Consider the following 89,337-nt stretch of genomic DNA (forward strand, 5'->3'; position numbering starts at 1 on the left):
ATGGAACAAGCGTGGGGACGGTCCAAGCAAGTGACCCTGATGATGACCCGCTAACTTATACCATTACTGCAGGTAGTACAGGAAACACTTTTCACATTAATTCCAGCTCTGGGGAAATAACCGTTTCGGACAATACCCTTCTCGATTTTGAGTCCAACCCTACTTTTGACCTCACTATATCGGTTGATGACGGAAATTCAGGTACTGCTTCTGCAACCATTACAATTAATGTGAACGATATCATTGAAAATAATAGTCCCATCATTGCAGACCAAACATTTAGCATTGACGAAAACAGCTCCAATGGAACAAGCGTGGGGACGGTCCAAGCAAGTGACCCTGATGATGACCCGCTAACTTATACCATTACTGCAGGTAGTACAGGAAACACTTTTCACATTAATTCCAGCTCTGGGGAAATAACCGTTTCGGACAATACCCTTCTCGATTTTGAGTCCAACCCTACTTTTGACCTCACTATATCGGTTGATGACGGAAATTCAGGTACTGCTTCTGCAACCATTACAATTAATGTGAACGATATCATTGAAAATAATAGTCCCATCATTGCAGACCAAACATTTAGCATTGACGAAAACAGCTCCAATGGAACAAGCGTGGGGACGGTCCAAGCAAGTGACCTTGATGATGACCCGCTAACTTATAACATTACCGCAGGTAACATCGGAAACACTTTTCACATTAATTCCAGCTCTGGGGAAATAACCGTTTCAGACAATACCCTTCTCGATTTTGAGACCAATCCTACGTTTGACCTCACTATATCGGTTGATGACGGAAATTCAGGTACTGCTTCTGCAACCATTACAATTAATGTGATCGATATCATTGAAAATAATAGTCCTATCATTGCAGATCAAACATTTAGCATTGACGAAAACAGCTCCAATGGAACAAGCGTGGGGACGGTCCAAGCAAGTGACCCTGATGATGACCCGCTAACTTATACCATTAACGCAGGTAATACCGGAAACACCTTTGACATTAATTCCAGCTCTGGGGAAATAACCGTTTCCGACAATACCCTTCTCGATTTTGAATCTAATCCATCCTTTAACCTCTCTATATCGGTTGATGACGGAAATTCAGGTACTGCTTCTGCAACCATTACAATTAATGTGATCGATATCATTGAAAATAATAGTCCTATCATTGCAGACCAAACATTTAGCATTGACGAAAACAGCTCCAATGGAACAAGCGTGGGGACGGTCCAAGCAAGTGACCCTGATGATGACCCGCTAACTTATACCATTACTGCAGGTAGTACAGGAAACACTTTTCACATTAATTCCAGCTCTGGGGAAATAACCGTTTCAGACAATACTCTTCTCGATTTTGAGACGAATCCTATTTTCTTACTTGTGGTTGAAGTAAATGATGGAGAATTATTTGCAGAAGCTGAAATATCCATAGAACTCAATAATGTTGATGAACCAGAAGTGCTAGGCATGAAAGACCGGCAGGGAAATGAGATTAAATTATATCCGAATCCGGTACAAAATTTCATAATAGTTAAATGGAAAAACTATCAGTACGCAATCCTTTCAGACCTTTCTGGAAAGGAACTCTTCAAGTCTAACAGTAGCACCATTAATTTAAAGGCTTTAAAACCTAATAGTTACATAATAGTACTTATAGGAACAAGTGATGAACGACTGAAATATCGAATAATAAAAAAATGATTTAACGAAAAATTCTTGATAGGAAAGAGATATCTATCAAAAAAGTTAAACTTTTCTATGAAATATATCTAGAGAATTCTTAAAAAATATTGCTCTATAGATAAAGAAAAGCTCCTTTTTAGGTCATTTTACAATCTTCTAATTCCTAAAACATAGCATTAAATAAATAATTGATGATTTGCTGGATATTGTAAATGATTTGCATATATTTATATTATTCAAATTAGGAATATAATTATTCTAATTAAATTTCATAAGAACGTAAATTTCCAGTCAATACCAAAAAAATATCATTTAAAATATGCAAATGGACATAGGTTTCAAATCATGGAAAAATATCGCTCATCAACAGGAGAAATAAGCTATCGCACACAAGGAATCCCTCAAAATCCGACAATATTATTTTTGCATGGTAATTCTTGTAATGCAAAAATGTTTGATTCACAATTTTCGACTGAGTTTAAGGATTACTATTTAGTAGCTCCCAATTTCCCGGGTCACAGTAAATCTATTACTGAGGATAAAGAAAGAACCTATTCCTTTCAAGGCTTAGCTGAAGAAATAAAAGAATTAACAATTCATTTAAACCTAGAATCCATTCTAATGTACGGTGCCTCTTTGGGTGGACATGTGGCCATAGAATTAATTCCCATGCTTAAGGAAAAAGTTAAGGGCGTGATGATTGCTGGTACTCCTCCTTTTAAAATCCCCTTGAATATAGCAGAATGCTTTCATGATTTACCTGAAACGGGAAACATATTTAAACCTCATTTAAATGAGGAAGAATTGCAAGAACTGGCAAATGTATGGGTTTATCAAAATGAAGTTGCAAAAGAGTACTTAAAAAGCTGGGTTCAAGAAACAGATCCTGATTTCAGAACAGTTTTTGGTGATTCTATTATAAAATCACAAGGGATAGGAAACCAAAAGGAAATTTTAGAGCAAACAAATTGTCCTGTTGCTATCATGACAGGTGAACATGAAAAGATGGTTAAAAGGGAATATTTAAAAGACTTAAAACCTAAACATTTTTACAGGAATGCAATACAAATCATCGCCAATTGCGCCCATTTTCCCAATTTGGAAAATCCTAAAACGTTTAATTATCAACTAAAGGAATTTACTGATTATTGTTTTCAACCTTAATAAAATAAATTTTAAAATAACTCATTTCCCTAAATAAGCCCAATATCTTTAGCAATAGCAACTAGGTGAGGCGTATTAAGAGCGTCTAGTTTATGGATGATATTTTTACGGTGTGTGTCAACGGTATAAGCGCTGATGAATAATTTTTCGCTTATCTTAGAGGTACTGTAGCCTTCTGAAATCAATTTCATAATTTCTAATTCCCGTGAAGATATCAGCTTTTCAAAAGGCTGTAAATGCTCGTTCTTATAATATACAGCATCCTCACCGTAAATGTTTGAAAAAGAAGTCTTTAGATTAAAAGTGGAAGGCAAAGCGGTATAAATACCCGCAGTATCGTATAAAATTCCGTTTTGATCACTTCTCAAAGCGAAAGTTTGACGTAAAAACAATTCATATCCATGTTTTACTTTTATTTCCACAATATTGCTGAAGAGGTTTCTTTTGGGTATTACCCTTTTAGGATTCTTACGTACAAAAGAAAGATTATAGGCCGTATCTTTAATAAAGCTTTCTACTTGTGAGGGTTTTATCAAATTATAGATATGATCTATTTTATTAATTCCCTCAAAACCAAATATTCGCTTAGAATCTCCCTTGATATCTGAAATATCTGCATTTTCACAATTCACCTTGTACATAAATTGATTGGGCAAGGCAATTAAATCGTTAAAATTTATTTCATTTGCCCTTTTCTTGTCAAATAAATTAAAATTTTGGGATTTTTGAATATTCTTAATAAGGTCAAAGGTAGGCGCCATTTTAAAACTAATAGTTTACAATCTTAAGTTACACTTTTTTTGTAAAAAATGATAAAATTCAATTTTAATATTTAATTAAAATCCTAAACATTTGTATTAAAGTAGTATAAAATGGTAGATATTATAATTTTCAAGGAACTAATATTTTGCATACATCAAATAAAATTTATTATTATTGACAGAACCAAAACTTATTTATAAATTAAAATTTAGTTGGGTTGAAATTCCTTAAAATCAGATTTTAATGATGAAGAATAGCAAAAGCATATCGTTTAACTTTGTAAATCAATACCAGAGAAAGCAATCATTTCAACAAATTAATGCAGAAGCTATTCAAGCAAAACCTTTTGATTCTCTTGCGCTTATGCCCAATCAATTTGCCTATTTAGTGGAATGCGAGAACAATAGATTAATTGATTATAAAGGCTCGTTAAGTAATTTATTAGGATTGAAAACTTTAAACTCAATTGAAGACATTCAAGATAGAATTAAAGAGACTTATATCGATAAGTACATAAAGGAAACAGTTAAAAATTTTGAATTCATGTTTGGTGATTTTGAAAAAAGTTTGCCCATGCGTAATATATTCTCCTCAACTTTCATGATTCAAGTAGGTTTATTCCGCTACCAGCCATTCATGAGGCAAACCTTTAGTATGAGAAGCGATAATCAAGGGATTATCACCCACACCGGTGGTATTTATACTTTGATTGAAGGCGTCAAAATTAATACCCAACCCTTTATAAATCATAAGGTTTATGGACCGGATGCTCCATTTTTTATTCATAAAGAAACAGAAAAATTTAAAAATATTTTCTCCAACAGGGAATTGCAAGTTCTTAATTTATTAGCTGACGGTTACCGAAACAGAGCCATTTCAGAAAAACTTTTCATAAGTGTAAATACAGTAGAAACCCATCGTAAAAATATGCTGACTAAACTAGAAGCTAAAAGCTCTGCAAATCTTATAGCCATTGCAAAAGACATGGGTTTAATATAAAATCATTTTTGATTCCTTCACATAACCGTATTCTTAAGAATAACATTTTTTGGCAAATGAATAAAGGATATCATTAAACAATTCAGGTTGTTCAAGGCTAACGTAATGTGAACTACCTGGAATTGAAATAATTTGATTTTCAAATAAATTTTTAACAGATAGGCTGTCTAAATATTCAAGTGATGCAAACCTTTCATGTTCTCCCTGCAAAATGGCTATATTTTGGTCATAAGATTCTATTAACTTCTTGCCATCCTTAAAACCCATATTAGCTCCAAAATATTGCCCAAATAATTTTCTATATTGAGAATTGGTATTATTAATACTTTTTTTAACTACATCCACAACATCTTTATTATGCACTGTTTCTTCTAACCATTTTGAAACATCCTTGTCAGATAAGTTTTCTTGCATACTTAATTTGACTGTAGAATTACCTGCAAAAGCAAGATCAAAATCAATGGGTTTAACTAAGGGAGGTGCTCCAGAAATCATTAATCCTGCCATTTTACTATTAAGAATAGAAATTAATTCTATTCCTACATGTCCTCCAAGCGATACTCCGTAGATAACCACTCTGTCTAATTCCAAGTAATCTACCATTGCATCGACCATCAGAGCTAATCCATTTATACTATTGGCATCAGGCGATTTTATTAATTCCGAATCGCCATGACCTGAAAAGTCAGATGATATTAAGTAGAATTCTTCAAAAAGGTCACTGGACAGCTGAGGATTAAAAAAATCTTTATTAGAGGAATTTCCATGTAAAAGTATGACTGCTTCTTTTTCTATTTGCTCATTTGAGTAAAATGAAATCCTACTATTCAAATAAGTGAAATAGTGTTGATTCATATTATTTTATTCTATAGATAAAGGATTAAATAATTAACTTCCTAGTATTAAAACTATAGAATATTTTTCATTACTAAAAATTTGTAAAAATATTCTTTAATAAATTTCGAATTAACATTTATAGGGTAATTTTTAAAATATTATAATATTACTATTTTAATCAATTACGGAATACCCTTAAAACATTTATAAGTAAATCACCTAAACTCACTAATTAATTTACCTAGGTACAATAAATATTCTTAAATTAAATATAAAGATATATTTTTATTTTTAGCTCTCTTAGTAGGTTAAATTGTAATCTAAATCTTTTCATCCCTATCGTTCATCGAAAATTGAAATCTTTATATTGTTACATTCGATATAATTAATGTACTTGCATTATCATCCTTCCTTTTTTAAATAGTAGCATCATCATTAAGACTACTTTTTAATATACTTCATATGAGAGCTTTAAATATATTACAAGTTGAGGATAATGAAATTGACATCATTATTACAGAGGAGATTTTGGATCAGGGAAGAGTGTTAAAAACATTAAATGCTGTAAGTACTGCCGAGGAGGCACTATTATATTTAAATAAGAAATCTCCATTTCAAACGGTTGAACTACCTGATTTAATCCTTTTGGACATCAATTTACCTATCAGCAATGGTTTTTCTGTTTTATTCGAAGTAAAGAATAATCCAGAATTAAGTCATATCCCGGTTATAATTTTATCCTCATCCACGAGTGATTATGACAGATCTTTTGCTTTTAAGAATGGTGCAGATGAGTTTTTTGAGAAACCATTGGAAATCGATTTATTAAAATATTATTTATCCAAACTAGAAGAAAATTTAAGTCTTGCAGATAGTAAAATTATCAATCAATAGGATTTATTCTTCATTAATTGCTTTAATTTCAGAGTCATAGACTTTCACATTCTGCCATAAGTGCTTATAGCTATCTATAAACTCTAAGTGATCTGGATGCGCTGCATAAATTTCGTAATCATCCATATTTTTAAACCATGTGAAAATTGAATAATCAAAATCATGGTCTGTTACATCCCTTGATTCGGTTGAGCCTGTAATACCTACCTCTGATTTATAAATTTCCTCTATTGAAAGCAATTTTCGAAGACCACTTTCAAATTCCAGTTTTTCGGATTCAGCAATGCTGTCATGCAAATAGAAGTACACATTATGCTGTAGCATTCCGTGAGTTGACTGAACATCATTCTCGTTGAGGCCCTTACTTGAATTTTCACAAGACAGGACAGTAGGTATAATCAATAAAATTAAGAGGCTTTTTATAAGTCTTTCCATTTTTATAATCATTTACTTCCTAAACTGTTTTTGTGGCCAATATTCATTTCAGATAACTTCTCCCCTCCTTTTATACCAAAATCCAAGGTTCTGATTGGGAATGGAATAGTGATATCATGTTCATCAAAAGCATCTTTAATGGCCATTATGGCTTTTGATCTCATCTCTAAGAAACTAGGATTATCCGGAAACTTGATCCAAAATTTAATTTCAAAATTAATGGAGCTATCCCCAAATTCTTTGTAGGTAAAGATCATATCTTCCTTCCGGATTACACCGTCCAAATTCTGTAGCGTATTTAAAACTAAATCACGAACTTTATGGAGATCATCTCCATAAGACACCCCCACTGCCAAATCAATTCTCCTTTGTTCCAATACTGAATAATTGGTTATAGGATTGGATAACACATCTTTATTGGGTACATATACTTCCTGCCCCTGATAGGTTCTAATGACCGTAACCCGTAAATTTGTTCGGTCAACAATTCCCATTAAATCTCCAACCACTACAACATCTCCTATCATAAAGGGCTTTCTGAAAGCTAAAATGATTCCTGACACAAAATTTGCCGCTATATCTTGAAAAGCAAAACCTAAGGCTAATCCTACAACTCCTACCCCTGCCAAAAGTGAGGTAACCGCCTTATTTAAATTTAAGATATCCAATATGATGAACAATCCTATGCCCAGCATGGCATAATAAATAATGGTAGAGAATAAGCCTTCCAGTGCTTTATTATCCGATGATTTTCTAAATACTTTTATGAATAACCTCCTGACCAAGCGGGACAAAACAATAAACAGAATCAATAAAATAACCGAAAGTAGCATATTAGGAATCATATCGACCAATACCTCAATCCATGATTCCACCTTATTAGTGACTACCTCTAATGGTCTTTCAAATTCATTACTAACTGAATCAATTTTATTGTCTTGCATTTTAGAAAGGGCTATAAACTGAAATATTTACTTGATAACCTGAGTTCGATTAATAGAAGCACCGTCATACCGGAAAATAAATACTTAAATTTCAAAAGTAAAAATTTATCCGGTATCTTCTTCAAAATGCTATCCGAAGATTTCGGACAATTTTCTTTTTTTTTTAATATAATCCCGATTTATCGGGACCGAAATGACGCTTTGAAGATGGTTTTACAGAGATTTTAAGTCGAACTCAGGCTGATAAGTTCTTAAATATTTCCTTAAAACCAAAATATTTTATTATCATTAGAAATGTGTTATGATGTTACCTATTTAACCCAAAAGAAGCAAAAGTATGCCAAAAGGCATCCAGAAAAGGATTTGAGTGCTTTGGAAAAACTCTTTGATGAAAAAGGGAATCCCGTAGAGCCTATATTTCATATCTCAGGCTTTGACCATCCAAAACTACCGGTCATCACCAATGAAAATCCCGATGAATTTAATTTATTTCAATGGGGGCTCATTCCTTTTTGGTCTAAAAATGAAAAGCAGGCTCATGAAATTCACAATAAAACTGTCAATGCACGTGGTGAAACAATGTTTGAGAAGCCCGCATTTAGAAAAGCGGCTGCAGAACGCAGGTGCATCATCATGGTGGATGGATTTTTTGAACATCAACATCAAAAAAAACAAATAGTCCCTTATTATATCAGTCTAAAAGATCAGCAACCAATCAGTTTGGCCGGTATTTGGGAAGAATGGGAAAACCCTGAAGATCAAAGAAAAATATCTACTATAAGTGTTGTAACTACGAAAGCAAATCCACTAATGGTCGAGATTCATAATAACCCAAAATTGAAAGAAGCCAGAATGCCATTGATTTTACCAGAAGAATTAGAATCAGAGTGGTTATTAAAAATTAGTGATAAGGTGAGTGAAGACCAAGTAAAATCTTTAATTCAACCCTTTGATGAAAAGCTGATGCAAGCATGGCCTGTAAAACCGATAAGAGGGAAGAAAAACAAATCCCAATCAAAAGATATTATTGAGAAATATGAATATGGGGAGCAATTGGGGTTGTTTTAGAAACCCTTATTTATGTCTTGTTCAGCAAGACAAACTTCTCTTGGTCTGCACTTTTTACCTTATGTACGAAATCCTTGAATTGCTCATATTCCGTTGCTGGGTATTCACCATCAATAATCCGGAATTTTCTGATATAAATGATCTCTTCGCCTTCTTTCTTTAAATCTCTGAAATACTCCCCATATTCTGAATTTAATTCAAGCGTATTCAAATCTTTCTCTAAAATATGGAACTGATCCAACTGATACTTAATAGTATCTATTTGGGTGTAACCATATTTTACTTGAATAGCGGTTTTCCTTTCCTTATTGGGTAAATTAGGTAAATAACTGTTCAAATATCTCCCGGGAGAAATAAATTTACGATCACCCATATTGACAAATTCTGAATTAGAACTGAACCCTACGGCATAGCCAGCCTGTGGAATTGGATTATCCGTTAGATCGAGCATTTTTGAATTGTTGATTTTTTGCCCGCCCCAATCATGATGTTTCCTCAACCATTTATTGAATTCTTTTGAATCTTTCCAGTATAATCTGAAAAAGTCATAGTTCTCTATTTCCAATCCCTTATATTTTCTTTCAAAAGATATGGAAGTTTCCTGATTATCTGACAAATCAACCTTTATTTGGGTAATTTGAGAATTTTGTTCAGGAGTATATTTTTTGGTAGGGACTAATTTTCCGCCTTCGGATGTAATCATCAATGCATTTCTGCTACTAGTAAAAGTGCCCATATAACCAAATGGATTGGTCTGAGAGGTACATTCTAAAAATACCGTGTCTTTTTCCATGGGTACCGTCACTATGGCATGATTGAAATGGGCATTTGGAAATTCCTCTACCACCTCATTTTTGTATTTTCCGGCTCTGATTAAGGTATAATAACTCATAACACCATATCTTTCCAATAAAACTCTAGTATAATTAGATAAGGCTTTGCAATCCCCATATTTCTTTTCATGTACAAATGATGCTTCAAATGGTTGCCACCCTCCTATACCTAATTGAATACTTACATATCTTGTGTTGTTTTGGAGATAATCATAAACCAGCCTAATCTTTTCTAAGTCAGATTTAGCATGCTCAATTCTTGAATCTAATTCGGATAAATCCAGAGCTGAAATATCATCCCTCCCTTTATTTAATTTAGCCATCCACTTACCAAAGGTTTCCCAAGAAGACATATCCCCTTTTATCCCCTCCATTTCAAAATTTTTGGGTGCTAAATATAACATTGGCGTATAATCTTCCCAGCTATAATTAAAATACTCAAACTCAAAGGTGGATAAATTTTTCACTTCCCATTTATAAACTTTAGCCCCATTTTGATTCGTGATTTTGGGTTCAGCAAGTTGATGGGATTTATATTGAATACCACTACCTGAATAATCCTCCAATGTATAAGAAGCATTTTTCACCTTCATGCTTTCTTCTTGCTGTGGACGCCAAACAGGGTAATGTAATGAACCGGATTTATGCAACTCATAAGATACCTTTAAAATATAAGGATAGGAGCTAAGTTTTGGCTCAAAATACTTCAGCCTACCATCGGAAGCGATATTACTTAAACCCAATCCATAATCTTCGAAATCCTTCAATTTGATTTTCCTTATCTTTTTTCCGTCCAAACTATGAATGGATACCTCTGCATGCTTGATTTCTATAAAATCATCGTAAAATATGGTTACTTCCTTTGCCCTGCCGGCATATTTATTATGAATTATTGCTACATATTCATTTCTGACTACTGATTCTTGTGGGTTTTTAATGGTGAATATGGTTTCATCCTTAATAACCGTAGCATTTACTTTCACATCAGCATCTGCAATACCGGAAAAGCATATTGAAATGAATAAAATTGAAAATATATATAAGAACCTCATTATTTCTTCAATACAATTAGTTCTGAATGCTTTTTCTCAATCATTTCATAAAACTGTTTTAATTGAGGATACTCCTGAATTGAAAAATCGGTTTTGGTAATAAAAATATCACTTCTCAAATTAATAGTATTCCCATTTTGACTTACTTGATAAATAAATTGGCCATTATTATCAGGTAATTTAACCAAAGCACTTTCAGGCAATTCTGCAGTATATCCCTCAGGAATAGTGAAAGTTGTGAATAATCGATAATTCTGCTGATAGGCAAAATCAATAGGTGAAAACCGACTTTCCTTCTTAAAAGGATTTTCTTTGATAGTGCCAATTGTAGGGACTTCCAAATAAATTATATCTGAACCATCAACCTTCTTGTGCAAATCGTACTTTACATCTAAAGGTTTGGTGAGATCCAATTCAGAAATTTCCAAGTTGGCCAATTGTCCTTTACTATTATTAGCGATAATATCCTCTTTATATTTTTCTACTGTTACCTCATCAATTTTTTTGATAGTCTCCAAGGCCGCATAACCTTCATCTCTTTTACTGATGTGACTGATTATAGAATCAGTAGTTATTTCAGTCTTTACCATGGTGGTGTGGTTATAAACAGAATTTTGCTTTAAATCCACCCAATTTCCTCCATCTTCAGACACAATCCAGCCTTTGCCATTTCTACACCTCAAAGGAAGTTGTCCAAAAGGTAATTTACTGGCTACATCACAGAAATATCCTTTTCCATCCACTTTTACAAAAGCTATTACATAATTAAAGTCACTGTAAGAAGGATAAATAGGATGTACAATTCCATGACCTCTTGTACTTAAAATGATAGGATATGCTTCTATGCCTTTTTCACGAAGTGCCGCAATAAAACTTAAGTTAATATCAGCAACATTTCCTTTCTTATTGTCATAGGCAGGCTTACCAGCATCACCACTAAGAAAAGTATATTTCTCATCCCAGTCAAAATGTCTTTTAAGGTGCTCATATATTTTGATAGCTGTTTCAGTATAATTATCGGAATCCAATTCCAAATCCTTTATAAAACGGCCTTTTTTTAATCTATCTCCAAACGAATAACTTTTAATAAGCTCAGCATTAAATTTGGGATAATTTCCAGCTACTACATTTACCGGGCTATTAGGAAAATTTGTAGAGACTAATTGGAATTCAATCCTACTAGGCACATTTCCTTTATTGTTCATAAAAGGCTCATCTTCTAATGGCAAAATATTTTCTGCCACTAATCGAGAGATTTTATCGGTAGAACTTACTTTTCCGCTACCTCTGTTAATTCTTCCATCAGTACCCAAGTTAGACCAGCTTATAGTATAATCCCTTCTCATATTTTCCACTTTTGAGTCTGCAAATACTACATTGCCTAGCTGTGAATTTTGATAGTTAAACCATTCAGGAATAGTGTATCGAAAATCACTTATAGCCACTGGTATATCCTTTTGAAATTGCCATGTATGCAAATTATTCAAATAATCAGATGTTTTGATATAACTGTATTCTACTATGGACCCTGATTTAATATTAGGTATGGCAAAGCTATATTCTACCCAATTATCATTTATTCTTTTCTTATATACTTCCCTCCTTTTCAATTTACTTTCTTCAATCTTACCATCGACCATATTATGAGAGTAGGCTTTGATAGCTCCGATATCTTCTCTTGAACCTCCTTTTTCTGGCTCATAAGCCCTTATTTTAATATTTCCCGCATCATCGGCTTCCGTAATATCAAAAATTTTCTTTCTGACCCCTATTTCTATTCGATATTGCCAGCCTGCATCCTGGTCATATTGGAATTTTAAATCACCATATTCAGCAATAATCATTGATTTGGCCTCAGGGTAAAAGCTGCATGAATCAATGGCCATATCTTCTTTATCTACTTTCCCAATTTTAAAAGGGTATTTTTGACTTAATATTATGAAGGGCAAGAATAAGAAGATTAATAAAAAGTAAAATTTTTGCATATCTATATTTTTTAAAAATTCTAAATTAAGGGAGTTTTATAAAAATCAAAAATTGAAAGAAGAAATTATATATAAATAATAGTTAAGTTATATAAAATTATAGTTGGTTAAATTATGATTTGAACAGCAATTTTTAGGGTTGATTGAATATTTTACAAAAAAAATATAATTTGATTCATCAACAGTGATAGGGCATTTACAGTCAGAATTCAAATAATGAAGAAAAATATCATACATTATTAAATTATAACCTTTCTATCAGATACATTTGGATATCCTATTAAAAAAAGGCTGCTCATAAATAAAATGAAACAGCCTTTCTCTATTGATATAATAAATTATTTATTCAGCAGATTCTTCTTCCGGAAGTAAGATAGCCTCCACAAATTGATCTTCGTTTAAGAATTCATTAGCGGCCATTTTTAAGTCTTCTGCTTTTAATGACTTAATTTTGTCTTCTGTTACAATGAAATTACTTAAATCATCATTATAGTAGTAGAAACTGTAGAGCCTGTTCAACCAATAATCATTCTTCTTTAAATCTTCCTTCAATCCTTTCAGCTGAGCTTCTTTCACTTTATTTAAGTCTTCATCTTCCACTCCATTTTCTTTGATATCAGCTAGAATTTGGTGAGTTGTTTTCACCAAATCATCTACATTTTCAGGTCCACATGGGAAGGCAATTCTAAATGAATAGCGACTTTCAGGTAATCTCTGCATATATCCTGAAGCGCCTACTCCATAAACTCCACTCTTTTCTTCTCTTAAAATATCAATCAATTCATTGGTTACTAACTCACCCAAAGATTTTAAATGATAACTTTTCTGTCTATCATATTCAGTTTCACCGTGATATAAGATAGTAGCATAACTTTTTTGGTCAGTACCCTTTATGATTTCTTCCTTTACAACTCCTTCTGGTGGCCTGATACCTAAATCCACCCAATTATCTTCTCTTTCAACAGTAGGTAAGCTTCCTATATATGTTTCCAATAATGGCGTAATGCCATCAACATCAAAATTACCCACAAATACAAAAGTGAAATCACTTGCATCGGCAAATCGATCTTGATAGATTTCATAGGCTCTTTGGAAATCAATTTTATCTAAATCCTCCGCTTTAGGGAAACCACCGCCTCTTGGGTTATCTTGAGCGAGAATCATACTTACTTTATCACTATAATAAAATTGCGGATTGGACATTAAATTGCCATAAAGCATTTTATTTTTACTAACATAAGAGCCAAATGCTTCTTCATCCATTCTTGGAGCGGTGAAATATAGATTTGTCAATTGAAACATTTCTTCCAAATCATTTGGACTTGCCTCAGCTCTAAACCCTTCTGACAAGGATCCAATGAATGGATTAACCCTAACGGTTTTACCAGAAAGCATTTTTTGTATATCAGTATTGGAAAAGTCTGCAACCCCGGCTTCTGAAATTAAAGAAGTAGCATTTGAAGCGGAATAATAATCTTCCATTTCATATTGATTATGACCACCAAAACTAAAGGCTCTCATCTTTACTTCATCATTTTTAAATTCAGTTGGTTTTAATACAACCCGAACCCCATTACTCAATTCCAATTCCTTTACACCTAAATCTTCATGTATTTTTTCATCCACAACTTTTCCAGCTTTAGGAGCAGTTGACATAAAGCTCTCGGCCACTTCTTCATCCTTATATGGTTCAATTTCAGAATTTTCCACTTCTTCTAAAATCCCCAAAATAGCATCTTCAGTTGGCATATCCACTCCTTCTTTTTCAGTCCCTGTCAAAACAATCACTCTATTTTCATCAGTAATCCATTTTTCAGCCAACATATTGATTTCAGGAAGGCTTATAGTATTAATCAAATTTTGATAAAATTCATATTCAAATTCAGCGCCCGGAATAGGGTTTTCTCTTAGAAAATGTTGAATATATGCACTCGCAAATCTATTTGATTCAGTTTTATCTAATTCTTTTACTTTCTTTTCTGCATTATTTAAAAAAGTCTTTTTATAGCGATCTAATTCAGATGGAGTAAATCCATGTCTTTTCACTCTCTCATTCTCCTCTACAATAGCTTTCACTCCTTTTTCAAATCCATTTTCTCCTACTATTGCAAAAGAAGAATATGCACTTTTACTTCTTACCATAGGGGAAAAATTAGTGCCCGCAAATAAAAATGGTGGCTCGGCTGATTTGCTTAACTCATTCAATCTTTGTCCAAGCATTCCATTATACATACTATATACCAAATCCCTTCTCATATCAGACAAAGTCTTCATATCCTCATTATCATGCTTGTAATAAAGCTGGATTTGATTAAAATTAGCTTCTTTATCCGAAACAATACTTACATAGGTTTCCTCATGAGCAGGCACTTCATAAAGCTCTTTTTCTTTTGGATTTTTAGGATTTTCTAAGTCTCCAAAACGTGCTTTAATTTCTTTTTCCATTTCGGATGGGTCAATATCCCCCACCGCAATGACAGCCATCAAATTTGGACGATACCAATCTTCATAAAATGAACGAAGGGTTTCATATTCGAAATTTTCCAATATTTCCTTTTTACCGATAGGCAGTCTTTCCGCATAGCGTGAATCCTTGAATAAAATGGGAAAATATTCATCTCGCATCCTTTGGTTGGCACCTTGTCCTAGTCTCCATTCCTCCAAAACAACACCTCTTTCCTTATCGATTTCCTCTTCAGTCATCAATAAACCATTTGCCCAATCCTCCAATACGGTTAAGCCATTTTCCAAGGTTTCTTCATCAGTAGGGATAGGCAAGATGTAAACAGTTTCATCAAAACTGGTGTAGGCATTCAAATCAGCACCAAATTTCACACCGGCAGATTGTAAATAATCTACTAATTCATTCTTTTTGAAATTTTCAGTACCGTTAAATGCCATGTGCTCAGTAAAATGAGCTAAACCTAATTGCTTGTCATTTTCCTGCATGGAACCAGCATTGATCACCAAGCGAAATTCCACTTTGTCCTCCGGCTTTTCATTTTGCCGAATGTAATAAGTTAACCCATTTTCCAACTGCCCTATCTTCACATTGGGATCCAATGGAATTGGTTTTTTTAGGGCTTTCTCAATTTCCGAATTCTGCGACCAGGCAAATCCCGCTGAAAGAAACAGCAAGAATGCAATCGCTAAAGATTTCATTTTAAGCATAATTATAAGATTTGTTTATTGTTACAAAAGTTTAAATTATTACAAAAATCTTACCTAAGCAACTATCCCAATAGTTTTGTTTTAAAATCACCATAAACAATGATCATCTTCAATCGTTTCTTAAACAATATGAAAGTAAAGTTCAAAGAAATCCGTAACGATAAGATTAAAGAATGCTTTTTGGATGTATTAAAAGAGTATGAGGATTTACATGATTTTTCCATAACACTTTATCAAAAAAGAGTAAAATCTTCCACCATGCAGGCTCAACCTTTAATTTCTTTTAAAGATATATTTAGGAGTGTAAAAAAATATAGAATTAAGTTAGGTGTTTATGTAAGCAGCAGTGAAAGTTTGAAGGTAGAAGATGTTCCAAAAAAAGTCCTAATTGGTTGGTTTGCCCATGAATTAGGTCACTTGGTTGATTATTTATCTTACTCAAGTATAGGGATGATCAAATATGGTCTAAAATATATAAGCTCAAAATCTTTTAAAATGAAAGCTGAACATGAAGCCGACTACATTGCTATTAAAAATGGATTTAAAGATGAGATTATAGCTACAAAAGAATGGGTTCTAAATCACGACTTAGTAGGACAAAAATACAAGAATGTCCTAAACAAATATTATCTATCAATTGAGCAGGTTGAATTATGTAATATAAACGAGCCTCCATTTCAGCCAGTAATGGAATAAAAAAAGCCCCCAATTATGGAGGCTTCTTTTAATTTAAATTATAGTTTTATAAGAAATTCATTCATTACTTTTAATCTTCTTCATAATATGGACTTGGCCATACATCATTACTGCCATTAATATCTGGCAAGATTTTATTTGGATCCAATTCAATTTTCTCCACCTCTTTTCCAGTGCTTAACAAATGATTCCATGAATCACCCCTTTGCCATATTTCAACTGGGAGTTCAACCATTTCATCAGTTCCATCTGCATAAGTTACTTTCATTTTAACTGGCATCGGCACCTCACCTTTATTAGCTAAAACCAATAAATAGCTGCCCTGATAAGGATAAACTCCATCTAAAGCAATGTCAATATTTCCATTTCCGTAGAACCATGTTCTCCAAAACCAAGAAAGGTTCTCGCCAGAAACATTTTCCATAGTATTAAAGAAATCGCCAGGAGTTGGGTGTTTATATGCCCATCTATTAATATAAGCCTTAAATGCATTGTCAAATCTTTCATGACCTAAAATATATTCTCTCAACATTAGAAGACCCATGGCAGGCTTCATATAAGCGATCATACCCAGATTTCTGGTATTTGCAACATCAGGATAAGTCGCAATTTTCTCTCTATTTTCGCTAGTTAGCCAGCCTACATAACTTCTTGTCTCATCCAAATCATCTGCGAATTCTCCATCATTGAATTCTTCTGAAGAATAAAAATTGATGAAGGTGTTAAAACCTTCGTCCATCCAGGCATATAACCTTTCATTACTTCCCACTATCATTGGGAACCAGTTATGACCAAATTCGTGATCGGTAACGCCCCATAAAGATTTGTTTTTAGATTGGTATCCACAGAAATTTAAACCCGGATACTCCATCCCTCCAATATCGGCCGCAACATTCACTGCATTAGGGTAAGGATATTCATACCACATATTTGAATAATGCTCGATTGAAGCTTTAGAATATTCTGTAGAACGTCCGTATCCATCTTCCCCATCACTTTCTTTTGGATAAGCAGATTGAGCCATGGCTTTTTTACCGCTTGGCAAATCAATTTTAGCTGCATCCCAAATGAAGGCAGGAGAAGATCCCCAAGCAACATCTCTGGCATTTTCAATTTTAAATTTCCAAGTCAAATTTCCTGATTGCTTTGGTCTTGTTTTGGAAGGGTCTCCTACTTCGTCAGCCGTGATAATATGAACTGTTTCGTCACTATTGGCCGCTTTTGCCATTCTATTTTGTTGTTCTGCGGTCAATACATCGTTAGGATTTAACAACTCTCCAGAACCCACTACAATATGATTATAAGGTACTGTTACATTATATTCAAAATCTCCATATTCTAAATAGAACTCACCAGCTCCTAAGTATGGCTGTGTATTCCAACCTTGAATATCATCAAATACCATCATTCTGGGATACCACTGTGCCATAGCAAATATGGTTCCATCATCCACTTTCAACTGCCCCATTCTATCCATTCCTTTAACTGGAATTTTATACTCAAAATTCATACTAATAGTAGCAGTTCCACCGTTGGCCTCAATCGGCTCGTCAAAGAAAACCTGCATACGAGTATCATTTATGATATGCTTAGTTGAAGGATTCCCTCTTCTCCCGCTAATTGCTTTTAGATTGGTGATATTATAACCACCGTCCATATCTCCTACATAACGATTTCCTTGGATGGGAGTGGTCAAAGTACCTCTAGAGGTTTCTGTGAATCTATTTTGTTCTAAGTGCAACCAAACAAATTCTAGTTTTTCAGGACTATTATTGGTATAATCAATAGTGATTTTACCATTAATCATTTCATTTTCTTCGTCTAGCGTCACATCAATTTTGTAATCCGCACTATTTTGCCAATAGTTATGGCCTGGCTTTCCTGAAGCTGATCTATATTCATTCCCGCTTCTGTCACCAAAAAATTTAAATAAATCCTGGTTGTTTTCCTGTGGGTTTTGAGCAAATAGGCCTGATACTAAACCCATTAACATCAAAACAGATAGTTTTAATACTTTCATATATTTCATTTATGGTTAGAATTCAATAAAACACGAAATTAATAGAAATTTATTGCTATGCATACTTTTGTTTGATGAATGGGTGAGCGAGACAATTGAATTATTATACGCAAATTAAAATTGATCTACCAGAAAATAGAATCCTTTTCATATAATCTAAAAAGTAATTTTGTAAATTGGTTACATGATTAAAATACATTTATTTCAATAATTTGCTTAAGCTAAGACATTATATACAGGATTTCAAAACTGCCTTTGACCAGTGATGCAATTTAAAATTCTACAAATGAAAAACTGATTTGAATTTTTTGAATAATACAACAAGATAGGTTATGAGTGAAAAAGATAAAACCTCCTTATTAAAGATACTTGAAATCAGATTCAAGAATAACATGCATAGACATCATAATTTGATATGGCAAGATGTTAAATCAAAATTAGACTTAAATCCTGAGAAATTAATTTCTTTAAGTAGAATGGAAGATAGTGGTGGAGAACCTGATGTGATAGCTAAAGATGAAAACACATCTGAATTTCTATTTTATGATTGCTCAAAGGAAAGTCCAAAAGGCAGAAGAAGTCTTTGTTATGACAGGTCAGCTCAACTTGGCCGAAAAAAATATCCTCCTAAAAACAATGTAGAGGACATGGCAAAAGACATAGGAATAGAGCTTTTAGATGAAACTAAATACAGATTATTACAACAAATTGAAAATGTGGATACCAAAACCTCAAGTTGGATCAAAACCCCTGATAAAATAAGGAGTTTGGGAGGAGCACTATTTGGCGATTATCGATACGAAACTGTTTTCATCTATCATAATGGGGCAGATTCTTACTATGGCGCACGAGGATTTAGAGGTTATTTAAAAATATAAGTTTCTACAAATAATAAAATTTTAATGAACAATATTTCCCTAACGAACGTTTGTTTATTATATTTGGAGAATGATTACCAAGACAAAAGTAAATAGAAAGCAACAAATTGTCGAGAAAGCTACAGAACTTTTTCAAAAACAAGGTTATGCTGCTACAAGTATGCGTGATTTAGCAAGTTATATTGGAATTGAAGCAGCAAGTCTTTATTCTCATATAAAATCTAAAGAAGAAATTCTCCAAAAAATATGTTTTCAAATGGCCAATGATTTCTTTCAATCATTGGAAGAGATTGAATTGGAAAAATTAAGTGCGGATGAGAAATTAAAAAAGGCGGTTATATCACATGTTAAAGTATTGACAAAGGATAGTGCTGCAAGTGCCGTTTTTTTCTCAGAATGGAGGCACTTAAGTGAATCCTACTTGAAGGATTTTTTAACGATGAGAAATAATTACGAAAATAAATTTATACAAATATTAATAGATGGGCATAAAGAAGGTGTTTTTAAGAAAATGGATGCAAAATTCACCGTTTTAGCATTACTTTCTTCCATTAATTGGATGCCTTCTTGGTATAAACCGGAAGGCAAATTAAGCCCTGAAGAAATAGCTGAAAACGTAACAGATGTTTTCATTAACGGACTAAAAATAAGATCTTAAATAGAGCCTATTGGGCAATAGCACGAGCAATTGTAGTATGTATTTGATATTCAGTACCAAATGAAAATAGTTCGTGTAATTAAAGTTTTGAAATTATAAAAATAATAAAATTATGTACGGAGGCGGACAAGTATTTGAATCTTCATCAGTAAACAATGAATTATTGAAAGATGAAGACCCACAGAAATTAGCTGAATTTGAAGCTCGAATCGCAAGAGGTGAAAAAATTGAGCCTAATGATTGGATGCCAAAACTATACAGAAAGCAACTAGTCAGAATGATTGAGCAACATGCTCATTCGGAAATCATTGGGGCTTTGCCAGAAGGTACTTGGATTACCAGAGCACCTGGCTTTAAAAGAAAATTAGCCTTGATGGCAAAAGTTCAAGATGAAGTTGGCCATGCACAATTACTTTACGGTGCGGCTGAAACCTTAGGCAAAAGTCGTGAGCAAATGATCGAAGATTTGATTACGGGAAAATCAAAATATTCCAACATCTTCAATTACCCTACCTTCACATGGGCTGATTCATGTTTTATTTCATGGTTAGTAGATGCTGGGGCAATCGTTAACCAATTAGCGAATGCAAGAGGAAGTTACGGTCCTTATTGTCGTGCATTAGACAGAATTTGTGCTGAAGAATCATTCCACTTAAAATATGGACACCATTGTGTTATCCATTTAGCTACAGGAACTCCCAAGCAAAGAGAAATGATGCAAGAAGCTGTGAACAGATGGTGGCCACCAATGATGCATTTCTTTGGCCCTTCTGATAAAATGTCAACACATACGCAGATTTTGACCAAATGGAAAGTGAAAATGGCAACTAATGATGAGTGTCGTCAGCAATTTTTGGATATGTATGTTCCAAAAATTTGGGAGCTAGGATTGACTATTCCTGATGAGAATTTGAAAAAGAATGCTGAAACCGGTGAGTGGGAATTCACTGAGCCAGATTGGGAAGAATTCAAAAGAGTAATTAATGGTGATGGCCCTTGTAACAAAGAGCGTTTGGCAGTACGAAGAACAGCGGAAGAAAGAGGCGCTTGGGTAAGAAGAGCATTAACTGCCAAAACGAAAGGTGAAGAATACGTGGCGCCTTTGGCCTAATTAATTACAAATTAGGAATTTACTAATTACGATTTTTTCAAACTCCGTCATTCCCACGCAGGTTGGAATCTTTTAGAAAAAGTGTTCTTTATCAGTTTAAAATAGTTGAAAATGAGCAATATAGAAGCATTAATCAATAGGTTTGAAAAGCATAAGAATGTAACGGATGATAAATTCCAATTTATGCTTGATAGACAAAAAGCAATGGAATCGGCTATGTTGGAATTGAAGGAGGAAAATTCTGATTTCTATGGATTTGTTGCTGAATCATTGAAAGAAATTGATAATGAAATTAAATTCATTAAAAATAAAATTTAAAATTTATAGAAATGTCTGATTTTTTAAACTCACTAGATCCTCGGATTAACAGATTAAATATACCTGCTGAATTTGGCACTACTTTTCCTTCAAAGGAAAACAAAGATCAATTTGTGACTTTTGAAGTATTTGTTCAGCCTAAGGGAAACAAGCCTTATCAGCATGAGGGAATTGTGCATGCTCCCACTATTGATATGGCATTTTTATTTGCCAAAGAGCAATTTAGCAGAAGAGGCATGAGTTGTTCTGGAGTTTGGGTAGTCAATACAAATAATGTAAAGGTATCCCCTATCACCGAAAATAATGAAGACATCTATGATTTCATTCATGAGGAAATTATGGAAGGTGCTAATAAAGGAAGCTCTGAGCATTATGAAATTTTCCACTTGAAAAAAAGAGGAAAGCAACACGCCCACGTTGGCAATTTGGAAGCTTCTTGCTTTGAAGAAGCACTTTTAAGAGCTAAGAATCAATATCAAGAAGAAAAATCTGTATTGAATATTTGGGTGGCCAAATCTGAAGATTTTATGAAAATTGAAGGAGAAGAGTTTACCGATATTTGGGAAACGCTTCCTGAAAAGAAATATAGAGATGCTATGGATTACAAGGCAACGGAGAAAATCAAAAAATTTAAAGCAGAACAAAACGCATAAGCCATGACGGAAGAAGCATTAAAAGATTTATTATATAAAATAGCAGATGATTTGTTGATATTGGGTCATAGAAATTCAGAATGGACTGGAGTTGGTCCATTACTAGAGGAAGATATTGCGTTTTCTTCTATGGCACAAGATAAAGTTGGTCAAAGCTTAGCTTTCTATAATCTTTTGCATCAATTAGGGGAACAAGATCCTGATACGGTGGCTTTCACTAGAAATGCAGATCAGTTTCATAATAGTCAATTTGTGGAGTTGCCAATTGGTGAATATGATTTTAGTTTGATCCGCCATTTCTTATTTGACCATGCTGATTATATCAGATTTAGTTTGTTGACAGATTGTCCAATAGAAGAAGTAGCACAAGTGGCCAGAAAATTGAAGGGTGAAATCAAGTATCATGTGATGCACGCCAACACTTGGATTAGACAATTGGCAACAGCTAATGAAGAAGCACACGAAAGATTACAAAACAGCCTAAATGAAGCCTTACCTTATGCCTTAGGCATGTTTGAGCCGTCAAAATTTGAAAGTGATATCATTGAAGCTGGCGTTTATCCAGGTGAAAAGGCGATTGAGAATCAATGGAAAGAAAATATTGCTATTGTATTAGAAGAAGCAGGTTTAAAATTACCGGATTGGAATACGGTTAAGCCAGTTTACGGAGGAAGATATGGTAATCATACAGAACACCTTCAACCTCTTGTGGAAGAAATGAGTGAGGTATTTAGGGTTGACCCTACTGCTGATTGGTAATTAATTATGTTTTAATATTTACCATCTCTTGAAGTCGGATTCCGGTCGGTGTGCCACCGACCGGGGCATGTACCATGGTTGGTGGCACACCAACCATTTCAAATTGAAATAAAACATCAAAAAAATGATATTAACTGAGGATAAAATATTAGAGTTGTTGAAAGAGGTGAAAGACCCTGAAATCCCTGTTATTTCATTAGTGGATTTAGGGGTAATTACAGGAATTGAAATAGAAAATGATCATGTTACGGTTAATATGACCCCTACTTTTATTGGTTGTCCAGCAATGGACTATATGAAGCAAGATGTAATAGATGTGCTCAATAAAAACGGCATTGAAAATCATACGGTCAATTTAAATTTAAAAACAACATGGAGCTCTGATCTTATTTCAGATGAAGGAAAAAGAGCTTTAAAGAAATTTGGCTTGGCGCCCCCTCCTGTTCATAATAATGTAATTGAAGATTTAGATATTATTGAGCATGCCGAATGTCCAAATTGTGACAGCACCAATACCACATTAAAATCCCCCTTTGGGCCTACGCTTTGCAGGTCATTGCACCACTGCAATAATTGTGGTGAGGCCTTTGAGAGTTTTAAGCCTATTTAAAATGCACTGTTTTTTACGAGGTTAAATAATTATTCTTCTTCCAAAACAATCTCTTGATTGAATTTCTCAATTATAATATCAAAATACTGCTTAATATCTGTGTACTCTTCTGGCTGGTATATGGATTTTTTGAATTCATAATTGCCCGTAATTGAGACTCTATTTTCAGTTTTCTTAATTGACAAATTAATATCAATTAAATCATTGTTTAGAGAAAAGTTATCTGGAACACTACTTACTCTATAACCATTAGGGATTTCCAAATTTGTTTCATATTCAGTTTTGGTTCGAAATACAAAATCCACTGGATAGTTTCTTACTGATTGTGTTAATTTATTTTCTTGTATTGGTAGCTCTAATAATGGCCTAATAATTAAATTAGACCCAATTTTAGTAATATTTTTCTCGCCTTTCAAAATCAAAATGTAGGGTTTATTGAGGTCATTATAAAACAAAGTTTTAGATTCATCAATATTGTCTAGTTTTTCCTTAAAATAAGTTTGAATGTCTTCATCTTCATCTTCAAACTTTTCCCTTAATGCATAAGCTTCGTATTCATTTGCTTGCAAAGTAACGGAATAGTCCAATGACACATCATCAGGATTTGGAATTAAATTAATAATACTTTTATTTATTGAAGGAATTTCAAAATCCAATGAAATCCACATTTCTTTCTCTATATCTTTAACAATTAGGGCTTTATCATTTAGACATCTTGACGGTATTCTGTTATAGGGCAAGAAATCACTGGTGGCATCTGCAAGAAAGGATGATTCTTCACCCACTAATCCAACCACATAATTTGTATAAAAATCAAAAGGATACTCTCCACGAATCGCACCATGTTCACGAGTACTTAGAATAACAGGTTCGCAATCGATCTTAGCACTATGTAACATTCCAATCAAAAAAAGATTAAGATCGGCAGAATTACCTAGTCTAGATTTCAGCAACTCTTTTACGGTTTGAGAAGCATATTTTGAATTTCTACCATTCCACTCAAAATTATCCTTAATATAATTTATTATAACTTTGCTTTGAGCCTCTTTTGACAGACCTTCAATTTCTAAATCCTTCACAATACCTTTAGCTTTTCTAGAGGATTTTTTAATATACTTTCCAAATTTCTTATTTTTAAGAAGTGATTTGTTTAAAGCAGACCAAGTTGAAATTATCTCTTTTTTACCGGTATTTGGATGATGAATTTTAGCCAATTGAAAATACATTTTTACAATATGATTATTGACGGAACTAATATATGATTCATCTTTAAAAGCAGGTATATCCTTAAGAACGAATTTGTAGGTTACATCTTGAAAATCAAATCCACTTCTAACATTTTGACCGTAACTTTTATTTACCTTTCCCCATGAACGGGATGTTTTTGAATTGAACTTTTCAAATTCATCAAATTCACTCGCTCCTTGTAGATAAAAAACATATTCATAAAATGGAATCATGCTCACCATATATCTACTATAAATAGTTGGTATTTCACTTTGAAAGTCCCAATTAGGCATACTAGATTTAAACGGGGTTTCAATCTCATATCTAAATTCTACAATGGAGCCATTTTGTACATTTGGAAACACAAATTTTTTAATACTCCAATTATCATTAATCTTTTCTTCAAATATTGACCCTGGCAAGACATAACTCTTTTTTAACTTCCCATTTTCCATATTTAAGGTTTGTGCCTCAATAAAAACGATCTGCTCCCTTTCCCCTTTATCACTCCTATAGATCGGTACACTTATCTCAGGTGTACCAAACTTATTTTTATCAAATATTTTTATCCTTTTATGGCGTCTATAAATTATATCATAACCATAATCAGATTCAAAAAACTCAGAATCCCCAACATCAAATAAAACTACAGCTGGGGCAGAAGGGTCTTCCTGATAGAATTGCATTTCTATTTCTGACGAACTGACATTACCAAATGATTTAGGGTTTTGTTGAGAGTATATATGAAAACTGAAAAGACAAATGACTGGAAAGAATATATATTTCATTTTATTATAATAGCTGATTTACTTTGATATTGAATGATCTCTTCAATAAAGTTAAAAACTGTGGCATAATCCTCAAGTAAATAATTCTCGGAATGTAATTGAAAGACTTCTTTTGTTTCAATTATATTTCCTGTCATTGAATAGCTTACTTGATAATTTCCGATTTTACTTTTAAGCTCAAAATCAGATGGTAAAGTTACTTTTTGATTATCATTTACATTAATTTCATAACTTTTTTCAACTGATTTATTTATTGGATAATTAATTCTTAATGGAAGGGTTCTATCTTCCGTATCCTCTAATTTAGGCATTGAGATTTCTAAAGGTTGGATAACTTTTAATTTCCCATATTCTGATATTGGTGAGTCAATATTTCCAGTAGCAGTTATCTTTAAAAAATGATCTCCTCTATCTTCAAATTCAACATTATAATTATCCATTAAAAATCCTTTGGGGGATATTTTTTTCAATAGTAATTCTTCAAAAGATCTTTGATCCCCATCCTTTAATTCGTATAGATAATACTCAAAACTCTCCCCTCTTAGCATTTCCTTTTCTAAATTCATACTCCATTCACCATTATCCTTTAAGCTATAACTATAATTATCTAATTCATAGGTATTAGACACCATTAAGCTAGGAGTTTTAACTAATTGACTATTCCCTCCCGCTTTTACAAGTAATCCATATCTATTTTGAGTAAATGTCCCTAAATAATTGTAAGGTAAAAAATTAGCTGTGTTTTCAAGCCATACCGTATCTTTCTCAAGCGGAACAGCTAAAATAACATGGTCAAATTGTTGACTAGGAATTGATTTATTTATTTTCTCAATATTATCTCCAGAATTTATCAAGGTATAATATGAATCAATACCAACATAATTTAGCATTGCTTTCATGTATGTAGTTAGCGCCTTACAATCTCCATATCTGTTTTTACATACATATGAAGCAGGATAGCTTTTCAGACCTCCAATATCAATAGCAACATTAATATAGGTGTTCTTATCCTGTAAATATTCATAAAGCTTTTTTAATACTAATTCAGTTTTATCAATTCCCCTGATCAAATCATCTATAATCAATTTTTCTGAGTCTGGTAGCTGGTCTGTTCCTTTGTTCAATCTGTGTTGCCAATCGCCAAAATCTGACCAACTATTTGTTTTCCCTTTAATACCATATTGAAAATTATGTGGTACAATCATTATTCGAGCTATCAACTCACCTATTGGAGGGGAAAATATCTGTGATTTTTGCAATTCCTCATAACCTAATTCCCATTCTAAAAATTCATACTCACCTCTAAAATAATTATTTGGAGTAACATTTGACTTATTTTCCAAATTATAAAATGTTCCCTTTGGTAATTCTACAACTAGGCTACTTTTTAAAGTTGGTATATCTGTAAAATAAATTGGAGTCCAATTTGCAATAAATAAAAATTCACTTACTACGGAACTATATTTATATGAAATTTTATAAGGATATATATTCCAATACAAATCAAATTCAGTGATTAAATTATCTTGATAAAATGTACCAATTCCCCTATAACTTCGTGTTTTGATTTCTTTATTCTTAAGTTTTCTGACCATATCTCCATTTTTATCAAGAATATTAGCTTCAATTATTTCAAATTGTTGTGATTTTGAATGCGGAATTTCAACGTGAGCAAGATCACTGTAGCTTTTATCATTAATTTGGATCAGAAAACTTTTCTCAGTTATCTTTCTACCATCTTCTATCCTTATATGGGTATCATAGCTTATTAATTGAGAATAGCTGTTTTGGGAAATAAAAATACTAGTAAGGAAATAAAAATAAACTAATAAACGGGGCATTTACTTTGAAATAATAGTTGATTAAACAGCTAGAAAATTAATGATTTTTTTTTTAAAGACTTACTTAATTCATTAAAATTTTATATGTATTAATAGTGAATATTATAAACCATCACTTAAAAAAACAAGAAGCCCGCCTTATAAAGTAATTTTAAGGCAGGCTTTACACAAAATATTTTTACAATATTTACTTTCTGATAAAAATTATAAAGTAATCCTTATTTATATCAACATCACGTCAATCAAACTATTTGGAATCTCAAATCCACAGAAAAACACTCCTACTCCTAATACTTTTTCTTTTACACTTGTATTTTGAAGTGCCAAAGGCAAAGCCGTGACATTCACCATGGCATAAAAAACAGCAAATACTACCAATGATACAATAATGAGCATATTATTGGGGATAGTGAATATCCCAACGGTACTAACTCCAGCAAATAATAAGCCTATCAACAGCAATCTTACGATATTTCCCTTGTTTACCTTCCTGCTGATTACAATTGAAAAAATTGCGGTTAAAACTAATACCAATGAGGAAACCCACTGACCGCTCATGCCCATAATAGATTTTAATTTGTCTAGGTAATCAGGAAAAACTTCAATAATAATTCCAGAGAATAAGCCCATCCCGACTCCCAAAAGAATTACCTTTCCCATTTTTGTTTTAGGGTTGAAATCATCTGGACGGGTTTCTTTGCCATCATCTGTCATTGCCATCGAGTTCTTACGCAATAAATAACCTGAAATAGATACGATTATACCTCCAACTGCAAATGTTGCAGCTCCTCCCAAGAAATCAATAATATCAACAATTACCGGCTCCAAAGAATAAAGTAAATCTGAGGTAATGGTTAAAGCGGCCACTGTAATAGGGAGTTTTGTACTCGGACTAAACATTTCAATTGTAGAAATAGCTGGGCTCGTAAATAAACTCATGGCAAACAACCAAAGTATCACCAAAACCGGAAGTGCATAAAGTACAAATGACCTTGGCGGATTTACAATTAAAGTAAAAGCCACGGTCATAAAAATCATGGCAGCAAAAGAAACACCCAAAGTAATGATTCTTAACCTGTTTCCTAATCTGTTTCGGTATTTATCACCTAAATACCCAGCTAATGGAGGGGTTAAAATTAATATGATGGCTTGTCCCCATATCAAAATAGGTTCAAACTCCCTCATATCAAATGTATCAAGGAGGGCTGGCTGATAACGATGATAGGCTATCCATCCTATAATTACGGAAGCATATAACGCTAATAAACTGATCATTTGCTTCCATTGAATTGCTGATGTTTTTTGATTATCCATAATAAAAAAGTCTTTACAGTTTTTCCAAGTTACGAAAGCAATACACTTTCTGGATTTACCGTAAAGACTTTTTTGTAAAAATTATTTATCGAAAGTTGACTTTAAATGTTTTGCTGCATCAAAAACATTATTTTCTCTATCAACATCCGCCATACCTTCTTTTTCATCTATTACCATGCTCTTTATGTTAGAGGCTGATTGGTTCAATTCAAAAGTATAAGTTGGATATACCCAAGGCCAATCAGCCATTACTGTAGCGTTAGCATCTGAACTAAAAGATTTTTCGCCTCTCATAATTCTCAATGGAATATAAATCAATTCACTATTTCCATCGTTATACGTAACAGTCACTTCTAAAGGCATAGGCATTTCACCATATTTCTCTAAAGTAACGAAGGTTTTACCATCTTTTTCCATTACGGATTTAATACCATAATCGATTTGCTTGGTGGAGTAAACCCAGTATTCTTTGAACCAGTCCAATTCCAAACCAGAGGCTTTTTCCATTACCCTGATGAAATCATTATCGTTTGGATGTTTGAATTTCCATTCATTGAAATAAGTTCTCATAGCGGGATAAAATACATCTTCTCCCATAATATACCTCAGTTGCCCTAAGAAGGTAGCACCTTTTGAATAAGCCGCTCTTCCGTAAGCGAAGTTAGTCACATAATGATCTGCATGGGTGCTCATTGGTTCTTCATAACCACTTTCAGCCAATGCATAGTAGCCTCTATAATTACCAGATTGAGGATTTTCTTGTCCTTGTTCCATTATTACGTTCATGGTCTCAGCTGAGCCGAATGAAGTAAATCCTTCATCCATCCATTCGTATAATGACTCGTTTGAAGCCAATACTCCTTGGTACCAGCTGTGGAACATTTCATGAACCGTCACACCAACCAAGCTACCTAAACTTCTTTCTCCAGTAATTAAAGTGGACATTGGATATTCCATTCCACCATCTCCACCTTGAATCACAGAATATTGTTTATAAGGATATTTTCCAAATGTTTTATTCATGTATTCGAATGCTTTAACAGTGTACTCAGGTAACTTTTCCCAGTTTTCTGCTGTCTTTTCATTCTTCTGATATAAAAAGTGCAATTCCGGCCCATCAGGAACTTGAGCCTTTACATGGGTATAATCAGGATCGGCCGCCCACATGAAATCAATTACTTGTGGAGCTATGAAATGCCAAGTAAGCTTTCCATTTTTGCCTTTACCGGGCTTTACACCTTCCGCTTGATAACCGTGACCTACTTCGTTTGGATTTTGAACATATCCAGTTCCTCCTAGTACAAAATCTTTATCAATGGTGATTTTTACATCAAAATCTCCCCAAACACCATGAAACTCTCTGCCTATATAGGGATTGGCATGCCAACCCTGATAATCATATTCTGACATTTTAGGATACCATTGGGCCATGGAATAGCTAATTCCCTCAGCATTGTTTCTTCCAGACCTTCTGATTTGCTCTGGAACTTGTGCCTCAAATTCCATTTCGAAAGTTACGGTTTCACCAGATTTTATGGGCTTATTCAAATCTACTTCCAATATAGTCCCTACTACCTCATAATCTACCTTTTTGCCATTTTGCTTAAGGCTTAAAATTTTCTGATAACCAATTTGGTCTTCGCTTAATTTACTGATTCTGTCGCCTACCCGTCTGTCAGGATCTTTGATAGTTCTGGAACGAACATCCATCATACTATTGGGTTGAAAAGCATTAAAATAAAGGTGATAAAAAACCTTATTGAGCTCATCAGGTGAATTATTCGTGTAAACTGCTTTTTGTTTTCCTTCGAATCGATGTGTTTCCACATCCATATCGATTTCCATTTCATATTTGATGGCCTGTTGCCAACGTTCCTTTGTTTGTCCTAAAACAACCACGCTCAACATACTAGCCATTAAAAATCCTAATAATTTTATTTTCATAATGATTATATTTTGGTTTTACTTATTCTCAAAAATGGTTAAATCTATTTAATATGACAATCAATTTTATATAAGCTTTATAAAATAGTGGATGAAAACAGTTCCAAGGCATATTCATGGGGCTTCATGTTATTTTTTAAAGGATTAAATTGTAATGCCTGTTATTTATTTCTAATTTTCTACCTTTGTGAAAGAGAAAGCTAAGACTATGTTAGATTATAACACTCAAAGACCTGAAATGAAGTTAAAAGAATATGGACGCAATGTCCAAATGTTGGTCAAGCATTTGCGCACTGTTGAAGATAAAGAAACGCGTAATAAAATGGCCTACACGGTTGTAGATTTAATAAAGCAATTGAGCAGCGGACCAAAAGATCATAGCAATGAGAATATGCAAAAATATTGGGATGATTTATATATCATGTCAGATTTCAATTTAGATGTTGACAGTCCTTACCCTATGCCTGAAAAAGAAATTTTAGGCAAAAAACCACAACCGGTAAAATATGCTACAGATGAAGTGAAATTTAAGCACTACGGCCGTAATATCGAATTATTGGTAGAAAAGGCCATTAATATTGAAGATCCTGAAGAAAAGCAAGCCGCGGTTTATTATATCGGTCGTTTAATGAAAACATTCTATACTACCTGGAATAGAGATAATGTTACGGAAGAAGCCATTTCAGATAATATCAAACAACTTTCTAACGGAAAATTAAGCGTTGATATTGATCACGTTAAAGCCACAAATGGTTTTGATACCATCTTTAAAGACAATAGGCCAAGAAACAATAACAAAGGTAAAAGACCTTCAAAAGGAAGCAACCAAAAAAGAAGAAGAAACTAATCAATGGGATCATTTAAAATAACCGGGGGGCAGAAACTTTCCGGTGAAATCCATCCTCAGGGAGCAAAAAACGAGGCATTACAAATACTTTGCGCTGTTTTATTGACACCCGAAAAAGTAACTATTCATAAAGTGCCCAATATAGTTGATGTCAATAAATTAATTGACTTGCTAAAAGATTTGGGCGTAGAAGTCAATAAAATTGGAGCAGAAAGCTACGAATTCACAGCTAAGTCTGTTAAGCTAGATTTCTTTGGTACTGCTGAATATACTCAAAAAGCGGCTTCTTTAAGGGGTTCCATCATGCTTTTAGGGCCATTATTGGCTAGGTTTGGGAAAGCAATGATTCCAAAGCCGGGCGGAGATAAGATCGGTAGAAGAAGATTGGACACTCACTTTATTGGTTTCCAAAAGCTAGGGGCAAAATTTGTATTCGAATCGGAGAAAAATTATTACCATATTGATGCTTCCAGCTTGACAGGTGCATACATTCATTTAGATGAAGCTTCAGTAACTGGGACAGCCAATATCATTATGGCGGCTTCTATGGCAAAGGGGAAAACCTCAATTTATAATGCTGCCTGCGAACCCTACATCCAACAACTTTGTAAAATGTTGGTGAGAATGGGTGCAAAAATTGAGGGCATTGGCTCAAATCTTCTACATATTGAAGGGGTTAAAAGTTTAAAAGGTACAGAACATACCATGCTTCCCGATATGATTGAAATTGGGAGTTTTATTGGGTTAGCCGCCATGACCCAATCCGAAATTACTATTAAAAATGCCGGTATTGAGCATTTGGGAATCATACCGGAAACCTTTCAAAGACTTGGAATAAAAATGGAATTCAGAGGGGATGATATTTTTATTCCATCTCAACAACGATATGAAATAGAAACTTTTATTGATGGTTCTATTATGACCATAGCTGATGCCATTTGGCCTGGATTTACCCCCGATTTGTTGAGTATTGTTCTGGTGGTGGCCACACAAGCAAAAGGAACTGTCTTAGTGCATCAAAAGATGTTTGAAAGTAGATTATTCTTTGTCGATAAATTAATCGATATGGGGGCTCAAATCATTTTGTGCGATCCACACAGGGCCACAGTCATCGGACTTGATCGACAAATCAATTTAAGAGGGATTTCCATGACCTCTCCAGATATTCGAGCCGGTGTTTCCTTATTGATAGCCGCTTTATCTGCTGATGGGGAAAGCACCATTCATAATGTAGAGCAAATTGACAGAGGTTATCAGGATATTGACAAAAGATTGAATGCATTGGGGGCCAAGATTGAAAGGGTAGCCCCCTAACCCCCAATGGGGGGAACTAAGCCCCTGCAATCCAACAAAGGTCTATTGTAATGCAGTATATAGTCTGAGGAATTTAAATAAATTAAAGTTAGAAATTCATAAACATTAAAATTCTGAAGGGTGAAATAAGGCTATTATAGCCAATGTTAAACCAGTGATTTAATATTTAGGAATAACTCACCTCTTTCCAATAGCTAAAAAACTCTTTTCTTCATTTTATTTAAATTTGTAACTATTGGTACATTGCGGTACACTTAAATAATTAATTTTGTAAATTAGATTTAAAATCAATTATATGAAAACCTTATTCACATTTTTAATATCTGTATCCCTTTTAATAGCTTGTTCACAAGGAAATGCACAGGAAAACTTAACTGTAAAAGAATTGAATGCCATTGAATTCAATAAGGAAGACAATAAAGTGGTATTAGATGTTAGAACTGCCCAAGAATATACGGAAGGCAGAATTGCTGGAAGTGAAAATTTGGATGTTTTAAAAACAGACTTATTCACCACCTCAATTGCAAAATTGGACAAAAGCAAAACCTATTATGTAATTTGCAGATCAGGATCCAGAAGCCAAAAGGCTGTGGCTCAAATGAAAGAAGCAGGTTTTAAAAATATTTATAACATCACAGGTGGAATGCAGGCATGGGAGGCCGCAAACTTTGCCGTTGAAAAATGAGTCGGTTTTTCAAAGAATTCAGTCAATCAACATTTTCCTATTATGAAGCCTTTCAATTTGTGCGTAAACACAATCTGAAAGGCTTTATTTTGAGTGCTGCTTTCTTCAATTTGTTTGCTTTTGTATTTGTGGGAGTGCTTGCTTGGGTTTATACAGGCAAACTAATTGATTCTATATATGGGTTTTTCAACTTTCCTGAAGATTGGCAAGAATGGGGAAATCTGCTTCAAATATTGACTGCTATATTCATCAGAATATTGCTCATCTCATTATATATCAATCTTTTCAAATACATCATTTTAATCATATTTGCTCCGGTATTGGCCATCCTTTCCGAGCGCACTCAAAACATCTTAAATCAACAAAAAAAATCCATCAATTTAATTCGTTTGATTTCTGAAATTGGTAGAGGTATGATGATGGGATTTATCTTGATTGGACTCAATATAATATTATACTTAGGTTTGATCTTCCTTAGTATATTGCTTCCCTTCCTCTCTCCTGCTTTGGCCATTCTTGTGTTCTTTCTAGAAAGCTTTTTCTTTGGTGCCTCCATGCTGGATTATAGAAATGAATATTACCAACTAAGCGTTAAAACAAGCTTACAGAAAATTTTTAAGCATAAAGGTCTTGTTTTGGGTAACGGTTTAGCTTTAAACCTGTTTATACTAATACCCTTTATTGGTGTATTATTTGCACCTTCTTTTGCTTTAATAGCATCGGGCATTCACGCCAATAAAGTTGTTCATTAATTTTTTAACCTAAAAAACAGAACTCTTATGGCAATTGAAAGTAGAAACCCATTTAATAATGAGCTAATCAAAAGCTTTGAAGAAGAAACTGATCATCAAATTGCACAGAAAATTGAATTAGCCCAAGAAACATATCTTAATTGGAAGTCAACTAATTTTACCCACCGCAAAGAGTTAATGCTCAAAACAGCAGTTCTACTTAGAGATAGAAAGGAGAAATATGCTCATTTAATGACCCAAGAAATGGGGAAAGCCAAAAGAGAAGCTATAACTGAAATTGAAAAATGTGCCCTTGCCTGTGATTATTATGCTGAAAATGCAGAACAATTCTTGTCCAATAAAAAATTAGAAGTCCCGGAAGGGGAAGCTTATGTAGCTCACGATCCGATCGGAATTGTATTGGCCGTTATGCCATGGAATTTTCCTTTTTGGCAAGTTTTCCGTTTTGTAGCCCCCAACTTAATGGCAGGGAATGTAGGTTTATTAAAACATGCCTCCAATGTACCACAATGTGCATTGGCAATAGAAGAAGTCCTAACAGATGCTGGTTTTCCTAAAGGATGTTTTCAAACTTTATTGATTTCATCTTCCAAAGTCAATATGATTTTGGATGATGAAAGAGTGAAGGCAGCTACACTGACTGGAAGTGAAGGAGCTGGAAGCAAAGTAGCAGAAAGAGCCGGTAAAAACCTCAAAAAAACTGTTTTGGAATTGGGTGGTAGCGATCCGTTTATTGTATTAAAAGATGCAGACATCAAAGAAGCCGCCATTACTGGAGCTAAAGCTAGAATGATCAATAACGGACAAAGTTGTATTGCCGCAAAACGTTTTATCCTAGAAAAATCAATAGCAGATGAATTTTTGGCCTATTTCAAAACTGAATTTGAGAATATCAAAATTGGTGACCCATCAGATGATCATGTTGATTATGGCTCTATGGCCAGAGAGGATTTAGCTAAGGAATTGGAAGAACAAGTGGAAGAATCTGTTAAAAAAGGAGCTAAACTTTTAATAGGCGGGAAAAGAAATAAAGCATTTTATGAACCTACAATATTAACCAATGTAAAAACTGGAATACCCGCCTATGAGGAAGAATTATTCGGGCCTGTGGCAGTTGTACTTATTGCGGAAAATGAAAAACATGCGATTGAACTGGCCAATGATTCTAAATTTGGTTTAGGGGGGTCATTGTGGTCACAGGATATTGATAAAGCTAAAAGTCTTGTTCGTCAAATTGAAAGTGGCGCCATTTATATCAATAAATTGATGGCATCACACCCTGCCGTTCCTTTTGGTGGAGTGAAAATGAGCGGTTTTGGAAGGGAATTATCTGAATTGGGAATTAAGGAATTTGTGAATCAAAAAACAATTTGGGTGGCTTGATTAAATTAGCCCCTTCGGTCTGACGCTTATACAACTGGTCATTAAAAACACTAAAGAACTTTAGGCGGTGAATTTTCATATTACTGAGAAGCGTCTGACCGATAATCAGAACTTGTGGAAGTAGCGATTAGACGGTGGAAAACCGTCTAACCGCTTTCAAGCCTTTAATTAATCCACTAATACATTAGAAATATAGGTGGACTTGGTCAACATCCATAATAAAAAGAACACTATCGCCCACTTCAAATAGACATCATAATAGTCTTTGGTGTCTTTATAGCGGGTTTCTTTAATTTCTGCTTTTTCATATTCATCAATTATACTGAATACTTCTTCCAGTGCTTGATTGTCAGTAGCTCTGTAAAATTTCCCCTCTCCTATTTCTGCTATATTTTTTAGTCCTGTGACGTCCATGGAATTTTCTATGTACCGCGTCCTTCCAAAGAAATCCTTTCCGTAAGGTACTTTACCCTCTTTCCCAATGGCAATGGTATAAATTTTAATATCATAGGCATTGGCCAACTTGGCCGCAGTTTCAGGATCAATATTACCGGCATTATTATCCCCATCGGTTAAAAGTATCATAACCTTTGATTTGGTTTCCACTTCCCGCATTCTATTGGTTGAAACTGCTATTGCACTTCCAATTGCCGTTCCGGATGCTTCCATCATTTTGAAATCAATATCTGAAATCTGATTTTTTAGCATTTTATAATCTGTAGTCAAAGGAGATAATGAATAAGCCTCTCCGCTGAAGATGGTCAAACCAATTCTATCCTGAAACCTTCCATCTATAAAATCATTGGCTACTTTTTTAGCCGCCTCTAGTCGATTAGGTGTGAAATCCTGAATTTTCATGGATTCTGAAATATCCAAAACCAACATAATATCAATACCTTCCGTCCATTGTTCTACTCTTTCGTTGGTTTGCTGAGGGCGCGCCAATGCCAATAACATTAGCAATGCGGAAAAAAGTAATAACACTATAGGAATAAAGCGTAAAATAGCAGAAAACTGAAATCCAATACCTTCTCCTCGGAAAGCTACAGGTACTTTTGGGCTCAACCTTTCTTTCAACCATTCCACTAACAAATAAATGAAAGGCAGGGCAATCATGGCATAAAAAGCCATGGGGAATTCATATTCAAAAGCTTTAAGCCTTTCTGGTAAAAACCAATCGAAACTTAACCAATCATTACTTTCCATCTGTGATCGCTTTAATTCGTTCTTCCAAAATAACATCGGCATAATTCAATAAAAATTGAAAGGATTCAGTGGCATTGTCCCTTCCTTTTGAGCTGTAAATTGTCCGGTCAATGGCCTTCAGATTTTCATACAACTTCTCATCCTCTTGCATTTGATTGATCTCCTTACTGGTCAATTTTCTATAAGGAGAATTAGAGATAAATTCAGCATGCTTTTTCCAGCTATAAAGCAGTTTTTCAATCTTCTCAACTGACATATCACCAACTGAGGAAAGTTTGGCTTCAAATGTTTCCCTGAATTTTTGATGACGTTTGTTCAATCTCCAAATTCGCCATTTCTTCCTTATTTTCTTTCCAAAAATGATGATAATAAGCAGGACTACAATCCCAAGGGCGATCAAAAAAGCTATTAAATAAGGGTAGTTAAAGTCTTTATCCAGCTTAGTAATGATGGCATCTGTTTTCATTTTCAAACTATCACTTACCACCTCAATTTGTTCTTCCAAAATGATGGAATCCAACTCGGTATATACTTCAGTACTATCCTCTCCTTGAATAATAAAAATCGGAAGCTTTAAGCTTTGAACTTTATCAATTTCAAAAGAAGCCAAGGTATAAACAACACTGTCATAACTTTGTTTACTATCGGATTGAGTAGGAAAATATTGCTTTTGGCTATATTCAAAGGGCTCGTAATTAAAAAGCGAATCAGGCATTAAAATTTGAAAATCGGCAGGATATTTTACACTTAAGCTGTATTGTATAGGTTCTCCTATAGCCATGCTATCCTGTAGAAATTCCCCTTTAGGCTCTATTTTTTGTCCAAATAAATTGATGATAATTGCAAGACTGAAAAGTAAGCTCAACCCGTATTTCTTCATGCTTTTTTCTTGCTTAAATTCCTGATTTTAAATAATTTAATTAATTGTGAAGTGTAATCCTCCTGAGTGTCGATCAGTAAATAATCCGCTTGATTCCGTTTACAAATATCTTTCAATTCGGCTGAATGATCCTTGTTCTTTTGCTGGAATTGCTTTTTAAAACTAACACTGGATGTATTCACCCACCTCGTTTTCCCAGTTTCTTTATCTTTGATTGGTACTATTCCCAACATCGGTAAATCGGTTTCCAATTTATCTTTAATATGAATGACCACCAAATCATGCTTGCGAGCCAAGGCTTTCAAATGATGTTCATAACCCTCATCCACAAAATCACTGATTAAAAATATAACACTCCTTCTTTTAACCAAGCCCAACAAATATAAAAGCCCTTTATCCAAGCTTGTTTTTAAAGATTTTGGCTTTAAATCAAAAAGTTTAGTGATGGCATAATAACCATGCTTCTGACCTTTGCCCGGCTTTACATACAATTCTCGCTGGTCGGAATATCCTACCATCCCTACCTGACTTCCTTCTTTTAATGCCGAAATACATAAAACACCCGTAATTTCTTTGGCAATATCCGACTTTTGTTTGCCTTCCAAACCTATTTCTTGGGAAGCACTAACATCTACCAAGAAGTAAACATTCTGTTCTTTATCTTCTTTAAAAGTCTTTACAAATGTGCCATGGCCTTTAGCAGAAACATTCCAATCTATTGTGCGCACGTCATCGCCATAATGATAAGGACGCACATCATCAAACTCTAAACCCGAGCCTTTAAATACAGAATGAAAATCGCCCTGCATTTGGTTATTTACGGCTTTCCGAATTTTTATTTCATATTTCCGAAGCTTTTTGAACAGCTCCCTCATAATAGCTCTTTTAAATTGTTAATTTTGCCTTGCATTCAATTCAAACGAAAAAGATAACGATAATTGTCTTTATCAGTTTCCAAAAATACTTTTGGCAATGAATTTGATAAAGCAAATTGTAATATTAGTATAAAAATGAGAAAACTTATCTACATCATCGCAATATTAACAATAGTTTCCTGTAGTCGAAAAGAAGAAAGGCCTAAAGGTATCATTCCACCTGAAAAAATGGCACTTATTCTATCAGACATTTATCTGGCCGAACATAAAGCAGCCAATATTGGTTTGAACTTGGATTCATCAAAAGTTGTGCTCAGGCATTATGAATTAAAGATTTTTGATGATCACAATACTAATGATTCTATTTATAAGGAAAGTTTTAAATACTACCTTGACCATCCCGGTAAACTGGAAGCGGTATATGACATAGTAATTGATACCGTAAGCCTAAGGGAGCAAGTAGAAAATGCAAAAAAGAAGCAAAAAAAGTAAGTCTACATAAATTTATGATATTACCCCAGGATTTTGAGCAAAGAATAGGATTCGATAAAATTAGAACTTTAATTTCTGATGAATGCAGTAGTAATTTAGGGCAGGCTATAGTAGAGAAAATGGGCTTTATCAGAAAATTTGAAAAGCTTGAACCACTCTTAAATCAAACTGACGAATTCCTAAAAATTTTTCAATCAGGTGAACATTTTCCTTCAAGTAATTTTATAGATGTCAGCCATTTTATTAAAAGAGCTAAAGTAAATGGCGCATTTTTTACGGAAGAAGAATTTTTTGACCTTAAACTAAGCCTCAAGACCATTTTGGACTGTATTTCCTTTTTTGATGATTATGAGGAGGAATATCCCAATTTATTTAACTTAAGAAAAGCGGTTGATTTAGAGCCCGCTTTGTACAAAGCCATAGATGCCAAAATTGATGATAGAGGCGATTTAAGAAATAATGCCAGTCCTGCTCTACAACAGATAAGGACCGATATTTTTAAGGCTCAAGCTCAACTAAGAAGGGAAGTCGAGAAAATCTATAAACAAGCTTCGGCCAATAAATACACACCTGAAGATGCCTCCATTACCGTTCGAGATGGAAGGATCGTGATTCCAGTTTTGGCGGAATATAAAAGAAGGGTGAAAGGCTTTATCCATGATCAATCAGGGACCGGACAAACCGTTTATATAGAGCCTACTGAAGCTTTGGAGCTTAACAATGAGGTACGGGAACTGCAATATGCTGAGCGCAGAGAAATTGTGAAAATATTAACCCAGCTGACCACACTTGTTAGACCCGAACTGGATAATCTTGAAAAGGCTTACAAATTCTTAGCTATAGTAGATTTTATTAGGGCAAAAGCACGTTTTGCCCAAAAAATCGGGGCTGTACTTCCCCAATTGGAAAATGCTAGGATCATAGAATATCGAAATGCCGAACACCCACTTTTGAAATTGAGCCTTGCTGAAAACAATAAAAAAGTAGTACCCCTTTCCATTCAATTGAAAGGCGATAAAAGAGTGTTAATTATTTCAGGCCCGAATGCAGGTGGTAAATCTGTGGCATTAAAAACGGTTGGCCTGTTGCAATATATGCTACAATGCGGATTATTGATCTCCGTTCAGCCCGATAGTAAATGTGGTATGTTCTCCAATTTGTTTATCGACATTGGCGATCAGCAAAGTATAGAAAATGATTTGAGTACTTATAGCTCTCATCTTCAAAACATGAAGAATTTCCTGTTGAATGCTAATAAACAGACTTTGTTTTTGATAGATGAATTTGGAACGGGAACAGAGCCAAGATTTGGTGGTGCTATTGCCGAATCAATTTTGGAAGAACTTTACGGTCAGAAAGCTTTTGGAGTGGTTACCACCCATTACGACAACATCAAGAACTTTGCGGTAAAAAATCAGAATGTGGTCAACGGTGCCATGAAATTTGATGAGCGAAATTTAGAACCACTTTATGAATTGGAAATAGGCAAGCCTGGCAGTTCATTTGCGATAGAAGTAGCCGAAAAAATGGGCATCCCTCCTGCTATTTTGAAAAATGCCAAAGGTAAAATCGGTACTGAAAGGGTGAATTACGATAAGCTTCTCAATCAATTAGGAAAAGAAAAAAAAGAGCTTGAAGCAAAAATTAAAGAGATTCAAAAAAGAGAAAGCCACTTGGAAAAAAGTGCCCAAGATTATGATGAATTAAATGAGTTCTTAAAAGCGCAGAAAAAACAAATCATCATTGAAGCCAAGCAAGAGGCCAAATCCATTATTAAAGAAGCCAATAAGCGAGTGGAGCAAGCCATAAGGGAAATAAAAGAATCACAAGCGGAAAAAGAGCGCACCAAAAAAGCCCGTAAACAACTGAGTGACTACGATCAAAAAATGGAGCCTCCAATTGAGCACAAACCTGCTAAGGCTTCAAAGCCAAGCTTTCAGTCAGCAGAAGGTAAAATAAAAATTGGGGATTATGTAAAAATTAAGGGACAGGATACCATTGGGGAAGTCTTATCACTTGGACAAAAAGAAGCTGAAATCATGCTAGGTGAATTAAAATCCAAGATCAAGCTAAACCGACTGGAAAGAATGTCCAAAACGGCCATCAAAAAGGAGAAAAAGAAAAGTTATTCAGGTACTTCAACCGGAATGGTGGAAAGAAGTACTCAATTCAAGCATCAGATTGATGTTAGGGGCATGCGAGCAGAAGAAGCCATTCAAGCTGTGGATAGATTTATAGACGATGCGATGGTCTTAGGCTATAATGAAGTCAGCATTTTACACGGTAGAGGCGATGGAATTTTAAGGAGGTTTATTAGGGATTACTTAAAGCAATACAATTATGTGAAATCTCTAAAGAACGAACATGAGGAAAGAGGTGGCGATGGAATTACCTTAGTTACATTGAGTTAGGAATATTATTAATAAATTCCATAAAAAAGTTTTGTTTTAAAAAACTAAAATCCCTTTCTTTGCACTCGCTTAAGGGAAAAGCGGTTAATTTTCCCACTTTTACATATAGATTTTGGTCCGTTAGCTCAGCTGGATAGAGCAACTGCCTTCTAAGCAGTAGGTCTCAGGTTCGAATCCTGAACGGATCACGCTTACAAAGCCTATTCAAACATTTTGGATAGGCTTTTTTTATGTGGTTAGCGAAAAATCGTTAGTTTTGTTGGTGTAATCATGTCGAAATCATGTCGAAGCTATGAGTCAAAACATCGTTAATATTTCTGCGAGATCTCTTAATAATAAAGTAAGAAAGGACGGCTATGTAGCTATTTCACTTTATATTAGGAAAGGTAAAGAACAAAAATCTTATCCTACAGGATTAAAAACACTTCCTCAGCATTTCAGTAATGAAAAAGGAGAATTTACGGGACCTAAAGGAGATGTTATAAAGCTAAATGCTAAGCTTAGACAAAAAATAGCTGAAATTGATGCTATAGTAATGGAGTTTGATGAAAGCATTCAGGATTTTAGTCTATCCTATCTTATTGACAAACTCAATAATCCTAAACTTACTTACTTTAAAGAATTTGCTGACCGTGCTTTGCAAAAGGAAGGTAAAAGAGTAGCCTATAAAACTTGGCTTTATAACCGTGAACGGCTCAATGCTATTCATAAACTATTTCCTGAATTGAAATTGACTGAGATTAATGTTCAGTTGCTACAAGAGATTAAAAGCATTTTTGAAATAAAAGGCCTTAAAAAATCTACTCTAAATAGAACTTATGCGGTGCTTAATAAATATGTGCGGATTGCAAAGGCTGAGAGATTGATTAAAAAGAATCCTTTTGATGAGTTTAAGATTGGTGCTGATAATAAAACGGATATTGAATATTTGACCCAACATGAAATTGATTTAATGGAAAAAAATCTTTCTCAATATAATTCCAGACAGTATTCTACGGCTATTCATTTTTTACATTCGTGCTATACGGGTTTAAGGGGTGTGGATAGTAGGCAATTTGACCCGGATGAACATGTGAAAGATGGATTTTTAAGGATGACACAAGCGAAAACTGGATTAAAGGTAAATTTACCTTTAAATGATAAGGCTAAAAAACTACATGCTGAAATCACAAAAGTTAACTTAAAAGTGAAGGTTCATCGTATTTCTACTGATTTGAAGGAAATTATTCAGATCTGCGGAATACATAAGCATATTACTTTTAATTGTGCCAGGCATAGTTTTGCTATTAATTCATTGATTAAGGGTGTGCCATTAGAAGTGGTAAGTGAATGGATGGGGCATACTAATATAAGTACAACTCAAATTTACGCTAAGGTGGTGGATAGCTTGAGTAGTGATGAAATGAAGAAATGGAATGTTTCTAAAAACGATTGGCTAAGCGTGGGATTTGAAAATGAGAATGGCCAATATAAAATTAAGATGTTGATTGATGGGAATGAAGTTTATTTGCCAAAGCAGTTTGAAGGATTAGAAGAGGCTAAGGGATATGTGGTTAAATATTTGGCTGATTTTATTGCTTAGACAAAGCACAAGCGAGACGCTTGCGCTAGCGTTACCTTGATATTTCAGAATCGGCTTCTATTTCTGCCAGTACTTCCATGGCTTCATTTGCTTTGGAGGCTGAATAGTTTACGTGCAAATTGGTTGCCCATGATTGGACCGCCTGTGTATATTCACGCATGTCTGTTCTTAAGCTTTGGACTTCCTGTCTTAGTTCTTGAATGCCTTGAGTACTTTGCTCGGTGGTTTGCTCTCGGTTGCTTCTGGCTGCGGATAATGCTCCGGCTGTGGTGCCACCATCTTCAAAGGCTCTACCTTTGCGAATGCGCTCTCCTTCTAACCATCTAAAAGTATCTGCATATTTAGGGTTTTTGATCATCCAGTTAGGTCCTACCCATTCGGGGCCTGCTTCACCTATTACTCCAAAATTATTAGAAGCCATTCCACCGCCAGCAAAAGAACCTATGTCATTTAGAAGTGTTCCGTCAGGCATTACGGCCGTTCCCCCTAGCATGGCTAGTTTAGTTGTGGCTCCGCCTTTAGCGAATTGCTGGGATTCTACCTGGTCAATGGCTAATGCAGTTCTACCCACTGCTATGCCTGTTTGAATTCCTGCAAGCACCACACCTGCGGGGCCAAGAGAGGAATAACTCGCCCAGATGCCTGCTATTTCCTTCAATCCATCAATTATTATTTGTCCTTTTTGAATTCTTTTTTGCTTTTCAGCCGCTTCTTTCTGCTTAGCAACTTTTTGAGCTTCAAGTTGTGTAATTTTATTAGCGTTTTGTTCACGTGCATTTTCATCCTCTGAAAGTGCCTGAATTCTTCTGTCTATTCCGCTCAGCTCTTTATTCAAATTATTGTCTATGACATCTAAAGCTAGATTAGACATCATTTGAATAGTGCCGTAGGTTTCTTGAGCAATTTGTTTCCTTAAAGCTGCTTTTTCCTGTTCATATCGAATTTCCTCAGCTCCTTTTTCTTTTTGAATGTCTAATAAGTTTTGCTGAAGCTGTTGATATTTATCAGATTCTGTTAAGCCTGCTTCTTCAAGCAATTGCATTCTTGTTTCTGTGAACAAACGTTCCTGTTCCAGACGGATTAAATTCTTTTCGTGCTCAGCTTCCAAGGATAGTTCAAACTTTTCTTGATCACGCTCATTGAGTTGTTCTTCCCAGCGTTCCATTTCCTCAATTTCAGCCAATAGATTTTCTTCTTTTTGAGCACTTAAAACCTCGTTTTTTTGCTGTTCAAATTCCTGTTGTTTTAGTAATTCCTGTTGGTTGAATTGGTCAATTAAGGCTTGTTTTTGTTCTTGATTAAGCTTTTCGCTGTTAAGTATTTCGTCTTTTTGATTTTGAATGGCTTGTAATTCTCTCTGCTGTTTTAATTGAAGTTGAGCAATCTCTTTATTTGCTCCTTCAGCCATTAAGGATACTTTCAAATCTTCCACGGCTTGGGTAGCCTCTAAATCCCATTGATTATAAGCTTCTTGTGATGCCCTGATTTTTGCCAGTCTTTCTTCTTCTCTTTTTATGGCTGCCTCATTTTCTTTTTTACGTTCTGTTTCAATGGATTTTAAAACTGAATTTTCCAGAACTCGAACAGACATACGCTTTTTGGCTGCTTGGGCTTCAAAATTTGTGCGTTCTGCAATTAATCGAGCTAACTCTAATTCATCTTCACGGGAGGTGTCATTTAAAGAATGTTCTAATTTCATTCTCTCGATTTTTAAATCTAAGAATGACTGCTCTTCTGCAAGCAATTGGTTTTGTGCTGCTGCTGCTTTTCTAGCATTTTCTAATCGTACTTCTTCAGAATTACTAACATCATTGGCCAGTTCTTTGGATCTATTATACTGTACATTTAATTCTGCTCTTGATTTAGTAAGTTCAATTTCTGTTTTTTCAATTTGTTTGGTTAGTTGATCAAGCCTAGTTCCTGCATCTATTCCAGATTGAACACTTTCTGCAAATTCTTTACCTAATGATTTTGCACCAGATGAAACCTTATCAAATGCTTTTTTCATTTTATCAGTACCATTAGTTATACCGGTCTGCATTTGAATAAAGCCATCACCCATTTCTTTCAGTCCCTGTTTCCAGTCCTTAGAAAATAGTTTTTTAACACCAGCAAACATTACCCCAAATGATTTAATCCTATTCATCACCTGGTCTTTAAGAAAATCCAATAAATCTTGAAGGGTCTTTTTAGGATTTGAAACTGCTTCTGATACTAAATCCCAACCCTTAACTAAATTATCAAATATGAATTTACCTAATTTTTGGACTACTCCTATAAGTGTTTGGAAAACTGCTTTTAATGGACGTGTAACCGCTGTCACCTTATCCATTCCTTCTTGAGTAGATGTTAGGTAAGAAATAAGAGAGCCTACTACAATCAATAATGCTCCGATTCCCGTAGATGCAATGGCTAATTTTAGGATTCCAAATCTTTTGGAAAGTGCGCTAACGAAACCTCCTGTTTTGCCGATTTCGTTTCCTATCATTTGAAATTGACCACCAAAAGGCATTATTTCAGCAAATGATTTGGTTAAATCTGTAGTGGCTTTTTGGGTGCCGTACATTTCGTCTTTCACACCTTTCATTCTGCCACGAACATCCTTTAGTTGCTTGGATTTCTCAACAAATTCTTGTGAATTGGCTGGTAATTTTTTCAGCTGATTATCTAAGATTCTGGCTGAGGCTGCCATATCTTTAAAGGAAGCATTGAATTTGCTTCCGTTTGCGATAATCTCTATTTTGCGCTGTTCTTGATTAGATGCCATGCTGGTTTTAATTCTTCAGCAATTAGCATTAATAAGGCAAGGTTTTGGAAGACAATTTTAAAGCCCTATTGCTTTTTATCAGGGAGCACAAGCGAGACGCTTGCGCTAGCGTTAACAGTGCTAGAATTTAAGATTTATCTTATTGTTTCCCTTTGTTCCTTTGCTTAGTTTGATTTGAGCGTCATCTGCAAATTTTGATGTTAGTATTTCTTGAAATGTGTAGGCTTCTCTTGAGACTGATTTTAACCAAGGCTTTCTTTTTCTTTGGCTTCCAGCTAGCTTTGCTGCAGCACCTTCTCCTTTCTCAACTCCATTTCCTACACCATAATGAGGAAATATTCCGTAATATTGATAAGCAATTGTGGCTTTATAAGTGTCTCCACCACTCAATTCTTCTACTGAGCCTTTGATGGATCGAAATAATTCACCGCTGTCTTTAACATCTAGCTTGCTAATTCTTTGCTGGATTAATGGGACAGCTTTTTTGAGCCATTCTTCTGCCGCTTTTTTCTTAATATTTTCCATTAGTAAAGCACACGTTTTAGCCTGACCGATGTTTTGGAGAGTCCACGCTGACTGGCTTGAGCGGAGAAGCTTTCTATAAGGTATTTTACATGGTTATCCATTATTTTACTGTCTAGGTCTAAGTTAAGGAAATCAATAATATTGAAGTCGATTTCTTTTTCTATGGTTTCGGTGTATTGCTCAAAGCTTAAATACTGGCTGTAAGCTCTATTGACTAAGCCGTTTTGCAGGCCCCAACGCAATGAGGTATCATTAATTTCATAGTGGCCACGAGGGTAATCGTTTCCTAAACTATCCTGTTCGATACCTTTAAAGAATATGATTCTTAAATTATCCTTCCTTTTGCCTAGTTCAAATTCATCTCCTGATCCTTGCATCTCAACGGATGGAATATGCCAGTTCCTGGCGTTTACTGAATCTTCATGGAAGGAAGTTGCCAGAGTTGATGCTGAAGTCTGAATTTTAAGCTTTCCGTTGCCTTCTCGATAGGTCAACCAATCCGCTGATTTACTTAATTCGTCATTGCTATCTTCCTGCTGAGTGAATTCTACTCCATCGTATTGGTTAGGAATGATTTTAGAGGGTCTTTCAGAAGATACCCTGCTGACATCTTTAAAGCTATTATTCTCAAAAGCATTGTTAAGCGGAATAATCTCGACTGTTTTTTGCTGTGAATTGATTTTGAAATAAAGTCCGAAAAGGATTTGGATTTCAATGAGGAAAGCGGTGATTTTCATATCCGGAAGGTGGTCGGAAATGTTCATCAATGATTTAAAAACATTGGTGCCAGCTGACAATTGATCTAATGATACGGTATTGAATACAACGGCACTTTTTGCCTCAATAGTGTCTTTCCAGTTTCCTAAAATTGTGTAGCCCGGTTCTGAAAATATTTGATTTAATACGCTTAGCAAAAATGGGAATGGAACTCTTGTATGCTTATTAACACCTCCTGAATTGTCAACTAAAGCCCCATTTTGATAGTAGTTGATATATCCTTCATAATCTGGGTTTTTATCACCGTAAAATGATGGGTTTTTAACGGGGAAAAACACATAATCGGCATCAGGATATTTCTGAGTAGTATTATAAGCTACTGCTTCATCTATAAAATTGAGGTCGCTTAATTTTTTGTCAGAAAAGAATAGGCCAAGATCACCGGCTGAGCTGTTAAAGCTAAATTCGAAATTAGATTTTCCAATCTCTTTTAATTTAATAGTACCTTTTTGCCATGGTAAATTATTAATGTAAGAGGTTACGTTATTATAAATAGTTTGTCTATTGTTTAGATTCAATAGTTGCGGAAAGCCAAATTTCTTCATATTAGGCTTTGACTGTAGGGCTGAAAAATCATAAACTTTAGTACCTGGAATAGTATTCCTAAAAAGCAAAGGGTTTTTGCCTTCAATAGTCAATGATGCGTTTTTCGCTATATTGATGAATTGATTATCTACCTGAAATCCTATCATAGTGATGGCGTGTAATTTTTAATAGGTGGTTTTATCACTTCAAATTCAACTGGGATAATCTTTTCAAAATCATCTTCAACATTATTGCTAAAATTAAGCCGAACAGGAACGAACTCATTTTTCACGATTTCATATACTGATTCGCTTAAAATAAATGGGAAAAGATGTTCTATTTCTTCTTTTGTTTTGAAGCCTGCAAACACCTTATCGTCCATATTGCCCGTTTTCCTAACTACTTCCTCTTTAGTGTCTGTTGGCTTGAATTTAACGCCCAGATTCTTTTGAATTACTTCTTCTTCGGTGGATAGCTTTAGTTCTGAATTACTGTTAAAACCTTCAACTGCCCATACTCCAAGCGTGTTAAGGTATAGGAATTGCCTTTTAACTTTGTTTTGCTCTACATTGTATTGAAATTTATCCAATATCAACTTATCGTTTTGATCCAATATGGATATTTGATAGCTTTTTATTGTTTTGGAAGGAAAATAGTCGTCTAATCCTAATTGTATGATTGAAGAAGGAAATTGATATACTTCAAAAACTATAGGGGCTTCAATCTGGTTTAATAAAGACGTTTCGTAGAAAGTTCCATCCGTATAATTAATTTTGACTTCAAATTTGATGGCATCTAAGGCCGAGACTAAGATAAAAGAAAGGAAATCATACTGATTTTGGAATATTGTTTTTTGATTTTTGTTCCAATTGAACCAAATACCTCTTGAGCCATCAATCAATTGATTGAAGAAATTTCCTTTTGCATATTCGATATCCGAAAGGCCTCCTTTAATTACATAAAAGATATTAGCCTGTGTGAATTGTCCCTCAGCTGGTGGATTGCCAAATTTTTCAGTATATCGAAGGCGATATCTTAGGATAGAATCTTTCTTTAATGATATACTGGCATTAGATAAAGAGGGTAATTCATTATCGAAATAAGCGTCTAATGCTGCGGACACATCAAAGATAGTTTCCCCATTTTCATCTGCAGGTTGTTCCAGTGTAATTATTTTAGTTAGATTATCGCTTAAATAATCCTGTTCTACTTCTACTTCACACACAAATGATAAATTAGGCTTTGTTTCAGGATTTTCAGCCGATAATTCCAGTATAACAGGGTTTTTAGAAAATTGAAATTCAGCAGACTCCAAATTAATGGTTACTTGAGCTTGATTTCCTTGTGAATCAGTAACCACAACGGTATAAATACCTGGTGAAAGGTTGGTTCTATCTTCCGTCTGCGCTCCATCGCTCCACTGATATACATAGCCTGGCACACCACCAGTAACCGTTAAGTCTATATTGAAACCTTCTATATCTACTTCAATATTGATAGGGCTTGGCTCATTAAAAGATTGATATTGCCCTAGAGCATTTCCAAAACCCTCATCAAAATCATTGAATTTTAATAATAGTATATTCTCAGCAGACGGGATGGTTAGTAGATCACTCGAATTATCGGACTTTTTGTATCTGATTAAATAGTTTTCATAATCAAAATCAAAGCGAGCCTGAGTCAATAAGATATAAATATATTCACTGTCTTCCTCGGTTTGAACTGCATAATTTGAAAAACTACTTTCCGTTCCAAGTGGAAAGCTAAATATTTGTGTTTTTTCCAAGTCATTATCCAAGGAATAGAGTACAAAATCACCGGTATCAAATTGAACCGCTCTTAACTCAGATCCCACAAAGTGATATCCAAATAAACGTTTGGGAGTGTCGTTCAATGCGGTTCTATCAGTTGTCCATCCAGTACCGTCATTTTTATAGAGTGTTTCAGGTCCACCTAAAGCTCCGCCAATTTCAGCAGCAACATAAAGTGCACCATTATATAAAGTCCAACCTCTTAAGGCATCATTGTTGCCAAATAATTCACTAGGTGGGTCGTTAGAATAAACAGGGGTGTCATCAATTGACCAAATCCCTCCTATATCCTTAAAATTACCTAAAGAATCTATTCTTTGAGATCCAATAATATATAGCCTGTTGTTAAAATTAATGATACCCCATAATTTCCTGAAATCAGGGATTTTTCCAATAATTCGTCCTGAAGTTCTACTTAATTGATCTCTTACAGTTCCATAACTGCTATCAAGCCTAGTTTCAAAACATACCAATTTGCCATTAAAAATGATAGGAAAGGCTACTGATCCACTAGGAGCAGTATAAAGAAGTGAAAATTCAGTTGCAAATTGAGGCCGTTCATATATTTTGTTTTCAACTCCTACATATAAGGTTTCATCCACTCCCTTAGCTGTGGCATAATTAAGGCGGTCTTCAAAAGAAAAAAGTTCGTATAAATTGATAGCCATTATATCTCGTTAAATTGATCTGGTTTGAATGCTAATTTTGATTCGGCTGAAATATTGATGGCCACATGAAAGCGAGTGCCATAGTAGCCGTCCAGTATTTTGCCTATTTTTTCATTTTCATTGGCTGAGTGCTCTAATATGCCATCGCCCATGTTTTCCAAGTAGTAATTATCCAGCCATCCGAGCAGTTCTTCACCAATACGCTCAGTTTTATCAAATACTTCTTCCTGGTTATTGAAATTGTCTTCTTCCACCTTATCCAGAATGATAAAAGCCCCCTGCATTACTTTTCGCTTGTTGTCACGGTTTTTGGCCACATAATCCACCACATAGGATTGCAATAGCATGAATGGAGTGGCTAAAGTGCTTTCGATAGCGGTTAAAAACTCCCTTATTTCTGCATGGCTGTTTAAATAAGGATCTCTATTGAGGACAATTCTCGCAAAGTTGGTTTTGTCGCTGTTAGGATCGTGCAAAATGTCTTTGTGCGCAATAGCCAAATTGCGGAAAGCAGTGGTGTAGGTGCTATGTGATTCAATCAACTTCATTTCTTCTTATTTTTGCGTTCCCAATCTTCCTGGTCCTTCAGGTCAATTTGCATGCTTAGAAAAATCTCGTGCATATCGTTTTCCATTACTTCTTTAATTTTACCGAAGCGGTCGCCTGTCATGCGCATGAAGGTTTCCGGCCAGCCGTAATTTTCAACAGATTGGGCTGTTTTTTTGGTAAAAACACGGTCGTAGGTGTCTTCAATTTCCTTTCTGCAGCCACGATAGAAGGTATAAATCGCCATTTTCTTCCATTTATTAAGCTTTGCAATGGTTTTGGCTCTCTTTTCTACTGAATGTGTGTTGAAAGCCTCTCTCAAATCACCATCATAATCGGGTGCATCAATGCTTTTATTAGGGTCTTTTTTTCGGTATAAACAAGCAATGAGCAGGTCTAAATCTTCCTCTTTTTTGCTTTTATAGTAGTTTAGGAAGTGATAATCCGCTTCTGAGAACTCCGCAGCATTGACATTGCCCATTGCATCGGAAGGACCAAGTAATGTTTTCCCTTTTACCCGTATTTTCGGAAAGAAATTGCGGGTAATGACTGATTTTTCGGAGGCTATCCAATCAAACAGCCATTGGAGCTGTACCCGCTGAATAAGGTGCATTCGCAACCAAAGCAATAGGCTTGTTTTGCTTAAGTACATGGTGATCATGGCTCGCTGGATGTGTTCGCCTTTGATCATGTATAATATTTGATGAATCCTTAAGAATTGCTTGGGTGTGAGTTCGTCCCAGCGTTCCGGATAATGAATTTTTTTAGTTTTGATGCCTTCTGACTTCTTTTTAAGCCAGTTTGGTTTGAAAGGCCATAATGTGTAAGGTATTTTTAGCTCCAAATTTCCCATGTATCAAAAATGAGGAATGGGAAGGGGATTTTGGAAGACAATTTTATTGCCCGCTAGCCCCCGAAGGGGGAATTAAGCACGGATTAAATATTTTGCTATATTTGTATTATGAATGAGGAAGAAGTAAAAAATAAATTAAAAGAGAACAATCTTAATTGGAATGACTTTATGAAATGGATGCAGGGACAGACTATTTCTACAGATAAAGAAGGGAATGCTAAGTTTTTTACTTATGATGTGAATAGATTTATAAGTCAGTCTAATTAAAGATGAAAGAATAAGGACACGCGCTAAGAAGCGCGCGCCAGCGATGATAATTCGTGCTTCAATTCTTGATGTCTTTTAAATAAGTGTGGATCATGATTTTTTTTAATGCAGATATAATGTTCTATTTGCCACATCTCTACATTTAATTTTTCAATTTTCTTCTTTAATTTAATCTTAGAGATGTATTCCTTTATCCAATAATTATATATTCCTTGAGCCCATGAATATGCATAAACCAAAGTCATTATTAATATTCCCCATTGCTCATTGATTATGGTGGTGTAAATCCAGAACGGTTGACCTAAAAAGCCTAAAATATATCCCCACCTCTTCCACTCTTCTTTTCTTGATACAAACCAAATTGCGGAAGCTCCAAATATCATTATTGCTATCTGTGAAATCATGATTAAAATATTTTAGTTTGAATATTTACTGAATGTGTATTGTTTAGCAAGCCATAACTATAGCCATACTGCAGTTTACCTAGTCTTAGATTTATGGATGGCCCAATTTCAAAGTAATTAGGAAAGGCTGAGCCTTGGAGGCCACCATAAAGATTCCATCTGGGTAGTTTGGTGATTTCTACTGTTTTGGTGATAGTTCCGATTTTGGTATTATTGATTTGTGGGATTTTAACATCTCCTGAAAAGGATATTTGTTCTAAAAATCCGCTTACATCTGCCGACCAGATAATATTTCCAAAATCCATAGCGTACATGCCAGTATAATGGCGTAGGCTATCAGTTCTATTTTTGATAGGAATTGAGACTTGAACATATTCGGGTTTATAAATGGTGTCGTTTAATGGAAATGGAATCCATATAGTATCATTCATTTTTACATAATTCCATGTAGTGTCTGAAATGGTGATTTTTTCACGCTCAATCAGTGCATTACGACTGCAATCGTTTAGAAAGAACGTCATGATAACTATGATTATTACTATGTATAGGAGGTCTTTAAGGTTCATTTTATTAGTATTTGTGCATTTGTTCAGGTGGTTTCATTTCTGAATATCTATTGTCTGATTTTTGACTATGATTTTGCTTTATAGATTGCACTACCTGATTAGTGGAAAATCCTACTGCTCCGCCTGCTACGACTATCCAAGCAATGTCAGGAAATACCTGATTAGCGGTTGGATGCTCTTTTTTCACGGAAGCAGTAAAAAGTATCATGAACAGTAAAAATGTTAAACATGCTAAAATGCTTACTTTTTTACTTGATAATTTGCCGTCTGCTCCTTCTAGTGAAGCTGAAAACCATTTTATAAATTTCATCTTTTATAGCCTTCAAATTCGAAATGAGGTAAGTCCATGAAATTCTGATCGCTGATAATTTCGCCATCTCCGTCCCAATTTCCGCCCCATCTAAAAATTATACCTAATTCATCAGCACATGAAAGGATTACTCCTGCAATTAATATTAAGTGGTCTTTATCCCAGGTGGCTTGACGATTTACCCAGCCATAAATATCGACTGCATTGGATGGTTTTTTATTGTGTTCACTTTTCTTATTAACTCCATCAACATAAGTAATGATATGACCGGGTTTCGTTCTTCCTTGTGAATATAATTCTTGCTGTTCTTCGACTGATCTGTGTCCTTTTGATATGCCGAAATCTATAGGGCTTCTTTGAATAGCTAATTTCATTACTTGCTGAATTTCTTCTCTGCAAGTTGATAGCTTTTTTATTGAGGTGCTTCCAAATCGATACATAGTCTTAATTTTTACCTTCTAAAAAATATTTTGCATTAGAGAATAGGTTGATTAATTCTTTAGATTTATAGTTTAAAAATGCTTTTTCCTTTGTTGTTAGTACTCTCGATTGGTGCTCTCTTTGGATTATTAGCAAAACCAAGGTATCAGCCACCCAATCTATTTTTGAAATGAAAAATTCAACTCCATAGCCTGTGTTATACATTAATCTTAGACCATTATTTTTATCAAAAGTCTTGGTTACATCATCTATATGTACATAGTCTTCATCAAGCACTTTATTTATAATTGGAAACCAATCAAAATCAATCTCCCTGTTTTTCCATTCATGCTTTATTTTAGGAATTATTGAGTCTTTTCTATATTCAGATTTTATAGTTATTTTCTTGTCATTAATTTCATTCATTGCCTTTCCGCTATCATGAATGGCGGTTATATGCACATAGCTACAATTATAATCCTGTCCAATATGAATCACATTATTATAGATTTGCTCTACATTTTTAAAGCTGTTGACTGTATGTCTTCGATCAGAACTTCTTTTCTCATTTATTTTGTATTGTGTATATTTATTCCATATAAATTTTGCTAACCCTATAGTTCCTGCAGAGCTAAATAAAATCTTTAATAATGCAATCCAATCATTTGTAGTCATTGATTTGGGGTTTTGGTTATCCTAGGTAAATATTTGAATCTTCGTTTTGCTCATAGCTTGAATCTCCGCCTATTGGTGTGTAATAGTCGGATTCGTAATAAATTTGGAATAATGTTTCTTTAGCATTGCTGTCTAAATATCGCTTTGCTATATGCAATGAGTTATTACCTATCGCCATAAGGCTATTATGCTTCATCCTGAATAAGTCAGGATTTACAGGCGTTTTGCTTTCGCCTTCAGAAGACTTGCTGACTACTGAAATTGCATCATTCTCAATAATAATAGGGAGATGCTTCATGGCTTCTGCTAAGGTCAGGTTTGCAAGTGCTACTCTTAGATGTTTTAAGACTGTTTTTTCGTCTGAATTAGGCTCTTCTTTAGTGGCTATATTTTCTAAGAACTCAAAACCTACTTCATCGACTATGGTGGTATTTTCGATATAATCGAGGTATTGTCTTAATGCTTGGAATGTTAATGGGCTTCCAGAAATAGAGGCTAAGTCATCAAATTTCTTATAGTCGGAAATCAAAAGGCTGTAGCTTTTGATTATGGAGTTATCCCAATTGCCTTCACCTGAAAGCATCACTAAAAGCTGATCAGTTGCTATTAGTGCATTTTTAAGCAGATATTGACGGGCTTCTTCTTTTTGATAGCGATAAGCTGATTTTTTGGAGGTATCTTCATTTCGCTGAACTCCTGTATCACTGATTGATACTTGAATGATGTCAATAGCTGTTCCAAAAGTCTTGTTAATGATTATTGTACGACATTTATCAATGATTTCCTGCCTTTTTTCTTCCTGCTCAGCTGGTAATGCCGGGTTAGGGTCATTTGTCAGATAATCGTAATAGATTTGACCTAAAATATCAATTTTTAGGCTGTTTTCTTGAATAGTGAGTTCAGGCTTTACTTTTTTGAAGGTGAAAGCAGCGGTTAAACTTACATAATCTTTAAAATCTATATTTTCAGTTACTAATTTCATGATGCTTGCTGCTGATTTTCCTCTAATGGGTCTGATTCTCTATTTTCTTCTACTGTAGGTGCTTTGGAAGGCTTTTCTTCTTCAGCTGGTGGTCGCTTTGAGCGAATGGTGTAGATTTGACCATCCCTGCCAAATTCATTATACTCAAAAGCGAATTGGTAAGGGCTTAGCACTATATCTTGATGTGGCTTAATTATATTTTTGTAAATATTGTAAGCCACTCTCTTATCTGAGCCACTTCCGCCTGTTCCTTGACTGCCTGGTTGCTGACCTATAATGGTTGGATCCATTCCGAGGGCATACATTAAATGAGAGCTTGCTTCGTTTGAATCTTCGATATGAATTCCTGATTTAAGCTTATTGTCAATTGCAGTAATAGTCCAGCCCGGATATTCCTTCTGAAATTGCGGATCTGAAAATTTAGTTATCATTAGAGAGTTACCAGCGTTTTCACTGCCCTTCATAAACTTTTCAAAACGCTCTAATTCCTTCTTTTGAATCTTGATTTTTTCCTTACCCGCTAATTTGTTGAAATCAGGGTATTTCCATTCCCACCATGCTGAGGCTACCTCAATCATGTATTTCATGGTGATTTGGTTCTTAAATAGCGCCTTTTTAAATACAGGAATAGCAGTAGCCACCTCTAACCAACCAGATTTACGGACACTTTCCCAATCTGCTAAAGCATAGAAATTTTCTAACTCAGTTGGGTATGATAGCGGGTATATATACTTATAAGGCTTTTGAGTTAATAGATCCTCCTTAGTATCATAAGGATTCATTGCATCTACAGCAATCACTGATTTATGCTGCTCATTGAATGCGTTTTCCCACTCAGCTGATATATAGCATTTACGGACAATCCCTTGATTATCCTGTTCTGACCACCTGCATTGAGGGGCTTTCTTGAACTCTATTGATTTGATAGTCTTTCTATCAACAGATAATACTATCTCAGGGAATGCATTAAAGAACCAATATATATCTCTATAAGCTTTAATAAGGTTAGTAGATACTCTATTTGCCCTTAGCCATTTCTCTACTACTGGGTCATAGCAGGTTTTAAACTCTACTCCCTTAGCAGTCTCTTGATATATACCATACTCAATACCCTGGTCATAAGCTATTCGGCTCTGCTTATCTATAGTGGTAGCAATGATACCATTGGCTCTACCTTCTTTGAGTGCTCGCTGAGGGAATAAGTTATCAATACCCCATGGGATAACCTTACCCATCTTATCGGTCACATCTTTACTAACCTTTAAATGTGTAGGTCTTTCCTCTTTGGTTCTAACGATAGTCTCTAATTCAGAGGAATAACTAACGTTTGCAGTATCATTAATAACTATACTCATATCAATCTATGACCATTTATATCTTTAATAAGGAATAAGTGCACGGTTATGGTGCGCTTATTGGGTAGGTTAAACTTTCGAATAGGATCTGGGTAATAATGTCCATCGCATTGGATGTCATCATAGTGAATGATTTCACCGCCAGTCTTACGGTTCTCATCTGCAGTGCAGAAGGTAGCTGAAAACTTCTGGCCTGAATCAATGACATCTAAAGCTTCATCCATTTGCATTGTTAACATGCAAGCAATTAACTATTGATTCATCACGATTCGGAAGACAATTTTTAATAAAAATATTTTCTCATTCGTATATGCTTTAAAAAGCTACGCAATTGCTAAAACTCCACAGAACATGGTCGGGGCACACTCTGACACGTTTATCGGCTTTCGGGTTGGTTGCTATACTAACTATTTGTATAACAACTATATATATAAAATTTTTTCTAATAGATTACATCTATGAAAGAAGGCATGTTCACAAGCTTATCTGAGAAGAGATCTACCACATGCATATCACATGTATCGGAAAAGTGGGTAGCTTCTTCTTGCGGAATGAGCTCGTTCTTTTCGCTGCTTTTGTTTTTTTCGATTCCTGTCTTTCCTTCTTTGACTGGGGCGTTTTCCATGCTGACCAGTGCATCTTTACAGTTATCCAAATTGAATTGAATATCTGGCATGTTGGGTTCTTCTTTTTTAAGGATCTTATTCCAAAGCAAATATTTATTCTGATGGCTCATTGCAGCGCCCTTGGTTGCCATTTCTACGGTCCAGCCGTTTTTTTCTAAAATCTTAGCGAACTGCTCAGCATAAGTTTCTTTTGAATTTGCTACACGGCTATTCCCTGTGTGGTCATACAAAAAGCGTACATGCTTCTCTGGATGGTGACGGTAATAGTCGCAAAAGTCTTGTGCTAAATCATCAAGGTTTTTAGGATGCTTGACATATAGAGATTTTAAAAACCTTAAAATATTTTTGATATCATCATACTGAGAAACAGTGAGGCAGTTTATTTTTGCTCCCCAATCGGCTGCAATGGTGAGTGGCTTCAATGGTGCTACATCTGAATCCCAGCGGGAATCGGAAGATTGCACTACTGATGAATCCCAATCATGACCTTGCATAAAGGTATTATTGTTGGTATTTTTATAGGTGTGCTTCTCTCGGCTGAGGGCTGGATAAAATCCTTCGTCTGTTTGCTCCGGATAGTAGTTCAGGATTTCCACTAAGAATTTGAATTCGGTTAAATCCCTTCTTTGTGATTGTATGTATTTTATTCCGACATTTTGAATATTGTCGAATATATCGAACTCATTATAAAATATACCTCCCTTTGATTTGCTTGCAAACCACTTGATCTGTGCTTTTAGCTCTATGATTTCTTTCCAAAGAAGCTTTCTTTCTTCTACTATTTTGGTATCAATAAACTTAAGCTGATTTTTAACCAGTCTCTTTTTAATGGATTTATAATCTATGCCTTTCTTTTCGTAATATTTCGCATAATCAAATAGCCACTTTCCCTGTGAACCGTAGGCCATGGAAGAAAAGAGGAATAAACCATGATGATAAGGAAGGTGTTTGAAAAATTGGTCGTTTCCTCGGTTGGTGGCCAACACGTTATCGCCTAATCTCTCACGATTTAACAGCAAGGCTTCATCTCCAATTACGCCATCAATGTTTAGACCACGGGATGAGCCACCGTTTGGATCTAAAGAAACCAAATGGAAACCACAACCATTGCGGAAAATCATATAATGTTCGTATGTACCAGGTGCTTCGAAGGGTTTTGAAAATCCTGAATTTGCTGGCGGTCTTTTCTTTATGTAGTAATCTACATTTTCATGATAGCCAAAATATTCTAATGCTCTTTTTGTAGAAGGCAAAGTTCTGGTTAAGATTTGCCTATAGGTTTCGCCCACTATTGTCCAGCTGGAGCGTGGCATAGTTTCCACCACCATTTTGATGAGCCATGCAATAATAAATGACTTACCGGTACCACGGGACCAGAAACTCATGGCCACTAATACCCTGTTAAGATGGATAACTAATAATTCTTGGGCTCTATTAAGCTTTATATTATTAACCAGCTTCATCTTCTTCCTCTTCTTCCATTAAAACTGACTCAATATCAATGGTATTCAAGCCTTCTTTGTGGATGGTATCGGCTATGCTGTTGAAATCATCTTCATTTAGCTCGTGGATTTTGTTCATATCCACCGCTTTTCGAGTGCCTTCACCGCTATTAATGACCAATACATTGGTGATTTGCTGTGGTTTTTCCTCTGGTGTGTCGGGTAATTCGGCTATAATCTTATTAAAAGTATTCAGGGCTTTAATGTATTGCTCTAAATCTTTATCCCTCAATGCCCATCGAATGGCTTCGATTGCCATATCCATCGCCATTTTTTGTTTGACGGACTTTTTAACAGTGAATGCATTGCCATAAAGCTTTTGTGCTTCTGATATGTCATGATAGGCCGTAACCAAAGAAATACCGAAATGGGCCTTCATCTTCTTGGCGGTTTCGGCTTCGGTATTGGGGTAGCCTTCTTTGTCTTTGGTCATGATGGACATGGCCATGTGATAGCGTTCTAAAATATGCTCTTCTGTTTCGGTCAATACAATACCAGGCTTTTGGCGGAGATACATTTCCAATTTCTCGGTTGTGCTTCCTGTAAATTTCCTGACTGCAGGGCGTGTCTCTTTACGCTTCGCCATAGGTGAATGATTTTAATATTTCTTCGATGTTTTTATTTTCCTGAAGTCTGCGGTTGACTTCAACTGACTTGCCTTTATTATTTTGGTAGCGACTGCAGTACGCTCGATTGCTCATAAGCTTAGTGGCTAATTCCAGTCCATTTCCTTTCAGCTCATAGTTTACTTCTCTGACGTGCTCTTTATCCTGCTTGGTATGGTAGATGTTTTGAATTCGCCTTTGTATGGTTTTGATTTTGATGGCTACGGTGTATCTATCCGATTTACTTGGTAAGTGCCACAGCTGCGAACGCATCATGTCCCGTTCTTTCATCAACTTGACCACGGTCTTATATAATTTCTCTGGGAGTCCTTTATATCTACCGACTTCCTGTTCATCTTTCGGGTTTTCAACTATCGACTGTAGTTCCTTTAGGGCTTTGAGTAGCTTTTCTTTAGTGAATTGGGATTCACCAAAGCTTAGCATTGTCTTTAATCCTGAATCATGTCCCAGTTTTTCGTAGAGTTTGGCACCTGTCCAATAATCCTGGTCGCTTTCTAACCAATCTTTTACAGATAACTTCATAAATCGAAGTTAGCGCAACGCAATTGCGTATCTGAAGACATTATTAACAGCCCCCTAGCCCCCGAAGGGGGTTGGGTAATTGCTGGATTGAGAGTGATTTACATTTAATCGAAAATCACAAGCGAGACGCTTGCGCTAGTGGTACTATTTTTTATTATAGATATGAATTAAAATCCGTGCTTAGTTCCCCCTGTGGGGGTTAGGGGGCTAAAAAAAAGCCCCGACATTGCCGGGGCTTCACACAATAATAAGAAGTCGACCAAAACTACTTATTTGTTGGCAGGAGCATTTTTATTTGAAGACTTTTCCTTAAGGTAAGGAAAGCCCGCTTTTACTAGTTCGTCTGCTTTTTTCAAAGTAAGTGCTGGAAGGTTTACGCTTACACGCTTACCGTCTATCAATTTCACTCTATGTAGCTGAGTAGGTTGTATAGTACAATCGTACTTCTCTGCTACTTCAGCTCGCAATTTAGGTAAATTTTTATTTGAATCGCTCATTATACTATTGGTTTTTCAGTGACAACTCCTTCATATACGTATAATTTACCGAAGTTATTCACGGTAAACGTAATTCCTTTCTTATCAGAAGAAAGTGTTCCGGTTGCTAAAGCATGCGTAATTTCAGCAGGTAACATTTCACTACCTATTTGAAGGATAGTACCATCCAAATTCTCGAAAAGAATAATCCACTCATCATTTTTCGCTTCATCCGCAAATTCTAAAGCTTCAGCTCCTAATCCTGGATAAAAGAATTCAGCAGTTTTACTTAGTCCTCTTGAATCCATTTCACCTGTAATTTCAGATGAAATACTGGCAGTATCCTGCGTTGCATAAATCTGGATAAATCCATCCGCAACATCAAACTCGTGATCATCAGATATTCTGATTTTATCACCAGGATTAACAGGAGGATCCACAGGTTTTGCAATTGATGTAAAAGTCCGTTTTGGAGCCATCCATGCCCGTGTAGTTACACCCGGTGAATTATCTTTGTTTTGCCTTGATAATTTTTTATAATCGTATGCCATGGCTTATTTCACTTTAGAGATTGCGCCTGATTCTTTTTCAACCAAAATCTCTTGAAGTTTTTTGTCCTTCAAAATTTCTTTGGCTTCTTTTCGTTCTTTATTGATTACCAATGCGGTAACATTTAAGCGATACTTTTGCCCTTTCACGGTGAATTCGGGCTTGCTTACCGCTTCCTTTTCTTCTTGAGCTTTCACTTTCTCCATCAATTCTTTGATGGTGGTTTTGTGCTGAGCATCTGACTCTTTCAGCTCTTTATTTTCTTTTTGAAGCTTTTCTATTTCTGCAGAAAGCTCCTTTTCTTTTTTATTATCAAACATCTTTTTAAGATTAAAATTGAAAAAAGCACCGACCGAAGTCGGTGCCAATAATTTATGGTTGGTCGTTCACGTAAAGCACTTCCAAATCCGCATAGTTGAAAGTCAACTGGAAGTTGGTGATGGCTTTGAAACCGTGAAGGGTTTTCACCATGTTTCCAACTGCTTCCATATCGGAAACCTGATCCGTACCAAACACTAAGTTGCCTGGCTTAGTCATCATGATACGTCTGCTTTCATTCATCCAAGTTACTGGCTGAACCCACAATCTTCGGTTTGTATTTTTCAGGTAGAAACCTTCGCCTTCCTGAACATCTACTCCGCCAATTCCTTTACCAGACCCGAACTCTTTGTTCACGTTGGTTACTAGATCTTCTACAGAAGCATGGGAAGCCCAAGCAATCATGCCACCATTTTTCTTTTGCGCTTCAGGAATATTTCCCCATTGCGTTTTATATGCTTCATAAGCGGTGGTGTCATCATAAGAACCGGTTACGATAGCATCAAATCCGTTGGATGCTGCCAACTCATTGGCTAATACAGTACCAGGACCATCGAACAATACTTTGTTGTCCACATCAGTCCATTTTGCACCTGCAGATTCAGGAGATTCACCCGCTGCAGTAATGTCAACTGCTTCATAAATGATTTCTTTGTAGTAAACCAAATCACCTACTGCATATGCAGTTCCGTTGTCCCACTCTGCAGGCTCATCGTGATACTTGGCTAAGTACAAGTTATCATTGATTTCTTGTGCCAGCTTTTTGAATTCTTGCATCCAAACCCAAGCAGTAAAAGGGATTTGATCCGCATTTGGTGCTAACTGCTCACTCATGAATGTTTTTCTTAAATCTTGGATTTTCATCTCAAAGATTTTCATTCCGTAGTGAGGGGTTAGCTTACGCTTCGTCCAGATTCTTTTGCCTTTGGCATTCTCAATGGAAGTATTCAAAGGACGAACACCGTCTTCCACTGTCATTTTATTTAAGTCCATTTCTGTTCTTAAATTTCTGATGACACGGATTCGAGGATCGTTGAAAATTTCCAGTGTGTTCAAGAACTGCGAAATCAATTCAGGAGCATATTTTCTTAAATAGCCCTGAATTGCGGAAATATCATCATGTAAATTTTTTGTTACTGGCATGATTAATTCAATTTAAAGTTGGCGTTCATTTTAGATTTCTTTTTAAACTCTCTGGTTTCAATGTCAGTCTGAGTCAAGAATTCTTCTTCCTCTTCTTCATCCTGCTTATCGGCATTAGCTTTCGGCTTGGTGTGGATTGCTCCCGCTTTTTGACCGTACTCCTCAGCTTTTTGCTCTGCAGCTTCTTTGTCTGCAGTAAGCGTTTCGATCTGCTTGTCTTTCTCAGCAATGGAAGCTTCCAATTCTGTGATTTTAGCAGTTTTTTCTTCTACAGTGCTTTGCAGCTCTGTCACCTTTGCTTTTGAAGCTTCCTTAGCGGCTTCGCTTTGGCTGGCTTCTTTTTTCAAATTTTCTACCTCTTCGGTAGTCATTGAAATTTTTCCGTCCTCGGCTTTTTCTTTGCCGGTTAAGAAACCCATTAAACTCATGTGATTTTGATTTAAGTTAGAATTATGATTTGACTGGTAGCCATTTACATTGTTGGCTTTCAATTCTTTTTCATGCTCTTTTATGAGCTGTAATGTTTTTTTGACTGCATCCTCGAAGGTTCCGATTGCATCTACTAAGCCGTATTTATTGGCTAGTTTATTATCGAAGGTCTCGCCTGTCCAGATGGGAGCATCTTCGGAAACTCTATCTCCTAAATTATTTTTGACTGCCTGATGAAATTCTACTGTGATTTTGTCCAGTTCATTAATGATTTTGCTTTTCTGCTCATCGGTGAGCGGCTCAATAGAATTGATGCGGGCTTTGTCTTCTGATTTGGTGCTTCGGAAAATGGTTACCTCACCCACATTTTCTTTTATCCATTCGGATTGATTGATGTGCATATAAAGTGTACCGATACTGCCAATGGTATTATGATTCAACTTATTAGCCATTCGGAATTTGGAGCCTGATCCTGCCCATACTGCAGCACTGCAATACATTCCGTCTATGAAAGTGAGGTTTGGCTTTTTAGAATTTAATATATCGTTGGCAAACTCTGGGGTTCCGTCCACAGTGCCACCACCTGAATCAACTAATAATATCCAAGCTTTGTGATTTTCGGATTTATTAACCCTATCAATCATGTAGGAAATATCCTGCATGCCGTAACTGCACATGTCGCCACGTTTGGTCATCCCTCCAAATAAAGGAATGACGGCTATTTGCGGATGTCCTTTTACTTCAGGGATACCAGGTAAAGAATCAGATCCTTGTAATTGGATGTTTGCCCCGATTTTTCGTTTCTGAAAAGCGGAAAAGTCTTTTCCATTGCTTATCAAGCGCAAAGCCAGTGGCTTCACTTTTTCGAAGAAGTCGGGTTCTATTGCCCAGAATTTTTGAGATATTAGTTCTATCATGCTTACTCTTTACAGTGCCGGCTTAATGCGACATTGTAAAGATGATTAAGCGATAGTTGGGATTGGAAGACAATTTTACAGCCCCCCAGCCCCCGAAAGCCCCCTAACCCCCAAAGGGGGAATGGGGAAGTGCTGGATTGGCGGTGATTTACTTTTAATCGGTGGACACGCGCTAAGAAGCGCGCGCCAGCATTAAATGTATTTTTACAATTTTTCTGTAAAATCAATCTTTACGGGTTTTAAAAGCATATTATTTGAAATTGAAGCACTAAATATATTCCGTGCGTAGTTCCCCCTTTGGGGGTTAGGGGGCTTTCCAACGTTTTTGACCGCCAACCCTCACGGCAAACCACATCAAATCCCTTTTCCATTTCTTAACTCCATGCTTTTTCATGGCTTTTAAAAACTCATCATCAGCGAATTTGCGGGATTTGTATTGGGTGTCATAGAGCCAATCGTGAAGGATGCAGGCTTGATAATGTTTGTCCAGCACGTTGATTACGGAGCGTGCCCATTGCGGAACGGTGGCGAAATCGGTTCGGTACTGAACGGGAATATATGTTTCTTCAACTGTGGAAAGTTGGAAAATCAATGGCTCTGCCAATTCAAAGAGGCATTTCTTTTTAATATTGTCGTAAAAAATAAAGCCTGAAATCATTTCTATTTCATCAATTATCTTCCAAGCAGATAAATCTTGATTGAAACTTGAAGCGTTTTCAAATATATTTTTCATTCTGAAGGTGGTAATACGGGTTGCTCTTGAATTAAATTACCGTTCATATCATAAACTTTGTAGGTAGATTGGATTAAGAACCTGAATATACCATTTGTGATGAACTTCAAAATTAAATTGGCAATCGGTGAATTAATGAAGGTTTGCCTATCTACTTCAGATGTGGTTCTTTTATATACATTTCTTTGAATCCTTTCTCCGGTTGGTGTAATCTGAAATTGATGCACCTCAGTTTTTATTACTCCTTTTTTGATGGTTAGTTCCTCAAATACTAAGACTGTTTTAAGTCCAGTAACTTCGTCTTGGTACTCTACTTCGACAATATCTTCCATGAAGGTGATGTCGTAGTTTTTTCCGTCTATTGTTAATTGTTGCATTATTTTATAGTTTAAATTGCTCCTCCGTCTGTTATAGTCCAATTAAATTGAGCAGGGTCAGTTAAATTTGCTCTAGCTGTTTCTGCTTCGCTTCCTGCTGTGTATTGCGTTGTTCCTAGTCCTAACAAAACCCCTTGTTCTAAGTTAGGTTTTTGACTTTCCCATCCAACTAATAAAGCATCGTAATTACTGGTTGATAAATCACTATCTAGGAACATATTATCTGCGAAGCTTAAATTTTGAACTACCCATGATGACGCATTAAAATTAGCAGATGTGTTTCTAAACATATTTCTTGTGTCATTTAATACTCCAGTACTCCAATTTGAAAGGTCTTGATTGAAAAGAGTGTTATCTTGAAACATTCCAAAGCCATTTATTAGCGAGGATACATTCCAAGTTGATATATCTTGATTGAAAGGGCAAGACCTAAACATTGATTGCATATTATTACAAGCTGATGTTACCCAAGAATTTAGGGGCTGATTGAATTGCGATTGAAAAAACATCGCACTCATAGTCGTAACATTTGATACATTCCATGTGTTTAGAGGTTTATTGTATTGCGAAGCTCTAAACATATCCTGCATATTTGTAACTCCTGAAACATTCCAGCTTGATATATCTATATTGAATACAGAACCTTGAAACATACTTCTCATAGTTGTCACACTAGATACATTCCAAGTTGATATATCTTGATTGAAAATAGTATTATTTTGAAACATATAACTCATATTATTACAATTAGATACATCCCATGTGGATATGTCTTGATTGAATGAGTTAGCGGATATAAACATTTCTGCTAAAGTGAAATTTGTCACAGAATTAAACGTCCATGCTGTAATATCTTGATTGAAGTCAGGGCATGAATGGAACATAGCTCTAAAGTCTATACAATTTGAAACATCCCAATTATTTAAGGGCTGATTAAAAGGTGTTCCAAAAAACATTATATCTAATTTAGATGCAGAACTAACATCCCAATTGTTTATGTTAGAATTAAAGCTAGTATCTCTAAAACATTGAGTAAACTCAGTAATTCCTGAAACATTCCAATTATTCATATTTACTCCACCTGTAAATGAAGTAGAATTAAGAAAAAAGCTAGCCATTGAATTGTTTCTAAAAGACTGAGGTATATCGGTACTTAAATCTTCTAAAAGTCCGCAATTCTCAAATCCAGCCCAGTTCAAAGCAGAACCCCATTGTTTTATGTATTTTATTCTAGGTTGATTTAATATTTTAATTCCATTTACAGTTCCAGTTAATACTACATCATAATTACCTGTATTTGAATAGTTATGTATTAAGTTAGCATCATTATAGGTTGTTATCGTGTTAATACTTCCATCTCCCCAATCTACTTCAAAATTGTAATTACCGTCCAAGAATAAAGTTATTTCAAATGTTTGATCTGGACTGTTAGTTTCTACTTCAAAAACAGTGCTTGTCGGGTCAACTAATTTTTTACCTCCTATAAAATGGCGTCTCATTAAATTATTCATGGCTATGCATCTTTTGTTATGGAGTAAATTTTTCTATCGGAACGCTCTCGTTCTACTATGATGATATTCACCACGGCTGGGTCATAATCCTCTGAAGTGGCTAATTTTTGCCAGCTTGCAGGCGGTGAAAAACTTGCTGCTTGTATGTATATTTTTTGAATCAGGTTTTTTGCAGCTGTTTCGGTATCGGTTAAAGTGGTTACTGTCAATGGTGCTAAATCAGTTCCGTATTGCGCTGGACGGTCGAAGGCTATTTCTGAGCCTGTTCTAACTATTGGATAAAGCTTGTAATATTCTTCCCAATCCCCATTTGCCAATTCAGCTGCAAAATCAGTACTTTCGAATGGTCTGGTGACATTATCATCTAACTTATAGAGTTGGCCTTGGTAATCCACTACTATTAAGCCAGATCCGAACAACCCATCCTGCCATGCTTTTATTCCGGATACTTCTGATTCGGAAACTACTTCCCAATAGAAATTCTGGTCAACGTTAATATCTGTTGGCGGGGCTTGTCCGCTGAAGCTGGCTTGCTTGGCTTTCCAAAGGCGGTTGATATACTCTACATATTTTTTGGCTTCTGCTGTTCCGTAGGTTTCTGCGGGGTCATATTCTAAATCCAAATCACCGTATTGGCCTGAGTTGGCAAATTCCAATATTTCCAGAAAGAGCTCTTTTAATTTGGTGGCTCGCTTGATAATCGGCTGGGTGTTTTGGATTACCAGGTTCTTTATTTGATTGTAAGTGAGTGCCATTAGTTTATTTCAATAAAATCTTGTCCAAAATCGGTGTCTAGTGTGATGGTGCTCCCGGGCTGGGCGGTGTAAATGGTTTCTCCCAATATATTTTTGATGGTAACGGGTAAGCAGGGCGTTTCCCCTGGCTCTGTTGGCTCGACTGTGTTGATCTCCCCATTATAAGGTAAAATCGGATTGCGGGTAATCGGACTTTCGAAACTGAAAGGGAAATGATTCCGTGAATCGGGGCGGTCGCCTGTTTCTAAATCTGCAAAAAACTTTAATGGGCTTTCCAAACTTCCTACCAGCCATCGGTAATTATTGAAGTCGTGATATACGAGTAGGAAATCTTTCCCATACATGGCGTTGATTTTCTCTCGTAGCTCGGGCGTAATTTTCGGGAGGCTTCCTTCCAGCACTGGGGCGAATACAGTTCCGTTTCGGTCGGTCTTTTGATTTTCTTTAAAGTTCAAGGTTTTTCGGCTTGACTTTCCTGTGAACCATCGGGCGGAATCTTTCAAAATGACTTCGGCACCATTTTGCGAAAGCACATCTTCCACGGGCACGAAGAAAAATTTCCAGACGCCTCCGAAATTGTCAACTATGATGGGAAAGTCTAAGTCTTGAATCATGGTGGAAATGTATAATTTTTAAGCTGATTTTTGAGCGACATTATTAAGACATCTTTTTTCATTTTTTTTTGCTTCCATAAATCTCTGGAAATGCTTGGCTAAGGATCTGTAATTGAAACTCCCACCTTCTTCGATGTCGTAAAATTCTAACCATTTATAAATGGCGTGCTTGAGTGGTACCACATCCTGAACCAAAAATAAATGATACATGCACTGGTCGCGCATGATGCCTTCTATAATACTGTTGAATTTGCAAATGGTGAAGGCTGTGAGATGTCTGCAGCTTTCTCGGAAGAAAAGCTTTTCGGGTACTTCTACGTGAAAATTTTCTATGTATTGATTAAGGAACTTTTCGTAATGCTTCCAATTGGCTTGCCTTCTTACTAAAGTGTAAATGATGGTGCCGATGTGGTCCCGCTCATTTAGGGTGTAGCCTTCGGGGTATTTTTCTTCTAAAAACTTAAGAACGTGAGGTTTTACGGGTATATTTAAAAGCATAGGCTAAGTTAAGTAGCCTGTTTGGATTGTTGCAAGTGTGGTTAGCGGTGGTGCGCTAGTTACAGCCCCCTAACCCCAAAAGGGGGAATTTTGGGTGCTAGATTGGGAGTTTTTTGCTTTAATCTGGTAGCAAAAGCGAGACGCTTGCGCTAGCTAGAGGTTATTTTTTAAAGAAATCAGTATTTAATCCTCTGCTATTATCATTGTTTTGTTTGTTTGATAATTTTATTTCAGTTCCATTTCCAAAACGGATATAGATTAAAGACATATCCATTTCTATTGGTTTTTCAATATGAAAATCTTTAGGAAAACCTTTTTTAACATCAATATCATCAATAGATATTATGTAATGCGAGTTTGATTTTAGAGGCATGATATTATTTATTGTAGTAATATAGCGTTTTTAGTTGTTCCTCGGTTAAATAATTAATATGTAAATGATCTCTCTGCTCTACTATTGAAATTATTTTAATAGTAGGACTAACAATTATACTCCATAATCTTACTTTATCATTGAAAGTATTATTGCTTTTTTTGATCGCTTGGAAAATTTCTTTCCTTCCGTTAAAGGAATTAAGATCTAATTCTTTTTCTATATTATTTTGAAGCATATCTAAGTTTTTTATTAGGAGTACTGACGTATGTTACTACTATTAATTTCTATCGGTTCAATTACATGCTGTTCTTCCACTTTTTTAATAATAAAATCATGGAGTTTTTTTTTAGATCCATCTGCATCAGATACAAACCTATAGTTTTTATTACCCTTAATAGTGAGCCTTAGATCCAAAATTTCTGAAAGCTGAAAATGAGCTACTTCTAAATCAGAATTTTTCGTGTAAACTTTTAAAGTTACCCATTCTTGATCTACTACTATTGTTTCATGAATTCCTAAAAGGAATATTTCTCTATGGATAGGTTCTTTAACCTTCGGACATTCCAAGCAAGAAGTAGGAAATAAACCGTGACTACATTTAGTATATACAAATTTCATAGGTTAATGCTTTGAATAGGTGAATATAATTGATTTAGGTGGACGGATGAAACGGTGGTGTATCTTTCGGTGGTTTTGCTTGAGCTATGGCCCAGTAGCACTTGAATTTCTCTTAAGCTTATGCCATGATCTAGCAAATGCGTGGCGTAGCTGTGCCGGAAGGTGTGGGCGGTGACTTCTTTTCTTACGCCTGCTTTGGCGGCTGCTCTTTTGATGATTTTGGAAATGCTGGTTGGGCTGTATTTTGCTCCTTTTGCACCTTCAATCATGTATTGATTTGGGCGGTACTGCTTATAGTACTGCTCCATGATGTTTAATATTCGCTCTTGGATTGGGATTAGTCTTTCTTTATTGCCTTTTCCTTTTACTTTCAGGAACATATTTTGGCGGTCAATCCAACTGAATTGCATATCAATTAATTCCTGCCTGCGGATCCCGAAGGAATACAGCAAAATAATAATCAATTTGTGCTTTAGATTATTGGTGGCTAATATGATGCGTTCTATTTCCTGCTGGCTGAGGACGATCGGTACTTTTTCTTCTCGCTTTGCAAAGGGTACGTATTGCAGCTTTTTAGGCTGATTAATAACGTAAATGTAGAAGTTTTTTAATGCTCCGTACATTTGCCTTTGATATGCTGGGGAAGATAGTCCGCTTAAATAAAACTTGATTTGCTCTGCTGATACTGCCTTTGGTTCTGCTTCTTTTTTGAAATGCTGAAAGTACATTTGCATACATCCGCAATAGGTTTTAATCGTATTTTCCTTCATGTTGGCCGACTTTAAAGCGGCTCGATACTTTTCTTTGTAGTTTCGAAAATCCATATTATAAGTATTTGTTGGTCAGTTAATTATTGTGTGTGGTTTTTAGCTTGATGTTCAGGCTCAATTGCGTTCCGTTCCTTCGTCACTACTCTTGACGGTAGCTTCATTTAAAATTTTTTCAAGCCAAATGTGTGCTTCTAATCCAAAAAAACAAAAGCTATACTTGTAGGAATATGGACTACTCCACCAAGTAGAAATACCAATGATTGTCCAATTAGCTCTACGCCTATGTTTTTTTTGAATCCATCTGTTTTCAAAGAATACTCTATCAAATCTCGTTTTCATAAAAAAAATTTTAAATTCTCACTACCTAATTGAGCCTGAACGGCTTTGCGCTCGTCCTAATCTAATTTATCAGATGACGGAACGAACGTGACCCGAACATGAGTTAAACCCAATTAAGGGTTTTCCTTTTTCTCGTACCTCAAAAAATCACCCTTAACATGGGTTTAGCGCAAATCCGTTAGCCACAAGTGCTACTTTTGTGTTCCAAATCAAAGTTTAGTGCTACTTGACCATAATTTATTTGCCCACGCTCTTTTGCTTTTTCAAAGCAATTGAAAATGTGAAGTCCAAAATCAGGATGAACACAATTTCTAAGGACTTGCCCAGGGCAATGATTCCCTTTGTAATAGATATTTCCTTCGTACTTTATACCAAGCCACTCTTTAAATTTCTCGGTTTCTTTGGTCGTTCCTTGCGTTATAAAGTTCTTAATGTTTGGCATTTCAAAATATTCAATATCAAAATTGCTCCATATTAAATGCCTTCCAAGTTCTTTTCGTGGTTTAATCAATGGCTCGTAATATGGTTTCACATTTTCTACTACCCAACTACCTTTATAAAAGTGGCTAAGGAAAATTATTACTTGCCACAATTGCAAATCAAAGAAGTCTGCTACATCGTGTCGGGTAGCTTTCATCATCTTACTATGCTTTTGGCAAGGTGGTGAAGCCCAAATAAAATCAAATTCGTTTCGGTGCTTTTTAAGGTAGTCCATTGCATCACCAACAATAACCGTGTCGTTTGGGTTATTGTCCTGGTACACCTTTGCAATTTTAGGGTCAAATTCTACTGCGGTAACATCTACATTTTGCAACTTTAGGCGATTGCCTCCAAGTCCAGCGTATAGATTCAGCATTTTAGTTTTTTGCCCTCGCTCAAATAAATTATTAGTATCGTTCATTTAATAAAGTTTTGTGGTTAATTGACCGCACCAGATGGCTAACACGTGCTATAATGCAGTTTGCCGCAGGCGCAACACAAGCCGCACCATAGCACCATCCGTTGAAGAAAATAACGCTTCGCTACGATGACTTCAGAAATGTCTTTTAGTTCCGCAATCACATGTCAAGTAAATAAATTGACTATCAGCTTCTCTATCATAAACCTTTCCGCAATCAAGACATTTCTTCCCATCATCGGTTATTTTCTCCAACGGCAACTCGCCAGATGCTAAATCACTTTCGCAGTTCTCCACGCTTGCGTGACTTTCTCCAACATCGTGTAAAACGCCAGACTTAGTGCTAGCATCTGAAACGCCTTCCGTATTTTCGCCCAATAAAGACAAAATTTGTTTAGTGCCTTCATCTACATTTAAAACTTTCATTCTAACAAGAATCATTGTATCTCTTATATCTTCTTTCATAATTTTGTTTTTATTGTTCTTCATCCGTCCAGCGTTTACACGAGTTGCCGTTGGCATTCATTTAGCCAACGCACGTTTACGCTCAATCTCTTTTATTACAGGCATCAATATTTCAATGTCGTGTTCATCTACTTCATGCCTTCTAAGGTCTTCAATTGAGATGAAATTACCTCTAAGACAGTCTTCTACTTCTGTACCGTTACCGTGTTCTTGAAGCATTGTAGCACAAGCACAAATGTATCCTTGTGTAAATGCCTTATTTCTTACTGTTAATCTTTTTGCCATCGCTCAAAAACGAAATGCCAACAATAAATAAACCCAATGGCGCAAGTTGGCGTTTTGCATCCTATTTTAAGTGGCGTGGGTTGCGCCACATGTGTTTATTAAAGCCGTTAGACGTCAATTCATCACTGGCATAGGCAAAACACCTTCAGGGAATATCCAAATCCAGTAAATATTATAGTCGTCAATCAAGTCCTTTTCGGCTGGGTAATATTCGATTGCAGTTACTTCTTCCCCGAAGATTTCATTTTTAATTTTCTGGATTTCATACCAATGATTTAAAATAGGTCTGTCATCATGTTTTTGAATCATTACTCTTATGGCTTTGCCAGTGCTTACGGGCTGATTGTCGTAAATCATAACTGTATAGCGTGTATTCCTGAAAGCCCTGGTCATTCCTCTGGGAAGCATACCTTTTTGATTCGATAAATCAATCTGCTCGAATTTGGTGACTGGCTTTTTGAATTCCTTTTTTGCTGCTATTCTTCTTTGTCTGGTGGTGTTCATCGCTTAATTTTTAGATTCATTAAACTTTGCTTTTAACTCCGATATAAAAGGATGATCTTTCCCAAGTTGCATTCTTTCATCATCTAATAATTCCTCAATCGATTGATAGGTAAAAGCAGTATATCTCCACATTTCTTTTAAAGCTTTCTCTTCTTCTTGAGTCATTTTTCGATCAGCGAATTCTTTCGCATAATAATAACCTTTATGTATTTCACTTCTTATTGGCCAGTATCCAAATAATGCCACAATTTTCCAGCTATTGGATTTTGTTCCGCTACTACGATATTTATAAGTTATTCTGCTCATAACTTTCGAGTTTTTTTTCTACTTAATTTTGATCTTAATTCTTCGACTTCCTCAAGCAGAATACTATAATCGTGTTCAATGTTCTTAATATTCTGTTTGTCAATTTTACTTACAGATATTAGTTCATCATACTTTACCCTCAGTTCATTCCTTTTCACCTCTAGTTCATCTTTAATCACTTCCAGTTCATTGCACTTCACTTGCAAGTCAACTTGGTTGAGGTGGGCTGACCATTTGGTGATGAAGAGTTCACTTAGCTTGTAATTGATGTAAGCCAATAGCCAGCTGATGAAAATACTGAATAGGATCCATTGCCAATCTCGGCTGAAATCGTAGGCTTTCCAGAAATAGAAGTTGATAATAAATGAGGAAATTCCGAAGACTACCGGGGCGGTGAATACGGTCTTATTGGTATAACGCCAGCGGTTGCCGGTCTGACCTTCGGTGCTTACCTTGTTATTAGCTGTGAAGAGCAAAATAATAAACTCTATGCCGATGGCTAGCCCAAAACTAGTCACATACAGTTTATAGCCTTGCATGCCTACGGATTGAAGCTGAATATAGAGCAGGGTTTGCGTTTCGAATATCATGGCCATGATGATCACCAGCAAGCCCAGTGTTACGGCTGAGCTGCTGGTGATGAATTTGGCAATACTGTGAATAGGGTTTTGCTTATCTGACATTTTCTAACTCCTTTATTTTTTGATATGTTTGCTCGGTTGGATAAATTGGAAATAAATCCAACTGATTAGGATCTTTAGGGTCATCCGGCTTATTTGGATTTGAAGGATCGTATGGATCACCACCAATTCCCCAATCCCATTTTACAAATTCGGTACAAGTTGGTTTTCCCTCTTCATTATAAATCCACTCAGATGGATATTCTTTATCTGTGACAGAATAAGCCATTGATCTCATCATGATATCACATTGCTTTTTCCCTTCAGGATTCGGATCACAATTAATACACTGCATGCAATGATCTTCTAAAAAAGACATTCCTTCTGTTCCGTTGCTTGGTTGATATTTACGACTCATTTACTACCTCCTTTCTAAACTTGATTACCCACACCCATGGGTTAAAATCCCAAGCACCTTCGCCATTGATGCTATCCCACAGGCTTTCGAAGCTGTTTCGAGGGTCAAAATAGTACACTTCATCGGATAGGTAATCTTTGTAAGAGTATTGGACATCTTTTTCCAATACTTCGATTCCTTCTGCGATAGCATCTTCTTTTGAAATGTTTTTTAAGCGATCTATTCCGATGGATTCTATTTTGAGCCAGATTCTAGCGTACTTTTTAGGCATGTGAATGGATGGTTTCCAGGTCCATGCTTCATCATTGGCTTCCCAATCTTTTCCTATTTCGGAAGCCTTATACACCACGCCTAATTGGTCATGTGCTAAGAAATCAAGTTCAGCCCAGGTTTCACGGATCCAAATTTTTGTGTGAATGGTACCGTATGGACATTTGATGTCCAAAATTTCACCCGATTTTCTGTTGATGGCGGAGATATAGCATTTATCTATTCCCCACTGGATGTCAATGTTTGCCCAGTCATTGGGGTTTTTATTAATTTCTTCTAGTCCGTTTGTTCTTCGGGTTTCGGTTTTATTGCCTTTAATAATGGATTCCACCATTTCGGTACTGAATAGCATGGGTTTTTCGTGTGAATTACTCATTAAAATTTTCCTCCTTTCTGCTTTTTCGGCTTGTTTTTCTTAGTCCGAATCTTCTGAATAGCTCCTTTTTGTGCTTTTGATTAAAGATTCCCATTTCCGTGCTGAGCTGTAGTCCTATGCTACAGCTTGCCATGATGATGCCGATGAGCAGCATCAAGCCACGGTGTTTTGTTCTGAATAGTAGTTGGTCTTTCATATTGTGTAGCCCCCTATCCCCCAAAGGGGGAATTAGTAAGCATTTTATTGGTTAAATATTTATTTAATTATTTACTGATACTGATATAAAGCATTGTTCATCAATCGTGCTATCCACATATTCAGTATTGAAATCATTTAAATCAAATTCATTATCCATTGCTCCTGAAAGGAGGAAGAAGTCTCTTACCAAATCTTCAACAAATGATTCATTACTCATGATGCGGTCTTTTTACGTGCTTCTAGTTTTCTGTCAATTTTCAAAATAAATTGGTCTAGCTCTGTTTCGTGCGTTTTTACGCTTGAAAGGATTGCTGGGGACTTTTTGCCGTCTGATTGCTTCTGTAAGCTTCTGACGTGCTTTATTTTGTTGAATAATTCTGTGAATAGTGGATTTGAATTGTTCATATTATGATAATTTTTGTTGAATGCCTTCCATTATTTCTCTTAAGCACTCTAGCATTTCATTTGAATATTCCTTTACTATCCTGTTATAGAATATCCAGATGCTTGCTCCTTGGCCAATGCTAATAGTTATTTTATTTTCACGTTCAGGAAGGCTTAGTTTCGTGAAGTTTTTTCGGTAAACTGACATGATTGCATCATGAAATACCAAATTTCTAGCTTTAGAAATATCTAAATTTCCATAAAGGTGTTTGCCTTCGAAAGTATCAAATAAGCTTTCCAAAAATGCTTTTAATGAAATAGTTTCATAGTAGCTTAAATTGATGGCCACTTTATTAGTAGGCGTTAATTTCACCTTAGGATTTCTTTTTTTAGTGGTGGTGCTCATGGCTTTTGAAATTTATTAGTTAATTTGGCTAGGTGATTCTTCCCTATTTCTTCGTGATTTTTCTGCGATTCAGTCCTAGCTTTTTTAATTTCAGCTTTACTGCTTCCTAAATAGAGTTCTTTGTATCGCTTGTAGAAGTGATCCACTTCGTTTTTCTCACGAGTATTGTTTTTAATCAACATAGCACAATAACGGTTAAGGCTCGATATATCCGGAAAGCGAGGTTTATCCAATGCCAGGACATCGCCTGTTTTGGCTTTATCATCGTCAATGAGATTTAAATAACCTCTTTTACCTTCCATCATTTCGTATATGCGGCTCATGAACTTCACCAGCTTTGTATTTTGGATATCGGAAAGCTCGTAGGCTTCCATATACATCACTAGAAAGTGCGGCTCGTTCAGCTTTTGATTGTCGTAGAAATAGATTGCGTCCGTTTCTTTTTCGGTGCCAAGGCTTTTTTTATGCAAATATCCAGCGTTGTAAAGCCTTACTATGCATTTTTGAAGCAGGATATCCTTATCCATCCTTTCGTTGCTCACGGAATGCTTGCTGTAGCCGGTGAGGATTTTCCCATTAGCCATGTAAATATTCCATTTGAAAGTGGAGTGAAGCGGGTCCCACTTATCGCGGTTGGCTTCGAATTTATTTTTTTTCTGTCTTTCTGACATGTTTTTGGTCGGTTTTAAAATCGTGCAAAATTTTATTCTGTTAACTATTGATTAACTCTGAGTAACTTGGAATAACTAAAAGGGTAAACTTGACAACTTGAAACTTATTGACAACTTGTTTTAAAAAACAAGGGTCTCAGGGTCTCCCCTAACGGAGAACAGAATATAAGCTAGTTTAAAAAATCCAATAAAAATTGGACGTAGCTTTCCTGTTTACGCTGATTTGAGACTTTGTCAAGCGTATCAATATGTATGAATTCCCTAATCCGCCACGTTAGCGTTCAGTTCATTCCCGTATGGTGGGTGAGGGGCTAAGTAAAGCCGGTGAGGTGATTAAAGTAGTTCATGCTGTGAAGCGTTTAAGTCCTAAAATTTCGTTTGTGATGTCTTCTGGGCTGATGTGATGCCCGTTTGAAGGGCACAAGCGAGACGGTTGCGTCAACTTGTTTTTTAGAGATGCTTGCGCCATCTCAGGATCAATATTTTTTAACTGGCTGAGTTTATCAATTGCTGTGGACAGCATTTGATATTCGTTTGCCATTTGTCTTTGTCTTATTTTAGCCTGGTCGTGGCCTTCGTCTTCTATAATGGACATGAACTCACGAGGGATTTCCCTTCGCTTGCTTTCCAGCCATACGATGATATCGTTCGTGTTGAATTCCATTATCTGTTCAGTTTATTTTGTGAGCCTATTATTTGGCTGAGCAGTTCAATATCCTTACGGATCATTACTTTTACATCGTCCGGAATATCTCTTTTCAGGATTTCCTTCTTCTGCTCTATGCTTTGGCGGATCTTCTTCGCATCCTCTTTGTTGGATTTTTCCATAAGCAATATGTTTTGATAGAACTGCTGGGTCCTTTTGGCTTTGTCGTGCATGGAAAGCACGCCCCTTTGCAGATGTTGCTGAGCCCTTATCATGCTCTTCATAGCTTCCGCTTTGCAGAAGTCCTGAAATTCGGGCGTTAGTATTTGATTCGTTGTGGTCATTTATTATTGTGTTTTGATTTCGATTTTAAACGAGCCTTGAAGCTTGTAGCTTCTGGATCGAGCTCACTGGCATTTTTTAGTTCCTCTGCAGGTATTTGCCAAGACTTTCCTCTTTTTGTGGCCGATATTTCGCCTGTATTGCAATGATACCTGACAGTGCTTTCAGGAATACCTGTTTTATCGGAAAACTCCTTACAAGTATAAAATGCTTTGTCATTTTGATTTTGAAGCTTTTCCACTTCACTAAGGAGCCTGTCAAGCTTGCGCATTAATACCAATGCATCCGCTTTGGTTAGCGGTTGCTGTAGGTCGTTGCTGTATGTAGTCTGCGCTTCTTGCATTGTTTTAATTATTGTAAAATAATGAGAGGCTAATCAAAGCCTCTCACTGGCTCCCCTATGCCTGGTTGGGAAATGTATAAAACCAACCAGATAATGAAATTGGACTAATATTTAGATTGATTGCTTGAACACCGTTCATTCGTTACCAATAGCCCACAAGCAATGCATTTAATTTCTTCTAGTTCGTGTTCTCGAAAAGCACAAGCGAGACGCTTGCGCTAGGCTATCATTGTTAGTGAAATAAAAGCGGCTAGCTTCGTAGCACCGCTTTTTAGGATTCAACATAACCATTAAACTATGAATACAATCATTGCCTAGAACACGAAGCTATATTGACGGAAGGCCTTTTGCTTTCCGTTTTGTAGCGGGGGCAGGACTCGAACCTGCGGTCTCTGGGTTATGAGCCCAGCGAGCTACCGAGTGCTCCACCCCGCAATATATTAGTATTGAGTATTAAGTAGCGAGTACTTAGTACTACTGCTTTTCAGTCTCAGGCGCTTCCTCAGACTGGTAATCAAATGCCTCTACAATTGGGCTTTCTTCTACTTTGGTTACCTGGAAGGAAACCATCATATTATTAAGGCTTTCGAAAATGCGGTCGTAGGCTTGTTTCACGTTTTGAGCCGTTACCAGCATATCATTAGTGATTTTCTTTTCCTTGCCGCTTTCCTCAGCCACGTAATAGACTACCCTGCATAGGTGCCAAATATCGGAATCTTCATACTTAAATAAGTCGACAATTTTAGACTTGGTAATTCCTTTGATTAGGAACTCTCCACGCACTCTTTCGCCCATTTCAGCGTAAATTCTTTCTTCTGCTTCGGTAAATGAAACAGCATCAACTAAGTACTGATGAACTACCGATTTGAGCCTTCCGACTTCATCTTCGATCATGTATTTTACTCGTGCTTTGAACCAAGTTTTCATAGGTCTTTATTTATTGTGTGAAGATTGATTTTCTATATGCTCTTTTTCAGCATCCCTAATTTCCTCAAGCTTTTTTGATTCGTAGGATTGAGTTTTTTCCTTTGTCCTAGCTTGCTTGTCTTTTTCTGCAGCTGCTTGAGCTTCTTCCAATCGCTGTTGGAATTTGGATTTATAAGCCGTTTTTCTGTTAGAGACATCAGTGTCCTTAACATCTTCATTTTCTGCTTTATCTGCTTTTCCCCAATCTGCATTGATTACTAAATCAGATGCTAGGTTTAGCGTATGCATTTGAAGCCCCATTTCTACCAAATCAATTAAAGCGTTAGAGAAAGGCATTTCCTTTCCGGTGGTTCTGAGTTTGAAAGCAATGTAATCGTACACGCTAGCACGGAGCTCAGCCGAGCAGTAAAACCTAACTTGGGCTTTTTTCTTTTCAGGGTCGAAGTTTTTAGTCTCTTTGGTCATGCTTACTATGTGCTTTAATTGTCAATTAGTCTAAAATTGTTAACTTTAAAGTCGTTTAAGCCGTTTAGACAAATATGTCATACAAATAACATATACAAATCAAGCAAATATTTCCAGACTATGCAAATATTTCCTAGAAATTGTATATAGATTTTTTATATGATAATATTTTTACATATAGTTTTTATCTATAAATCATGTTAAAAGAACACTACAATCACGGCTTAGACTCATTTAGAGCATATATTATGGAGTTTAAAGACCGTCTGCAAATATTTATGGCTGACAAAAATTTGTCAGCAAATGGACTAGCCACAAAGATGGGTTACGAGAGTGGTTCTAGAATTTCTAGGGTTCTTAGAGGTGAAGGTCATCCAAGTTTTGACTTCATCTCTAAATTATGTGAACTATACCCCGAACTCAGAATGGATTGGCTTATTAAGGGGGATGGTAATATGTATAAAAAAGCTATCTATAAAGAGGATGAAGATAAAGAACCATCTAAATCATCCGAACCCAAAATTTTTTACGAAAGCGGAGAAATGGATATTGATGATATGGTTGATGAATTAAAGAAGAATCAAATAGATTTTTTCAATAAGCTAAAATATTTAATGAAAAACAAAAAATAGTATATACAAATAGTAACTACCAAAACTAAAACCTATATAAATGAATTTTGTAACTTTTGATTTTGAAACAGCTACTTCCGAAAGAAGCTCTGCTTGTCAAATAGGATTCACATTTGTTAAAGATGGTGAAATTGAAAGCTCTAAATCGTACCTCATAAAACCACCTCAATTCCCCTATTTTGATGAATTTAATATTAGCATTCATGGTATAACGCCAAATGACGTGAAAGACTCTCCCTATATAAATGAATTGTGGGATGAATTAAAACCAATCTTTCAAGATAATTTTATTATTGCTCATAATGCTGGTTTTGATATGAGTGTTTTGAGACACTCATTAGACCATTTTAATATAGACTATCCGCTTTGTAATTATGGTTGCACCTATATTTTTTCAAAAAAAGTATGGCCAGAAGCTCTAAGTTTTGGTTTAGCTGATTTATCAAACCAGTTTAATATTGAATTAAATCATCATGACGCTGAATCTGACAGCAGAGCCACTGCTAAATTAGCTAAGAATATTCTGGATACTGTAGGTGTAAATGACTTTAATAAAATAACCGAAAAGATAGAGGTCAGATTAGGTGAATTGTTTCCAGAGGGCTACCATCCATGTGGTAGCATTTATAAAAGGACTTATTCACCTAAAGAAAAAATAGTTGGGAATCCTGAGTTATTCAACCAAGATTCTTTTTTCTATGGAAAAAATGTTGTGTTCACTGGGAAATTGACTTCTATGCTGAGAACTGAAGCTCAACAACTAATTGCAGATATAGGAGGTAATAATCAAAGAGGTGTAACAAGTACTACCAATGTATTAGTGATGGGTCAGCAAGATTTTAGACAGCTGGGAGATTCTAATATGAGCAAAAAACAAATGAAAGCTTATGATTTACGGAAATCAGGAGTTGATATTGAAATTATAAGTGAGAATCAGTTTTTGGAGTTTTTATAATAAAATGAAGGCACATCACGAAGAATTTTACAATATGTTGAAAGTAGTTATTAAAAGCAAGAAATAAATATAGCTGATAAGTTAAACCAAAGCCTTATAATGAAGCAAAACCAAATCAAAATAGCTCAGCTTGTTTTAGATATTATATACAATGAAGATGGTAAATGTAATATCGAAAAACTATCGAATGAATTCGAAAATGCAGGCTTTGATTTTTATGATGGTGCTTACCAAGCTAACATTCATATCATTAATGTCTTGGAAAAACAGGATATCATAAACACCAAGAGAGAGAACCTGAATCACCCGTATTTTTTTGAACTCACAGATAAGGGTTACCATGTATCAAAACAAGGTTATGCTAATTGGCTGAAGGAAAGAAATATTTTAGAAAATCTTAAGAACAAAAAGATAAAGGCTTCTTTCTACGGTCAAATAATATCTATCACCATTGCTGTAATAGCTCTTGCTAATAGTCTCTACTCAAGCTTTCAGTATAAATCTGATTTACAGGACATAGAAAATAAAATAAAACTGATGCAATACAAGCAAAATCAAAATGATAATATTAACAATAGCGAGTTTTCGAGTCCTATTAATGATTTGATCATTAGAGACTCCACTAAAAAAGATACGATCCAATAATTTTTTCATGTTTCAAATATTGCAGAAAGCAATTGCGTATCAGAAGACATTATTAAAATCAAATAAAGGAACATCAAGAAGAATTTTACAATATGTTGAAAGTAGTTATAAAAAGCAAGAAATAAACCAAAGCCTATGGATAGAGAAGTAGTGGTTAATCAAATAGCGTATTCGAAAGAGTTCTTAAATAGCTTGAAAGAGAATGAAGAGCCAACATCAGATTATATTCAAGATAAATTGACTAGTTTTAAATATACTATATCGATTTTTGAGCAGGGTAAAGCCTTTAATTCTATTAATGAATTTATACTTGAAAAATTATCCAACATAGAAAGTAAGCTTGACGCTAATCCGCCACCTTCTCAAACAAAGGCTCTTTCAAAATCTCTTCAATCGGCTGCAAAGAAGTATATTGACTTAATACAGCGCGAACTGAACTCAATCGATTTAAAATAGCTATCATCTCTTTTTCATTTTGAAATGGAAAACAGATTAATTTGGAAGATGTAGCGGCTAAAGATGAATTACGTTCCTCAACATCCACTACTGATAATTGACTGTAGATATTTCTTTTTGAAACAGTAATCATAATGTTGTCGAGCTTGTATTTATCGTAATATTTTGTCTTTTCCGTTAGCTCAAAAAGAGAATAAAGGGGGTGGTTGGGTATCAATGCTTCCATGTTTCAAATATTACAGAAAGCAATTGCGTATCAGAAGACATTTTTTTAATATGCAGTTTAAACCAAAACATAATACTATGAGAAATTTAATTACAATGATGTTCGTTGGGGTGCTGATTATTGCAGCAACATCTTTTTCTAATGCTCAGATACAAAAAAAGGAGGTTAGAAGCTGGGAGAAGGTGGGCAATTACTGGGGAATGCTTGAATTGCATGTAGCGGATGATGGTTTGTACAGATTTACCTATCAAGACATAAAATTTCAAACCAAAAAAGTATATAAAACTTTTTATATGTATGATGAAGATGATGCTTTAGCTTATTTATATAATGAAATTATGAAAGGATTTGAAACAATGCCTGAAAAACCCTTGGTTTTTGAAATGCCTGACGATAAAATTACAATACATTTTGAAAAAAGTTTGGGTGTACCTAATGCATGGGTATATCATAAAGATTTAAGTTCTGGTATTGAAGGTAAATTGCCTAATCTTACTGTTAACAGAGTAGTAAAGTGGTTCGGTCAGGATTGAAATCATGTCTATAAAATATAAGTTACTGATTTATAAGGTTTAATTTTAGCCTTCTAAGCAGTAGGTCTCAGGTTCGAATCCTGAACGGATCACTAAAAAGCCCTTTATTTAATTATAGAGGGCTTTTTTTTTATAGATTGAGAAGAATCTAAAAATATTTCAAATTTTCGAAAAAGAGAGGTATCTTCAATATTACTCTTTTTTTAAAAAATAGTTGAGACTTCCGATTTCTCCTAAATCTTGAGTCCATTTCAAAGATTTTTCACTTAATGCCTCTATCTTGAATTTTACTGGTGAATTTTCTAAGTCGGAATATGTTAATATTAGTAAATTACTATCAGCCAAATACTCAAATTTCCCATTTTTACCGTTTGAAACAAGTTGTGATTTAATGCTAAAAGTTTTATCCCCATAAAATGAATAAGTTGCTGATAACACTTCATCTCTAGCTCCATTAATTAAAGCTTGAGAAAATTGAGGGGTTTTAGCTTCAAATTCTGAAACTGTCCATTTTCCTATTAGTTCCTCTTCTTCCAACTTATTTCCACAACCAATTAGTAAAAGACTAAAAACTACAACTAATGATTTTATAATGTTCATGACTTAAATCTACAATTAATTCAACAAGATAAATCAATTTTAAATAAGGGATTCAATACAATAGTTTTGATCCCCTATCCTCAATCTGCTCTTTCACCCATTCAATATATGCCTGCTTTTTGAAGTCAAACCAATCTTGGCGATATTCAGATGCGTCTATTAAATCCTTAAAGTTGCGGAAAGGCTTACGATTGGAGAGTTTTTTGAATGCTTCAGCTTTAAAGTCCTCATCTTTTAAAGAAATGGCAAAATCCTCCATGACCTTAAAACTCTGCCGTGAATCCATTTTTTCAAAGCGGTCATAGTTATTACGATCATTTTCAATTTTGTCAATAATTTCTTCCCAAAGTTCTTCTTCCATCATTTCATCTGGATAGAATTCAATGGTTTCAGTGGGACAATGATAAAAGCATAGCATACCACATTCAAGGTATTCAGCAATTTCTTCTATATGTTCCTCTGAAATTGGCATTGGATTTTAATTTTCCATACCAATTTATGAATTTTCATTATTATATAAAAGAATTGAATTGATAGCATCATGGGATAGTTTTTGATAGGAACACTTTTTTAATTTGGCAGGATTGAATAAAAATGCAACGCCTTTATAAAACCCGTTTGTTACATTTGGCTATGAATTCCTGAAACTAGTACTTTATGCTTTCTCCGCAAACTGATGCACTTCATTAATTACAAAACATTAGAATAATTAAGCTCCACAGTTTGCCAATGCTCTATCCTTGAGTGCCAGCTATGAAAAGCAAGTATAATCTACAAAATGCGAAGCAAATGGATTATATGTTGTAAGAAGAAGTGTTTATTATTAACTCTCATTGATCAAAAATCCGCATTCAAACGATAGCAAAATCCTATGATCATTCGCCCATAGAAGAGTAGCAAGAATATCCAGTTTATTTGTTTAATTGTCTTGTTGTCCTTTATGATAATACGAAATATTATTATGGTTAATCCAACTATGCTTATCATCCCTAGATAGACCGAGCTGCCAAGATACTGCCATTCCCAATTCTTTTCATCCGGATTCAAATTGTGCACTTTTATATAGGTTTCCTGGTTTGCGTAAAATTCAGAAATATCGAATGGTATTAATACCAGAATCATTAGTAGAAGAAAGGCTACTATTCCTGTCAGAATTATCTCTATTTTTATTTTGTTATTCACTTTCCACACTAATTCATGCCAAATGACGAATAAATATACTTTTGTTACGTTAATTCAATTTATATTTATAGCAATCTACTGAAATAATAGTTAATTTAAAAGCCGATTATTAGGCTAGTAATTCAATACCCCAAAAATGAACGGAATAAATCCCATTGCAATTTAAGCCATAAGTTATGTAGATTTTACAGGGTTAGAATATTTCAAAAAAGAAGTTCATTTCATTTTAGAAGATGATCAATTTGATCAAAATTTCACCCCTCGCCTATCCCACTCATTCTTACATTAATTGATAATTATTGGGATTATTTCAGTTTAAGTCAATTTTCTTTATATTCATTAAAAAATTAAGATAATGCAAAAGATATTGATCGGCTTTTTGCTGTTGAGCTTCACCACTGTAGTCATGGCACAAAAGCGGAAACTACCACCTACCCTTAACAGCTGGAACCATAATGAATATGCACCCAAATTAACGGCTGACGGTCGCACCATTCTATACATGTCTGATTATACAGAGTCGGGAAAAGCAGAGATTTTCATAAGCACCGCCATTGGTAATACCTGGCAAAGAGGAGAACCAATGGATATCCCCAATAAAGATATGATTCCTTTTGGTGCCTATAATATATCCTATGATGGTGAAAAACTGATTTATGCCATTCGAAAAGGACCAAATATTGGTGGCTATGATATCCGTTTTCAACAAAAACAGGGCAATAAGTGGTCACCGGCCATCAATCCCGGTAAACCACTTAATTCGAGCTTACATGAGATGGATCCAACCCTTTCTGCCGATGGAAAAACCCTCTATTTTAGTCGATGTGAAACCCTAGACCCAGTCACCGGAAACTGTAAAATCTTTGCTGCAGAGTATCTAGGAGATGTTTATTGGAAAGAACCTCAAGAAATTAAATTGGATTTAGCCTCAAGCTCTTTCGTTAATCCGGTAATCTTACCCGACAATAAAAGCCTTTATTTTGCTGCGCTCAATAATGCAGGCAATTACGATTTTTATATGAGCCGTAAAGAGGAAGATAGCTGGTCTAAACCTATTGCTATGGATTTTTTGAATACCGATGCCCATGATCGTTATATAGGCGTTACCGCTTTGGGAGATGTAGCCTACATTCATGAAAAAGATGAAAGGGGCTATGATTTATTTATGGTTAAAGTGCCAGAAGAATTTCAACCATCCAAAGTCTATTACCTGGAAGGAAATGTCAACAATTTGCCAGCTAAGGCCTTGGTGAAAGCTATTGATATTGAAACAGGCGTGGAACTGAGTCGCTTCATATTGGATCCCGAGGAAAAGACATTTGGCGTCTATTTAGCAGAAGGACATCAAGTAGATTTCTCCATTGAAACCAAAGAGCCGGGTTTTGGCTATTACAGTGAATTTTTAGACCTTCAAAACTTAAAATCTTCTCAAAAGGTAGTACAGGATATCACCCTAGCCTCCTTGCAGGAAGGTGAACCTTATCCGCTTTCCATAGCCTTCAAAGAACAATCAACTGATTTTGCATTAAATGCAGAAGAGGAGTTTACTCGCTTGATTACCTTGATGAAGCAAAACCGAAATTTCCATTTTAGACTGGAAGTCTATCAGCGAAGCATTACCGAATCGGAAAAGTATGCTGATAGTCTGCCAGAAATTCGCTATGATACCCTTTTAGTAAGTACCAATCAGACAGATAGTCTTACCTCAGAGGATAATCTGGCTTCAATGGATAGTCTTTCTACTGGGAATAGTTTTGCTTCAGAGACTGATAGCACAGCCGTAGCGAAAGAGCCGTCAGAAAAAATTGTGACCATTTACCACAATGATTTGACTCAAAAAAGAGCCGATGCCATTAAAACATATTTGCTGGACAAAGGCGTGCCGGAAGATATGTTTAGCACCAATGGAATGGGTGAAAATACTGAACTCAAGTATTCTGATTCGGAACGAAAACGAAATTGTAAAGTGGTCTTTCGATTGGAATAGAATTATAAGGTTTTGTAGGTAAATTATTGGTTGGAGAAGGGTAGAATATTTTTTTATAGTAATCTTTTTTTTGATAACGTTTAGTGTATGAGCAGTAGCGGATTTTATACCACTGCTATCCTAATAACAATATACTTTAATTAAATGAAAAATGGTTTGAGTTAGCACCCAAACCGCTATTGCTTATACACCGTGTTGAACGAATCCGCCTAAGGGCGGAAGCCTGCCGTTTTGTTCAGACTTCCGTAACTTAGGTTGAGTTATTCATTCATTAAATTCTAAGTTATGAAAAAAAAGTAAAACCCTAATCGAAAAAGCCTGTGAAATCGTGCCTGGCTTTGGTCTGCAGTACAAAAGGCTGAGAAGAAGTATCGACATTGCTGGAAAGAGCCAAAGTACCTTGACCAACTATGGGAGATGTTTGGCGCACATGGGCCTGTATCTTCAATGTGATTTGCTGGAACTCGATGACGAGCAGGTCCTCGATTATTTGTATAGGCTGAAGTCTAAAAGGAAGACCCCTTCCGATAGCTTTTTCAAGCATACCGTTTACTGACTCCGCTATCTCTATAGGATATTCGAGCAAAGGGAAAGCAGGGTGATATTGCCTTCCATTGAAAGACAGAAGGCTCTACCCGTTGTATTAAGCCAACAGGAAGTGCGCTTGCTTCTGAAGACGCCCAAACTGCTCAAGCACCGGTTAATGATGGCCCTGCTTTATGGTTGCGGATTGAGGAATTTTGAGCTTTGCAACCTTAAAATTGTCCACTTAGACTTGGAAAGGAAACAGCTTCATGTCCAACAGGGCAAAGGAAGGAAAGATCGGTATGTTCCGCTTTGCGATTTGCTGGTTCGTGGCGTGAACACTTACCTCCAAGCTGAAAAACCCACGGAATACCTTTTCAACGGACAATCTGATGAAGATGGGGGACATACCCAACTATCCACGCGGGGAGTGCAATGGGTCATGCGGCAAGCTAGGCAACAATCGGGCATCAAGAAGCAAATTACCGCCCATACCCTGCGGCACAGTTATGCAACCCATTTGTTGGAAATGGGTACCGATATCATGACGCTCAAGGATTTGCTCGGTCACGGGGATATTCAGACTACCTTAGGTTACCTGCATGTAGCAAGAGTGGGCAGAGCATTGCCCTTTTCTCCTTTAGAGAAATTGTACCAGTCATGAGGCCTGCTTTTGAAGTACAGCAAATCTTGCAACAACAGCTGCACGAACTGCCCGTACTGATCGGCAACAGCTGGAAGCGAAGGACGTTGTATGCCCTAGCAAAATGCCGGACCTCTGCAATGGGAGGGCATATCGACCGTTGCGACAACCCAAAATGCAGGAAACTTCACCTTAGCTACAACAGCTGCCGCAACAGGCACTGCCCGAAATGCCAAGGCCACCTGCAACAAAAGTGGGTACGGGAAAGGGAAAAGGACCTGCTCAACACTTCTTATTTCCATACTGTATTCACCTTACCTGACACACTTAACCCAATAGCCTTGGGAGAGCCCAGATTGCTATATGCACTATTGTTCAAAACAGCTTGGCAAGTGGTTAGAGATTTTGCGGCCAACCCGAAGTTTATGGGAGCCCACAACGGCATGATTGCCGTGCTGCATACTTGGGGACAGAACTTGAGCCTGCACCCCCATTTGCACTGCATTATTCCAGCCGGGGGACTGGGCAAATCCGGGAAATGGAAAGAAGGCAAAGGAAAGGACAAATTCCTTTTCCCCGTAAAGGCCATGGGCAAGGTGTTCAGGGCAAAGATGGTGGCAGCTTTGAGGAAAGAAGAACTGCTGGACAAGCAACAAGCCCAACTGTTGTTCAAAAAGAACTGGGTGGTTTATTGTAAACAGCCTTTTTACGGCCCTGCCCAAGTAGTGGAATACCTGGGCAGATATACCCATAAGATTGGCATTAGTAACCACCGGTTGATCGATGTGGGCAAAGATGCTGTCAAATTTTCGGCCAAAGACTATCGTAAAGGTGGTAAAAAGCATATGGTGACATTAAAACCAATGGAATTTATCAGAAGGTTTTCCATGCATAACCTGTCCCGAGAATCGGGATCTTGCCCAAGGGATTTACCCGAATCAGGCACTTTGGTATTTTATCAGGAGGCCGTAAAAAGGATTGCAAGACCCTCATAGATGCACAAATTGGCAAACTGGAAATTGTAATCCTAGAGTTTAGGGGTACATGCCTGGGAATCTGCCCTACTTGTAAAAAAGGAAGGCTGCAGACCGTGGCCGTATTCGACCAAAGAGGGCCGCCAAAGCACTGGCTCAAAAAATTACAGGCACATTAAAAAAGGAAACGGCTGTGGGCATCACAGGAAAGCTATGCCCAAAAAGCACCAAAACACCCGAAAAATGGCCTTTTTCAACCTTAAAAAATCAAAAAGATCAAATCGACAGTAATGAAAACCCGATTTGATCATTCCTCATGCTTAGAAGCACCCGCTTTTGAGCCTTGAAATTCACGATCAATACTTCGATTTTCCCATAGGGGCTTGCAGTTCTTGCCGACCTCTGATTCGCTCAACATTGCATTCATGTTGGGTCGTGCCGACCACACGAATGCTTAGTTGTTAGGGGCAGTTTTTTTTATTTTATCCAACCAACGGATTTTCTCCATTCGTCATACTCTCTTTTTCTTGCTTCATAATCTTTTGGTGGTCGTTGATTTTCAGTTTTAATTCTTGCTCTCATGACCTTAATCTGTTCTTCAAGAGAATTAAGACCAATCGCTTTCCTTCTCTTGTTAACCTTGTCGTACTCGTCCATTTTTACTGGACTCATTTCTCCATTTTCGTCCCAATCAAATTGCGTTCCGTATAGTTGAGGATTACCTTCAAAAACAGCAACTCGGTCGGTTAAATAAGCAAAGTCTATTTTGTCTGCTTGCCCATTTTCAACTTCTATTTCCATTAGTGCAGCACATTTTTTCATGAAGTCTGGTTGTCCAATAGAATGTTGGATTATTAACCAAGCTGCATTACTTGCTTCTTCGCCTAATTTTTCAGAAGTCGGAAACCCAATTACATCTATAATTCGATTAAGTTCTTCCGCATTACTGTCATGAATCACTTTCATTTCCTGATTATAGCCATTCGAAAGAGTTCCATTTTTTATCAATTTGGCTCTGAGCTTATCGTCCTTTTCCTTAAGTCCTAAAATTGTCTTCGAGATTTTTTCGAAGTCCATATGCTCGTTTCTTTTAATTGCCCCTAACATTATAGCGTTTTATTCATCGTTCTCTAAAAGTAATTAAAAAAAGGTAAAATCCCCATTTCTGTTAATGTGATTTAAGAGCAGTAAGAATGATGAATAAAACGTTGTTGGACTGAGCCGATGGG

Annotated in this window: 98 protein-coding genes, 2 tRNA genes and 1 pseudogene; 30 read left to right on the plus strand and 71 right to left on the minus strand. The window is 35.7% G+C overall.

The features are described from left to right. A partial coding sequence (locus tag ACFE0M_RS15195; RefSeq protein ID WP_434546633.1) for a cadherin domain-containing protein occupies positions 1-1,706 on the plus strand: 1,706 nt, incomplete at its 5' end. Positions 1,707-2,033: 327 nt separating this feature from the next. Continuing rightward, positions 2,034-2,852, plus strand: a complete 819-nt coding sequence (locus tag ACFE0M_RS15200; RefSeq protein WP_434546634.1) for an alpha/beta fold hydrolase — start codon at positions 2,034-2,036, stop codon at positions 2,850-2,852. Positions 2,853-2,881: 29 nt separating this feature from the next. On the opposite strand, the gene ACFE0M_RS15205 is transcribed toward ACFE0M_RS15200, so the two are convergent. Continuing rightward, entirely contained in the window at positions 2,882-3,613 is a 732-nt protein-coding gene (locus tag ACFE0M_RS15205) for a response regulator transcription factor (protein ID WP_434546635.1), read from the minus strand. A gap of 244 nt (positions 3,614-3,857) precedes the next feature. Here ACFE0M_RS15205 and ACFE0M_RS15210 point away from each other — a divergent pair, with 244 nt between their 5' ends. Continuing rightward, complete coding sequence (locus tag ACFE0M_RS15210) at positions 3,858-4,613, plus strand: response regulator transcription factor (protein WP_434546636.1); 756 nt, start codon at positions 3,858-3,860, stop codon at positions 4,611-4,613. Positions 4,614-4,646: 33 nt separating this feature from the next. Here ACFE0M_RS15210 and ACFE0M_RS15215 read toward each other — a convergent pair whose 3' ends face one another. Next, positions 4,647-5,468 carry an alpha/beta fold hydrolase gene (locus ACFE0M_RS15215; RefSeq protein WP_434546637.1) on the minus strand — a complete coding sequence of 274 codons (822 nt, stop codon included), beginning with the start codon at positions 5,466-5,468 and terminating at the stop codon, positions 4,647-4,649. A gap of 444 nt (positions 5,469-5,912) precedes the next feature. Here ACFE0M_RS15215 and ACFE0M_RS15220 point away from each other — a divergent pair, with 444 nt between their 5' ends. Next, entirely contained in the window at positions 5,913-6,344 is a 432-nt protein-coding gene (locus ACFE0M_RS15220; RefSeq protein WP_434546638.1) for a response regulator, read from the plus strand. Positions 6,345-6,347: 3 nt separating this feature from the next. On the opposite strand, the gene ACFE0M_RS15225 is transcribed toward ACFE0M_RS15220, so the two are convergent. Both ACFE0M_RS15225 and ACFE0M_RS15230 read right to left on the minus strand, forming a co-directional pair. Then, the gene (locus ACFE0M_RS15225; RefSeq protein WP_434546639.1) at positions 6,348-6,779 is read right to left on the minus strand and encodes a Dabb family protein; all 432 of its coding nucleotides are present in this window, start codon (positions 6,777-6,779) and stop codon (positions 6,348-6,350) included. A gap of 8 nt (positions 6,780-6,787) precedes the next feature. Next, the gene (locus ACFE0M_RS15230; protein ID WP_434546640.1) at positions 6,788-7,723 is read right to left on the minus strand and encodes a mechanosensitive ion channel family protein; all 936 of its coding nucleotides are present in this window, start codon (positions 7,721-7,723) and stop codon (positions 6,788-6,790) included. A 294-nt stretch (positions 7,724-8,017) separates the two neighbouring features. Between ACFE0M_RS15230 and ACFE0M_RS15235 the strand changes: the two genes are divergently transcribed. After that, positions 8,018-8,791 carry an SOS response-associated peptidase gene (locus ACFE0M_RS15235; protein WP_434546641.1) on the plus strand — a complete coding sequence of 258 codons (774 nt, stop codon included), beginning with the start codon at positions 8,018-8,020 and terminating at the stop codon, positions 8,789-8,791. A 10-nt stretch (positions 8,792-8,801) separates the two neighbouring features. On the opposite strand, the gene ACFE0M_RS15240 is transcribed toward ACFE0M_RS15235, so the two are convergent. The 3 genes from ACFE0M_RS15240 to ACFE0M_RS15250 form a co-directional block, all read right to left on the minus strand. Next, positions 8,802-10,676: a DUF3857 domain-containing protein gene (locus ACFE0M_RS15240; RefSeq protein ID WP_434546642.1), complete on the minus strand. Its 1,875-nt coding sequence runs from the start codon at positions 10,674-10,676 to the stop codon at positions 8,802-8,804. Further along, positions 10,676-12,661, minus strand: coding sequence for a transglutaminase-like domain-containing protein (locus ACFE0M_RS15245; protein WP_434546643.1), 1,986 nt, complete (start codon positions 12,659-12,661; stop codon positions 10,676-10,678). The genes ACFE0M_RS15240 and ACFE0M_RS15245 overlap by 1 nt, the downstream gene beginning before the upstream one ends. Before the next feature lie 342 nt (positions 12,662-13,003). Further along, the gene (locus ACFE0M_RS15250) at positions 13,004-15,832 is read right to left on the minus strand and encodes a M16 family metallopeptidase (RefSeq protein WP_434546644.1); all 2,829 of its coding nucleotides are present in this window, start codon (positions 15,830-15,832) and stop codon (positions 13,004-13,006) included. A gap of 129 nt (positions 15,833-15,961) precedes the next feature. Here ACFE0M_RS15250 and ACFE0M_RS15255 point away from each other — a divergent pair, with 129 nt between their 5' ends. Further along, a complete protein-coding gene (locus tag ACFE0M_RS15255) occupies positions 15,962-16,528 on the plus strand; it encodes a hypothetical protein (protein ID WP_434546645.1) in 567 nt (188 codons plus the stop codon). 70 nt (positions 16,529-16,598) lie between these two features. Here ACFE0M_RS15255 and ACFE0M_RS15260 read toward each other — a convergent pair whose 3' ends face one another. Then, positions 16,599-18,557: a M1 family metallopeptidase gene (locus ACFE0M_RS15260; protein ID WP_434546646.1), complete on the minus strand. Its 1,959-nt coding sequence runs from the start codon at positions 18,555-18,557 to the stop codon at positions 16,599-16,601. A gap of 323 nt (positions 18,558-18,880) precedes the next feature. On the opposite strand from ACFE0M_RS15260, the gene ACFE0M_RS15265 reads away from it, so the two are divergent. The 7 genes from ACFE0M_RS15265 (at position 18,881) to paaD (ending at position 23,535) form a co-directional block, all read left to right on the plus strand. Further along, complete coding sequence (locus ACFE0M_RS15265) at positions 18,881-19,426, plus strand: DUF4256 domain-containing protein (protein ID WP_434546647.1); 546 nt, start codon at positions 18,881-18,883, stop codon at positions 19,424-19,426. Positions 19,427-19,496: 70 nt separating this feature from the next. After that, entirely contained in the window at positions 19,497-20,084 is a 588-nt protein-coding gene (locus ACFE0M_RS15270; RefSeq protein ID WP_434546648.1) for a TetR/AcrR family transcriptional regulator, read from the plus strand. A 112-nt stretch (positions 20,085-20,196) separates the two neighbouring features. Further along, complete coding sequence (gene paaA / locus ACFE0M_RS15275; RefSeq protein ID WP_434546649.1) at positions 20,197-21,195, plus strand: 1,2-phenylacetyl-CoA epoxidase subunit PaaA; 999 nt, start codon at positions 20,197-20,199, stop codon at positions 21,193-21,195. Positions 21,196-21,306: 111 nt separating this feature from the next. Beyond that, positions 21,307-21,513, plus strand: a complete 207-nt coding sequence (locus ACFE0M_RS15280; protein ID WP_434546650.1) for a hypothetical protein — start codon at positions 21,307-21,309, stop codon at positions 21,511-21,513. 11 nt (positions 21,514-21,524) lie between these two features. Continuing rightward, positions 21,525-22,166 (plus strand): phenylacetic acid degradation b, encoded by a 642-nt coding sequence (locus tag ACFE0M_RS15285; protein WP_434546651.1) that lies wholly within the window; start codon positions 21,525-21,527, stop codon positions 22,164-22,166. A 3-nt stretch (positions 22,167-22,169) separates the two neighbouring features. Next, the gene (gene paaC / locus ACFE0M_RS15290; RefSeq protein ID WP_434546652.1) at positions 22,170-22,925 is read left to right on the plus strand and encodes a 1,2-phenylacetyl-CoA epoxidase subunit PaaC; all 756 of its coding nucleotides are present in this window, start codon (positions 22,170-22,172) and stop codon (positions 22,923-22,925) included. A 124-nt stretch (positions 22,926-23,049) separates the two neighbouring features. Further along, positions 23,050-23,535 carry a 1,2-phenylacetyl-CoA epoxidase subunit PaaD gene (gene paaD / locus ACFE0M_RS15295; protein ID WP_434546653.1) on the plus strand — a complete coding sequence of 162 codons (486 nt, stop codon included), beginning with the start codon at positions 23,050-23,052 and terminating at the stop codon, positions 23,533-23,535. Positions 23,536-23,564: 29 nt separating this feature from the next. Here paaD and ACFE0M_RS15300 read toward each other — a convergent pair whose 3' ends face one another. The 4 genes from ACFE0M_RS15300 to ACFE0M_RS15315 form a co-directional block, all read right to left on the minus strand. Further along, on the minus strand, positions 23,565-25,550 hold the full coding sequence (locus ACFE0M_RS15300) for a DUF3858 domain-containing protein (protein WP_434546654.1): 1,986 nt from the start codon (positions 25,548-25,550) through the stop codon (positions 23,565-23,567). Next, positions 25,547-27,391 (minus strand): hypothetical protein, encoded by a 1,845-nt coding sequence (locus ACFE0M_RS15305; RefSeq protein WP_434546655.1) that lies wholly within the window; start codon positions 27,389-27,391, stop codon positions 25,547-25,549. The genes ACFE0M_RS15300 and ACFE0M_RS15305 overlap by 4 nt, the downstream gene beginning before the upstream one ends. Before the next feature lie 222 nt (positions 27,392-27,613). Continuing rightward, positions 27,614-28,705 carry an MFS transporter gene (locus tag ACFE0M_RS15310; protein WP_434546656.1) on the minus strand — a complete coding sequence of 364 codons (1,092 nt, stop codon included), beginning with the start codon at positions 28,703-28,705 and terminating at the stop codon, positions 27,614-27,616. Between the two features lie 81 nt (positions 28,706-28,786). Beyond that, positions 28,787-30,649 (minus strand): M1 family metallopeptidase, encoded by a 1,863-nt coding sequence (locus tag ACFE0M_RS15315; protein ID WP_434546657.1) that lies wholly within the window; start codon positions 30,647-30,649, stop codon positions 28,787-28,789. A 208-nt stretch (positions 30,650-30,857) separates the two neighbouring features. Here ACFE0M_RS15315 and ACFE0M_RS15320 point away from each other — a divergent pair, with 208 nt between their 5' ends. The 5 genes from ACFE0M_RS15320 (at position 30,858) to ACFE0M_RS15340 (ending at position 35,630) form a co-directional block, all read left to right on the plus strand. After that, on the plus strand, positions 30,858-31,496 hold the full coding sequence (locus ACFE0M_RS15320) for a DUF4290 domain-containing protein (RefSeq protein WP_434546658.1): 639 nt from the start codon (positions 30,858-30,860) through the stop codon (positions 31,494-31,496). A gap of 3 nt (positions 31,497-31,499) precedes the next feature. Next, positions 31,500-32,810: a UDP-N-acetylglucosamine 1-carboxyvinyltransferase gene (gene murA, locus ACFE0M_RS15325; protein WP_434546659.1), complete on the plus strand. Its 1,311-nt coding sequence runs from the start codon at positions 31,500-31,502 to the stop codon at positions 32,808-32,810. 295 nt (positions 32,811-33,105) lie between these two features. Continuing rightward, positions 33,106-33,495, plus strand: a complete 390-nt coding sequence (locus ACFE0M_RS15330; protein WP_434546660.1) for a rhodanese-like domain-containing protein — start codon at positions 33,106-33,108, stop codon at positions 33,493-33,495. Further along, a complete protein-coding gene (locus ACFE0M_RS15335; protein WP_434546661.1) occupies positions 33,492-34,247 on the plus strand; it encodes an EI24 domain-containing protein in 756 nt (251 codons plus the stop codon). Before ACFE0M_RS15330 ends, ACFE0M_RS15335 begins: the two co-directional genes overlap by 4 nt. A gap of 27 nt (positions 34,248-34,274) precedes the next feature. Next, on the plus strand, positions 34,275-35,630 hold the full coding sequence (locus ACFE0M_RS15340) for an NAD-dependent succinate-semialdehyde dehydrogenase (protein WP_434546662.1): 1,356 nt from the start codon (positions 34,275-34,277) through the stop codon (positions 35,628-35,630). 168 nt (positions 35,631-35,798) lie between these two features. Here ACFE0M_RS15340 and ACFE0M_RS15345 read toward each other — a convergent pair whose 3' ends face one another. The 3 genes from ACFE0M_RS15345 to ACFE0M_RS15355 are packed head-to-tail and all read right to left on the minus strand — an operon-like array spanning position 35,799 to position 38,591. After that, positions 35,799-36,836, minus strand: coding sequence for a vWA domain-containing protein (locus tag ACFE0M_RS15345; protein WP_434546663.1), 1,038 nt, complete (start codon positions 36,834-36,836; stop codon positions 35,799-35,801). Beyond that, on the minus strand, positions 36,826-37,716 hold the full coding sequence (locus ACFE0M_RS15350; protein ID WP_434546664.1) for a hypothetical protein: 891 nt from the start codon (positions 37,714-37,716) through the stop codon (positions 36,826-36,828). The genes ACFE0M_RS15345 and ACFE0M_RS15350 overlap by 11 nt, the downstream gene beginning before the upstream one ends. After that, positions 37,713-38,591 carry a DUF58 domain-containing protein gene (locus ACFE0M_RS15355; RefSeq protein WP_434546665.1) on the minus strand — a complete coding sequence of 293 codons (879 nt, stop codon included), beginning with the start codon at positions 38,589-38,591 and terminating at the stop codon, positions 37,713-37,715. Before ACFE0M_RS15355 ends, ACFE0M_RS15350 begins: the two co-directional genes overlap by 4 nt. Before the next feature lie 135 nt (positions 38,592-38,726). Between ACFE0M_RS15355 and ACFE0M_RS15360 the strand changes: the two genes are divergently transcribed. From ACFE0M_RS15360 to ACFE0M_RS15375, 4 genes are all read left to right on the plus strand, one after another. Beyond that, positions 38,727-39,083 (plus strand): DUF4296 domain-containing protein, encoded by a 357-nt coding sequence (locus ACFE0M_RS15360; RefSeq protein WP_434546666.1) that lies wholly within the window; start codon positions 38,727-38,729, stop codon positions 39,081-39,083. A gap of 14 nt (positions 39,084-39,097) precedes the next feature. Next, the gene (locus ACFE0M_RS15365) at positions 39,098-41,494 is read left to right on the plus strand and encodes an endonuclease MutS2 (RefSeq protein WP_434546667.1); all 2,397 of its coding nucleotides are present in this window, start codon (positions 39,098-39,100) and stop codon (positions 41,492-41,494) included. 114 nt (positions 41,495-41,608) lie between these two features. Further along, positions 41,609-41,682, plus strand: a tRNA-Arg gene (locus ACFE0M_RS15370). A gap of 104 nt (positions 41,683-41,786) precedes the next feature. Further along, positions 41,787-43,076 (plus strand): tyrosine-type recombinase/integrase, encoded by a 1,290-nt coding sequence (locus ACFE0M_RS15375; protein WP_434546668.1) that lies wholly within the window; start codon positions 41,787-41,789, stop codon positions 43,074-43,076. 31 nt (positions 43,077-43,107) lie between these two features. Here the strand turns inward: ACFE0M_RS15375 and ACFE0M_RS15380 are convergent, their stop codons facing one another. From ACFE0M_RS15380 to ACFE0M_RS15405, 6 genes are all read right to left on the minus strand, one after another. After that, positions 43,108-45,843 (minus strand): hypothetical protein, encoded by a 2,736-nt coding sequence (locus ACFE0M_RS15380; protein ID WP_434546669.1) that lies wholly within the window; start codon positions 45,841-45,843, stop codon positions 43,108-43,110. Positions 45,844-45,963: 120 nt separating this feature from the next. Then, the gene (locus tag ACFE0M_RS15385; protein ID WP_434546670.1) at positions 45,964-46,368 is read right to left on the minus strand and encodes a hypothetical protein; all 405 of its coding nucleotides are present in this window, start codon (positions 46,366-46,368) and stop codon (positions 45,964-45,966) included. Beyond that, positions 46,368-47,837 (minus strand): hypothetical protein, encoded by a 1,470-nt coding sequence (locus ACFE0M_RS15390; protein WP_434546671.1) that lies wholly within the window; start codon positions 47,835-47,837, stop codon positions 46,368-46,370. The genes ACFE0M_RS15385 and ACFE0M_RS15390 overlap by 1 nt, the downstream gene beginning before the upstream one ends. After that, a complete protein-coding gene (locus tag ACFE0M_RS15395; RefSeq protein WP_434546672.1) occupies positions 47,834-50,149 on the minus strand; it encodes a SprB repeat-containing protein in 2,316 nt (771 codons plus the stop codon). Before ACFE0M_RS15395 ends, ACFE0M_RS15390 begins: the two co-directional genes overlap by 4 nt. After that, positions 50,149-50,697 (minus strand): hypothetical protein, encoded by a 549-nt coding sequence (locus tag ACFE0M_RS15400; protein ID WP_434546673.1) that lies wholly within the window; start codon positions 50,695-50,697, stop codon positions 50,149-50,151. Before ACFE0M_RS15400 ends, ACFE0M_RS15395 begins: the two co-directional genes overlap by 1 nt. Then, positions 50,694-51,548 carry a hypothetical protein gene (locus ACFE0M_RS15405; RefSeq protein WP_434546674.1) on the minus strand — a complete coding sequence of 285 codons (855 nt, stop codon included), beginning with the start codon at positions 51,546-51,548 and terminating at the stop codon, positions 50,694-50,696. Before ACFE0M_RS15405 ends, ACFE0M_RS15400 begins: the two co-directional genes overlap by 4 nt. Before the next feature lie 108 nt (positions 51,549-51,656). Between ACFE0M_RS15405 and ACFE0M_RS15410 the strand changes: the two genes are divergently transcribed. Next, complete coding sequence (locus ACFE0M_RS15410; protein WP_434546675.1) at positions 51,657-51,815, plus strand: hypothetical protein; 159 nt, start codon at positions 51,657-51,659, stop codon at positions 51,813-51,815. A gap of 23 nt (positions 51,816-51,838) precedes the next feature. Here ACFE0M_RS15410 and ACFE0M_RS15415 read toward each other — a convergent pair whose 3' ends face one another. The 46 genes from ACFE0M_RS15415 to ACFE0M_RS15640 all read right to left on the minus strand — a co-directional run bounded on the left by ACFE0M_RS15415 (position 51,839) and on the right by ACFE0M_RS15640 (position 78,750). Continuing rightward, positions 51,839-52,219 carry a hypothetical protein gene (locus tag ACFE0M_RS15415; protein WP_434546676.1) on the minus strand — a complete coding sequence of 127 codons (381 nt, stop codon included), beginning with the start codon at positions 52,217-52,219 and terminating at the stop codon, positions 51,839-51,841. 2 nt (positions 52,220-52,221) lie between these two features. Further along, complete coding sequence (locus tag ACFE0M_RS15420) at positions 52,222-52,740, minus strand: hypothetical protein (RefSeq protein WP_434546677.1); 519 nt, start codon at positions 52,738-52,740, stop codon at positions 52,222-52,224. Positions 52,741-52,789: 49 nt separating this feature from the next. Further along, positions 52,790-53,095, minus strand: a complete 306-nt coding sequence (locus ACFE0M_RS15425) for a hypothetical protein (protein WP_434546679.1) — start codon at positions 53,093-53,095, stop codon at positions 52,790-52,792. Continuing rightward, entirely contained in the window at positions 53,092-53,535 is a 444-nt protein-coding gene (locus ACFE0M_RS15430; RefSeq protein ID WP_434546680.1) for a M15 family metallopeptidase, read from the minus strand. The genes ACFE0M_RS15425 and ACFE0M_RS15430 overlap by 4 nt, the downstream gene beginning before the upstream one ends. 4 nt (positions 53,536-53,539) lie before the next feature. Then, positions 53,540-54,190 (minus strand): hypothetical protein, encoded by a 651-nt coding sequence (locus tag ACFE0M_RS15435; RefSeq protein ID WP_434546681.1) that lies wholly within the window; start codon positions 54,188-54,190, stop codon positions 53,540-53,542. Between the two features lie 16 nt (positions 54,191-54,206). Then, positions 54,207-55,172 carry a DUF6712 family protein gene (locus tag ACFE0M_RS15440; RefSeq protein ID WP_434546682.1) on the minus strand — a complete coding sequence of 322 codons (966 nt, stop codon included), beginning with the start codon at positions 55,170-55,172 and terminating at the stop codon, positions 54,207-54,209. Further along, positions 55,169-56,527: a hypothetical protein gene (locus ACFE0M_RS15445; RefSeq protein WP_434546683.1), complete on the minus strand. Its 1,359-nt coding sequence runs from the start codon at positions 56,525-56,527 to the stop codon at positions 55,169-55,171. The genes ACFE0M_RS15440 and ACFE0M_RS15445 overlap by 4 nt, the downstream gene beginning before the upstream one ends. Next, positions 56,524-56,766, minus strand: coding sequence for a hypothetical protein (locus tag ACFE0M_RS15450; RefSeq protein WP_434546684.1), 243 nt, complete (start codon positions 56,764-56,766; stop codon positions 56,524-56,526). Before ACFE0M_RS15450 ends, ACFE0M_RS15445 begins: the two co-directional genes overlap by 4 nt. Positions 56,767-56,969: 203 nt before the next feature. Beyond that, the gene (locus tag ACFE0M_RS15455; protein ID WP_434546685.1) at positions 56,970-58,616 is read right to left on the minus strand and encodes a hypothetical protein; all 1,647 of its coding nucleotides are present in this window, start codon (positions 58,614-58,616) and stop codon (positions 56,970-56,972) included. After that, on the minus strand, positions 58,603-59,241 hold the full coding sequence (locus ACFE0M_RS15460; RefSeq protein ID WP_434546686.1) for a hypothetical protein: 639 nt from the start codon (positions 59,239-59,241) through the stop codon (positions 58,603-58,605). The genes ACFE0M_RS15455 and ACFE0M_RS15460 overlap by 14 nt, the downstream gene beginning before the upstream one ends. Further along, positions 59,228-59,803, minus strand: a complete 576-nt coding sequence (locus ACFE0M_RS15465; RefSeq protein ID WP_434546687.1) for a hypothetical protein — start codon at positions 59,801-59,803, stop codon at positions 59,228-59,230. Before ACFE0M_RS15465 ends, ACFE0M_RS15460 begins: the two co-directional genes overlap by 14 nt. Before the next feature lie 269 nt (positions 59,804-60,072). After that, on the minus strand, positions 60,073-60,300 hold the full coding sequence (locus ACFE0M_RS15470; protein ID WP_434546688.1) for a hypothetical protein: 228 nt from the start codon (positions 60,298-60,300) through the stop codon (positions 60,073-60,075). Beyond that, positions 60,300-60,830: a hypothetical protein gene (locus ACFE0M_RS15475; protein ID WP_434546689.1), complete on the minus strand. Its 531-nt coding sequence runs from the start codon at positions 60,828-60,830 to the stop codon at positions 60,300-60,302. The genes ACFE0M_RS15470 and ACFE0M_RS15475 overlap by 1 nt, the downstream gene beginning before the upstream one ends. A gap of 3 nt (positions 60,831-60,833) precedes the next feature. Continuing rightward, positions 60,834-61,148 (minus strand): hypothetical protein, encoded by a 315-nt coding sequence (locus ACFE0M_RS15480; RefSeq protein WP_434546690.1) that lies wholly within the window; start codon positions 61,146-61,148, stop codon positions 60,834-60,836. 52 nt (positions 61,149-61,200) lie between these two features. After that, positions 61,201-62,289 (minus strand): hypothetical protein, encoded by a 1,089-nt coding sequence (locus ACFE0M_RS15485; protein WP_434546691.1) that lies wholly within the window; start codon positions 62,287-62,289, stop codon positions 61,201-61,203. A 2-nt stretch (positions 62,290-62,291) separates the two neighbouring features. After that, entirely contained in the window at positions 62,292-63,635 is a 1,344-nt protein-coding gene (locus tag ACFE0M_RS15490) for a S49 family peptidase (RefSeq protein ID WP_434546692.1), read from the minus strand. Positions 63,636-63,939: 304 nt separating this feature from the next. Continuing rightward, complete coding sequence (locus ACFE0M_RS15495) at positions 63,940-64,368, minus strand: DUF1353 domain-containing protein (RefSeq protein WP_434546693.1); 429 nt, start codon at positions 64,366-64,368, stop codon at positions 63,940-63,942. Beyond that, positions 64,365-64,745 carry a hypothetical protein gene (locus ACFE0M_RS15500; protein ID WP_434546694.1) on the minus strand — a complete coding sequence of 127 codons (381 nt, stop codon included), beginning with the start codon at positions 64,743-64,745 and terminating at the stop codon, positions 64,365-64,367. The genes ACFE0M_RS15495 and ACFE0M_RS15500 overlap by 4 nt, the downstream gene beginning before the upstream one ends. A gap of 11 nt (positions 64,746-64,756) precedes the next feature. Next, a complete protein-coding gene (locus tag ACFE0M_RS15505; protein WP_434546695.1) occupies positions 64,757-66,256 on the minus strand; it encodes a BspA family leucine-rich repeat surface protein in 1,500 nt (499 codons plus the stop codon). Between the two features lie 2 nt (positions 66,257-66,258). Continuing rightward, positions 66,259-67,011 carry a hypothetical protein gene (locus tag ACFE0M_RS15510; protein ID WP_434546696.1) on the minus strand — a complete coding sequence of 251 codons (753 nt, stop codon included), beginning with the start codon at positions 67,009-67,011 and terminating at the stop codon, positions 66,259-66,261. Continuing rightward, a complete protein-coding gene (locus tag ACFE0M_RS15515; RefSeq protein ID WP_434546697.1) occupies positions 67,011-67,559 on the minus strand; it encodes a hypothetical protein in 549 nt (182 codons plus the stop codon). Before ACFE0M_RS15515 ends, ACFE0M_RS15510 begins: the two co-directional genes overlap by 1 nt. Positions 67,560-67,643: 84 nt before the next feature. After that, on the minus strand, positions 67,644-68,123 hold the full coding sequence (locus ACFE0M_RS15520; protein ID WP_434546698.1) for a hypothetical protein: 480 nt from the start codon (positions 68,121-68,123) through the stop codon (positions 67,644-67,646). Between the two features lie 160 nt (positions 68,124-68,283). Next, on the minus strand, positions 68,284-68,496 hold the full coding sequence (locus tag ACFE0M_RS15525; protein WP_434546699.1) for a hypothetical protein: 213 nt from the start codon (positions 68,494-68,496) through the stop codon (positions 68,284-68,286). Between the two features lie 4 nt (positions 68,497-68,500). Next, a complete protein-coding gene (locus ACFE0M_RS15530) occupies positions 68,501-68,734 on the minus strand; it encodes a hypothetical protein (protein ID WP_434546700.1) in 234 nt (77 codons plus the stop codon). A gap of 14 nt (positions 68,735-68,748) precedes the next feature. Beyond that, positions 68,749-69,117 carry a hypothetical protein gene (locus ACFE0M_RS15535; RefSeq protein WP_434546701.1) on the minus strand — a complete coding sequence of 123 codons (369 nt, stop codon included), beginning with the start codon at positions 69,115-69,117 and terminating at the stop codon, positions 68,749-68,751. Next, entirely contained in the window at positions 69,114-69,941 is an 828-nt protein-coding gene (locus ACFE0M_RS15540) for a tyrosine-type recombinase/integrase (protein ID WP_434546702.1), read from the minus strand. The genes ACFE0M_RS15535 and ACFE0M_RS15540 overlap by 4 nt, the downstream gene beginning before the upstream one ends. A gap of 60 nt (positions 69,942-70,001) precedes the next feature. Beyond that, the gene (locus ACFE0M_RS15545; RefSeq protein ID WP_434546703.1) at positions 70,002-70,226 is read right to left on the minus strand and encodes a hypothetical protein; all 225 of its coding nucleotides are present in this window, start codon (positions 70,224-70,226) and stop codon (positions 70,002-70,004) included. 178 nt (positions 70,227-70,404) lie between these two features. Beyond that, positions 70,405-71,127, minus strand: coding sequence for a DNA cytosine methyltransferase (locus tag ACFE0M_RS15550; RefSeq protein ID WP_434546704.1), 723 nt, complete (start codon positions 71,125-71,127; stop codon positions 70,405-70,407). Positions 71,128-71,259: 132 nt separating this feature from the next. Further along, entirely contained in the window at positions 71,260-71,613 is a 354-nt protein-coding gene (locus tag ACFE0M_RS15555) for a hypothetical protein (protein ID WP_434546705.1), read from the minus strand. A 33-nt stretch (positions 71,614-71,646) separates the two neighbouring features. Further along, positions 71,647-71,874, minus strand: a complete 228-nt coding sequence (locus ACFE0M_RS15560) for a hypothetical protein (RefSeq protein WP_434546706.1) — start codon at positions 71,872-71,874, stop codon at positions 71,647-71,649. 114 nt (positions 71,875-71,988) lie between these two features. Next, on the minus strand, positions 71,989-72,378 hold the full coding sequence (locus ACFE0M_RS15565) for a DUF7694 domain-containing protein (protein ID WP_434546707.1): 390 nt from the start codon (positions 72,376-72,378) through the stop codon (positions 71,989-71,991). 3 nt (positions 72,379-72,381) lie between these two features. Continuing rightward, positions 72,382-72,684 (minus strand): hypothetical protein, encoded by a 303-nt coding sequence (locus ACFE0M_RS15570; protein WP_434546708.1) that lies wholly within the window; start codon positions 72,682-72,684, stop codon positions 72,382-72,384. After that, on the minus strand, positions 72,681-73,367 hold the full coding sequence (locus ACFE0M_RS15575; RefSeq protein ID WP_434546709.1) for a hypothetical protein: 687 nt from the start codon (positions 73,365-73,367) through the stop codon (positions 72,681-72,683). The genes ACFE0M_RS15570 and ACFE0M_RS15575 overlap by 4 nt, the downstream gene beginning before the upstream one ends. Then, on the minus strand, positions 73,357-73,722 hold the full coding sequence (locus ACFE0M_RS15580) for a hypothetical protein (protein WP_434546710.1): 366 nt from the start codon (positions 73,720-73,722) through the stop codon (positions 73,357-73,359). The genes ACFE0M_RS15575 and ACFE0M_RS15580 overlap by 11 nt, the downstream gene beginning before the upstream one ends. Continuing rightward, on the minus strand, positions 73,712-74,368 hold the full coding sequence (locus tag ACFE0M_RS15585) for a hypothetical protein (RefSeq protein WP_434546711.1): 657 nt from the start codon (positions 74,366-74,368) through the stop codon (positions 73,712-73,714). The genes ACFE0M_RS15580 and ACFE0M_RS15585 overlap by 11 nt, the downstream gene beginning before the upstream one ends. Continuing rightward, positions 74,361-74,564: a hypothetical protein gene (locus ACFE0M_RS15590; protein WP_434546712.1), complete on the minus strand. Its 204-nt coding sequence runs from the start codon at positions 74,562-74,564 to the stop codon at positions 74,361-74,363. The genes ACFE0M_RS15585 and ACFE0M_RS15590 overlap by 8 nt, the downstream gene beginning before the upstream one ends. 63 nt (positions 74,565-74,627) lie before the next feature. Next, positions 74,628-74,783, minus strand: coding sequence for a hypothetical protein (locus tag ACFE0M_RS15595; RefSeq protein WP_434546713.1), 156 nt, complete (start codon positions 74,781-74,783; stop codon positions 74,628-74,630). Beyond that, positions 74,780-74,971, minus strand: coding sequence for a hypothetical protein (locus ACFE0M_RS15600; RefSeq protein ID WP_434546714.1), 192 nt, complete (start codon positions 74,969-74,971; stop codon positions 74,780-74,782). The genes ACFE0M_RS15595 and ACFE0M_RS15600 overlap by 4 nt, the downstream gene beginning before the upstream one ends. A gap of 1 nt (position 74,972) precedes the next feature. Beyond that, entirely contained in the window at positions 74,973-75,356 is a 384-nt protein-coding gene (locus ACFE0M_RS15605; protein WP_434546715.1) for a hypothetical protein, read from the minus strand. After that, positions 75,353-76,027, minus strand: a complete 675-nt coding sequence (locus ACFE0M_RS15610; protein ID WP_434546716.1) for a hypothetical protein — start codon at positions 76,025-76,027, stop codon at positions 75,353-75,355. The genes ACFE0M_RS15605 and ACFE0M_RS15610 overlap by 4 nt, the downstream gene beginning before the upstream one ends. 343 nt (positions 76,028-76,370) lie before the next feature. Then, the gene (locus tag ACFE0M_RS15615; RefSeq protein ID WP_434546717.1) at positions 76,371-76,691 is read right to left on the minus strand and encodes a hypothetical protein; all 321 of its coding nucleotides are present in this window, start codon (positions 76,689-76,691) and stop codon (positions 76,371-76,373) included. Then, positions 76,691-77,017, minus strand: coding sequence for a hypothetical protein (locus ACFE0M_RS15620; protein ID WP_434546718.1), 327 nt, complete (start codon positions 77,015-77,017; stop codon positions 76,691-76,693). The genes ACFE0M_RS15615 and ACFE0M_RS15620 overlap by 1 nt, the downstream gene beginning before the upstream one ends. Beyond that, a complete protein-coding gene (locus tag ACFE0M_RS15625; RefSeq protein ID WP_434546719.1) occupies positions 77,014-77,358 on the minus strand; it encodes a helix-turn-helix domain-containing protein in 345 nt (114 codons plus the stop codon). The genes ACFE0M_RS15620 and ACFE0M_RS15625 overlap by 4 nt, the downstream gene beginning before the upstream one ends. A 362-nt stretch (positions 77,359-77,720) precedes the next feature. Then, a tRNA-Met gene (locus ACFE0M_RS15630) sits at positions 77,721-77,793 on the minus strand. Between the two features lie 39 nt (positions 77,794-77,832). Continuing rightward, the gene (locus tag ACFE0M_RS15635) at positions 77,833-78,285 is read right to left on the minus strand and encodes a DUF4494 domain-containing protein (RefSeq protein ID WP_434546720.1); all 453 of its coding nucleotides are present in this window, start codon (positions 78,283-78,285) and stop codon (positions 77,833-77,835) included. 6 nt (positions 78,286-78,291) lie between these two features. Then, the gene (locus ACFE0M_RS15640; protein ID WP_434546721.1) at positions 78,292-78,750 is read right to left on the minus strand and encodes a hypothetical protein; all 459 of its coding nucleotides are present in this window, start codon (positions 78,748-78,750) and stop codon (positions 78,292-78,294) included. Positions 78,751-78,947: 197 nt separating this feature from the next. Here ACFE0M_RS15640 and ACFE0M_RS15645 point away from each other — a divergent pair, with 197 nt between their 5' ends. From ACFE0M_RS15645 to ACFE0M_RS15655, 3 genes are all read left to right on the plus strand, one after another. Continuing rightward, complete coding sequence (locus ACFE0M_RS15645; RefSeq protein ID WP_434546722.1) at positions 78,948-79,382, plus strand: helix-turn-helix domain-containing protein; 435 nt, start codon at positions 78,948-78,950, stop codon at positions 79,380-79,382. Between the two features lie 40 nt (positions 79,383-79,422). Next, a complete protein-coding gene (locus ACFE0M_RS15650; RefSeq protein WP_434546723.1) occupies positions 79,423-80,337 on the plus strand; it encodes an exonuclease domain-containing protein in 915 nt (304 codons plus the stop codon). A 99-nt stretch (positions 80,338-80,436) separates the two neighbouring features. Next, the gene (locus tag ACFE0M_RS15655) at positions 80,437-80,982 is read left to right on the plus strand and encodes a hypothetical protein (protein ID WP_434546724.1); all 546 of its coding nucleotides are present in this window, start codon (positions 80,437-80,439) and stop codon (positions 80,980-80,982) included. 346 nt (positions 80,983-81,328) lie between these two features. On the opposite strand, the gene ACFE0M_RS15660 is transcribed toward ACFE0M_RS15655, so the two are convergent. Beyond that, positions 81,329-81,664, minus strand: a complete 336-nt coding sequence (locus ACFE0M_RS15660) for a hypothetical protein (protein ID WP_434546725.1) — start codon at positions 81,662-81,664, stop codon at positions 81,329-81,331. A gap of 77 nt (positions 81,665-81,741) precedes the next feature. Between ACFE0M_RS15660 and ACFE0M_RS15665 the strand changes: the two genes are divergently transcribed. After that, positions 81,742-82,197 carry a hypothetical protein gene (locus tag ACFE0M_RS15665; RefSeq protein WP_434546726.1) on the plus strand — a complete coding sequence of 152 codons (456 nt, stop codon included), beginning with the start codon at positions 81,742-81,744 and terminating at the stop codon, positions 82,195-82,197. Between the two features lie 192 nt (positions 82,198-82,389). On the opposite strand, the gene ACFE0M_RS15670 is transcribed toward ACFE0M_RS15665, so the two are convergent. Continuing rightward, positions 82,390-82,797: a hypothetical protein gene (locus ACFE0M_RS15670; RefSeq protein WP_434546727.1), complete on the minus strand. Its 408-nt coding sequence runs from the start codon at positions 82,795-82,797 to the stop codon at positions 82,390-82,392. A 52-nt stretch (positions 82,798-82,849) separates the two neighbouring features. Then, positions 82,850-83,269, minus strand: a complete 420-nt coding sequence (locus ACFE0M_RS15675; RefSeq protein WP_434546728.1) for a UPF0158 family protein — start codon at positions 83,267-83,269, stop codon at positions 82,850-82,852. Between the two features lie 1,065 nt (positions 83,270-84,334). Between ACFE0M_RS15675 and ACFE0M_RS15680 the strand changes: the two genes are divergently transcribed. The 3 genes and pseudogenes from ACFE0M_RS15680 to ACFE0M_RS15690 all read left to right on the plus strand — a co-directional run bounded on the left by ACFE0M_RS15680 (position 84,335) and on the right by ACFE0M_RS15690 (position 88,287). Next, positions 84,335-85,966 carry an OmpA family protein gene (locus ACFE0M_RS15680; RefSeq protein ID WP_434546729.1) on the plus strand — a complete coding sequence of 544 codons (1,632 nt, stop codon included), beginning with the start codon at positions 84,335-84,337 and terminating at the stop codon, positions 85,964-85,966. A 604-nt stretch (positions 85,967-86,570) separates the two neighbouring features. Further along, on the plus strand, positions 86,571-87,155 hold the full coding sequence (locus tag ACFE0M_RS15685) for a tyrosine-type recombinase/integrase (RefSeq protein WP_434546730.1): 585 nt from the start codon (positions 86,571-86,573) through the stop codon (positions 87,153-87,155). Further along, a pseudogene (locus ACFE0M_RS15690) lies at positions 87,152-88,287 on the plus strand (IS91 family transposase). Before ACFE0M_RS15685 ends, ACFE0M_RS15690 begins: the two are co-directional and overlap by 4 nt. A gap of 298 nt (positions 88,288-88,585) precedes the next feature. Here the strand turns inward: ACFE0M_RS15690 and ACFE0M_RS15695 are convergent. Next, entirely contained in the window at positions 88,586-89,215 is a 630-nt protein-coding gene (locus tag ACFE0M_RS15695; protein ID WP_434546731.1) for a DUF6624 domain-containing protein, read from the minus strand. Positions 89,216-89,337: the final 122 nt, after the last annotated feature.

Origin of the sequence: Marivirga sp. (assembly GCF_051117495.1) — a bacterium.
Lineage (GTDB): Bacteria > Bacteroidota > Bacteroidia > Cytophagales > Cyclobacteriaceae > Marivirga.

Excerpts from the sequence above, each read along its gene's own strand:
- ACFE0M_RS15200 (WP_434546634.1), top strand. The coding sequence starts at position 2,034 with ATGGAAAAATATCGCTCATCAACAGGAGAAATAAGCTATCGCACACAA.
- ACFE0M_RS15205 (WP_434546635.1), bottom strand. The coding sequence starts at position 3,613 with ATGGCGCCTACCTTTGACCTTATTAAGAATATTCAAAAATCCCAAAAT.
- ACFE0M_RS15210 (WP_434546636.1), top strand. The coding sequence starts at position 3,858 with ATGATGAAGAATAGCAAAAGCATATCGTTTAACTTTGTAAATCAATAC.
- ACFE0M_RS15215 (WP_434546637.1), bottom strand. The coding sequence starts at position 5,468 with ATGAATCAACACTATTTCACTTATTTGAATAGTAGGATTTCATTTTAC.
- ACFE0M_RS15220 (WP_434546638.1), top strand. The coding sequence starts at position 5,913 with ATGAGAGCTTTAAATATATTACAAGTTGAGGATAATGAAATTGACATC.
- ACFE0M_RS15225 (WP_434546639.1), bottom strand. The coding sequence starts at position 6,779 with ATGGAAAGACTTATAAAAAGCCTCTTAATTTTATTGATTATACCTACT.
- ACFE0M_RS15230 (WP_434546640.1), bottom strand. The coding sequence starts at position 7,723 with ATGCAAGACAATAAAATTGATTCAGTTAGTAATGAATTTGAAAGACCA.
- ACFE0M_RS15235 (WP_434546641.1), top strand. The coding sequence starts at position 8,018 with ATGTGTTATGATGTTACCTATTTAACCCAAAAGAAGCAAAAGTATGCC.
- ACFE0M_RS15240 (WP_434546642.1), bottom strand. The coding sequence starts at position 10,676 with ATGAGGTTCTTATATATATTTTCAATTTTATTCATTTCAATATGCTTT.
- ACFE0M_RS15245 (WP_434546643.1), bottom strand. The coding sequence starts at position 12,661 with ATGCAAAAATTTTACTTTTTATTAATCTTCTTATTCTTGCCCTTCATA.
- ACFE0M_RS15250 (WP_434546644.1), bottom strand. The coding sequence starts at position 15,832 with ATGCTTAAAATGAAATCTTTAGCGATTGCATTCTTGCTGTTTCTTTCA.
- ACFE0M_RS15255 (WP_434546645.1), top strand. The coding sequence starts at position 15,962 with ATGAAAGTAAAGTTCAAAGAAATCCGTAACGATAAGATTAAAGAATGC.
- ACFE0M_RS15260 (WP_434546646.1), bottom strand. The coding sequence starts at position 18,557 with ATGAAATATATGAAAGTATTAAAACTATCTGTTTTGATGTTAATGGGT.
- ACFE0M_RS15265 (WP_434546647.1), top strand. The coding sequence starts at position 18,881 with ATGAGTGAAAAAGATAAAACCTCCTTATTAAAGATACTTGAAATCAGA.
- ACFE0M_RS15270 (WP_434546648.1), top strand. The coding sequence starts at position 19,497 with ATGATTACCAAGACAAAAGTAAATAGAAAGCAACAAATTGTCGAGAAA.
- paaA (WP_434546649.1), top strand. The coding sequence starts at position 20,197 with ATGTACGGAGGCGGACAAGTATTTGAATCTTCATCAGTAAACAATGAA.
- ACFE0M_RS15280 (WP_434546650.1), top strand. The coding sequence starts at position 21,307 with ATGAGCAATATAGAAGCATTAATCAATAGGTTTGAAAAGCATAAGAAT.
- ACFE0M_RS15285 (WP_434546651.1), top strand. The coding sequence starts at position 21,525 with ATGTCTGATTTTTTAAACTCACTAGATCCTCGGATTAACAGATTAAAT.
- paaC (WP_434546652.1), top strand. The coding sequence starts at position 22,170 with ATGACGGAAGAAGCATTAAAAGATTTATTATATAAAATAGCAGATGAT.
- paaD (WP_434546653.1), top strand. The coding sequence starts at position 23,050 with ATGATATTAACTGAGGATAAAATATTAGAGTTGTTGAAAGAGGTGAAA.
- ACFE0M_RS15300 (WP_434546654.1), bottom strand. The coding sequence starts at position 25,550 with ATGAAATATATATTCTTTCCAGTCATTTGTCTTTTCAGTTTTCATATA.
- ACFE0M_RS15305 (WP_434546655.1), bottom strand. The coding sequence starts at position 27,391 with ATGCCCCGTTTATTAGTTTATTTTTATTTCCTTACTAGTATTTTTATT.
- ACFE0M_RS15310 (WP_434546656.1), bottom strand. The coding sequence starts at position 28,705 with ATGGATAATCAAAAAACATCAGCAATTCAATGGAAGCAAATGATCAGT.
- ACFE0M_RS15315 (WP_434546657.1), bottom strand. The coding sequence starts at position 30,649 with ATGAAAATAAAATTATTAGGATTTTTAATGGCTAGTATGTTGAGCGTG.
- ACFE0M_RS15320 (WP_434546658.1), top strand. The coding sequence starts at position 30,858 with ATGTTAGATTATAACACTCAAAGACCTGAAATGAAGTTAAAAGAATAT.
- murA (WP_434546659.1), top strand. The coding sequence starts at position 31,500 with ATGGGATCATTTAAAATAACCGGGGGGCAGAAACTTTCCGGTGAAATC.
- ACFE0M_RS15330 (WP_434546660.1), top strand. The coding sequence starts at position 33,106 with ATGAAAACCTTATTCACATTTTTAATATCTGTATCCCTTTTAATAGCT.
- ACFE0M_RS15335 (WP_434546661.1), top strand. The coding sequence starts at position 33,492 with ATGAGTCGGTTTTTCAAAGAATTCAGTCAATCAACATTTTCCTATTAT.
- ACFE0M_RS15340 (WP_434546662.1), top strand. The coding sequence starts at position 34,275 with ATGGCAATTGAAAGTAGAAACCCATTTAATAATGAGCTAATCAAAAGC.
- ACFE0M_RS15345 (WP_434546663.1), bottom strand. The coding sequence starts at position 36,836 with ATGGAAAGTAATGATTGGTTAAGTTTCGATTGGTTTTTACCAGAAAGG.
- ACFE0M_RS15350 (WP_434546664.1), bottom strand. The coding sequence starts at position 37,716 with ATGAAGAAATACGGGTTGAGCTTACTTTTCAGTCTTGCAATTATCATC.
- ACFE0M_RS15355 (WP_434546665.1), bottom strand. The coding sequence starts at position 38,591 with ATGAGGGAGCTGTTCAAAAAGCTTCGGAAATATGAAATAAAAATTCGG.
- ACFE0M_RS15360 (WP_434546666.1), top strand. The coding sequence starts at position 38,727 with ATGAGAAAACTTATCTACATCATCGCAATATTAACAATAGTTTCCTGT.
- ACFE0M_RS15365 (WP_434546667.1), top strand. The coding sequence starts at position 39,098 with ATGATATTACCCCAGGATTTTGAGCAAAGAATAGGATTCGATAAAATT.
- ACFE0M_RS15375 (WP_434546668.1), top strand. The coding sequence starts at position 41,787 with ATGAGTCAAAACATCGTTAATATTTCTGCGAGATCTCTTAATAATAAA.
- ACFE0M_RS15380 (WP_434546669.1), bottom strand. The coding sequence starts at position 45,843 with ATGGCATCTAATCAAGAACAGCGCAAAATAGAGATTATCGCAAACGGA.
- ACFE0M_RS15385 (WP_434546670.1), bottom strand. The coding sequence starts at position 46,368 with ATGGAAAATATTAAGAAAAAAGCGGCAGAAGAATGGCTCAAAAAAGCT.
- ACFE0M_RS15390 (WP_434546671.1), bottom strand. The coding sequence starts at position 47,837 with ATGATAGGATTTCAGGTAGATAATCAATTCATCAATATAGCGAAAAAC.
- ACFE0M_RS15395 (WP_434546672.1), bottom strand. The coding sequence starts at position 50,149 with ATGGCTATCAATTTATACGAACTTTTTTCTTTTGAAGACCGCCTTAAT.
- ACFE0M_RS15400 (WP_434546673.1), bottom strand. The coding sequence starts at position 50,697 with ATGAAGTTGATTGAATCACATAGCACCTACACCACTGCTTTCCGCAAT.
- ACFE0M_RS15405 (WP_434546674.1), bottom strand. The coding sequence starts at position 51,548 with ATGGGAAATTTGGAGCTAAAAATACCTTACACATTATGGCCTTTCAAA.
- ACFE0M_RS15410 (WP_434546675.1), top strand. The coding sequence starts at position 51,657 with ATGAATGAGGAAGAAGTAAAAAATAAATTAAAAGAGAACAATCTTAAT.
- ACFE0M_RS15415 (WP_434546676.1), bottom strand. The coding sequence starts at position 52,219 with ATGATTTCACAGATAGCAATAATGATATTTGGAGCTTCCGCAATTTGG.
- ACFE0M_RS15420 (WP_434546677.1), bottom strand. The coding sequence starts at position 52,740 with ATGACGTTCTTTCTAAACGATTGCAGTCGTAATGCACTGATTGAGCGT.
- ACFE0M_RS15425 (WP_434546679.1), bottom strand. The coding sequence starts at position 53,095 with ATGAAATTTATAAAATGGTTTTCAGCTTCACTAGAAGGAGCAGACGGC.
- ACFE0M_RS15430 (WP_434546680.1), bottom strand. The coding sequence starts at position 53,535 with ATGTATCGATTTGGAAGCACCTCAATAAAAAAGCTATCAACTTGCAGA.
- ACFE0M_RS15435 (WP_434546681.1), bottom strand. The coding sequence starts at position 54,190 with ATGACTACAAATGATTGGATTGCATTATTAAAGATTTTATTTAGCTCT.
- ACFE0M_RS15440 (WP_434546682.1), bottom strand. The coding sequence starts at position 55,172 with ATGAAATTAGTAACTGAAAATATAGATTTTAAAGATTATGTAAGTTTA.
- ACFE0M_RS15445 (WP_434546683.1), bottom strand. The coding sequence starts at position 56,527 with ATGAGTATAGTTATTAATGATACTGCAAACGTTAGTTATTCCTCTGAA.
- ACFE0M_RS15450 (WP_434546684.1), bottom strand. The coding sequence starts at position 56,766 with ATGTTAACAATGCAAATGGATGAAGCTTTAGATGTCATTGATTCAGGC.
- ACFE0M_RS15455 (WP_434546685.1), bottom strand. The coding sequence starts at position 58,616 with ATGAAGCTGGTTAATAATATAAAGCTTAATAGAGCCCAAGAATTATTA.
- ACFE0M_RS15460 (WP_434546686.1), bottom strand. The coding sequence starts at position 59,241 with ATGGCGAAGCGTAAAGAGACACGCCCTGCAGTCAGGAAATTTACAGGA.
- ACFE0M_RS15465 (WP_434546687.1), bottom strand. The coding sequence starts at position 59,803 with ATGAAGTTATCTGTAAAAGATTGGTTAGAAAGCGACCAGGATTATTGG.
- ACFE0M_RS15470 (WP_434546688.1), bottom strand. The coding sequence starts at position 60,300 with ATGAGCGATTCAAATAAAAATTTACCTAAATTGCGAGCTGAAGTAGCA.
- ACFE0M_RS15475 (WP_434546689.1), bottom strand. The coding sequence starts at position 60,830 with ATGGCATACGATTATAAAAAATTATCAAGGCAAAACAAAGATAATTCA.
- ACFE0M_RS15480 (WP_434546690.1), bottom strand. The coding sequence starts at position 61,148 with ATGTTTGATAATAAAAAAGAAAAGGAGCTTTCTGCAGAAATAGAAAAG.
- ACFE0M_RS15485 (WP_434546691.1), bottom strand. The coding sequence starts at position 62,289 with ATGCCAGTAACAAAAAATTTACATGATGATATTTCCGCAATTCAGGGC.
- ACFE0M_RS15490 (WP_434546692.1), bottom strand. The coding sequence starts at position 63,635 with ATGATAGAACTAATATCTCAAAAATTCTGGGCAATAGAACCCGACTTC.
- ACFE0M_RS15495 (WP_434546693.1), bottom strand. The coding sequence starts at position 64,368 with ATGAAAAATATATTTGAAAACGCTTCAAGTTTCAATCAAGATTTATCT.
- ACFE0M_RS15500 (WP_434546694.1), bottom strand. The coding sequence starts at position 64,745 with ATGCAACAATTAACAATAGACGGAAAAAACTACGACATCACCTTCATG.
- ACFE0M_RS15505 (WP_434546695.1), bottom strand. The coding sequence starts at position 66,256 with ATGAATAATTTAATGAGACGCCATTTTATAGGAGGTAAAAAATTAGTT.
- ACFE0M_RS15510 (WP_434546696.1), bottom strand. The coding sequence starts at position 67,011 with ATGGCACTCACTTACAATCAAATAAAGAACCTGGTAATCCAAAACACC.
- ACFE0M_RS15520 (WP_434546698.1), bottom strand. The coding sequence starts at position 68,123 with ATGCTTTTAAATATACCCGTAAAACCTCACGTTCTTAAGTTTTTAGAA.
- ACFE0M_RS15525 (WP_434546699.1), bottom strand. The coding sequence starts at position 68,496 with ATGCCTCTAAAATCAAACTCGCATTACATAATATCTATTGATGATATT.
- ACFE0M_RS15530 (WP_434546700.1), bottom strand. The coding sequence starts at position 68,734 with ATGCTTCAAAATAATATAGAAAAAGAATTAGATCTTAATTCCTTTAAC.
- ACFE0M_RS15535 (WP_434546701.1), bottom strand. The coding sequence starts at position 69,117 with ATGAAATTTGTATATACTAAATGTAGTCACGGTTTATTTCCTACTTCT.
- ACFE0M_RS15540 (WP_434546702.1), bottom strand. The coding sequence starts at position 69,941 with ATGGATTTTCGAAACTACAAAGAAAAGTATCGAGCCGCTTTAAAGTCG.
- ACFE0M_RS15545 (WP_434546703.1), bottom strand. The coding sequence starts at position 70,226 with ATGAAAACGAGATTTGATAGAGTATTCTTTGAAAACAGATGGATTCAA.
- ACFE0M_RS15550 (WP_434546704.1), bottom strand. The coding sequence starts at position 71,127 with ATGAACGATACTAATAATTTATTTGAGCGAGGGCAAAAAACTAAAATG.
- ACFE0M_RS15555 (WP_434546705.1), bottom strand. The coding sequence starts at position 71,613 with ATGAAGAACAATAAAAACAAAATTATGAAAGAAGATATAAGAGATACA.
- ACFE0M_RS15560 (WP_434546706.1), bottom strand. The coding sequence starts at position 71,874 with ATGGCAAAAAGATTAACAGTAAGAAATAAGGCATTTACACAAGGATAC.
- ACFE0M_RS15565 (WP_434546707.1), bottom strand. The coding sequence starts at position 72,378 with ATGAACACCACCAGACAAAGAAGAATAGCAGCAAAAAAGGAATTCAAA.
- ACFE0M_RS15570 (WP_434546708.1), bottom strand. The coding sequence starts at position 72,684 with ATGAGCAGAATAACTTATAAATATCGTAGTAGCGGAACAAAATCCAAT.
- ACFE0M_RS15575 (WP_434546709.1), bottom strand. The coding sequence starts at position 73,367 with ATGTCAGATAAGCAAAACCCTATTCACAGTATTGCCAAATTCATCACC.
- ACFE0M_RS15580 (WP_434546710.1), bottom strand. The coding sequence starts at position 73,722 with ATGAGTCGTAAATATCAACCAAGCAACGGAACAGAAGGAATGTCTTTT.
- ACFE0M_RS15585 (WP_434546711.1), bottom strand. The coding sequence starts at position 74,368 with ATGAGTAATTCACACGAAAAACCCATGCTATTCAGTACCGAAATGGTG.
- ACFE0M_RS15590 (WP_434546712.1), bottom strand. The coding sequence starts at position 74,564 with ATGAAAGACCAACTACTATTCAGAACAAAACACCGTGGCTTGATGCTG.
- ACFE0M_RS15595 (WP_434546713.1), bottom strand. The coding sequence starts at position 74,783 with ATGAGTAATGAATCATTTGTTGAAGATTTGGTAAGAGACTTCTTCCTC.
- ACFE0M_RS15600 (WP_434546714.1), bottom strand. The coding sequence starts at position 74,971 with ATGAACAATTCAAATCCACTATTCACAGAATTATTCAACAAAATAAAG.
- ACFE0M_RS15605 (WP_434546715.1), bottom strand. The coding sequence starts at position 75,356 with ATGAGCACCACCACTAAAAAAAGAAATCCTAAGGTGAAATTAACGCCT.
- ACFE0M_RS15610 (WP_434546716.1), bottom strand. The coding sequence starts at position 76,027 with ATGTCAGAAAGACAGAAAAAAAATAAATTCGAAGCCAACCGCGATAAG.
- ACFE0M_RS15615 (WP_434546717.1), bottom strand. The coding sequence starts at position 76,691 with ATGGAATTCAACACGAACGATATCATCGTATGGCTGGAAAGCAAGCGA.
- ACFE0M_RS15620 (WP_434546718.1), bottom strand. The coding sequence starts at position 77,017 with ATGACCACAACGAATCAAATACTAACGCCCGAATTTCAGGACTTCTGC.
- ACFE0M_RS15625 (WP_434546719.1), bottom strand. The coding sequence starts at position 77,358 with ATGCAAGAAGCGCAGACTACATACAGCAACGACCTACAGCAACCGCTA.
- ACFE0M_RS15635 (WP_434546720.1), bottom strand. The coding sequence starts at position 78,285 with ATGAAAACTTGGTTCAAAGCACGAGTAAAATACATGATCGAAGATGAA.
- ACFE0M_RS15640 (WP_434546721.1), bottom strand. The coding sequence starts at position 78,750 with ATGACCAAAGAGACTAAAAACTTCGACCCTGAAAAGAAAAAAGCCCAA.
- ACFE0M_RS15645 (WP_434546722.1), top strand. The coding sequence starts at position 78,948 with ATGTTAAAAGAACACTACAATCACGGCTTAGACTCATTTAGAGCATAT.
- ACFE0M_RS15650 (WP_434546723.1), top strand. The coding sequence starts at position 79,423 with ATGAATTTTGTAACTTTTGATTTTGAAACAGCTACTTCCGAAAGAAGC.
- ACFE0M_RS15655 (WP_434546724.1), top strand. The coding sequence starts at position 80,437 with ATGAAGCAAAACCAAATCAAAATAGCTCAGCTTGTTTTAGATATTATA.
- ACFE0M_RS15660 (WP_434546725.1), bottom strand. The coding sequence starts at position 81,664 with ATGGAAGCATTGATACCCAACCACCCCCTTTATTCTCTTTTTGAGCTA.
- ACFE0M_RS15665 (WP_434546726.1), top strand. The coding sequence starts at position 81,742 with ATGAGAAATTTAATTACAATGATGTTCGTTGGGGTGCTGATTATTGCA.
- ACFE0M_RS15670 (WP_434546727.1), bottom strand. The coding sequence starts at position 82,797 with ATGAACATTATAAAATCATTAGTTGTAGTTTTTAGTCTTTTACTAATT.
- ACFE0M_RS15675 (WP_434546728.1), bottom strand. The coding sequence starts at position 83,269 with ATGCCAATTTCAGAGGAACATATAGAAGAAATTGCTGAATACCTTGAA.
- ACFE0M_RS15680 (WP_434546729.1), top strand. The coding sequence starts at position 84,335 with ATGCAAAAGATATTGATCGGCTTTTTGCTGTTGAGCTTCACCACTGTA.
- ACFE0M_RS15695 (WP_434546731.1), bottom strand. The coding sequence starts at position 89,215 with ATGTTAGGGGCAATTAAAAGAAACGAGCATATGGACTTCGAAAAAATC.